The organism is Acinetobacter sp. V89_4 (assembly GCF_029967875.1).
In the GTDB taxonomy this organism is placed as follows: domain Bacteria; phylum Pseudomonadota; class Gammaproteobacteria; order Pseudomonadales; family Moraxellaceae; genus Acinetobacter; species Acinetobacter oleivorans.
The window spans coordinates 115,344-227,297 of the sequence record NZ_JASCAI010000020.1; the positions used below are offsets into that span (position 1 = coordinate 115,344).

Sequence of the window (111,954 nt, forward strand, 5' to 3'; positions counted from 1 at the left end):
TAATGATTGCGATAGATGGGCAAGGTTCTTCTGAATATTTAGTACGGGCAGGTTGCCGTTTAGCAGAACGTTATGGGGCTGCGTGGACGGTAGTGAATGTTGCTAAAAGTTTGGACTTTGGGCAGAGTTCAGGAAATTCATATAAAAAAGAATATATTGAGATTGATCGTGCATTTGAACTGGCTCGGCAACTCGGTGGTCGCACAGAAGTAATATATGGCCATCAGGTTGCATCTGTTTTAATGGATGCGGCTGTGGATAGGGGAATCTCAAATCTGGTCATTGGCAAAAGTATTTCGCCGTGGTGGTTAAAGTTATTTAAGAAAAATTTAGCTCAACAATTATTGAATCAAGAAAACTCAATTGCTTTAACCATTTTGCATCCAGAACAGGGTACAAAAAAGACAACTCAGCTTGAAAAGCCATCATTTTTATCACTAAAAGAAAGTATTTTTGTTTTAGCGGTTACCTGTGCGAGTATTTTTATAGCGCACTTTGCTGAAGTTTTATTAGGGATTGAAGACTTTTCTGTCATTTTCATTATTTCAGTTTTAATTGTCGCCACTAAAACCAGAATGCTCGCTGCGGTAGTGGCAGCTCTTATTTGTTTCTTGGCTTATAATTTTTTCTTTATTGCACCGCGTTTTACTTTTCAGATTTCAGCACATCAAGGTGTGGTTACCGTTGTTGCTTTTTTTGCGGCCGCTTTAATCGCTGGGCGCTTGGCTTCTCAATTACGTCAACAGGTTTTGTCTTTAAAAGCTGCGAATGCCTACACCACGGTGATGCAAGACTTGGCACGTAAGCTCTCTAGTGCAGTAAACCTTGAAGAAGTCATGCAAACAGGACGTATGACCTTAGAAACACAGCTTCAAACTAAAGTATGGATTTCTATTCAAGATAGAGTGATTTCATCTGACATAGAGCTAAACGACAAAGAAAAAGTGGCAGCAGATTGGTGTTTGAAGCATCAACAACCATGTGGGCGTTTTACCGATACACTCAGTCAGTCAAACTGGTGGTTTTTACCTCTTCTAGAACAGAAAAATAGCCTAGGTATAGTGGGAATTTACTTTAAGGATGATGTGGTTTCTCTAAATTTTGAGCAAAAGAAACTGACGGAAAGTGTAATTGAGTATATTGCACAAGCAGCACTGCGAACTCAATTGGTCAATGAACTTGAACAAGCAAAAGTCACCAGTGAAACAGAGCGATTACGTTCTGCTTTATTATCTTCGGTATCGCATGATTTACGTTCACCGCTTGCTTCTATTATTGGTGCAGCAGACACACTTGCCCATTTTAAAGCTGATATGTCAGAACAAGACCAACAGGATTTACTCGAAACCATTCATTTAGAAGGCGAACGCTTAGATCGTTATATTCAAAACCTACTTGATATGACACGTTTGGGGCATGAAGGTCTATCTTTAAAAAGAGACTGGATTGGTGTGGATGAATTAATTGGTTCTGCAACCCGCCGTTTAAAGCGCTATAAACCAGATACTCAAGTGTCGGTTGAATTACCTGAACAAGCGATTAGTTTATATGTACACCCAGCACTGGTAGAGCAAGCCATTTTTAATGTTTTAGAAAATGCGGCAAACTTTTCACCTCCAGATGAATCTGTCATGATTCGTGCTCAACTTTCATCAGAAGATGAAGTAAAAATAGAAATTGAAGATAGAGGAGCGGGAATTCCTGAAGACGAAAGAAACCGCATTTTTGATATGTTTTACACCATGGAGCGTGGAGACCGTGGAAAATTTGGTACAGGTTTAGGGCTAACGATTGTTAAGGCAATTATTGGTGCTCATATGGGTACAATAGAAGCATTTTCAGGACGCCAAAATAAAGGTACTTTAATTCAAATCAGATTACCCATTCATCCAGTAAAAGAATAAGTTGTAAAGTCATGATAACTTCAGAAACATCGCCTGTAGAAACACGTATTGTGATTATTGATGATGAGCCTCAAATCCGTAAATTTTTAGACATCGCTTTAAGAACACAAAAATACAAAACCATGCTCTGTGAGACTGGTTACAAAGGCCTAGAAATTTTGGCGACCCAAGGTGCTGATTTGGTTATTCTTGACCTAGGTTTACCTGATTTAGATGGTAAAGAAGTACTCCAAGAATTACGTAGCTGGTCGAATGTACCTGTCATTGTGTTATCTGTACGTGCCGATGAATATGAAAAAGTTGCTCTGCTCGATGCTGGCGCAAATGATTACATGACCAAACCTTTTAGTGTGCAAGAGCTTTTGGCGCGCATACGTGTCATTTTAAGAAACCAACCAATCCAGCAAGAAGCACATGTGTATGATGATGGTTATCTCAAAGTTGATGTTACGCAACGTTTGGTGTGGATTGAGCAACATCCAATTACGTTAACTCGAAAAGAATTTCAACTTTTGACGTTATTAATGCGCTATCAAGGTCAGCTTTTAACACAGCCACAGCTCTTAAAAGAACTATGGGGGCCAACCCATCAGGAAGATACTCACTATTTGCGTATTTTGGTAGGTAAGTTGCGAAGCAAACTAGGGGATAACGCGATTCAACCACGCTATATTGCTACTGAACCTGGTGTTGGATTACGTTTTTTAGCTCAACAGAAAAATCATTAATGAGATATAAAAAAACCTTAGGGTATTTCTCCCTAAGGGCTTGCAAAGTGGTTTGTATCTTTTAGCTTTTTTTATTTATATATCCCAATGTTGTTCTGCTTCAGTCATTTGGCTGTAAATATTTTGATATTCAGCCTGCTTAACTGTGTACCAATGTTCGACAAAGTCAGCGCCTAAATATCCTTTTAAAATAAGACTTCCTTTAAATATTTTTAAGGCTTCTGGTTGGTTATTAGATAATAAAATGTGCTCGTCTTGAAATTTTAAAAGATGTGCAGGTTTTGGGAGCGGTAACTTATGAGATAAGCCATAAGACACGCCAGCTAAAATAGTCGCTGCAACCAGATAGGGGTTACAGTCGGCTCCAGCAACCCGATATTCTAAACGTTGATTTTGTACATCTGAACATGGAATTCGTATTGCGACATTACGGTTATTGGTATCCCAATTGGCTTCTAATGGCACATGATGACCAATTTTAAAACGTCTATAAGAATTAATATTAGGCGCTAAAATCGCCATGGATGCAGGCATTAACTCAATGAGTCCACTAATCGCGTTTAGTAATTTGACGGAAAGCTCATCTTTTTCTTCTTCTGAGCTAAATATATTTTCATGGTATTGATTAAGCAGACTCATATGAAAATGCATGCCACTTCCGGCTTTTGCCAAGTTCGGTTTCGCCATGAAACAAGCAGTTAAGTCATGCTTTCTTGCGACTTGCTTTACAATTCTTTTTAAAGCATTAATTTGATCGCAGAGCTTTAAAATATCATGGCTATGTTGAAGGTTTAATTCATATTGTCCAGGTGATGACTCTGCAACAATAGCGGTAATTTCAATAGATTGAAGTAGGGCTGCTTTCTCAACTTCATCTAGGACTTGCTGATAGTTATTTGGCGCATCTATATCAAAACATTGGTTTTCTATGCAGGTTTCAGACTGATGCTGAGGTGAGAAAAGATAAAACTCTAGTTCGGCAGCCATGACAGGAAAATAATTGGTAGCATGTAACTGATTTAATAATTTTTTTAATATATTGCGTGGTTCATAATGACAATCTGAACCATTTTCTTCTTGCATTGATAGGTAAAGCTGAGCATTTAATTCTGGGGATAATGCACTGGGTTGCAAGCTGCCTAAAATGGGCAAGCAAAGTCTGTCTGGTTCACCAATATATTTTCCTAAACCTGTCTCTTCAATCACTTTTCCATCAAGGCTCATAGCGTAAACAGAAAGTGGAAAATAACATCCGTTGGAGAGATTCTTTAAACTTTTAACATCAATCCGTTTCCCTCGAATATGTCCGTTTAAGTCGTGCAGACAAATATCAATGTGCTGAGTCTGAGGATATAAATTTAAATATTCATCAACCTCTTTTAAAAAAAGCTCGGAATTGAAAATTTGAGTTTGTGTTGGAGGAATAAAATCATCTGATATTTTAAATACCTTAAAGTAAGGATTTTGTAAGTTTAAACTTGGGTAAATATGCGTACTCATTATAAAAAACCTTGGTGGTTATTTAGCTAAAATCCTACCTTAGCCTTGAAAGTTAATCGCGTAAAAAAAGAGTAAAATGATTAAAGAGTAATTCATGAGTGGTTTTGGTTTTTTGTTTTAATAATCAAAATCTTGTAATTAATTTTTAAGGTAATTATTTTAAGTAAAATTAGTGTATAAAGGTCGTTTAAGAGCGAGCAAATTTCTGCGAATTTGATTTTTTTAATTAAACAATATTAAGAATTATGACCTTTCAATTTGGTGAGATAGTCAAACTGATTTAAACTTAAGGCTTATCCAGTGAGGCACTTATTTTTGAAGTCTTGAATAGAGCAGGACCTTTTCGGGTGTTTACTGGAATTTTATTTTTGCGTTTTTTTAATTTATTTTTTGAGTTCTCTTAATATGAAAAATATCGGTTTAGCCATTCTAGCAATCAGCCTTTCAGGTTGTGCGGCAATGAGCGTAGAAGAATGTAAGACTGCGAATTGGTCATTAGTGGGTGAGAAAGATGGTTCAAAAGGTTCGTCGCCACGTTTAGATCAATATTACAAAGCATGTGGAAAAGCCAATATTGTTCCAGATCAAAAGTCATATGAACGTGGGTATAAAGAAGGTCTAGGGTATTATTGTCAGCCAACAAATATTTTTTATAGTGCTTTAGAAGGTAGTGGCAATATCAATGTCTGCCCAGTCGAGCAGCGTAATCGTTTAAGACCGTATTATCAGGCAGCTTCCGACTACTATAATGCAAAGAATGAATATGATCGTTATGATGAAAAGTTTAAACAATATTCTGACAGCGCTTATAACGAAAAATTAAAGCCAGAAGAGCGTGAACGTTATCGTAAGCTTTTAAGAGAATTACAAAATGATCGTGACCGTATTAATCGAAACTATTGGAACTCAATTCGAGATATTGAGCGTTTTAAATACGATCACGGTTTAAAATAATATTTAAAAAAGGATTGATCCGAATTAGATCAATCCTTTGTTTTTTTAAAGGTAATAACTCGTTTTTGTCATTAGCTTTGAAATAGCAGTCATTGTAATTTTTACTGCATATGGTAATTCAACACCACCTGCCTCAAGCGCTGTATGGCGATGATGTAATTCATCTTCATTCATTTGCTCTAAAATTTTACGAGAACGATCATCTTGAGCAGGTAACTGGTTTAAATGATCTTGTAAATGAAGGCTGACTTGACGTTCAGTTTCGGCCACAAAACCTAAGCTATATTTGTCACCTGCAATACCAGCAAGTGCACCCATGCCATATGAAAGCCCATACCAAATTGGGTTTAATAAACTGGTATGACTATTTAGCTCTTTTAAACGAACTTCACACCACGCTAAATGATCTTGTTCTTCAATTGCTGCTTGTTGCATTTCTTTGCGTACATTTGGCAATTTCGCCGTTAATGCTTGTCCATGATAAAGGGCTTGGGCGCACACTTCACCACTATGGTTAACACGCATTAAGCCTGCGACATGACGAGCATCCTCTACTCCTAGTTTTGCTTCAACCGATTCGGCCGGATTTTGGCGCTGTGCTGCTGTTGCACCCGGAACAAGACTACGTAATGCTTGATCAAAAGAGTTAATGAGCTGATCAATTCCAGTATAGTGGCGCATAAATTAGTCCTCCAAAGAAAGATGTGCTGTGGCAAGCATTGGTTTTAGACGCGCTAGAAGCCAAATACTAAAGATTGCACTAAGTACAGCTGTAATAATAAATAGTATTTTAATATCAATTTTTAAAACACTTAAGATTAAGATTGAAAAAATTGCAGATGAAACCATAAAAACGGCATTTAAAATGTTGTTTGCTGCTACAACACGGGCACGATGTGAACCTGGTGAATAAGCCTGCATCATGGCATATAAAGGAACAATATAAAAACCACCGCTAATCCCAAGTAAAGTCACCGCTAACATGACGTGATAATAAACCCAACCTTGGGTAAAAATATCTTTTAACGTGAGTAATGCGCCAGTTCTTTCAGGTACAAAAGCTAAACTCGCGGCAAGGTAAAGCGCAAAAACAGTAAGGCCAATCGCACCAATTGGTACCATTTTAATATTAATTTCTGAACCACCAATTTTACGGCAAAGAAGAGACCCGACGCCAATACCGACTGAAAAGAAAGTCAGCAGAAGGCTAACGACATTTTCTGATGCATGCAGATTTTGTTGAGTAAGCTGTGGAATTTGCGTTAAATAAGTAGCGCCATAAAACCAATACCATGAGTTACCTAACAAAATGGTGAACACTAAAGGTAAGCTTTTAGCATATTTAATCGTTTGAAAACTTGTGCGAAGAAAATTCCAATCAATCTTTAAATCAGGAGCAGCAACTTTCTGTGGCAAGATGAAGCGACTACATAAATAGCCAATGCAAGCAATAATTACAACAGTAAGACTAATCCACAATAAGTTCCCATGTGATGATGCAATTACAGCACCACCTAAAATCATCCCGAATAAAATTGCCATTGAAGTGCCCGACTGAAACAGAGCATTACCAGACATTAATTCTTGCGGTTTTAATATTTCAGGCAAAATTGCGTACTTGATAGGACCAAAGAACGTTGAATGTGTCCCCATCAAAAATAAGGCAAAAAGAAGTAACCATAAATGCCCCAGCAGGAAACCCGCAGTACCGATGAGCATAATAATAATTTCTAAAACTTTTATGCCTCGGACGAGCTGTGAGCGCTCATATTTATCTGCAATTTGTCCCGCAGTGGCCGAAAAAAAGAAATAGGGCAAAATAAACAAGAGAGCTGCTAAATTATTAAGGGTACTTACAGGGGCAGGTTGCTGTTGAATCAAGCCATAAGTAATCACTAATAATAAAGCTTGCTTAAAAACGTTATCATTTAATGCGCCAAAAAACTGGGTAAAAAACATCGGTACGAACCGACGTGATGTCATCAGGTGCTCATCTTGTTTCATCATGTGCAAACTTCATTGTGTTTTATAAAAAAATGTGACCGATTGTTAATTTGCATCGAAAACCATGTATGATATTTTTAACGCTTGATTAAATGAAAAATCAATGGTTTTGAGTGAGTTTTACACTTACCTTGGTGCGTTTTATTAAAAAATAAGTCTAGAGTTTTCTATGCCTTCTAAAATTAAGTTTAAACAGTCAACTCTCTCTCATTCTATGCATTTAATTTTAAAAATGCAGGGGATTCCTAAACTTATTTGTAGCAGCTTGTTGTTCACGGTTTGTGTAACACAAAGTTTTGCTCAAACTTCAGTTGATAGTGACACTTCAACTTTAAATCAAACGGTGCCTGATGCGTCAACTGAACAATCAGTTCCAGTGAGTCAGCAAACAACCGCTCCAATAACAGATATTGCTACACTTGTGACTCAAGCGCAGCAACAACAAGATAGCTTGGCTATATTGCAACAACAAGAACAATTTCCAAATCAAATTGACGAATTTAAGCCAATTACGCTTGATAATCTTGATGATTTACCTGACATGCCTGTTGATCAAAACATGGCAAACGAAATTTATAAAGTCGCTGAAGAAGCTAAAAGTGAGGCGCAAAACTTCCAAAATGGTACTCAGAAGTTACCCGAAGTTACAGTCAGTGATGCAACTGAGTCTGAATTAAATCAGATTAATCAAGCGCCTGTAAATATTGATCAGCTTATGCAAGAGATTAAATCTGATAGTCAGATTGTAGTCGAAGCCAATGAAACTGGAAAAACTTTACCTGAGTTAACTCCGGAGGCTGAGCAGCCACCTGAGCAAGCTGGTTTCTTTAAACGTATTTTAAATAAAGTGCGCCCACCACGTGCAATTCCGATGGAACAAGTGCCGCGTATTAGTGCAGATGTAGACGGTGCTCCAGATGCGCTGGCCAAAAATATTAAAGGGAAATTATCAACATTTACCCAAGAATCATTTGAAGATTTTAATGCGGCTTTACCTCAGCTCAGAACATTAAGTAATCAGGCAGCTCAAGCAGTTGGTTATTATAATGCTGAGTTTAAATTTGAAAAATTAAGTCCGAGCCGAGTTCGCGTTAAGGTTACACCAAATGAACCAGTACGAATTAATGAGCAAAATATCGAATTTACTGGTGCTGGTGAAAAACGCCCTCAGTTTCAGGTTATTCGCTTAATTCCTGATCAGGATGTTGGGGATATCTTTAATCATGGTTTATATGAAACCACGAAAACCCGAATTGTTAACGCAGCCACTGATAACGGTTATTTTGATGCTTATTGGAGACTGCACGATGTGAAAGTGAGTCAGCCAGAAAACAAGGCTGATATCAATTTGCGCTACGAAACAGGTGAGCGCTATAAATTAGATAAGGTTGAGTTTCGCATGAGCGATCCATCGAAACCCTTGCCTTTGAACCAAAATATTTTAGAAAGTATGGCTCCTTGGAAAGAAGGTGATGACTATGCATTTTGGCGTGTAAATACTTTAGCAAATAACTTAACCAACTCTCGTTATTTTAACTACACCTTAGTTGATAGCATCAAGCCCGATCCAATTGAAAAACCACTTGAACTACCACCAGATTTGCAAGCTTTAGTCGATGAGCAAAATATCGATGTGGATGAGTCTAATTTACTTTCACCTGAAGAAAGACAACTTGCTAAAGCACGTCAATTAGCCACATCTAATAAAGAAGTTACACAAAACGTAGTAGATGAAAAACAGTTTGCTGGAACACAAAAAGTAAAAGAGGGAGAACCTCAAACAGCAATGTTGCAAAGTGCTCCAAGTCAGCAGGATGATAAAGAAACTGAACAAGATCGTTTACAAGCTCAAGCACGTGAAACGAAAAGAATTCCAGTCATTGTGACTTTAAATGCAGATAAGCTAAATAGTTTAGAAACGGGTATTGGTTATGGGACCGATACAGGTGCACGTTTACGTAGTCAGTATCGCCGCTCTATTGTGAATAAATATGGTCATTCTTTTGATGCCAACTTAGAAGTCTCACAAATTCGTCAATCTATTGATGGCCGATATAGTATTCCCTATAAGCATCCGTTAAATGACTATTTTAACATCGTGGGCGGTTATGAGCGTGAAACTCGTGATGACATTGGTCCAGATGTAAGTTTGCTTACTGAATCCGCTGTTGTTGGTGGTGAGCGAATCATTAAGCGTCCACTAGGGAACTGGCAACATACTTTTGGTGTCCGCTACCGTTTAGACCGTTTAACCCAACAGGGTAATGTTGATATTTCTGAGCTACCAGATGCCTTTAAAACTGCGGCATCAGAGCAAGAAGCGTTATTATTTAGTTATGAAACCTCAAAAACTTCAAGTAATACACGGTTAAACCCAACGAAAGCTTTTAAACAAACCTATAAATTAGAATTAGGTAGTGAGAGTTTACTGTCCGATGCCAATATGGCTATTGCAAGTGCAGGTTGGAGATTTATTTATTCTCTTGGTGAAAATGATGATCATCAATTCGTTGGAAGATCTGACCTTAGCTACATTTTTACCGACGATTTTGACAAAGTTCCGTACAATCTTCGATTCTTTACTGGTGGTGACCAGACAATTCGTGGTTTTGACTATAAGAGTCTTTCTCCAGAAGTAGATGGATATAAAATTGGGGGACAAGCTTTGGCTGTAGGTTCTTTAGAATATAACTATCAGTTTAAAGACGGTTGGCGAGCCGCTGTTTTCTCAGACTTTGGTAATGCCTATGATAAAGACTTTAATAATCCAGCAGCTTATAGCGTTGGAGTTGGAATTCGCTGGAAGTCTCCAATCGGACCAATCCGTTTAGATGTCGCATCGGGTATTTCAGATGAAAACCATCCGATTCGTTTACATTTCTTTATAGGCCCACAACTTTAAAAATAAAATTTTATTAGGTTTATTTTATGGCGGATGTAGAACAGCAGCCAACTTCGGCACCTCGCTCACCTAAGAAGCGGCGCATTTTGCGTAGCTTCCTGCTGACGATATTGATCATATTTTTATTATTAGCGTCTTCGTTAGTCATCATGATGTCAACAGATCGCGGAAGTCGTTTTTTATTAGATCGGGTTTTAGAAGCTCAGAAAATAATTAAATATGAATACGAAGGCGGAAACTTACTGCGCGGAATTATTCTTAAGAATGTTTTGGTGCAATTAACCGAAGTTGATGTTTCATTAGACAGAGCTGACGTAGGCTTAGGTTGGCGCTCTTTATTATTAGAAAAAGAAGTGCATTTAAGCCATGCAGATGTACGTAATTTACGTATTATTAATAAAACTCCGCCGTCTGGTAAGGCATTTGAATTTAAGCCAATTAAATTACCATTTGTTCTACGCGTCGATGAAGCTGATGTTGATCATTTAGAAATTAAGCTAGCAACCTCAGATGTAATTTTTCATGACGTTCATTTGCAAGATGCACTTTGGTCAGAGACTAAACTAGAATTTGAAAAATCAAGTATGGATATGGGCTATCTTTCAGTCCACAATGCCGCAGGAAAAATGGATTTTAGTGGTAAATATCCATTAGATGCTACAGCAGATTTAAGAATCCCATCTTTAAAAAGTTTAAATATTCAAAATATTAAAGTCGTAGCACGTGGAAGTTTAGATACTTTAAAAGCTGGGGTTGCAACAACAACTCCTGATTTGTTAACGGGTTGGGTGGTATTGCATCCTGTTCGTGATGAAGTTCCAATGCAAGGTGAGTTACTACTAAAAAATTATCACTTACCTTTATTGGTTGAACAAAAATTATTTGCAAAAAATGGTGTAATCAAGTTTCAAGGTGATATTAAACAACTTAATTTGGCCGTTGATACAGATTTAAAAGGTGAGAATTTACCTGAAGGCCAATATAACGCTTTAATGAATACTGATTTGGTTCATCAGTTGAATATCACTGATTTTAATGGCCAAGTCATGAAAGGCGCTGTTAACCTGAAAGGTTTAGTCAGCTGGAAAGATCATGTTACTTGGGATATCAAAGGCCGTTTAGACCATATTAGTCCGAAGGACAAAGCCATTCCTCAGGTTGTACAAGACTTTTTACCGCCAAGTTTAGACGCAGCTGTTGCTTCAACTGGTTCCTTGGAAAAAGGTACTGAAGTATTTGCTAACGTTGACTTTGACCGTTATGAGTCTTGGAAGCTTAAGTTTAATCAGGCTCCTGAAAAAAATAATAAACCTCAACCAATGCTCATGAATGTAGCTTGGACGAAAATAGATCGTGCAATGCCTTATATTGGGTGGTTAAGTAGTGACAGTGGTCAGGTCGATTTAATGTTACGTGATGGCCAGCAAGATATTAAAGTTGCGACAAAAGTATATCAGCATGAAAAAACTTTATTGCCAGCAGGACAATATCTAGCCAATCTGAATATTAAAGATAATATTTTAAATGTTCCCAATTTTAGTTTTGCTGCTGAAAAAGGTAGCTTAACTGGTCAGGCTAAAGTGTTTCTTCCGACTGAAAAACGTCAGTTGGTTTGGAATGCATTATTAAATGCAAAAGATTTTAATCCACAAAGTATTCATGCGGCAGCACCTGTCAATCTTTTAAATGGTTCGATTAAAGCGAATGGTTTTGCTAAACCAAATCAGCAAATCATTCAATTTGAGAAAATTGATTTAACTGGTCGACTGGCTCAAGCAGGTCAAGAGACTGTTAGTTTGGGTGGGAAAAGTACCGCAGCATTATTATTCCATGATGTAAAAGCTGGTGGTGGCTTTAAAGGCTTTGCAGTTAATTATGATGGATCTTTAAAAGCTCTAAAACAGGCAAATGGTTTATTGAAGTTTTCCATAGCAGGTACACCAGATTTTATTCGAATTAACCAGCTACAGCATGATGGTGTCGCTGGAAAAATCTATGCAACGGGTTCTGTAAATTTGAAAGATCGCATTGCATGGGATATTAATAGTTCATTGGTGCGCTTTAAACCTCAATATTTTACCTCAGCTGTAAAAGGTGAAATTTCAGGTAATCTGAAAACTCAAGGGGTTTGGTCAGATCATTTAAAACGAATTAATATTCAACAACTGAATCTTGCTGGCTTTATAAATAATAAGCCTGTTAGAGGTAAGGGTAATCTATCTTTATTGATGGACTCTAACCAAAATGGCTTTTTACCTCAGCAATTTGAAGCAAATAATTTATTTTTAGTCTATGGACAGAATCAGCTACAAGCGACAGGTAATGCTCAAAATCTAAAAATCAAGCTCAATGCACCAGCACTTTACGAGTTATACCCAGGATTACGCGGTCGAGCTTATGGTGATCTGAATGTACAATCACAGCCACGTTTAAAAGCAACAGCAAATATCGCAGTAGATGATTTTGCTTTTAATACTTTAGTGAGTGTGAAGAGATTGAGTATTCAGGGTGAACTTCCAACATCGGAAACAACGCCAACTCAATTAACCGCAAAATTAGATAATTTGCGTAGTGGAAATAGACAAATTCAGTCCGCTGAAGTGAATTTGACAGGAACGAGAAAAGCGCATTTATTGAAAGTACTTGGCAATAATAGTATTTCTAAGTTCTATGTTCAGTTAGCAGGTGGGTTTAACCAGAACAATGATTGGTTAGGGCAAATCCAAAAAGGAAGTTTTGATTCAAGACGTATTCGTCTTGCACAAAATCAAAATGCTCCAGTGATTTATTCTTCTGCAAGATCTGAGCTATATGTAGGTCAACATTGTTGGCAAAGTGCGAATAGCCAGCTCTGCTTTGATCAGCCAGTACGAGTAAGTAAGGCTCGCGGTAATATTTCGTTTGTAACCCAAAACATGGATTTAAGTGACTTCGCGGCATTTATGCCAGAAGGCTTGGCGATGACTGGGCAATTAAACGGTTATGCTAAGGCTGCGTGGGTAAATGGTGGACATCCAAAACTTGATGCACGTTTAATTACGCGTAAAGGTGAAATTGGTCTGGCTGCTGAAGATCCACAAGATCCTGCAACCACGCTGGCTTATGATGAGCTGGGTGTTATTGCAAAAAGTGTATCTGAAGGACTGTTATTCCGTGTTGATGTGAAAACACCTGATATTGGTACGGGTTATGCGAACGTCATTATCAATCCATTCCAGCCATCAATGCCAATGCATGGTGAAGTCGCTTTTAATGATGTTCAATTAAAAGTATTAAAACCATTTATTCAAGATGTCCGTAAACTGAGCGGGACCTTAGCCTTGGCTGGTAAAGTCAACGGTACATTAACTCAGCCACAATTTACTGGTGAAATGCGTTTGAAAAATGGCGCAATCAGTATGATTTCGCTTCCAGTTAATTTAACGAATGTTCAGGTTTACTCATCAATTCGTCAGGACATGGCAACAATTGATGGTGCGTTTAACAGCGGTCAAGGTGTAGGGCTTTTAAAAGGTAGTTTTGAATGGAAAGATTCGCCACGTCTTCAATTAAACCTCAAAGGTGATAATTTACTTGTACGTCAGGCTCCGTTAATTACTGCAATTGCTAATCCAAACCTTACACTTGATATGTATCCTTTCGATAAGCGTTTAAGCTTAAAAGGATCGGTAGATGTTCCTCGTGCACGTATTTCAATGCCAGAAACAACTGCTCCAGTCATTAACACCTCATCAGATGTTCGCATAGTTCGACAAGGCCAAGATCCGCTTGCAATTCTACGAGCTGCTAAACCTTGGGATATTCGAGCTGATATTGCTGTTAATATTGGAAACCAAGTGATATTCCAAGGCTTCAACAGTAATATTCCATTAGTTGGTCGTTTAAACTTAAGTCAACGTGGCTACGAAACTGCAATGCGAGCGAATGGAGCAATTGGTGTCAGCCAAAAAGTGAAAATCGAAGCCTACGGACAAAGTCTAGATTTGAATCGAGCAATTGCGCGTTTTAATGGTCCATTGGCTAATCCTACTTTAGATATCGATGCAAACAAAAATGTTCAGGGCAGTATGGTTGGGGTACGTGTTACAGGTACTGCAACATCGCCAAACATTCAGGTTTACAATGATGCCGGACTATCTGAGCAAGAAGCATTGAATGCGCTCGTTACGGGTCGTATTAATGAAGGTTCAAGTGGTTTAAGTAATGCGGAAGGATTTAAGTCCGATGTAAATAACACCATTGCTGCCGCAGGGATTAGTATGGGCTTGGGTGGTACACGTGCTTTAACGAATCAGATTGGACGTACTTTCGGTTTGAGTGGCTTAGCTCTAGATGCACAAGGTACGGGTGAAGATACGCAGGTGAGCTTAACGGGCTATATCACACCTGATCTATTTATTCGTTATGGTGTTGGCGTATTCACTCCAGTGAACAAACTGACTTTACGTTATCAAATGAATCGACGTTTATACTTAGAAGCAAGTCAGTCTTTAGAAAGAGCGATCGATTTATTCTATAACTGGCGTTTCTAGTAGGCGGAAATTAAACATTAGGAAAGTACTTTAGTACCTATAATGATTTGATTAGTCTCAAGTAATAACGAAATAAAAGCTCACTTCTTAGTGGGCTTTTATTTTAAGTATTTCTATATGAATTAAAAAATTGAATATTTATCGATATAGAGTCTTAATTCTCTTAAAAAGAACTAAAGCTTGAACAGGCTTTTAATTAAAGAAAAGTCACTTGAAAATTACTATTTTATAAATTAGTTTTCAGAATCATTAAATGAAACTAAATTGATAATACTTTGTTGATAAGTGCAAATAAGGTGGTTTTTTCCAAGGATATAGCAGTGAAAATAGATACTTCTGTTGAAATTAAATATGATAAGGAAAACGATACAAATACTAAATATCGTGGGCTAATTCAAAAGTTAACTGCAACATTGTCGATGACGCTTTTGTCATTTGGATGGGGCTCTAGCGTAAATGCCGCACAACAACAAATTGCTTTAGTAGGAACATGGACATCGATCCCTAACGCACCACTTGCGCAAAAACCAAAACAAGCCAGTGAAGGTTTGTACCAGTTTAAAGTGAATAGCGATGGAACCTTAACTCCTGTTAATGTCTTGAAAATGAAAAGTCCTTCTTGGATTGTAAAATCGAAAGATGGCCGCTTTGCCTATACCACTAATGAAGAAAATGAAGGAGCGGTGACTGCGTTATCAATTCAAAATGGAAAGGTGAATGTGCTGAACACAGTGGATAGCCATGGTGGACATCCAACACACGCGTCAATTAGTTTAGATGGCAAATTCCTATTTGTGTCGAACTATTCGGCATTTGATAAAGGTCGTGGTGGGGTAGCTGTTTTCCCAATTTTGCCAAACGGCCATTTAGGTGAAAAAGTACAAAATATTGTTTTTAGCGAGGGTTCTGGTCACGTCAAAGGTCGGCAGGACAGTGGTCATGCGCATTCGACCACATTTAGTCCAGATGGTAAGTATCTATATGCAAGCGATCTTGGAAATGACAAAGTCTATACTTTTCACTATAACCCGAATAAACTTCAACCACTCCAAGCAGACAATAGCCGAGATGTGACTTTTAGGCATGGTTCTGGCCCGCGTCATATGGTCTTCTCACCAAATGGCAAACATGCATACGTTACCGCAGAAATGCGAAGCGAAATTGTGACATTTAATGTGCAAGATGGTCATTTGAAAAAAGTGGCTGAGTTAAAACTAATCCACGAAGACAAAACACCTGAATTTAAGAGCGCGAGTGGAATTATCCTTAGTCCAAATGGCAAATATGTGATTGCTGCCAATCGTGGTGCAGACAATAAACTTTTGGTATTTAAAATTCAGCAGAATGGATTGCTAGCTAAACCAGTAGTTTATAAAGCTAATGGTATTGAACCACGTGCTTTCTCATTCGATGCATCGGGTAAATATCTATATGTAACCAATGTTTATAGTAATAACATTAGCTTGTTCCATTTTGATGCCAACAAAGGCACCTTAAAACCCGTTGGCGATGCAGCAAAAATATCAACGCCGACTGATATCAAATTTTTTAATTAACTCAAACTAGCATTTCTAATGCTTGATATAAAAAAAACCGAGGGCAAATCATCTCGGTTTTTTTGACTGTTTTTGCAAAAATGATGATTTTCCGTATGATATGGGCAGCAATAATTAGTGTAGTGAAATGATGAAAAAGATTTTATTGATTGCAGTGAGTTTATTTTTTGTTGGTTGTTCAGAAAAGAAGCCATTAACACCTGAAGAGCAATGGCATGGCTTTTGTACTAGCGTAGGAAATGCGGCTAGAAGCATTGTTTTTGATCGCCAGCAAGCAATTGAAAAAACTCAGGCCGTTGAGCATGCAAATAAAATTGAAGATGACATTACCAAAAAGTTCATTCTTAATATTATTGATAAAGTCTATGCGATTCCAAAAGAAGAACTAACTCAAGATTCTCAAGCACTCCAAGAAAAAGTTAGAAAGCAAGCGATGGATGAATGTTTGATAACGCCTCATGACAAAATGCCAAAATATAAATCGTTCTAATTGTGTAAGGTTATTGAATTTCCTCTCTTGAGGGGTGTTTTTGCTCAAAAATAATCCGAATTTGGCTAATTTGTTCGTTATTTATACACAGGTATTTAGATACAAAATAATGGGCATCACGGAGAAACACCCCGTTTTCATTAACTTTTACCTTGAACTCTAGTAAACTTTTGTAGTCCATATTACTTGTGAAGCTTTTTTACAAAGCTGGAATTTGCAAGTAATTTTTCAAAAAAAGAGGAATGAACACCGTGCTAGAAGCTTACCGCCAACACGTTGAAGAACGTGCCGCACTCGGAGTCCCACCGAAGCCACTTGATGATGCTCAAACAGCTCAGCTTGTTGAACTATTAAAAAATCCACCAGCAGGCGAAGAAGCGTTCTTGGTTGATTTGCTTGAAAACCGTGTTCCTGCAGGTGTTGACCAAGCAGCTTACGTAAAGGCAGCGTTCTTGGCAGCGATTGCAAAAGGCGAAGCAACTTCACCACTCGTTTCTAAAGAACGTGCAGTTTACTTACTTGGCACAATGCTTGGTGGTTATAACGTAGCACCACTTGTTGAGCTTCTTGACGATGCTGAACTTGCAAACCTAGCTGCTGAAGCATTAAAGAAAACACTTCTTGTATTTGATGCATTCCATGACGTAGCAGATAAAGCAAAAGCTGGTAACGCTGCGGCTAAAGCTGTTTTACAATCTTGGGCAGAAGCAGAATGGTTCACTAGCCGTCCTGATGTTCCAGAAGAAATCAAAATCACTGTGTTCAAAGTAACTGGTGAAACAAATACTGATGACTTGTCTCCAGCTCAAGATGCTTGGAGCCGTCCAGATATCCCATTACATGCAAATGCAATGTTGAAAAACGAGCGTGATGGTATCAACCCTGAAAAACCAGGTGAAGTTGGTCCATTAAGCCAAATCAAAGAACTCATCGCGAAAGGCAACCAAGTTGCTTATGTTGGTGACGTTGTTGGTACAGGTTCTTCTCGTAAATCTGCAACTAACTCTGTACTTTGGTTCTTCGGTGACGAACTTCCACACATTCCAAACAAAAAAGACGGTGGTGTGTGCTTAGGTTCTAAAATCGCTCCAATTTTCTTTAATACAATGGAAGACGCAGGTGCATTACCTGTAGAAATCGACGTTGCTAACATGAACATGGGCGACGAAGTTGTATTGAAAATTGACCACGCTGCTGCAAAAGTTACTGCTTTTAAAGATGGCGTACAAATTTCAGAAGCAGAACTTAAAACTCCAGTACTTTTAGACGAAGTACGTGCTGGTGGTCGTATTAACTTGATCATTGGTCGTGGTTTAACTGCTAAAGCACGTGAAGAATTAGGTCTTGCACCTTCTACATTGTTCCGTACACCTGTACAACCTGCTGACACTGGCAAAGGCTTCACGCAAGCTCAGAAAATGGTTGGTCGTGCATGTGGTTTAGCTGAAGGTCAAGGTATCCGTCCGGGTACTTACTGTGAACCTAAGATGACTACAGTTGGTTCTCAAGATACAACTGGTCCTATGACTCGTGACGAGTTAAAAGACTTAGCTTGCTTGGGCTTCTCTGCTGACTTGGTAATGCAGTCTTTCTGTCACACTGCTGCGTATCCAAAACCAGTTGACGTAACAACTCACCATACATTACCTGACTTCATCATGAACCGTGGTGGTGTATCGTTACGTCCAGGTGACGGTATTATCCACTCTTGGTTAAACCGTATGTTACTTCCAGATACAGTAGGTACTGGTGGTGACTCACATACTCGTTTCCCAATCGGTATTTCTTTCCCAGCGGGTTCTGGTCTTGTTGCGTTCGCAGCTGCAACTGGTGTTATGCCACTTGATATGCCAGAGTCTGTACTTGTTAAGTTCAAAGGTAAAATGCAACCTGGTATCACTTTACGTGACCTTGTACATGCAATTCCTTACTACGCAATTCAAGCGGGTGACTTAACTGTAGAGAAGAAAGGTAAGAAAAACATCTTCTCTGGTCGTATCCTTGAGATCGATTTGTCAGAAATGGAAAATGACTTGACTGTTGAGCAAGCATTCGAACTTTCTGATGCTTCTGCTGAACGTTCTGCAGCTGGCTGTTCAATCACACTTTCTGAAGAGAAAGTTGCTGAATACTTGCGTTCTAACATCACCATGTTGAAGTGGATGATCGCAGAAGGTTATGGCGATGCTCGTACTATGGCGCGCCGTGCTGAAAACATGCAGAAGTGGTTAGACAACCCAAGCTTGTTAAAAGCTGATGCTGATGCAGAATACTTAAAAGTTTACGAAATCGATCTTGCTGACATCAAAGAACCAATTCTTTGCTGCCCGAACGATCCAGACGACGCGAAGCTTCTTTCTGACGTTCAAGGCGACAAAATTGATGAAGTATTCATCGGTTCTTGTATGACGAACATCGGTCACTTCCGTGCAGCTGGTCAGTTACTTGATAAAGTACCTGGTGGTTCATTGTCTACTCGTTTATGGTTGGCTCCACCAACTCGTATGGACGAGCACCAATTAATGGAAGAAGGCTTGTATAACATCTATGGTCGTGCTGGTGCGCGTACAGAGATGCCAGGCTGTTCATTATGTATGGGTAACCAAGCACGTGTAGCACCGAACACAACATGTGTATCGACTTCTACTCGTAACTTCCCGAACCGTTTAGGTCAAGGTGCAAACGTTTACTTAGCTTCTGCTGAGCTTGCATCTGTAGCTGCGGTTCTTGGTAAGTTACCAAGCCCAGAAGAATATCAACAGTACGCGTCGCAAATCGACAGCGCTTCTGCTGACATCTACAAATACTTAAACTTCGACAAGATGAGTGAATATACTAAAGAAGCTGATCAAGTTGATACTAAGAAAATCCAAGCTGCTCAATTGACTTAATTTGTTGATTTAGCTAAAAATAAGGGCTGATTAATCAGCCCTTATTTTTTATAATGAAAAGCATTTTAAATATAGAAAAAAATATTTTTGAATTAGAAAATATTTTGAATAAAAAACAAAAAATTGAAGAGTTGGAAAGCTCAATTCAGCAATTATTCTCCATAATATTAAAAGATTACCCTTATCTAAAATTACCGACGTTTTCAATAATTCCAACAAGGGCTCTAGAGTTTATTGTTTGGTATCAAGACCCAAATGCCATTACTGAAACCTTATTAATTAAGCAAAATAGTTTTACTGCCTATTTATGGAGATGTGATGATGGAAAATGGTATTTAGATGATTTATATTCTGAACCGCGCGAAATCGCCTCTAAATTAATCAAAAATATACCTGTCTTTTATTCAATTCCTGAGAATCCTAAAGAGGTGAAGCATTTACTTGAAATTGGAATAATGCATTTTAACGAGATTTTATTTCCCATTTTTTCAAACAGAACATTAGAGGACAGTAGAGAAGTATTGACATGGGATGATCACTTTTTATTAGTGGGTACCCAATTGACCAATCTTAAACTTTATAGTCATGAAGAGTGGAATGCCTTGATCGATAGAGAGAATTCTTATTTAAATTAAAATTAGGCAAAAGATTTTTAAGATTAAGAGATATCTATACTGATGGTAATATTATTTATACATTGGCATTTAAATTTAGAGAAACATTCCTATTAACATAACAATGTTCCTCCATATTTATAAAATCACCAATAACCCAACACTTTCCACCAAAGTCCGCCAATCACCACAAAGATGATGATATTAACCACGCTCATGACAAAGCCAGCTTTCCACCATTCACCAAGTGTGGTGTAACCCGAACCGAACACCACAGGCGATGTACCCGTTGCATAATGGGTTAAGGTCATCATGATGCTAGAAGCTGCTGCCATCATTAAAGCAAACAACATTGGCGGTGCACCAAGTGCAAGTCCTGCCGTATAAAAGGCTGCAAACATAGCGGTAATATGCGCCGTGGTGCTAGCAAACATATAATGTGCATACAGATAAGCAAGCATTAATAATAGACAAGCAGGCATCCAGCTTAGACCTAAATGACCAATACTAGTTTCTAAAACACTCGAGAACCACGTGATTAAACCAAGCTTATTTAAATAAGTTGCCATCATGACTAATGCTGCGAACCAAGTAATTGTATCCCATGCGTTCTTTTGCGTAAGAATATCATCCCAAGTTAAAACACCTGTAAGTAGCAATAATCCTAAACCAATAAAAGCAGTCGTCGTTGGGTCAACAGCCCAAGCAGAGCCCAAAATCATGGCGGGAATCCCTGCCCATAGCATCAATAAAATACCGAATACACCAAGCATGATGATTTCATTTTTACTGACTGGGCCCATTTCTTTTAATTTAGTTTTAGCAAATTGAGCTGCATTAGGCGTTTCTTTGACTTCGGGTGGATACATCAAATACATAATCAAAGGCATAATAATTAAAGCAATCAAACCAGGTAATAACATCGCCAATGCCCAAGTGCTCCAACTTAATGAAATTTCACTATTGGTCGCCTTTGCCACTAAATCAACTACTAATGGGTTAGGGGCAGTTGCCGTAATAAACATTGCAGAGGTAATCGGGTTGGCTTGGTAGTTAACCAATGACAGATATTTTCCCATCCGACCTTCGGTACCTTTAGCAGGATCAGAATCATAACTAGTAGAAATTGCCAGTACAATCGGATGAATTATTCCACCACCACGAGCCGTATTGCTTGGAGTTACAGGGGCGAGAATGAGTTCTGAAAGTACCATGCTATAGCCAATCCCAATGGTTTTCTTGCCCCAAACTGCGATAAATAAATAGCCTAACCTTGCACCCAATCCAGTTTTTTGCAAACCTTTAGAGATCATAATGGAGATACCAATCAACCAGATGAGTGGGTTAGCAAAGCTACTAAGAGCATCTTGAATTGCACCGCTTGGGCTCGTGTTAGTCACACCAGTAATAGCGACTAAAGTGATTGCAATAATGGCAATGGCACCAATTGGCATCGCTTTACCGATGATTGCGGCAATTACACCGACAAACATCGCTAACAAATGCCAAGCATCAGGATCAACACCATTTGGTACAGGAATAACGAACCAGATTAACAATGTAATAAATAAAGAAATAAGTGTAGGGAGGGCTTTAAATCCCATGTAATTTCCCCTTGTTTTCGTATGATTAAAAATTAAAGTTCTTTATGAGTAAATCGCTAAAGACATAAGTATTAAAGTTCTATTATCGATTAAATGATTCAAGAATTCAAAAAATCACAAGCAATAAGTACTAGCTTTCATTTCTATGAAAAACGTCATTCTTTTAAGTTAAATATTTCTTAATTTAAACCTAAATTATTAAGTTTTACTGAACTTTTAATTCTGAAATGGATGTCAGAATGATAAATTCTCTGTATAGATATCAGTCTAATAAATAGTACTTAGTATGGTTAATTTTAAAAAAAGCTATAAAGATATCTAATTAAATTAATATATTCTAATACTAATTTTTAGAAAATATTAAAGATCAAAAAATAAATTATATATCTAGATTAAGATATAACTGATGTAAAAAATTATTAAATAAAATAACTTAGATATAATATTGGATAAAAATTGGTCTTTCTGAGTTGTTGATTTTATTGAAAGCGTGAAATGAGTCATGAGTTTGTTTAAAAACGTTAAATATATCATTTTAAAATTTGATATATATAAAATTGAATATAGTAGTAGTAATTAACTGGTTTTTTGTTTTAAAATAATTAAACGAACTTAAAAATAATTAAAAAAAATATGGGTGTTTTATATAGGGAATTTGAGAATGCTAAAGACAATAGTTGAATTTAAATTTGATGATTATCAACTATATGAACAAAAAATACACTCTAATGAAGGAGGAGTTTTAGTTCAAAAAACTGAAGAAATTGCGCAATATATTTTTAGTATATTGAGAAATAGATATCATTTAAATGTTGAACTGTATAGTGAAAATTGGGGATGGAAAATTGAAATTCCATTGCCTGAAATAACGATGTATCTTGGAATAAGTGTCTATGAAGAATATAGAAACGGATTCGCAATTTTTATTTCACCGAATACACCTATTTTAAGAAAATTTTTATTTCGAAAAATTGATATTACCCATCATATTATGGTGCTGCAAAATTATATAAATATTATCTTAAAATCACATCCAGGAATCTATGATGTGATGTGGTGGAAAGAAAATGAATTCCGATGTGTAGCGGCGAGCTGAAGTAGAAAAATATAAAATTTTAATTACCGAAGCGTGTTAAGGAAAATTTATTAAAGACCGTATTGGTGAATAGGCAGTGAGAGCTTACTATATCTTCAATATCAAGTGGTCAGATCAATATGCAAAATTCAGCGTTGAAGGGATTGCGTAAGTTTTTCTATAATAATCTTCATAATCATGACTATGAAACTACGGTAAGTAGATGTATTAATTATTTTTTAGTTGTTTTAATTGTTGGTAATGTTGCTGCCGTTTTATTAGAAACAGTAAATGATTTGTACACAAGCTATCGTGTTTGGTTTGACTATTTTGAAGTTATTTCAATTGCAATTTTTAGTATTGAATATTTATTAAGATTGTGGAGTGTTGCAGATCGAGATACGACACAATCGGCATGGAAAATTCGCTTGAACTGGATGAAAAGCGGAGAAGCAATTATTGATTTGATGGCAATTTTACCTGCCTATCTCAATTTCTTTGTACGAATTGATCTTCGTATGCTCAGAATCTTACGTTTACTACGCTTATTAAAATTAACGCGGTATTTTATCTCACTACAGATATTGTTATGCGTGATCAAACGTGAGAAAGGTTCTTTTCAGGCTGTTATCTTTATTTTAATCATTATGATTATTATGACCGCTTCTGGAATTTATGTGGTTGAAAACAAGGCTCAGCCAGAAGCTTTTAGTTCAATACCTAAATCTATGTGGTGGGCTGTAGTGACTTTAACCACAGTGGGTTATGGCGATGTAACACCAGTGACAAGTTTAGGAAAGTTATTGGGGGCACTCATTACAATTTTGGGTGTTGGTATTGCAGCTTTACCAGCTGGTATTTTGGCATCGGGGCTTGCAAATGAACTTAACCAGCGTAATCAAAGGCTAGAGCAAGAATTTCGTGAATTACTTCAAGTACGAGGTATTGATATTTTACATGATGAAGTTGAAATAGAACGAATCCGTCAAAAAGTAGGTCTACCAAAAGAGCAGGCGCATAACCTGATTGTTCAAATTATGCGAGAAAAAGTATTAGAGCAAGAAGAGTCGGTTAGAGAGAAAAAATGTTATTGCCCACACTGTGGTGGAAAGCTAACTGATTAGAAATAATAAGTTAGCATCTTCTTTGATTAAATTTGCTTACTGGCTTTTTCAACAGCAAATGCAATAAGTAAAATGATAAGACCACCGAGACTCAAAACAAAACCTACCCAGATTGGTGCGATCCAACCCATTTGGTGACTGAGTACCCATCCCCCTAAAAATGCACCTAATGCATTGGCCATATTAAAGGCAGAGTGGTTGAGTGATGCTGCTAATGTTTGGGCATCGCCTGCTACATCCATTAGACGGGTTTGCAAAGCTCCGCCTAATCCCATTACAGTGAGACCAATCAAAAATAATGAAGCAATAGCACTATAGATATTACTCATTAAGAAACTGGCAACAACAAAAGCGATAGCTGAACTAATTAATACACTTACAATCGTTTTGTTTAGGTTTTTATCAGCAAGCCATCCCGCTGCTAAGCCACCAATAACCATACCGATACCCCAGATAGCTAAAGCGATAGGGACAATTTGGATATTAACTTTTGTATATTCAGTCAAAATTGGTGAGACATAACTATAAACAGAAAACATGCCTCCAAAACCGATAGCGCCTACTGCTAGTGTTAGCCACATGTTGATATTTTTAAGACCAGCTAATTCTGTTTTTATACTCGCAGTAGCTTGGACTGGAATATTGGGTACAAAGAAGCCAACAGCAATTAAAGTGACGAATGCAATTGTTGCTGAAAATTCAAAACCTGCTCTCCAGCCAAAATTTTGACCTAACCACGTTGCGAGAGGAACACCAATTACAGTTGCCACTGTAAGACCCATCATCATTTGGGCAACCGCAGAAGCTCTTCTTGATGGACCCGCTAGTTCTGCTGCAACTAAGGCACTGACTCCAAAATATGCTCCGTGTGGTAAACCTGCAATGAAACGTGAGATTAAAACAGTTTCAGGTGTATGAGCTAAAGCAGTACAGGCATTAGCTACACCATAAAAAAGCATTAAGCCAAGTAATAAAGTTTTTCTCGGAACTTTGGCTCCGAGAATAGCAATGATAGGAGCACCAATAACTACACCCAATGCATAGGCACTAATAAAATGGCCAGCTTCAGGTACTGTAATATGTAAATTATTTGCAATTTCCTGAATCAGTCCCATTGCGACGAATTCGGTAGTTCCAATACAAAAACCACCTACAGCGAGAGAGAAAATTGCTAAAAAGAGAGAATAGTGTTGATGTGTAGAAAGGGGAGATTGTGGGGACGCCATAATAAGTTGAGGAAAGACACAAAAAAGAGAAGTATAAGGGACAAGAGAACAGAATAATAAAAAACTAAAATATTGAGATAAGGATTACATATTCAAATGAAGTAAATTTAAATTTTTATATGGAATAATTCATCGAAAAACTTTTAAAAATTATATATGATTAGCGCGTAATACTTTAAGCATTACAACAAGTTGTATAAATATCTAAAAAAAGAGATGCTAAAACGTGAGAAAATTATTTATTACCTGCCTTATGGGTATGGCTATGTTATCTATGTCTGGTTGCGCAGTATTTATGGCGGGTAATCAGCCAAGTAAAAAAAATTTAAATGTTCTAAATCCAGGCAGTTCTCGTAATTATGTGATTGCTGAGTTTGGTGCGCCTGTACTTTCAGAATACCGTGATGGAACACGCGTTGAGATCTATACTTTTCAGCAAGGTTATTCAAAGTGGGTGAAAGTCGGCAGAGCTTTTGGTCATGGTGTGGCAGATGTGGCTTCGATCGGCCTTTGGGAAGTATTTGGGACTCCGACAGAAGCATATTTTAATGGTAAAGAAACTTCATACGAAGTATCTTACGGACCAGATGATTTAGTGAAAAGCTATAAGCTAATTGATTTCGAGCAGACATTTCCAAAGATGAAACAGCAATAAAATCAAATTAAATAAGAAAAGGCCTTCGGGTCTTTTTTTTGTAAAATTAAATCTATTAACGATAATAAGAATTATTTTTATTTGTGTATACTGTATTCGCTTATATTTTGTCTGATTTTTTAACTTTGTATACAACAGGATTTTCTAATAATGAATAGATTTCTAATGACGTCACTTGCATTGATATGTACAACAGGCTTTGCTCACGAACCTTATGTAGCACCTGTAGCTTATAAAACTGAACAGACTCAAGTACCTGTAATTGCTGGTTATGCTGAAGAAGCATTAAATAGTGAATATCCTTTAAAGGATGCCAAGCTTACTGTAATTACACCTAAAAATGAGCTTAAAACCGTCAACGCAGAAGCTGTACATAAGTCTGTAACTGTTTTTGATGTAGATCTACCTGAACAGGGTACATACATTGTTCAAACTCAGGCGAGTTATCCTTTGAAATATGTATTTGACCAAAAAGCATGGCATTTATTTTTTGATATGCCAGCTGATAAAGCTCCACCGAAAGCAGAACGTGAATATTTGATTCCGACTGACCTTAAAACAAGAACAATTAAAACAGAGCAAGTAACACGAGAATGGACGTTACAAAGTTATCTTTCTAAAGGGAAAGTTTCAGATATTCAACTTCCCAATACACCGATTAAAGTTAGTTTCTCTGTGCATCCAAACCAGATTCAAGCTGCTCAACCAGTTAAATTAGCTATAACTGAAAAGGGCCAGCCTTTAGCTTATGCTGAAGTTAATGTAAGAGAAAAGGGTGCAACTGACAAACAAGTGCGGCAGTTTAAGGCAGAAAAGAATGGTCAGGTTGAGCTTAGCTTTCCAAAAGCTGGAGAATACCTAGTAGAAGTAACAGCCCCTTTAAATTTGAAATTAAAACCTAAAAATCAGAGCTATACGATTATTAGCTTAAATGTATTAGCACAGTAGTTTTTAGTTTTTTATAAAAATAGACCTTTACTAGGTCTATTTTCTTATGGTTTTTAACCACTTTAAAAACTTTATGAAATCATTTTAATTTTCCTTCATTTTTGAAGATACCTAAATTCATCCCATGTAAAAATAGTGAAATAAAATTCATGTTGAGACAAACTAACTAATTTTATGTTAAAGTGAATAAAATTCATTAATGAAGATTTGTTGAAAGTTTTATGGAAAAGCAAACATGAGCTTTACCCATTTATAGATAAATCTCTTTTTGTAGGCTTGTGCCCATGTTAGAAATACGCCACCTTAAAACTCTAGTTGCTTTACGCGAGCATGGTTCATTAGTTTCGGCAGCAAATGACCTTTGTTTAACGCCATCTGCCATTTCCCATCAATTAAAAGAATTAGATCATTGGTATGGGGTAGAGGTTGTTAATCGTCGAAGCAGACCTGTTAGTTTTTCTAATGTTGGACAGCGCTTATTAAAGTTAGCCGATGATGTTTTGCCACAAATTCAGATTACCCACAGTGATATCACGCGTATTGTGCATGGGCAGACTGGCAGAATTATTTTTTCATCGGAATGCCATAGTTGTTTTGATTGGTTAATGCCTTTATTAAATCAGTATCGCCAGCAATACCCAGATGTCGATTTAGACTTCGCTTCAGGTTTTGAAGCCAATCCGCATGAACTCTTACAAAATGCAGAATTTGATTTACTGATTACAGCTGACCCAATTGCTTTAAAAGGAATTGAGTATTTTCCGATTTTTGAATACGAATCACGTTTAGTCTTATCAAATACGCATCCTTTGGTACGGGCTGAAAATATTACAGTTCAAGAGTTGGCCGAAGAGGTTTTAATTACTTATCCGGTTGATAAGCACCGTTTAGATATTATGTCTAAACTTTTCATTCCTGCGAATATTCAACCTAAGCAAATACGAACAACAGATTTAACCCAAATGCTTATTCAGCTTGTAGCAAGTGGGCGAGGTATTGCTGCTTTACCTGATTGGGTGGTAAATGAATATGAACAAAAGGGCTGGGTCACAAGCCGCCGTTTAGATTGTGTTTCTCCTACAGGTTTAAGACGTACTTTATATGCGGGTTATCGAACTGAAGAAAAAGAGAAAAGTTATTTTGAAGGATTTTTAAAGCAGTTAGAAAAGTTCTCTTTGAAACGGAATGCTTATTATTCTGGCTAAAAATAAAAATTTAGCCTAAGTGTTAAAAAGGTACTTAATTGCACCTTTTTTATATCGACTTCTTATTTACCAATAAATAAAGAGAGTAAGCCTGCCGCAATCAGAGGGCCGACCGGTACACCACGTAGTAAAGCAACACCAGCAACTGTACCAATCAGTAAGCCTGCAACCACGTCAGGTTGGCTTGACATTAGTTTTACTCCACGACCACCCAACCAAGCGACTAATAAGCCAATTGCAATAGCCAAAAGTGATTTAAAACTAACAAATGACTTTAAAATACTCTCCCCACTGAGCTTCCCACTGGCAATGGGAGTAAGTACACCAATCGTTAAAATAAGAATTCCTAAATTAAGACCGTGAGCTTGAATATAGGGGAAAAACTCATTTAATGGCGTAATTTTAACGACAATGAGCACACCGGCTGCAATCGTTACAGCTGCATTTTGACTTAATAAGCCGCAGATCAACAGAACGAGTAGAACAACTAAATTAACATCAAATTGGGCAAGCATGGGGAGTGCGGAGGAAGTAAATAAATGGAATTGTATAATATTTAAGACACGCAATGTGAACGCTTTAAAAGATATAGCCGATTTTAAATCTTATTTTTAAGAATAAATGATTGTATATCTCTCAATCCTAAAGAGTTTTAATTTCTGGTTACGCTTGGAAACAATGTTATATAAATTAACAAGTTAAAAATTTTAGTTTTTAAAAATTGTGATATAAAAATAGTCATTACTCATGAGTACAGGACAGATTTATGGACATTATAGATATCAAAATCAAAGATCAGTTTGATCAGATTCATGATGCAAAAGCGCAACTAAAGAAAAATTTAGTTGAACATGAGAATGAATCGTTAAAGCTGAGCCAACGTATTGAACATATTATTGTTGATAATGAAATTATTTTGCCTACTACCGAATTATTATTTGAAAGTGAACAGAACGAAAATATTTATCGAGTAGTCGAAGAATAGTGTGCGAGTTACATGAAGTAAATGTAAAGAGCTGCTCGTAGCGTTTAGTAAAAAGTAGAAACTACGTTAAAATAACAGCTTAGTTCTAATGAGAAAACTTCATGCTGCTGGAAAAAATTTTACAATCACAAGGGTTTGGTTCACGTAAATATTGTCAGCAGTTAATAAAAAACGGATCTGTAAGTATTGATGGGGAGGTTGCAGATGATCTCAAAAAGCAATTCTCTCCAGAAAATTTAGAGTTTTCTCTCTTTGGTGAAACTTATCAATATCGAGAAAAAGTTTACCTTGCTCTAAAAAAACCAAAAGGTTTTGAGTGTTCACACCAGCCCCATCATCATCAAAGCGTATTTAGCCTTTTACCAGAAATCCTGATTCAACGTGGTGTGCAGGCTATTGGTCGCTTAGATCAAGACACAACCGGCTTACTTTTACTTACTGATGACGGTAAATATCTTCAAGCTTTAACTCATCCTCGTAAACATGTACCAAAGGTGTATCATGTTACGACTATAGATCCGGTTACACCTGAGCAAATTGAAATGTTGAGCCAAGGCGTAAACTTGCATCAAGAAAAAGGTGTTTTTGCTGCAACAGATGTGGAGATATTAGAAACGCATCAATTAACCATGACGATTCATCAAGGTGTTTATCATCAAGTAAAAAGAATGATTGCAGCTGTAGGAAATAAGGTAGAAGCATTACATCGCCATCAAGTAGGGCAATTGGTTTTACCTGAACTTGAAGATGGTGAGTGGGTTTATTTATCTGAACAACAAAAACAGCTCGCTCAAAATATTATTTGAGAAAACAATGGAAGGTTTGGAACTCACTATCTCGAATAAATCCCATTTGTTCATATAAACGATGAGATTCATGGTTGTTACTTTGAGTTTCCAAACTAATCCGCAAAGCATTTTCTTGTTTTGCAAATAAGATTGCTGTATCGATTAGCTGTTTAGCAGAACCTTGACGGCGGAAAACGGGCGTAACATATACATCATCTAAGATATAGTAAGTTGAACAAGCAACTGAAGAAAAACCTAAATAGAGTAAAATAAAACCCGTAATTTTATCGTCTTTAATATGAATGAAAAACACACTTTCTCTATTCTCAAAACGTTGTTTAAGGAAGTGAAGTGATTCATTAAAATTAGAAGAGGCCCCATAAAATTGGCGGTATTCATCAAATAAAACGGCGAGTTGCTCTAAATCTTCAAAAGTCGCTCGTCTAACGATCATTTGGCACTCCTTGTAACTTATCATTATGTTTTTACAAAGAGAGCATAACGAAAAAAACAGCTTTTTGACGTTAAAACTTGTTTATAAATGCAACAGTGTTAAGTTTTGTCGCTTTCACCAAGAAGTGCATTAAGTTCTTCAAATAAATCTTCATGGTCATCATCTTCAGCTAAAGTTGATGGATTTTGGCTTAATGAAGATGCTTTTGCTTTTCTCAGCTTTAATAATTGTTCCATATTAATATTCTGATTTTCGATAGCAAAAGGAATAGATTTAGTTAATACGACCTGTTTAAAAAAAAGTCGTACTGCTTGGGCAGGGGTAATTCCCAGTTGTTTAAAAACAGCAAAAGCCTGCTTTTTTTCTTGGGAGTCAAGTCGAACCTGATAAACTTCTGTTTTTCGCATGAATAACAAAACCAAATGATTTTTAATTTTTAGGAATTTATTTTAAACCATCGCAATGTAATTTCAATGCTTTTTGGCATAAAAAATAATCTTTTTGTCATTACGGCTACATTACAATGTCAATTCAAACTCAGAATTAAAAGACATTCCCTCTTTTGTGAGGGGGTCTATAAATGAAATGTGCTTAGCTAGTAGCTGTAATGGTTCCGAGAAATCATCTTCTGCCTTGTGTTGAACTACTGGATAAAATGGGTCATTTTTAATCGGAATTTCTAAGTAATTAAGATGCACGCGAAGTTGGTGCTGTTTGCCCGTTGTCGGTGTTAAGCGATATTTGGCCCAAATCTGGTTATGCTCGATGAGTTCAATATAGGTCTCGGTATTTGTTTTTGCATTTTCTATAACCCGCATGGTGTAAAAAGGATGACCTTTATCTAAATGCAAATGTAGTGTCTGAGGAAAATTTAAATCTTTTTTATAAGGTGCAATAGCGTGATAAATTTTATTGACTTGGCGCTCTGCAAATAATTGTTGGTATATACCACGCGACTCAACCCGTTTGCAAAATAGAACAACACCAGCAGTTTCACGATCTAGACGATGAATAGGGGTTAAAAATTCATTGCCTGTTTGTTTTTTTAGTCGGACTAAAAGCGTTTCTTGAACATATTGTCCAGTCGGGCTAATCGTTAAAAAATGGGGTTTATCGACTACCAGTAAATCATCATTCTCAAATAAAATCCGATGTTCAAATGGAACATGTGGTTCATAAGCCAGAAATCGATAATAAAAAATATGGGTATTACTTTGGTATGGACTGTCTAATGTTAGTTTTTGTCCATTTGCCCCATAAATAAGTCCATCCTGAAATCGTTGTTGCCACTCTTGCACTTTAATATGTTGGAAATGTTGGCATAGATACTCATAAATAGTTTGAGTATTCGTGTGTGCAGGAAGATAGACTTGGCTTGCGCTCACACCATCAATCATAGGTGGCAAAAAATCGTTCGGACTAGACATAAAAAAATGTAAATATGTAAGGAAATTGATATAAAAAAAGCCAACTTCTAGGGCTTAAGTAGGCTTTTAAGGCAGGGCAATGTTATCATATCGATTATTTCGAATCATGTTATGTGTGCTATGTCGTATTCATTGAAATTGGTCTTAAATCATGAAGAAGATACTGAGCGTTTAGCTCAAGCTTTGGCGCAGCATGTTCAGTCGGGTGTAATTTATTTAATTGGGGATCTAGGTGCGGGTAAAACCACACTTACGCGCTATTTCTTACAGGCTTTGGGCCACAAGGGCTCTGTTAAAAGTCCAACTTATACACTCGTTGAACCCTATAAAATTAATGATAAAGAAATTTTTCATTTTGACTTATATCGTCTGAATGATCCGTATGAACTTGAATTAATGGGAATCCGTGATTATTTAGATATCACAGACGCATTATTTTTATTTGAATGGCCATCAAAAGGTGGCGATGAAATTCCAGAGGCCGATATCATTATTGATATTCAAAAGTCAGATGATGAGTTGAGCCGTTTAGTAACTCTAACTTTACCTACAGAACATTTGTATCAGACTTTGCAGGAACAGCTTCATGACTGATGAAAAGCTAACACAACGTCGTATCCATACATTAGACGCAGCGTTAGCCAACCAGATTGCTGCTGGTGAGGTAATTGAGCGTCCCTCATCTGTTGTTAAAGAATTATTAGAAAACTCTATCGATGCCGGTGCAACTGAACTCATTGTACGTATTGCTCAAGGTGGTTCGACCCTAATAGAAATTATTGATAATGGGCATGGCATTCATTCTGAAGATTTAGCATTAGCGGTTATGCGTCATGCCACAAGTAAAATTAAAACGGCAGAAGATTTACACGCTATTGTAAGTTTAGGATTTCGTGGGGAGGCACTTGCTTCGATTGCTGCTGTTTCAAGATTGACATTAACGAGTAGCCAAGATGAAAGTGGTATTGGCCATCAGGTTGAAGTAAACGGCACAGCATTTGATCATCAAGAAGTACAAGCTGTTGCTGCTCAAAAGGGAACCCATATACGTGTTCAGGACTTATTCTTTAATGTTCCTGCACGCCGTAAATTCCTAAAAAGACCAACCACTGAATTTGGCCATATCGAAGAGATTGTTCGCCGTCTAGCTCTAACACATTTCGATATACGTTTTGTGCTTGAGCATAATGATAATATTAGAATTAATTTACCTATAGCGGATAGCGGCGAGCTGCGTTTTCAGCGAGTACAGCAATTATTAGGTTCTCAATTCGTACAAAATGCATATTGGATGGATGCTGAAAGTATTAGTATGCGTTTATCGGGTTGGCTTGGCCATCCTTCTGATGCACGTGCGCAGGCTGATATGCAATATGTCTATGTAAATGGGCGTATCGTCAAAGATAAAACAATTTCGCATGCGTTACGCATGGCATATGACGGTATTTTACATGGCCATCAACATTCATCTTATCTACTTTTCTTAGAAGTCGATCCTGAAAATATTGATGTCAATGTTCATCCTACAAAACATGAAATTCGCTTTTTAAATCAAAGAGAAGTGCATGAGTTTGTAAGGCATTATGCAAAAGAAACTCTATCGCAATTTCAGACAGCGAGTGCTGATTTAGCTCAAGCGATGAAAGTAGATGAACAATCAGATTATTCAGTACAGCCGCAGCCTAAATATCAAGAACAATTTTCATTGCACAGAGCAAATGAAACTTTAAATGCAGATAGTGAGCCACAGACTCAGCACGCACCAACAGAGTTATTAACCGATTTTAACGCTAGTCGTCCGCAAGCTGTTCACTATGCAGATCAAACACCAAAATATAATGGTTCTGCTCAATTAAATAATGCGTTAAAGACATACTTAGCGCCCCTACGTGACCAACCTGCTACTTTTTCAGTAAATGAAAATATTGAACCAGTAACTAAAGTTGATGAGTTTCCTTTAGGTATCGCAATTGCTCAACTTCATGGAATTTATATTCTAGCGCAGAATACCGAAGGGCTTATTATTGTTGATATGCACGCGGCACATGAGCGTATTTTATTACAACAAATGAAAAATGCTTGGGATAAACCTGAATTTTGGACATCTCAGCAGTTACTTATACCTAAAGTCATTTCTATTAGCCGTATGCAAGCCGTTAGGGTTGAGGAGTTAAAACCTCAACTTGAGCGCTTAGGTTTGGAAATTGATTTATATGGCGATGAGCAAGTTATTGTTCGCGGTGTGCCTGCCATATTACAAAAAGCAGATTTTGAAAATCTCATTCCAGAACTTTTAAATGATTTAGATCCAAATGATGAAGCCCAAGGGTTACTTCAAAAAAGAGACGAGTTATTAGCTGGAATGGCATGCCATGGGGCAGTGCGTGCGCATCGACAACTCAGCCTTTCAGAAATGAATGCTTTACTTCGTCAAATGGAACAAACCGAATTTGCGAGCCAATGTAACCATGGGCGGCCAACTTGGCGTGCATTCCCATTATCTCAATTAGATAAATTATTTGCTCGAGGAGAGTAGTTTTACATGTCAAATCAATTGCCCGTCATCAATTTAATGGGACCAACTGCAAGCGGAAAAACCGCTTTGGCATGTGAATTATACGAGCGTGGAAATTTTGAGCTAATTTCTGTTGATTCTGCACTCGTTTATAAAGATATGGATATCGGCACGGCTAAACCAACGCGTGAAGAGCAAGCGCTCTATCCTCATCATCTAATTGATATTATTATCCCTCTTGAAGTTTATTCAGCTGCTCAGTTTGTTGAAGATGCGTGTAAGTTAATTGATGATATGCATTCACGTGGTAAGACTCCTATCTTGGTCGGAGGTACCATGTTGTACTTTAAGGCATTATTAGAAGGGTTGTCTGGTAATTTGCCGAGTGCTGATGCTCAAGTTCGCGCAGCAATTGAAGAAAAAGGTTTAAATGAAGGCTGGCAAGCCGTTTATGATGAGTTGGTTTCTGTAGATCCTGCTGCTGCTATAAAATTTAATGTGACTGATAAGCAAAGGATTATTCGAGCATTAGAAGTTTATAAGATTACGGGCGAACCAATTACTAAATTGCAGGCAGAACAACCAAAAAACGTACCATATCGATACATATTTCATAATTATGCTTTACTTCCAGATCGGGTAGAATTACATCAACGCATTGAGCAAAGATTAAGCAAAATGTGGGATATCGGTTTTTTGAGTGAAGTTGAAGCTCTAATTGAAAAATACGATTTAGATGAAAATTTACCCTCAATGCGTTCAGTGGGTTATCGACAAGCACTAGAATTTCTATTAAAAAGTGACTTAAGTCTCAAAAGTAAACGTGAAATGGAGGATAAAGCTTTATTTGCAACACGACAACTTGCCAAACGTCAATATACGTGGTTACGTTCTTTGCAAGAAATACACGATTTTAAAACTTACTTGACGATAAAGCAGGCGAAAGAAGACTTGCGAAACTCTTATGGATAAAGCAAAATTTGCACACTGTCTTTTTATAATTTTTAGTTGAAAAATAAAGATAGTTTTTTTGCGCTGATTTAAAAATTTTTTTTTGGAGTTAAAAATGTCTAAAGGTCAAACTTTACAAGATCCGTTCTTAAATTCTCTCCGTAAAGAACGTATCCCTGTTTCTATTTTCCTTGTGAACGGTATTAAATTACAGGGTCATATTGAATCTTTTGACCAATATGTTGTTTTATTAAAAAATACAGTAAGTCAAATGGTTTACAAACACGCTATTTCAACTGTTGTTCCAGCACGTAACCCACGCCCAGCAGGCGCGCAAGGTACAGGCTTCCCAGCACAAGGTGGCGCACAAGGCGGCTTCGGTGGTCAACCTACTGGTGGCTTTGGTGGCGGTCAAGGCGGTGGCTTTGGTGGCGGTCAAGGCGGTGGCTTTGGTGGTAGTCAAGGCGGCTTCGGCGGTCAAGGCGGCTTCGGTGGTCAAGGTGGCGGCTTCGGCGGTCAAGGTGGCTTCGGCGGTCAAGGCGGTTTCGGTGGTCAAGGCGGTTTCGGTGGTCATCAAGGTGGTTTTGACAACGATACTAAATTTGAAGATGGTCAAGAAGACGAAAATAATCGTTAATTGAAATCTAAAAAGAAGCCAGTCAGATAATGACTGGCTTTTTTTATGTTTATTTATAAATTAATTTAAAATATTTAATTCAACAGCAGTCGTAATGTGATCATTATGGCTGATATATCTAAATAAATAGAGTTTTAATCGATGCTATTAATATTAGCTGCTGCTTTAAGCAGTGTTTTGGTGTCCATCCTATTAAAAAACTTAAAGAAAAAAGGTTACCAGCCGCTACAAATGATTGCATGGAATTATGCGAGTGCAAGTCTTCTTTGCTTTTGGTGGTTTCAGCCGGATATTCAACATATTTCAATAGAAAAGACGCCTTGGTGGTTAATTGTTGCACTAGGAATGATTTTGCCCAGTATTTTTCTATGTTTAGCTAAATCATTAGAATATGCAGGAATTGTTAAAACTGAGGTTGCACAACGACTTTCCGTGGTACTTTCTTTACTCGCAGCTTATTTCATTTTTAATGAGCAATTTAATGCATTAAAGCTGTGGGGAATTGGTTTAGGCGTTTTTGCAGTCTTACTCGTCTTATTTGGACAAATAAATACTTCTTCGAATCATCAATCTCGAAAAGCAATTGTTGCTCTATTAAGTGTGTGGTGTGGATATGCCGCGGTAGACATTCTCTTAAAATATACGAGTAGTTTAGGTCTTCAATTTACACTCACGTTGAATCTTATTTTTATTATATCTTTTATATTATCAATTTCATATTTATTGGTGCAGAAAACCCAAAAATGGCAGCTTAAAAGTGTTATAGCTGGATTAGTATTAGGTGTGCTTAATTTTTCAAATATTGCTTTATATGTGAAGGCTCATATTCTTTTAAAGGATTCACCTGCAATTGTTTTTGCAAGTATGAATATTCTCGTTGTGTTATTAGGAATTGCAAGTGGCGTTATTTTATATAAAGAAAAACTAAAATGGCCTACCACTTTGGGTATTTTATTAGGGATCAGTGGTGTACTTTGTTTAGCTAGGGCAATGAGTTTATAGTTCAAGAGAGTTGAATCTCTTGAACTATTTTAATTTTATAAATAAGTAAAAATAACTTCATCTGGTAGACGCGATTTAGGAAGTTTGGCATTGAAATCATTTTCACTGCGATAACCTAGAGAAACAATGACTGAACTACGCAGGCCTTTTTCAGTTAACCCAAGCTCAGTATTTAAAATATCTTCATCAAAGCCACCCATTGGTGTTGCATCAATTCCTTCTAAACCTGCAGCAAAAAGTAGTTGCCCTAAAGCGATGAATGTTTGATTTTCCATCCACCCAAATAAATTTTTCTGCTCATTTCGATAGAATTCAACATAGCCATGGCGAGTATCTTTTTGGCCGAGCTTTGCTTTTTCATCTTTAAAACGACCGCTTAAATCATCTTGTTCAAGTAATTGATTTAAGTATTCAGCTGAAATATCTGTTCTTGTGCAAAAGATAAGTGTGTGTGATGACTCGAGTACTTTTGGAGCGTTGTAGGCATATTTACCTGTTAAGGCTTTTGCAATTCGTTCTTTAGCTGCCTCATTATCTGCAACTACGAAATGCCAAGGCTGAATATTTACTGAAGAAGGGGTAAAACGTAAAATTTCTAATAATTTATTAAATTTTTCTTGAGGAATTTTCTTTTCAGAATCATACGCTTTTGTTGTGTAGCGACTTTTAACAGAATTCAATAGGTCCATAGGTGTGCTCCATATCAATCTTATGGCAATTGAGAGAATTTAATCTTTGCCATCATACGCTATTTTATTCAAAAACATTTCCTATGTAATTCGATAAAGAAATATAATGTTTATATAAAATTTTAGTAATTTATTGAAAATGATTGATTTACTGCCAACAGATGCAAAGAGTAAGCTGCGAGAAATTAGAATTGTTAAAGCCTTTATCATTCTTATATTTGTATTGAGTCTTCTTATTTTATACATTGATTATCACGATCATGCACATATAAACTGGAAATTTATATTTATTGCCAGCATGTGTGTGATTTACGATTCTGATTTAAATAAAAAAATTAAAGAATTGAAAGTTGAAATAAAAAGTGACTAATTTCTAGTTAATAATTCCAGACAATCAATTCGAGCTGTTGCGTATTTGAGGATGGATCAATTTCCAAAATATAAGCCTGATCTTCACGCCAATCGCCAAGAACAATTCGTTGTTTAGCTTGTACCTGATGAATAGAAGGGCGATGAGTATGCCCATGAATCAGTATATCTACATCTTCTAAAGCAGAAATAACAGCTTGTTCATTTACATCCATAATTTCATAGCTTTTTTGCTGTTTATCAGCGGAGCTTCTTTTGCGAAAGCCATTCACTAGTTTAGTGCGAAAACTGAGAGGAGTCCGGCGTAAAAGAGCAACTAAGAGCGGATTTCGAATAATCTTTTTAAATCTTTGATAAGAAATATCATCTGTACATAATGCATCGCCGTGTTCTAGACGATATTGATGTCCTGCGATATTGAGGGAATAAACGTCAGGGAGTAAGACGCCATTAAATTTATTGAGGAAAACCTGATTAAGCGCAAAATCACGATTACCGACTTGAAAGTAAACCTGATTCCCTTTTTGATTAAAGTCTTTTAAGGCCTCAACAATCTCATCAAGCCATGGTGCTGAATAGTCATCTCCAATCCAGGCATTAAACCAGTCGCCTAAGATGTAGAGTTGAGTATTTTTATGCTGGTAATGCACCAATAAGTCTAAAAACCCTCGAACGAGTCGAGGGTGTTCAGGTGACAAATGTAAATCTGAGATAAACAGATAAGTCACAGCTTTATCCTAAAATTATTCAGAAATAATTTTAGCAGATTCGATTACTACATTTTCTAAAGGAACGTCAGCGTGATAACCGCGGTTGCCAGTGCGAACACCTTTGATCGCTTCAACAACATCTAAACCTTCAACAACTTTACCAAATACAGCATAACCCCAACCTTGAGCAGTTTTAGATGTATGGTTCAAGAAAGAGTTATTTTTTACATTGATGAAGAATTGAGCAGACGCTGAGTGAGGAGCTTGAGTACGCGCCATTGCAATCGTACCTTCGTCATTGCTTAAACCGTTATCAGCTTCGTTTTCAATTGAATCGCGTGTCGCTTTTTCTTTGAAGTTTTCATCCATACCGCCACCTTGGATCATGAAACCATCAATGACGCGGTGGAAAATAACGCCGTCATAAAAACCGTCACGTACATATTCTAAAAAGTTTGCTACTGTTTTAGGTGCTTTTTCAGCATTCAGTTCAAGAACAATACGACCTTTATTGGTGTTTAATTCGACTTGAGGAAAACTCATTACATTAATCTCCTAAACATGGGCTTATGACCATGGGTTTTTGGTTGAGAGAAGCATAAGCAAACTGTAAACTACAAGGCAAGTAAAAAACGTTAAAATCTTTGTGAAAAATGAAGATAGCGTTTAAATTTTTCGAAATTTTATCTACAAAGAAGTGATTGATACACTATGAAGCCTAATGATGTTGTCTCGAGCCTGCCAAATAACCCGACACCGAATACTCATGCCTCTGTCGATTCTGCGCAGCAAGAACAACAGGCTGGCTTAGATTTCGTTCGCCAAGTCATTACAGAAGACTTGGCTGCTGGGCGTGCAAAGCAGATCGTAACGCGTTTTCCACCAGAACCAAATGGCTATTTACATATTGGTCATGTAAAAGCAATTTGCCTAAACTTTGGTGTGGCTGAAGAATTTGATGGGTTATGTAATTTACGTTTTGACGATACAAACCCTGATGCTGAAGAACAAGAGTATGTTGACGGTATTGCTAATGATGTGAAATGGCTTGGTTTTAACTGGAATGGTGAGCCACGCTATGCATCGGGTTATTTTGATCAATTATATGCATGGGCTGTTCAACTCATTGAGCAAGGCGATGCTTATGTTGATTTACAATCACCAGAAGAAATTAAGTTAAACCGTGGTAGTTTTGTTGAGCCGGGTAAAAACTCACCATACCGTGATGCATCTGTTGAAGAGAACCTTGCGCGTTTTGAAAAAATGCGTAGTGGCGAATTTAAAGAGGGTGAAGCTGTTTTACGTGCCAAAATTGATATGGCAAGTCCAAACGTACACATGCGTGATCCAATTTTATACCGTGTATTGCATTCAGAACATCACCAAACAGGTGATAAATGGAAAATCTATCCAATGTATGACTATGCTCATCCATTGTCTGATGCGATCGAGGGGATTACTCATTCACTTTGTACATTAGAGTTCCAAGATCACCGTCCGTTTTATGATTGGATTGTAGAAAAGGTAAAATCTCAAGCGGTTCCGCATCAATATGAATCTTCACGCTTAAATGTGGACTACACCATTACATCAAAACGTAAATTACGTAAATTGGTGGAAGGTGGTCATGTGAATGGTTGGGATGACCCGCGTATGCCGACTGTAGTGGGTATGCGTCGTCGCGGTTTCACACCAGAAGGCTTACGTGAGTTTTGTAAGCGTGTAGGTGTATCTAAAACTGACGGTATTGTAGATGTTGCAATGCTTGAGTTCTGTATTCGTCAATCTTTGGAAAATACAGCTGCGCGTGGAATGGCTGTTTTAAGTCCACTTAAAGTGACTTTAACTAATTTACCAGAAGATATGGATCTTACACATGCTCGCCATCCAAACGTAGATATGGGTGACCGTGTGATTCCTTTAACTAAGGAAATCTATATTGACCGTAAAGACTTTGAAGAAGTACCACCAAAAGGCTTCAAGCGTTTAGTTCCTGATGGTGAAGTGCGTTTACGCCATGCTTATGTCATTAAATGTGATGAAGTTATTAAGGATGCTAATGGTGAAGTGATTGAGCTGAAATGTTCAATCGATCCTGAAACTTTAGGTAAAAACCCTGAAGGCCGTAAAGTGAAAGGCGTAATTCACTGGGTATCTGCAACAAAAGGTATTCCTGCTGAAGTACGTATTTATGATCGTTTGTTCACAGAAGCAGATCCTGAAACAGGTGATGATTTCTTGGCGAACTTAAATCCGGATTCATTGCAAGTGTTAGAAGCTGTAATTGAACCTGCTTTGGCACAAGCGAGTCCAGAAGATCGTTTCCAGTTTGAACGCGAAGGTTATTTTGTGGCTGATCAACATGATCATTCACCTGAAAAACCAGTGTTTAACCGTATTCTCGATTTAAAAGATAGCTTTAAGCCTGAGAAAAAGTAAGACGCGTAAAATATTTTTGAGCAAATAGCAGATATAAAAAAAGCCCAACTGAGTTGGGCTTTTTTTATATCTATTTTCTTACATATATTATGCTTTATAGTGCTTTTGCAAATAAGCTAAGCTGGATTAACCACGTAGAAATAAAGAACAATGATGATAAGAAGAATAGATGCTAGCGTTAAATAAGTATTCACTGTATTAAAGCTTTTAAGAAATTTCAGGATTTCCATAGTAAATCAGCGTTTATTTTATGTTACAAAGTTAATAAATTAATAATACACGGAAATTAATTATAAAGGTTCCCAAACACAGATTAATAATCCATCTTTGGGTGAAAAATAAGCATTTAGTTTTATGGATATACTTTAACTAATATATTGAATTAAAGATTAACCACTATATCCAATTCGTTTAAGGAATTTTTGAATAACATCAAAAGCAGCATGTTCGAGGTTTTGAGCATATTGCTGATTTTCTTTGCGAAGTTTTGGAATTGAAATATTTGCATGGCGAAGTTCACATGTATGACCAATGAGCCATTTTTCAAAATGTTCTTCAGTCGTTTCAATGTGGAACTGCAAGGCAAGAATATTATTACCGACTTCAAATGCCTGATTGGTATAAACATCGGAACTGGCTAATAGCACCGCATTTTCAGGAAGATCGAAAGTGTCGCCGTGCCAATGTAGAACATGAACATTGTTAAGCAAACCAGATAAAACCTGATTAGCACGTAAGCTTAAGCTGAGTGGACCCCAGCCAATTTCTTTTTGATGTCCTGCATATACTTTTGCACCAAGTGCATGAGCAATAAGCTGTGCACCTAGGCAAATACCAAGTGTAGGTTTGTCAGCTGCTAAACGTTGTTTGAGTAAAGCGATTTCATCTTTTAAGAATGGATAATCGTCAGTTTCATAAACTCCGATTGGACCGCCTAAAATAATGGTTAAACCTTCATGTGAAAAAGCAGGGGTTAAATCATCAACACCTGCCTCAAAATAACGGACGCGAAATCCGAGTTGATAAAAGACATCTTCTAATGAACCTAAGTCTTCGAAAGCAAGATGCTGAATGGCATAAATAGTTTTTGGGAAGGCGTTTGTTGTGCTCATACAAATGATTCATAGAAGATCAATAGGTGGAGTATAGCGATAAATATAAAGAAGAAAATATCTGTATAAATCGTCAATACCTGAAAATTGATATTTTTCGTTAAAATGATGTTGTTATGCAAAGGATTATCTATTTATGAATAAATCCCTAAACATATTTTACTGTTTAAAATAATAGCTTTTGAGTTCCCTCAAGACCTATATCTGAAAGTTGATGCTCATCTTTTAAATTAACTCCTGAAAAGCCGAGCTGTTTTGATTTTTTCATTAATGTCATTAAACGTTGTACCGCAACAGGAATACTTAAGCCTGCAGACCGGACATTAGAAATACAATTACGTTTAGCATCAAGACAGCCTGAATATGCATTCCACGTGTAGTAAATTCCCATACTGTCAGGAGAGCTTAGACCAGGGCGCTCACCGATGAGCATCACTAGCATGGGTGCCTTAAAGATCTCAGCAACCTCATCACCTAAAGCAACCCGACTGCCTGTCGCCAGTGCAATAGGCGCAAGAGTCCAGTTTTCTTGCTGAACTTGCTCACTTAGCGCGGTAATGAATGGGATAGCATTCGCTTCAATTGCTCTTGCAGAGAGCCCATCACCGACCACAATACAAACATCGTATTGTTGAATGTCTTCTGCATACTTCTTAATTAAGACATCTTTTGATTGATCTGAAAGCTGACGTCCTAAATCAGGACGTTTAAGATAGACTTCCTTATTAGAGGCGTTGCTTTGAACATGAAGACTTTGCAGCTGTCTTTGCGCTAATTGCTCAGATAAATAGGTAACATCCATGTCTTGATAAACCGCATCTTTTGCTTGTGCATGCGACAACTGAAATTCAAGTAAGGCTTGTGTTGGGATGCTACAACCTGCACGGCCCAGAGCAATGCGGGCATCGGTAAACTGTTTAAGTTTTTCCCACTGATCTTGATGGGTAGAAGATGGATATTGAATATCACGGTTCAGTTTCATGGTGTTCTCCCTAGTTCATGAGCAGACGAGAGAATTGGTCAGGCATGTGGTCTGCCCAACAAATTTGAGAGTTTTGCTGTTTAAAAATACCTTGCTGTTCAAGCCAAGCTGAAAACTCAGGAGCGGGTTTTAAACCTAAGAGTTGTCTTAAATAGAGGGCATCATGGAACGAGGTCGTTTGATAGTTCAGCATGACATCATCTGAACCCGGAATTCCCATAATAAAGTTAATGCCCGCGGCACCAAATAGAGTAAGGAGAACATCCATATCATTTTGGTCGGCATCCGCATGGTTGGTATAGCAAATGTCGCAGCCCATTGGTACTCCGAGTAACTTGCCGCAGAAGTGGTCTTCTAGTCCTGCACGTATAATTTGTTTACCGTTAAAAAGATATTCGGGACCAATAAAGCCAACGACTGTATTCACTAAAAGCGGATTGTATTTACGAGCTACTGCATAAGCACGCGTTTCTAATGTTTGCTGATCAACGCCGTGATGTGCATTGCTGGATAAGGCACTGCCTTGGCCCGTTTCAAAGTACATTACGTTTTGACCAATGGTTCCGCGTTTGAGTGCGAGTGTGGCTTCATATCCTTCTTGTAGTAAATCGAGTGAAATTCCAAAACCTTCATTAGCCAGTTGGGTGCCAGCGATTGATTGAAACATTAAATCAATTGGCACATTTTTTTCAGCAAGTTGAATGCCTGAGCTGATATGGGTAAGTACACAAGATTGTGTTGGAATCTGATATTCCTGAATGACATAATCAAGTAATTTTAGTAGCTCTGACAAATTATGAAGGTTATCTGTTGCAGGGTTAATGCCAATCACGGCATCGCCATTGCCATACATCAAGCCATCTAAAATACTGGCAGAAATACCGAGCACATCATCGGTCGGGTGATTCGGTTGTAAACGAGTAGAAAGATGGCCTTTTAGACCAATCGTGTTACGAAATTGGGTAACCACTTCACATTTGCTGGCGACATAAATCAGATCTTGATTGCGCATAATTTTGCTGACAGCAGCTACCATTTCTGGAGTTAAACCCGAAGCTAATGCTTTTAAGCTTTGGGCAGTGGCTTCTTCTCCAAGTAACCAATTTCGAAAATCACCTACTGTAAAGTGTGAAATAGGGGCAAAAGCTGCCAGATCATGTTCATCAATAATTAGTCGTGTAATTTCATCAGTTTCATAATCGACCACAACTTCGTTCAAAAAGGTTTTAAGTGGCACATCGGCCAAAGTCATTTGTGCCGCAACATGTTCGGTTGCGTCTCTGGCCGCTACACCTGCTAATTCATCGCCAGAACGTAGCGGTGTAGCTTTTGCCATCAAGGTCTTCAAGTCAGCAAAGTGATACTGTTGATTGGCGACAATATTGCGATAACTCATAGTTGCATCCTTTTTTATAGTTCTTGTTCTGCGGCTTTAATATTTGCAAACTCTTCTTCTGGTGTACCTTTCACTAAATGATAACGGCTATAGAATAAAAAGTAAGCAATAAAAACGATATAAATACCGGCAGCAATAAACCAAACTTTCGGATTAACAACAAAGCCCGCAACGACAGCAGCGACTGCTAGAACTAAGGCAATACTTGAAGTAACGATTCCTCCAGGAGTTTTATAAGGACGAGGCATGTCGGGTTTAGATAGGCGTAGTTTGATGTGGGATAAAAGAATCAACACATAAGAAATGGTTGCACCAAAAACCGCAATTAAAATAAGTGAATCGCCTTCTTTGGTCAGTGAAAGCAAGAACCCAATAATGCCCGGAATAATAATCGCAAGATAAGGGGCTTTATTTTTATTGGTTAAAGAGAGTGAAGTAGGTAAGTAACCAGCACGAGAGAGTGCAAAAATTTGACGTGAATAAGCATAGATAATTGAAAAGAAACTCGCGATTAAACCTGCTAAACCAACAAAGTTAACAAAAGTCGCAAGCCAAGTATTGGTACCATAAACTTTAACCAAAGCATCGACGAGGGGAGCGCCTGAGTTTTGCAAAGTACTTGCACCTGCTGCGCCTGCACCCAAGAATAAAATGAGCATAGCGAACGCCGTTAAGATGAGCATGGCACCTATTAAACCGCGTGGGAGAGATTTGGCTGGATCTTTTGCTTCTTCGGCTGCTAAAGGAACACCTTCAACTGCAAGGAAAAACCAGATTGCAAAAGGAACCGCTGCCCAGATACCTAAATAGCCATGAGGTAGAAAACTGCTTGCACCTACACCTGTACCAACAGGAATATCTAACAGGTTTTGTGCATTAAAATGCGGAACCATTGCCACAATAAACACAACCAGAGCAACAGCTGCGACAAGTGTAATTGCGAACATAATTTTTAAGGCTTCGCCGGCACCTTTCAGATGTATGCCCATAAAAATGGCGTAGCAGGCGAGGTAAATCATCCAGCCATTAATACCAAATAGAGATTCGCAATAACCACCAATAAACACGGCAATCGCCGCAGGAGCAATTGCGTATTCAATTAAAATGGCTGTTCCTGTTAAATAGCCCCCGAAAGGACCAAAGGCAGCACGTGCAAAACTATAACCGCCACCTGCTGTCGGCATCATGGTGGACATTTCTGACATAGATAGACATAGGCACAGATACATGATTGCAGCGAGGGCAGTGGCAATAAACATACCGCCCCAGCCACCTTGAGCAATACCAAAGTTCCAGCCAGCAAAATCACCTGATATTACATAAGCTACGCCTAAACCAATCAGGAGTAACCAACCAACCGTACCTTGTTTGAGTTGACGCTGAGCAAAATATTCTGCTGATGAGACTTCTGTGCTTGAAGAAATGACGGAAGCTGTTTCTGGTTGATTCATACAATACTCCTGCGAGTGGGTTTGTATGAATCAATGCAAAAGCAATGCCTAAATGAAGCACTTCAGAGAGTAAATGGAGCTTTTTTATTCTAAAAGATAAAAATTCAAGCTTAACAATCGTAAATAAAGAAGCCAGCAATCTAAATTACTGGCTTCTTATATAATTAGTCATCTTACTTCTTTCTAGTGTTGATAGTTTGGTATCAACTTGGTGCGAAACTTAGAAGAAGCCCATTGGTTTAGTTGAATAACTCACCAATAAGTTTTTAGTTTGTTGATAGTGATCTAGCATCATCTTATGGTTTTCACGGCCAATACCAGACTTCTTGTAACCACCAAATGCAGCATGTGCAGGGTAGATGTTATAGCAGTTTGTCCAAACACGACCCGCTTCAATAGCACGACCCGCACGATAAGAAATGTGAGCTGAACGTGACCATACACCTGCACCTAAACCATACATGGTGTCATTGGCAATTTTAATTGCATCGTCAAAGTCTTTGAACGTTGTTACAGCAAGTACAGGTCCAAAAATTTCTTCTTGGAAAACTTGCATGCCATTGTGACCTTTAAAAATAGTCGGATCGACATAGTAACCATCGCCTACTTCTTTACGGCCGCTACCACCAAGTAAGAGTTCTGCACCTTCTTCACGACCAGTGTTAATACAACGTAAGATTTTCTCTTGTTGTTGTAGAGATGCTTGAGCACCAATCATCGTTTCAGTATCAAGTGGATGACCAGTTTTAATACGTTTTACACGCTCGACAGCCATTTCTAAGAACTGATCAGCAATACTTTCTTGTACTAAAGCACGAGAAGGGCAAGTACATACTTCACCTTGGTTTAAGGCAAACATCGCAAAACCTTCAAGCGTTTTTTCTAAGAAGTCATCTTCTTTGTCCAAGATATCTTCAAAGAAAAGGTTTGGTGACTTACCGCCAAGTTCTAATGTCACTGGAATAATATTTTCAGTCGCATATTGCATCACCATTTGTCCAGTTTGGGTTGAACCTGTGAACGCGATTTTTGCAATACGTGGGTTTGTCGCTAAAGGACGGCCGACTTCTGAACCGAAACCATTGACAATATTAAGGACACCCGGTGGTAAAATGTCTTGGATGAGTTCAGCCACCAACAAAATACCCACTGGAGTTTGTTCAGCTGGCTTAATCACAACACAGTTACCAGCTGCTAAAGCAGGTGCAAGTTTCCATGCTGCCATCAAAATCGGGAAGTTCCATGGAATGATTTGACCAACTACACCGAGTGGTTCGTGGAAATGATACGCAATGGTATCTTCATCAATTTCAGAGATGCCGCCTTCTTGAGCACGAATACATCCAGCGAAATAACGGAAATGGTCAATCGCAAGTGGAAGGTCAGCTGCTAAAGTTTCACGGACTGCTTTACCGTTATCCCAAGTTTCTGCAACAGCAAGCATTTCAAGATTTGCTTCTAAACGATCAGCAATTTTTAAAAGGATATTCGAGCGTACTGTTGGTGATGCTTTATTCCATGTTGTTTTCGCTTTGTGTGCTGCATCTAGAGCGAGCTCAATATCTTCGGCACTAGAGCGTGGAATACGTGTGAAAGCTTTTCCGTCAACAGGAGATACGTTGTCAAAATACGCACCCTTTACAGGTGCTACCCATTCACCGCCAATAAAATTTTCGTATTGTGATTTAAATTGAACTTTTGAGCCTGGTTGATTTGGATCGATATAGCGCATATAAATATTCCTTTGCTTTTTAGGACTAAAGACTAACAAGAACCCTGTCAGTAGGTACTTTCGTACTTTGTATAATTAGGATATAAAGAAGAAGGTTGGAGAAAGGTTGGAATAGAAATGTGGATATATAAGGAATTTACAAATGTTCACAAAAAAGGATTTATTGCAGCAACGGACGTTGATTGATCAACTGCGCACGCAAAATAGTCTCTCTCCTCAGAATGCTGCCAAACTCGGCCAAAGTATTGCAAGCTCATGGGAACGATCAGCTTCTGCTGCGATTCCTAAAGAGCGTTTTGCGGCTCCTTTAGTCGAAAAAAAATCTGCTTCACAAAATGCTTTAGATATGGCTTTAAGTCAGTGTGCCGATGATTTACGTCATATTGCAGAGCAGTCTTCAATGGTGATTGCTGTCGGTGATATCGGCAGTACCATTATCTGGACTGCACCCAGTGCTCAAATGCAAAGTGCTGCTGAACGTGTACATTTTGTACAAGGTGGGCAGTGGCGTGAAGAATTTGTAGGCACAAATGCCTTGGCTTTATCTTTAAAAACTCAACAATCAAGCTGTGTTTTTTCAAATGAACATTACATGGAATCGATCCACGAGTGGGTGTGCTATGCCGCACCGATTATCGATCCATACTCAAAACAAACCCTCGGTGTCGTTGATTTATCAACAACGTGGAAGAATCATAATAGTTTAGGAATATTGGCTGCTGAACGTTGTGCATCCATTATTCAATCTGCTTTGCTAGAGCAGCAGCGCCAGCAATTACATATCCGTGCTTTTTCGACGCCACAAGTTAAATTTAATGGCAAAAGTTTATTATTAACACCGCGTCAAATTGAAATTTTAACCATATTGGCGTTATGTCCACATGGTTTAACTTTAGAGCATCTTTATCAGGCGCTCTATGGTGAACGTAAAGTCAGTATGGGTACGCTTAAAGCTGAAATGTCTCAACTACGAGATATTTTGGGTGGTTTACTGGGTTCACGCCCATATCGTTTGCTGGTACATGTTGAAGCCGATTTTTTACAAGCGGAACAAGCACTGGATGCAGGATATGCGGCCTCAGCTTTGCAGCTTTACACAGGTGTGTTTCTGGCAAAAACGGAAAGTCCGTTTTTGTGCGCATGGCGTGACTGCCTTGAATCGCGTTTGAGCGATGCAATTTTTAAAACGCAAGAAACGGATTTATTACTTAAGCATTTAGCTCATTTTCCTGAAGCAATCGATGCGGTAGAACGTCTTATGGAGTTAGTACCGAGCGAACATCCCGCGCATCAATTGCTGATGAAATACCTTGACTCACCTAAGCTCAGTTAAGTGATTTTTTGATCCAGCCAATGGAATAATTGTTGATAGACTTGTTCTCGTACTGGCTGGGCCGAAAGGACTAAATCATGCAAGCCATTGTGAATAGAGACAACAGAGACATCACCTTTGATTTTTTTGCCAAATTTTTCAATGTCTTTAACGTCTAAAATTACATCGCTTTGAGTCGCATCGGCTCCCCATTTTTTAGGGTTTTTAGTCTGATGAGAATGCATAATCAGGGCGGGAATATTCAGTTTAACCCCGCGATGTATTTCTTTTTGTGCCGTATGAATCGCATGTAGAAAGCTGAGTTGAACCGTAGGGGCAGAGGTAGGTTTCCAGTCCAGATTAAAGTCCCATTCGCCCTTGAGCTGTTTGTGAAGGCTCGCGGTGTACCATTTGTTTAATTGACTTGGGAATTTAACTTTTGGCAGATATTTTCCTACTCGACTGAGTACTGGAATACCAAATTTTTTCTCGACCAAGCTTAAATTAAAATCGTAAAACGGGCTGTTTGCCCAAAGTCCTTTAATCAGAGGGTGGTTTGGGTTATGGGCAGCATAAAGCGTCGCTGTCAAACCCCCAGTCGAATGCCCTGCAAGCAAGACTTGTGTGTGCTGTTCTTTGCCAATAATCTCTAATGCTTGTGTAATTTCAGCATCGTATTCATTTAAATCAAGCACATTATAGAAAATTTGATGAGGTAGCTTTGAACGGCCATATTTTCTTAAATCTAGCGCATAGAAGTCATAACCATGAGCATTGAATTGCTCAGCCATTTCGGTTTGAAAGAAATAATCTAAAAAACCATGAATATACAGCACGGCTTTTTGAGTCGATCGAGCGGCCTTTTTACGGACTAAGGTGGCTACAACTTTTCCTTCGTAATCATTAGGAAAGTTGAGTGTGAGCTGTTCGTAGCCAGTACCTAAAATATCTGGAACATAAGTTTGATTAGCTGAAGATGTATTCATTTTTATCGAGCTATTGTAATTAAGACATGCTGAGTATCCTTCAATGAAATGGGCGAATTGTCAATCAGGTTTAGAGAGGGTTGGAATATAGTTTCTAAAAAAAGGGAATACCGCTGGAGCTAAGTATTCCCGAAAAAAGTAAGTCAACGGTCGTAGGGATTTGACTTACTAGAGGGATATGCCATTACATCAGTATTAAAGTGCTGCTTTAAAAATCTCCACAACTTGTGCATGGTTTGCTTTACGAGGGTTGGTCAACATACACGCATCTTTTTGAGCATTATCTGCCATCACCGCAAGGTCTTCAGTTTTCACACCTAGCTCTGTTAAACCAGATGGAATACCAATAGACGAAGACAGTTTACGAATGGCATCAATAGCAGCATATGCAGCTTCCATCACTGTTAATCCATGAGTTCTTACACCCATTAACTCCGCGATTTTTGCGTAACGATCTGGGCAAGCAATTAAGTTAAACTCACACACGTGTGGTAACAAGATTGCATTACATACGCCGTGAGGTAGGTTGTAAAAACCGCCCAACTGATGAGCCATTGCATGAACATAACCTAAAGATGCGTTGTTAAATGCCATACCAGCCAAGTACTGTGCATAGCTCATTGCATCACGCGCTTCGATATTTTCACCATTTGCGACAGCAGGTTGTAACCATTGACTAATCATCGTAATCGCTTTTTCTGCACACGCATCGGTAATTGGATTTGCCGCCGTAGACACATATGCTTCAACTGCATGGGTTAACGCGTCCATACCTGTTGCCGCTGTTAAACCAGCCGGTTTTGCAATCATGAGTTTTGGATCGTCAATGGCAATAAGAGGGGTACAACGCCAGTCGACAATTGCCATTTTTACGTGAGTGTCTGTATTGGTAATAATACAGAAACGAGTCATTTCAGAGGCCGTACCAGCCGTTGTATTCACTGCAATCAGTGGTGTCATTGGCACTTTGCTTTTATCGATGCCTTCGTAGTCACGAATATGACCACCACCAGCAGTGACTAAACCAATCCCTTTTGCACAGTCATGAGATGAACCGCCACCTAGAGAGACAATAAAGTCACAGCCATTTTCGTTATAGGCATTTACACCGTTATGAACATTAATATCGGTTGGGTTAGGTTCTGCACCCGGAAAAATATGGCTCGCAACGCCTGCTTCAGTTAAATAGTTTGCGATAAGATCTGCGACACCAAATTTAAATAAGCCTTCATCGGTCACAATTAATGCTTTTTTTGCGCCGAGGTTTTGTGCCTTTGTACCAATTTCTTTGGCACATCCTGGTCCAAAGAGCGATACACAAGGAATATAAAAACCGTTTGTTTGATCTGCAATATTTTTAAAAGCCATGGAGTGATTCCTTCTTCCATAAATCCATTGTTTGTTATTACAGGTGAGCCTCACCATGGCCTTAGTATTGTGATGTGAGGATTATTTTCCTACCTACCAAAAACCTACCAAATATCATTTTATTATTAATTATTGATTTATATGGTTTTTGCAGAAATTCTGGCACATTCATTTAATTTTTTCGGGAAAGTCGTTAAGCTATGGGCTGTTGAAGATGTACTTATGAGATTATGAAACAGGAAACTGCGCTTAAACTGCTTAAAGCAGGTGAAAATGTCTTTTTAACCGGTTCGGCTGGTGCAGGGAAAACCTATACACTTAATCAGTACATCCAATACCTAAAAGCACGTAAAGTGCCAGTAGCAATTACGGCATCTACAGGTATTGCAGCAACACATATGAACGGCATGACCATTCATACATGGGCGGGCATCGGTATTAAAGATCAGTTAACTGACGATGACCTAAAACGTATGAAAGAGCGTAAATATCTCAAGGAACACCTTGAAAATGCGCAAGTTCTCGTCATCGATGAAATCTCGATGCTCCATGCTAAGCAGCTTAATCTGGTCAATCAGGTTTTAAAGTATTTTAAAGAAAGTGATGAAGCTTTTGGCGGTATTCAAGTCATTGTGGCTGGAGATTTCTTTCAGTTGCCACCCGTTGGACGTAATAGTGAAGCCAACCGTGACAAGTTCTGTTTTATGTCTGATGCATGGGTCGAAGCCAAATTTCGCGTATGTTATTTAACAGAACAGCACCGTCAAGATGATGAAATTCTGAATCAGATTTTAAACGCCATTCGTGCGCAGAATATTCAATCAGATCATTTACACGCATTACGTCAATCACGCTCGCATGATATTGGTGAGACCTTTACTCGTCTTTATACGCATAATATGGATGTCGACAATATCAATTATCAGCACTTAAATGAAATTGATAATGAAGGGCATCAATTCAATGCCGTTTTAGACGGTAATGAAAAGTTATTAGAAACTTTAAAATCTTCGGTACGCGCCCCAGAAGAACTCACCCTAAAGAAACATGCAAAAGTCATGTTCGTAAAAAACAACTTTGATATGGGGTATATCAACGGGAGTTTAGGTGAAGTTATTGGCTTTGAAGAAGATGATGAAAACGGGTTACTGCCAAAGGTAAAACTAACCGATGGCACGACATTGTTAGTTGCCCCTGAAACATGGTCAGTCGAAAACGAAGCGGGCAAAGTGATTGCAAGTTTTCAACAAATTCCGCTTCGTTTAGCTTGGGCAATTACCATTCATAAAAGCCAAGGCATGACTTTGGAAGCTGCTGAAATTAACCTCACGAATACCTTTGAAAAAGGTCAGGGTTATGTAGCATTGTCGCGTTTAAAATCTTTAACTGGTCTTAAGTTATTAGGGATTAACGAGCAAGCTTTAGAGTTAGATAGTTTAGCTGTAAAAGCTGATCGCCGTTTTCAAGAGCTTTCTAAAGAAGCTGAAGACAACTTTGCAGATGTAGATTTAACCGCTCAGCATAAAGCCTTTATTCGTCACTGTGGCGGCACCTTAAATGAAACTGAGATTTCTCGTAATGAGAAGAAACTCGCAAAAGGTGGAAAGCAAAATTACGCTACGGCAACGCTAGACGAGACACGTGCGTTGTTTGAAGAAGGCTATGAAATTGAAGACATCGCGCATGAGCGTGGTCTGACACCAGCAACCATCATTAATCATTTGGCTCGACTTCATAAAGAACAAAAGCTAGATATTTCAGTTGCCCATCCGGGTGAAGAAGTAGTCGAAGAAATTCGCAAAATTTATAAGAAGCTGAAAAAACGTCAAAATCCAGATCATTTTTCTGATGATGGTTCGATCAAACTAAGACCAATTGTTGAAGCAACCAGTCCTCGAATGGGATATGATCAGGTTCGATTAGCTTTATTATTTATTGAGTAAAGTTTAATTAGCTTAATTACTTATTACATAAATTGAGGTGGCTATGCCGCACGTTGTAGTTGATTATTCAGAAAACTTAACTGGATTAAACGCAAAACAATTACTTGAAGAAATTAATACCACACTGATTGAGACAGAGCTATTTAGTCCAGAAGACATTAAAAGCCGTGCGCGTAAAGACGAGATTTTCCTCATTGGCTTAGGGGCTGATCAAGCTTATATTCATGTAAAAGTTTATATTTTGTCGGGAAGAACTGACGAACAAAAACAGCTAATGGGTGACCAGCTATTAACGGCGCTCAGCAATAAAAATTATCTACAGCAAGAGTTTAATAAAGAAATTCAATTGTGCGTTGAGCTTGTCGATATGCCAAGAGAAGATTATTTCAAGCAAGTTGTATAACACTAAAAAGCGCAATTTCGATCAAGAATAGAGATCAGCACTATGTAAAAGTAGTGCTATCGAATGAACAGACATAAATGTATGGCTGTATATATACAAAAGCTGCAACTGGTTTGCGATTATATTCAAAGACATTTAGATGAAGATTTAGATGTTGACCGATTGAGCCAGATTGCCGCTTTATCTAAGTTTCATTTTCATCGTATTTTTGCCATTCATATTGGTTTAAATGTGATGAAGTTTATTCAACTTTCTCGTTTAAAGCGGGCCTCTTTTCAATTGGCTTTTGAACCAGATCTCAAAATTATTGAGATAGCATTGCAAGCAGGGTTTGATAGTCCAGAGGCATTTACTCGTGCATTTAAGCGTTCATTTGATCAAACTCCTCGGGCTTTTAGAGATAAACCGGACTGGGAATCTTGGCACCAGAAGTTTGTTTTTACACTTCCAAAAAGTGAGCTAAAAATGAATGTAAATATTGTTGAGCGTCCTGCTGAAAAGATTGCCTATCTGTCTCATTTAGGCAGTCCAGATAAAGTCTTTGAAACCGCTGCACGTTTTATTGCTTGGCGCAAAGAAACAGGTCTATCGCCTGTGACCAAGTCTAGAACTTATGGTATTCCATTTGCTGACCCTGAGCAGACTCCGTCTGACGAGTTTCGATTTGATATTGCTGGTTCAATTGAAAAGGCTATACCGGAAAATAGTTACGGCGTACTAACAGGGGAAATTCCTGCCGGTCGTTATGCGACCGTAAGACATTTGGGTAGCCACGACCAGATTAAAGATAGTGTTTATTACATCTTTAGAAACTGGTTACCTGAGCAAGCCGAAGAAGCAGGGGAATATCCAGTTTTCTTTCACTATCATAACTTTGTGCATGATGTGAAAGAGTGTGACCTTATTACAGATATCTACTTACTTTTAAAATAAGAGTAGTGGGGTAAAGGCATAACTTGCGATTATGCCTTTAAACCTAATAGCTTTATATTTGCATATTGCTCAATCAGATTGGCATCTAACATATGGATATAGTCCATAAAAATGGTACTAAAACTTCCCATGGTTTGTGCCTGATTGGCAGCAAGTTTACCCGCAATTGCAAAATGCACATGGGCTGAAAGCGCTGCAATGGTTGGAGTCGTTACCGCACTATATGCAGCGATTAATGCACCTAAAGCACAACCAGTTGCTGTAATTTTGGGTTGTAAGGGGCTGCCACCGTTAACTTGAATAACGACATCTAGCTCTTTAGATAAAATGTAATCTGACTCACCTGAAATTGCGATACAGTCGGTATGTACTAATAGCGCGTAAGCTTGTCGATAGGCATCATCACTACTTAGGGTACTATCAACACCTTTAGATTGAACTTGATTACCTGCAAGTGTACTGATTTCTGATGCATTACCACGAATAACGCTAGGCTTAAACTGTAAAAGCTCATCTGTCATTTGACTGCGCCAAGCTAAAACTGGCCCATAACCCACCGGATCAAGTACCCACGGAATGTTATTAAGCTGTGCTGTTTTTGCAGAAATTTGCATGGCTTGCATTTGTTCTGAAGTCGGAGTGCCTAAATTAATGCTTAAAGCCGATGAAATTTTGGTAAAACTTTCTGCTTCATAAGGATTATCAATCATCGCAGGGGAAGCACCAGAAGCGAGTAACACATTGGCTGTATAGTTAGCTGCAACGCTATTGGTAATACATTGCACAAGAGGCGTTTTTGCCTGCATGCTTTGCCAAGCTTCAATGACCTGTTCAATCAAACTAGATGTCGATGTCATATTATTATCCCTAGTAAGCTAAAGTGATATAGATTTAGTGGGTAAAATAGTGGTCCTGATGCTTACATTTTTGGCAAATCAAAGAAACATAATCTGCCGCATCATAATCAACGGTTAAATCATTTGAACCACAATGCATACAACGTTTGACAGAATAAAAATTTAAACGTGGTTCAATTTTGCGCCATGCTTTCCATACAGGTTGTACAAATATCTGTTCGTCATAACCTAAGAAACGGTTAAGCAAAATATAACTCATTTTACTATAGGGAATATTATGAGGACGAGGCAGCATGGAGGTTTCCCACTTTTCAGTTAAGGCTCTCTCACGATATTGCTCTAATGTTTTCTTTAATAAATTGGTGTTAATAAATTTATCATTGCGAGGCTGCAATGCTTTTTGTTTATAAAGGTATTCGAGTGCCGTCTGAATTAGATAATAGATCTGTCCAATCGCCAATGATTCCATTAAGCGGTAGCAAAAGCTTTGGAAATTTGAATTCCCAGCAATCTGGATGCCCCAAGTTCGACAATAAAATTGCATGAACTGAATAATTTCTTGATAGAGCACCTGAAAAAGTACATCTTTAACTTCATCTGCACTACGAAAGGGAACGCCGTAACTTAAATTTTCATAAAACCAGTTCCGCAGTTGTTGAGCCACACTAAATAAACTTGGATCGCTGTAGCCATCTAAACGAATATTTAAATAAAAACACTGTGGATCTTCAGTTTGATCATTTGCATTCAAAATGCCATCTTTATGTAGCTGTTTAATTAAATAGCTCTGAAACATCCAGTTAGGGGTGATCTGATGATATTTAATTTTGTCCCAATGAATATATTCATCATGAGTGATTTCTTCACGCGCATATTCATCTAAAAGACTCAGCAAGAAAAGTTTATGCAAAAAACTGAGCTGTTCCAGACTGCGTTGTGGTTGTTCTTTTGATTTAAATTGGCGTTGTTCTTGTAAGCGTGTTTGCTGTAAAAGCTTTTTCCGTTGTTTTGTGCATGTCTCACAGTGGCACGTCATTTTTTCATCTTTAAATATGCGGTGCTGACAATGACTACATTCATGAAATTGAATGTCTTGTTCAAATTGCTCGGCATCTACCCAGTACATTGAAGCTTGGCAGAGAGGACAATGGCTACTTTCATCCAGTTGTTTCTGTAGAATTTGTAAGGCCATTTTGCTCCGAACATAAAATAAAAAATGATGGGGCTATTATACACAGCCGTACTGTATATGGCTGAGATTGCGAGTTGCGTTTGTTGTTAAAATAAAAAGACCTAAAATCTATGTGAGAATTTTAGGTCTTTATCGCGAGTTAAATTGTTGATTAAACAGGGCACGGCAAGTTCTCATCATTCTGTCCAAGTTTTTTGGCATTAATAAGTGCCTGTACTTTTTTACTTGGTAATTTTACTTTGCCTAGTGCATCGTAAGTATTCACAATGGAGCTAACCTCCTGAGTGGTCATAGAAATACCTTCCGCAGTTAAGAACACTGCAATCACATGGTGATCGAGTCCTGCCGCATGTAAATCATGAATCGCTTTAATATTTTCTAAACGATGAAAATGTGCTTTTAATTCCATATTGACACCTCTTGCTCTTATTGAAATACCCATATTGGTCTATTTAAATAGGCAAGAACCATGCCCAAAATGTAAGCTGACTCTAAAAAATGTTAAAAGCTAAAGGTGTTTTATTTTTATTGTATAGATTGCTTATATAAACAACGATTATCGTAAATTTGGTCTAATCTGTGCTAATAAAACCAGATTCTAATTTGAAATGTATCAATGAAGTCCCATTAATTTTATAAAGGTAAGCAAATACAGTATGTATGACTTGGCGTATGATATTTCATGGCGACTCATACTGCCGTTTTAGACGAGTATATAAGGAATAAAGATGAATATTGCGGCGCAGCCTCCAGTTCAGGCAGATCAAACAGTTTATTTAAAAGATTATCAAAAACCTGCGTTTTTAGTTGAATCAATTAATCTTGATATTCAAGTATATGACGATAAAACAATTGTTGATTCAACGTTGGTGATGAAGCGCCAAACTGAGGGCGATCTGGTTTTACTTGGTCGTGATCTTGAGTTGCAATCTGTTCAGTTAAATGGACAAATTCTTACTTCTGCACAATATTCACTCGATAGTGAGCAATTGGTGATCACTAACGCACCAGCTGAAGTCATTTTACAAACACAGGTCATTATTCATCCTGAAACCAATACTCAATTAGAAGGTTTATATAAAGCCGATGAGTTGTTTGTAACCCAAAACGAACCTGAAGGTTTCCGCAAAATTGCGTTCTATCCAGACCGTCCAGACGTACTCTCAGTCTTTACTACCCGTGTAGAAGCAGACAAAAAATATCCAGTGTTACTTGCCAATGGTAATTTGCTAGAAACAGGTGAAGTTGGCGAAAACCGCCACTTTGCCATCTGGCAAGACCCGACTAAAAAACCAAGCTACTTGTTTGCTTGTGTCATTGGTGATTTAGCTGTACTTAAAGATCGTTATACGACGTCTGAAGGGCGTGATGTTGCTTTAGAAATTTATGCAATTGAGAAAGATATTCCAAAATGTCATATCGCGATGGAAGCATTAAAGCACTCAATGCGTTGGGATGAAGAACACTATGGCCGTGCCTATGACCTCGACAACTATATGATTGTTGCGGTAAGCCAATTCAACATGGGTGCAATGGAAAATAAAGGTTTAAATATCTTTAACACGTCATGTGTACTTGCCGACGAAGAATATACAACTGACGCAGCGATTATGCGTGTACAGTCTGTAATTGCCCATGAATATTTCCATAACTGGACAGGTAACCGTATTACTTGCCGTGACTGGTTCCAACTTTGCTTAAAAGAAGGTTTAACGGTATTCCGTGATCAATCTTTCTCAGAAGATTTACAATCTGCTGCGGTTCAACGTATTGATGATGTCGCTGTGCTTAAATCTCATCAGTTCCCTGAAGATGCAGGCCCATTGTCGCATCCGCCGCGTCCAGACCACTTCGTCGAAATTAATAACTTCTATACGGCGACTGTCTATGAAAAAGGTGCGGAAATTAACCGCATGATGTCGACCTTACTTGGTAAAGAAAAATACCGTCAAGGAACCGACGAATATTTCCGCCGTCATGATGGGCAGGCTGTAACTGTAGAAGATTGGGTTGCTGCTTTAACAGCTGGTTCTGGTGTAGATTTATCTGCATTCTTAACGTGGTATAACCAACCAGGTACACCAAAGCTTGAAGCAAACGGTGAATATGATGCAACAGCACAAACTTACCGTTTAAGCTTTAAACAAAGCCTGAAAGCACATCCTAAATACCCAAATTTAAAAGCTGTTCCGATTCCTGTGGCTTTAGCACTCTTTAATGCTAAAACAGGTGAGCAATATACTTTGCACAGTGACAGCCTATTTGTAAACGATGTTAAAGATGGCGTGTACTTGTTTGATCAAGACGAGGCAAGCATTGAATTTACTGGCGTGACTGAGCAACCAGTGGTGTCGCTACTTCGTAATTTCTCAGCTCCTGTAAATCTTGTATTTGATTATACCGATGAAGAATTAGCATTCTTAATTCAGCACGAAACGAATGGTTTTAACCAATGGCAAGCCACCCAAACCTTGCTTGAACGTATCTTGCTAGAAGACCATTCTGCCGATGCGTACATTCAAGCTATTCAAAGCACTTTACCTGAGCTAGTTGGTCGTGACCCGCTTTTAGCATCGCGTTTGTTTGATGTACCAAGTGAAGGTTACTTAGGTAGCCGTATCGATCAGAACTATGCACCATCCGATATTCATGTAAAACGTGAGGCCTTACTCAATCGTTTGGCACAAGAGTTGGGTTCATTCTGGAAAGATACTTACCTTACACTTGACCCTGACCTACAAAAAGAGTTTTCTTTGGCGATGGGTGTACGTGCGTTAAAGAATATTATGTTGATGATGATGGCTCGTCAGGGCGATCAAACTGCATTTGAACTTGCACACGTGCAATATCAAAACACAGGTAATATGTCTGAACGCTTAGGGGCGTTACGTGTATTGGTTTGGCAAAATGCGCCTCAAGCTCAAGATGCACTTGCTGATTTCTATGACCGCTTTAAAGATGAAGCGTTGTCTTTAGATCAATGGTTCATGATTCAGGCAGCAAACCCAAATGCGATAGCAGAAACAATCGAGTACCTGACTCAACATCCTGACTATGATTTAACAACCCCAAACCGTATTCGTGCGGTGAGCGGAGGGTTGTCAAATAACCCTGAAAACACTTGGGGCTTTGGTGTAGCTCATTTTATTAACCTTGCACAATATCTAGATGAAAAGAACCCAATTTTAGGTTCACGTCTGTTACAGGTATTGTCGCGTTGGTACACACTTGCTGAACCGCAACGTACTCAAGTGCAACAGGCTTTACAAGCATTGCAGCCTAAAGTGAAATCGAAAAACGTTTCTGAAACTTTAAATAGTATGTTAAGCGTTTAATTATTTAAAAATACTTAATAAAGGTCTCGTAAGAGGCCTTTACTTTTTTATATTTGTAATAGTTATTCAACGTTTTAAATAAACAAAAATATCCTTGTTGTAGTTCATCTGTAGCTCTAAGTTTTATCATTTTATTGTTTTATAAATTATAAAACTTAATATTTTTTGAAGATGGATCTTTAAGAAATAATATAAAATGAAAATTAAAGAGATAAATAATATAAAAATAAATAAATTAAGAAATAATATCTAATTTTTTAAGGTGAGCTCGATTCTGTAATATTTATTTAAATTTAATTTAATATTTTCTCTAATAATTTTATTAAATTTAGTTAAATCATATATTTATGTTTTGTGATTATTGTTTTTTGTATCCATAGAATAAGTTTAGGTAAATTTGTTTTATAGATTGGAAATAAAAATAATAACGTGAACATGCATTTTAATTGTTTTTGTGTATTATATTTAAAATAGGATAAAAAAATAAGCTTTATAAGGAGCCCTTAAATAGAAATGATTGTAAGAATAAGTGGCAAATTTTTTATATCTATTACTTTTAACAATTTCATTTAAAAGGTTTTAACTATGAAGAAGACTTTTTTTCATTTATCACTCATTGCTGTAGGGTTATTTTCCCTCAATGCAGCAAATGCAGCTACAGCAACAGGTACATTAACTGTTAAGGCAACCGTAACGAATAGTTGTGTCTTAAATACTTCTGCAACCGGAACGACAACAAATGCAGTTTTAGACTTTGGTACACTAAGTTCACTTACTAGCAATGTCGATGCAGATACCACAACAACAGGTGGTACCTCAATTAAAGTTCTTTGTAATAATACTGTGCCATGGACTTTGTCATTTGATGGTGGTCAGAATGTTTTATCAACTCAACGTCGTATGATTGGTGGTGCAACTAGCAACGAATATATCCCTTACAACCTTTTCTCTGACACAGGACGTGCCACAGCAATCGGTATTGCAACAACTGCCTATAGTGGAACTGCAACTGGTAATGTTCAAACAGTGAATGTTTATGGCCGTATTCCTGCCGGCACAACTTTACCAAGTGCTGGTAGCTATGTTGATAGTGTAACTGTAACGGTAACTTATTAATTTGTATGAATTAAAAATACATTAGCCCTTTTAAAAGGGCTAATACATTAAAAAAGTTATATTTGAGCAAATTATGAAAAAAAATATTTTTATTATTACGGGATTATTCTTATCTTTATCTAGCTCTATTAACGCCGCGACAATCCGTCTTTCGCCTGTGAATGTAGAAATATTAAGTAATCAAAATGCTTCATCAATTAGTTTATTTAATCAGTCAAATGAAAGTACTGATTTGCAGATTCGCGTATTTGAATGGACTCAAAAAAATGGACAAGATCAGTTAACACCTACAGATGAGATTGCCATTAGTCCACCATTTTTAAAATTACAACCTAATGATTCTTATAACTTACGTGTAGTCAGAATTAATCCAACACCTATTTCTGGTGAAAAAACCTATCGTATTATTATTGATGAATTACCAAAACCAATAGATAGCCGTAAAGCTGCTCAGGGCGTAAATGTATTACTTCGCTCATCATTACCCGTATTTGTAGTCAATAGAGATGCAATCACTAAACTAAATTGGAAAATTGATACAAATCAGGAAGCGCCTTCTTTAAATATTAGTAATATTGGAAACCGACATGCGCTCTTAAATAATTTAATGCTTGTTGATACAACAGCGAATAAAAGTTACCCGATTAAAGTAAATACCGTAAATGGTTATATTCTTGCGGAGCAGGCACGAAGCTACTCGATTAGTAACTTTACCTATCAGCCAAATCATAAATACAGTGTATCTCTGACAGTTAACGGCAAGAAAACCACACTTTAAGAGGCTTATATGAAATACATTATAGGTGTCTTATGTGTTACGTATTTTCCTGTGTATTCTTTTGCCGAACAGTTACAAGATTATACGAATACTGCGGTTCCTAGTGTTCCTAAATCAGTTGGTAGCAATAATAAATATACACAATTAGAGACGAATGAACAGGATCAAGAAGTTAATTTCATTAAATTATTTTTAAATGTTTCTATTAATTCTAATGCATCTGAAGACTTAGTTGCTGCGAAGCAATCTAAGGATGGAAAGTTATTTATCCGTTCAGGTGTGTTAAAAACGTTAAGACTAAAAATAGATGAGCAGCTTCCTGATAGCCAATGGGTGTGTATTAACGAGCTAAAAGGAATCCAGTTCAAATATTTAGAGAATGAACAGGCTCTAAATTTACAAGTTCCGTCGAGCATGTTAACTGGTTACTCAGTTGATTTAAGCGGCCAGAAGGTCACCAGTCCTCATTTGCTGAAAATGAAGCCCTTAAATGCGGCTATTCTGAACTACAGCCTGTATAACACTATAACCAATGACGAGAATGTTTTCTCAGGTTCGGCAGAAGGGATTTTTAACAGCGCAATTGGTAACTTTTCTTCGGGCGTTTTATACAACGGTAGTAATGAAACGAGTTATAGCCATGAAAAATGGGTGCGCTTAGAAAGTAAGTGGCAATATGTAGATCCTGAAAAAGTCAGGATATATACCTTAGGGGATTTTATTTCCAATAGTTCTGATTGGGGGAATAGTGTACGTTTGGCGGGTTTCCAGTGGTCGAGTGCTTATACTCAACGAGGTGATCTTGTCACCTCGGCACTGCCGCAATTTTCAGGCTCGGCTGCACTTCCTTCGACTTTAGATTTATACGTTAACCAGCAAAAGATTTATTCAGGACTTGTGCCATCAGGCCCATTTGACATTAAGCAGCTCCCGTTTATTTCAGGCAATGAAGTTACCCTTGTGACTACTGATGCAACGGGTCAGCAGAGCATTACTAAACAGGCTTACTATTTTTCATCCAAAATTCTGGCAAAAGGCATTAATGAATTCTCAGTAGATGTTGGTGTTCCACGCTATAACTACGGACTGTATTCAAACGATTATGATGATGCCACTTTTGCTTCGGGTGCGATTCGATATGGCTACAGCAACTCACTGACTTTAAGTGGTGGTGCAGAGGCTTCGACAGATGGCCTATCAAATCTAGGCACAGGTTTTGCCAAGAACCTGTTTGGTTTTGGAGTGGTTAATGCTGATATTGCAGCGAGCCAGTATAAAGATGAAAACGGTTATTCTGCTTTGCTTGGCTTAGAAGGACGCATTAGTAAGAACATTTCGTTTAATACCAGTTACCGTAAGGTATTTGATAATTACTTTGACCTTGCCCGCGTGTCTCAAATTCGATATTTAAAAGATAACCAGATGACTTCTGAGCCGCAGAACTACCTGAGCTACAGTGCATTGGCAGATGAGATTTTTAGGGCAGGGATGAGCTATAACTTTTACGAAGGGTATAGCGCCTATCTGGGTTATAACCAGATCAAATATAGCGACAATGCTAATAAATTAGTATCTGCCAATTTAAGCGGAACTCTGAACAAAAACTGGGGCTTTTATGCATCAGCTTATAAAGATTATGAAAATCAAAAAGACTATGGCATTTACTTTGCGCTGCGCTATACACCATCTACCCGAGTTAATGCGATTACAAGTGTTTCTAGTGACAACGGCAGTCTAAGGTATCGCCAAGAATTATTCGGTTTATCAGAACCTCAAATCGGTTCATTTGGATGGGGAGGCTATGTTGAACGTGATCAGGATGCGCAAGAGAATAATGCTTCAATTTATGGCTCTTACCGAGCTCGGGCAGCTTATCTGACAGGTCGATATAACCGAATTGGAGATAATGACCAAGTTGCAGTTTCAGCGACAGGATCATTGGTTGCGGCAGCAGGTCGGATTTTTGCGGCCAATGAAATTGGAGACGGCTACGCAGTTGTGACCAATGCTGGGCCACAAAGCCAAATTTTAAATGGTGGAGTAAATCTAGGAACAACAGATAAATCTGGAAGGTTTCTTATTCCAAGCCTCATGCCATATAGAGAGAACCATATTTATTTAGATCCATCGTATCTCCCTTTGAATTGGAGTGTGAAGTCTACAGACCAGAAAACAGTTGTGGGTTATCGCCAAGGGGGTCTTATTGACTTTGGTGCTCATCAGGTCATTTCTGGATTAGTAAAACTTGTTGACCAGAATAATTCACCTTTATTACCGGGTTATACGGTTCGAATTAATGGTCAGCAAGAGGGTGTAGTTGGCTACGACGGTGAAGTATTTATTCCAAACCTATTAAAGCAAAACCAGCTTGAAGTCGATCTTCTGGATCATGGTTCATGCCAAGTTGACTTCACATATAACAGTAATCAGTACTCAACTAAAAAATTGGGACCTTATGTATGTCATTAAATATTATGAATAAGGCTCAAATAGAGAGCTATAAGAAATTTTCATTGTCTTTAAAATACTTTATAGGTATTTGCTTATTTTATCTTGTTTATGCATTTTTTAGTCCAGCACATGCTGCTTGTACGGTAGCTGGAACCACAAATAATACCTTTACCTACACAGCAGCAAATATTAATAGTGATGCAACTGTAAACCTTTCAGGAACAATTACTTGTACGAATGGAGGAATAATACCTCAGATATCTCCATTTATGTGTATGAAGACAGTATTTACAGGAGCAACTACTGCGAATAATAGTGTGACTTTACCATATACGGTCACTGCAACTGTAGGTGGAGCAGGTTCTTCTACCACCAACCAAACCTCCAATGTTTGGTATGGTCCAGTGGTAACACTTGCTTCAAATAATATTCTTAGCTACTCAGTAAATGTGAAAGTACCAGCTCGAACGGGGTCACTCATTGCCTACCCTAAAGGAACCTATACAGCTACGGTTCAACTATTTTGGGATATGGATCTTTTAGCGGTGTTATGTTTAGGTGATTTACTCAGCTGGGACTCTGGAAATGTAACTTTAACAGCGAATTTTGTGGTACCAAGTATGTGCCAATTAAACTCAACCTCAACAGTAGATTTCAGCAATATTAATGATATTAGTACGACTAAGCGGGATTACACAGCGCAAGGAGCAGTAAATTCGACCTGTAATTATGGAACGCCATATAGCATTTATTTAGGAGATGGAAACAACCGTATTGCTGGGGGATTCAGGCGTATGACTAATGGTAATAATGAATATATTCCCTATCAGTTATATAAGGACTCTAATTATAGTACGGTGTGGGATACCACAGGTGGCGTGACCAATATCGGGGGAGCCGGTGGGGTATCGGGTACAGGAACAGGTAGCGCTCAAAGCACACCTGTCTATGGAAAAATTCCACAAGGTACTTCCATTGCAAGTACACCAGGAAGCTATTCTGATAGTGTTGTTGTGACAGTGACTTATTAATTTATCAAATATACGCGGTTCTATTTTAGTCGCATGGTTCCGCGTAATTTCAATTATATTCATTAAAAATGGCTAAACATAAAATTATATAAATCAATTAATTTTGGCTTTTTAAAACTTATTCGTCATCAAAAACAGTTTGACTTAAAAATACATTCTGTATATTTATTGATTGGTTCTAAAAAAGAACTAGTTGGCTAAACACGCAATTAAAATAAAGGTGAATAAATGTCGGATATTGTTTTGCATCAATGGGAAATTTCCCCATTTTGTCAGAAAGTTTCAAGAATTTTAAAATTTAAAGGAATTTCATTTGAAACAGTTAACTATAACGGCATTTTGGGGGCTAAAGTTCCTTTGCTTAGTAAAGTGGGTAAAGTACCTGTAATTGACCATAATGGACAGCGAATACAAGACAGTACCCGAATCGCTCGCTACCTAGAAGAAACATATCCAGATACACCACGGCTTTATCCAGAAGATCCAAATCAAAAAGCACTTGCAGAGCTGTGGGAAGACTGGGCAGATGAAGCTCTCTATTTTTATGAAGTCTATTTACGTGTAAACGACCCAGATGCGCTAAAAGAAGCAATTCGCATTAGTAGTATTGGCCGCCCAGCGTATGAAAGACCAATGGTAAAAGGATTTATTTTAGCCGAGTTAAAAACACAGCTTTTCTTTCAAGGTCTAGGTCGAATGAAAGCTGAAAATGTTGAAGCAGAGTTTAGAAGACACCTTGACCGTATCGAACAAGTTTTATCGCAAAGTGAATGGCTAGTTGGAGACTCTCAGACAATTGCCGACATTGCGGTGGTCGCTCAACTTGGTGAAGTGGTTCGCACAAGCAAAAAATTTAGTAAAGAAATTTTGGATCGTCCGTTTATTGCTTTATGGTATAAAAAACAAACAGGGTGAAATGACCATGACATTAGCAACACCAGATAAAAAAATAGATTGTGCAGTTGTCATTGGCGTTGGTGCATTACAAGGTATTGGTGCAGCCGTGAGCCATCGTTTTGCAAAAGAAGGTTTAAAAGTTTATGTCGCTGGGCGTACTTTCCAGAAAATTGAAGCAGTGGCTGCCGAAATTCATTCGAAAGGTGGGGACGCTGTCGCATTTCGTTTAGATGCAGAAGATATAAAGCAAGTACAAGCTTTATTTGACACAATCACCAGTCAAAATGAGCGCATTACTGCTGTCATTCATAATGTGGGGGGAAATATTCCCTCAATCTTTTTACGCAGTCCGCTGTCGTTTTTTACGCAAATGTGGCAATCCACTTTTTTATCAGCTTATTTAGTTTCTCAAAGCTGTCTGAAAATCTTTAAAGATCAAAACCACGGTACGCTTATTTTTACAGGTGCGAGCGCTTCTTTACGAGGGAAACCTTTTTTCGCAGCTTTTACCATGGGTAAATCTGCTTTGCGGGCTTATGCACTCAATCTAGCTCAAATCTATAAATCACAAGACATACATATTGCTCATGTGATTATTGATGGAATGGTCGATGGCGATAGGGTAAATAAAGCATTATTTGGTCTGGGGCGGTTAGCCCGACTTACACGTGGCACGGGTGGCCTCAATATTGATGCAATTGCAGAAAACTATTGGATGCTTTATCAACAAACACCGAAGCTTTGGACACATGAACTCGATTTACGCCCTTACCAAGAAAAATTTTGAGAGAGACTAAAATGCTAAAAAAAATATGTCAGAGATTTCAAAAAAAGCAGGGCTGTGTTGTCGTTGCTGGTCATGATTTACACTTAATCGAGCGTGATTTTGTAATTTTAGATAAAAATGCACAATTTCCATTACACCTTTATCAAGTTGTGCATGATTCGGCTGCACAAAAAATCCAAGTTCATTCCATCAACGATGGCTTGACAGCAGTTCATTTGAACTTAGTAAATGCAGATCATTTAAAAAGCTTGGTGCGTTATATTTCCACTCAAAGACATACAATTGAACTCTGTGTGTTTCAACCGAATTTTTCATCTTCGCCAAATATTGAGGCTTTATCTTTAAAAGAGATTGAACACAATTGGCAGACCACAGGTTTAAGTGCGGTGAGTGTGGCGCAAGCTGTGATTAAGCCGATGTTAAAGCAGCAGCGGGGCACTGTTATTTTTCTTGGCGCACCATTTAACAACTCGATCCATTATGATGTGTTAAGCCAAAGCATGTTTGCGGGTATTCGTGCTTTAGCGCAGTCATTAGCAAGAGAGTTTCATCCTAAAGGCATTCATATTAGCTATTGCATGGTTGAAAAATGGGATGGACAGAACCAGCATTTTATTTCATCTGTTAAGCAAGTGTGCCAACATATCTATCAGCAGCCTGATTCGGCATGGAGTCAAGAACTCAGCCTATCTTGAAATTTTACTTTCGCATGTTGTTAAAATACAGTACTGATCTGGAATGACAACAGAACAATAATTTCGATAGGTATTTACATGGCAAAAATTAAGAGTGCTCAGCCAGCTGTTAAAGTGGTTTGTACGTTGGCAGCTTTCATGTGTGTTTCTTCATTAGCGCAAGCATATCAATATGATCAAACTGCTCGTTTAATTAACGAGCGTTTATCTTATATGAAAGATGTCGCGGGTTATAAAGCAGAACAGCATTTGCCGATTGAAGATTTAACTCAAGAAAAGAAAGTTCTTGATCAATCACTTTCTGAAGCCGATTCTTTTGGCCTAAGTAGTGAAACAGTAAAGCCATTTATTGTGACTCAAATGAATGTTGCGAAGGCAATTCAGTACCGATATCGCGCAGACTGGTTGTCGAGTCCAGAAAGCAATTGGAAACCGCAAGATTTAGCCGATGTACGTTTAAAAATTAGTACGCTAAATACTGAGCTTTTAAAAAATATAGCCTATGAACTCAAGAAAAATAATAACAAAGCTCCTTATAGCTGTAGCTACATGTGGACTGTACAGCACCCTCAACTTAAAGAGGCCGATAAAAAAGCTTTATGTATGTCATTAAATAAAATTAAATTAAAACAATAGGTTTTTAAAAGTGGGGCATATAAATTGCTGATTCAATCCAGATTAAATCAGCAATCTCTTCAAGCTTAAATTTGTAGAAGTAGTTGGATGAGTGCGGAAATACTTTAAGGGATAAACGCTTCTAGCTTAAAAGCGTTTATAACTGTTTTTTCATTTATTGAGTAATCAGCAAAACAGCGAGAATAAAAAAGATACAGCCACTGATTTTATTTAATCGAGCAAAGTTATTTCCCGACAGCATTTTTTCTTTAAAAATTGAAGAAAAATTAGCGTATACCAAATGGATTAAGAAACCAATTAGGCAAAAAGTTAAAGAAAGTATTAAAAATTGGTTTATTATTTTTTCTTTTATATCAATAAATTGTGGAAATAGGGCAATAAAGAAGACAATCGTTTTTGGGTTGAGAAGTGATGCGAATAATCCTTGATAGAATAATTTAGATTTACTTACCGCTTTTTCACTTGTTTCAGTGTCTAATAAATCTTGAGAAGGTGATGTTTTTAAAAAGTTTTTATAACCTAGATACATTAAATAAAATGCACCAATAAATTTCAATACAGTAAAAATAGTGGGATTACTGGTAATGATTAAACCCACTCCACTTGCCGAAATGACTGCAATGACAAACATACCAATAATTAACCCAATAATTCCAAATAGGGCTGTACGGACGCCGTAATTGATTGAGTTTGTAACTGTAAATAAAACGCCAGGGCCTGGACTAGATAGCGTAAGAAAGGCAATTGTTATGAAAACTAGTAAACCACTCACTTCATATATCCTTTTAAAAATGAATTACTTAAATTAAAAAAGCCTTCTGATGTTCCTCAGAAGGCTTTTAGTTTTATGCGCTTGCCAATTCTTTAACTGAATCTAAAGTAGTTTTGTCTCTCACCTCAAAGGCAACAAGACCTTTCCAATTGTGGCGGTTAATTGTTTCGATAAAGTCAGAATAATTTACAGTGCCGCGACTAATACTAAAATGTTGATCTTGTTCACCATTATTATTGCTAAAAGAAATACCTTTAATTTTGTCATGGTATTTATCTACCACAGCAACTGGGTCACCTTCACCCACATTTGCATGTCCTGCATCTAAGAAGAAATAGACATTTTTATGGTCAATTTTATTAAAAACATAATCGTATTCTTCCATGTGGGTAAACACATAATGGAAGGGACGATAGTTTTTATAATTTGATAAATTCTCTAAATAAATATCAACTGATTTTTCAGCAGCATATTCAGCTAATTCTTTAATAGATAAAATATAGTTATCAAGAGCTTTTTGTTTAGCCAATACAATTTTCTTTGGTTCTACAATACCACCACCGTGAATAACTAAAGGTGCTCCAATTTTTGCGGCAATATCAATTTCTTTTTTAACATATACAACCGCTGCTTCTCGTAAATAATCAACATCGCTACCTAATGGTGCTTTGAAGTTACCGTGAAAAATAGGTTGTACATTATATTTTTTGATTAAGCTGTTTAGATCTTCGATTCGTTCATCAGACCAGTCTGGAACCATTTCCCCATGTAAACTTCCATCCACATACCAGTGGGTACATCCATCGTTATATGCCCTAAGGATACCTTCTTCGGCTGGTAAATATTGCTGATGGGCAATTCCAGAAGCAAAGTTTAGGTAATTATTCATTAAAGGCGAAGTCATTGTTATGTTCCTGATTTATTAATGATATTTTGGGTGTAATTATTTATTCACTCGTTACCCAGCCGACATCTTATTTTTATTTTGTCACAAATACATTAGACTAAAGTCTAATGTATTTAAGTGGGCTATATGTTTATACAGACAGATCTGTATATTGCATAATTTATCAAAATATTGAGGCTGTATTTTTAAAAAACTGTTCTTGTATTCGTTAGATATACTCAAAAATAAGTAATTTTTAATATATATAGTTACTAATTATTATTTTTTAAATTTTAGAAATTTTTTATTATTAGCATTATATTACAGATTTTTGCGTGTATATTTAATGGTCTAATAAGAAAATTAATAGTTTGTTGGTTCGAATTATATACATTATACAAATAATCATACTGTTTGCTGAAGCTGAATTATTGAATGGTAGTTTGAATTTTAATCATTGTTGACTCTACTTTATAATCATAAAACTGAAAAATATCCTAGATAAAGATACATCTGTTATATATTTCTTTTTATTCAATACCAACAACAGTCGTAATGTAGCTCGTTGTTAAAAGGATGGCTAGGCCTAATGACATTTCAAATAAAATGGCGTAACCCAACTGATTTGTAAATTTTGGATGCTGTAAACGAGGAGTGAAATACCATTTATTAAAGGCTGCTAGTAATAAAATAGATAGCACAAAGAGCAGTTTGATAATAAGCCCATGCCCGTAAGGAGTATTGAGTAGCGCATTGAAATTTTTAAGTAACAGCAGGGCAATAGTAACACCACAGAGAAGTAAAACTCCGACAATAAAGGCTGCAATTTTTCCAAAAAGATGCATACGTTCTTTTAACGGTAGGCCTTGAATTATTCTGCTCGTTTTCCATAAGGGATAGAGTGAACCCATCCATAAAGACATTGCGAATACATGTGTTGATAGTAAGATTTGCGCAAATAAGGATAAATTCGTGACATGACCTAATTGAGAAAAACTGAAAACAATGGGTATTAATAGTAGAGTGAAAATCGATCCTTCAAATTTAGAAATCTGACTAATTCCACTGTTTAACTTTACGAGCATAAAGAGCAATAAAAGCAGAAAGCTCATTGATCGAATGATGTAGACGTGACCAATCGGCGTATTAATGATTAGATTTATATAGTTGCTATTCCACATACCTGATAGGCCAGTATTGGCAAAACTTCCGATCAGAATAAAGAAACCAAAACCACTTGAGATTAGTCCTAAACCTGCACCAACAGTGATGTATTTGATAATAATTTTTTTAATTTCTACATAGTGTCCAAGCAAGAAATAACAGAAGGCACCTCCAATAAAAAATGCGGTCCCCAAGTATAAAAAAGCTTTAACAAGCCAAGTCGCATATATCCAAGTTTCAGGCGCCATATTCTTCTCTCTATACAATATGCCAGCTCATTGCTGGCATGGATTAGCGATATTTTTTTATTTTTCTGGTTTATTTAATAGTGAAAGTATATTCGCCACTCATGTTGTGACCATCAGAGCCCATTGTGGTCCACACTACGGTATATCTTCCTTTTTTTAGCTTTGGTACAGCGACTTCAAATGATTTTTTTAAATCATGACTCACTTGGTAATTTAAAGGAATGTCTCTACGTTGAGCATCAAGCAACTTAACGTTCATTAACATGACTTCGCCGCCAAAATTAAGCGTTATATTTTTAGGTTGACTCACTACCGAAGCATTAATAGCGGGAGTTGCGCTTACTAGGCTGACATGTGCAAATACGTTGGAAGTAGCAACAATCATAGTTGCTCCTACTAGAATATTCTGTAGAGCGGTCATTTTGTTGTGAACAAGCTTCATGTTTTTATCCTCGTAAAATGAATATTTGACTAAGTAATGACTGAATTAAAATAAAGGACGTACTTTATTGGTCACACTCTTTGTATGCCTATTATTCAAGATAGAGAGAAACGCGTTGATGACTCCAAAATTACATTTTTGTTATTTTGAAAAAATCGAGAACTTATTGGTACTAAAGGACTTTTCTGTTTTGGTAGTCTTGTCTGGTTAGCTTGCTTAGATTTAAATATTTAATTTTTAAAGATAATTTTAAAGATAATACGTCCATCATCATAGTTGGCTTGAATTGTAGCGCCATGTACATCAAGAATAGATTTGGTAATTGCTAACCCCAACCCTGTACCTTCTTCAACTCGCTGTCTTGACGAATCTGTACGATAAAAACGATCAAATAATCGAGTAAGTTGTTCTTGTGATAGGGGGGAGCTTTCATTTTCAATGGTTAGTTCAGTTGTATCACTATTCTGTTGGCATTTAATTTTGATGATCGAATCTGATTTACCATATTTGATTGCATTTGATAAAAGATTGCTAAGCGCTCGGCGTAACATTGAAGGATCACCCTCGACATAACCTTGGCCAGTTTGTTTTAGTGACATGCCTTTTTCAGCAGCAATCGCATCATAAAAATCAAATAATGCCGAGACTTCTTTGACTAGATTTACTTGTTGTAAGTTTGCTCTATGTAAGCCATGTTCTGCTTTCGCAAGAAAGAGCATATCGGACACCATTCGGGCTAAACGTTCAAATTCTTCCAAGTTGGAAAATAGAATTTCCTGATAGGTAGTGATATCTCGACTACGCGATAGACAAACTTGGGTTTGAGTCATCAGGTTGTTAATCGGTGTTCTAATTTCATGGGCAAGATCAGATGAAAAATCCGAGAGTTTGCCTACGACTGTTTCTAATCGATCTAACATATCGTTAAATGCAATAGCTAACGATTTCAGTTCAGTTGGTGTGTTGTCGACATCTAAACGCTCGGAAAGATGCTGAGCTGAAATGCCTTCTGCAACCTTTGCCATGTTTTGAACTGGACGGAGCCCACGCCAAGCAGCAAACCACCCCAAGAGCATCAAACAAATTGTACCGATAACACCGATATATAAGAGCTGACGTCTAAAATCGTTTAAGAAATGTAGGTGCTCAGATGTGTCAATACCCACAATAATTTGAGCTGATGGAATAGCGCTATTTTGATCGAAAGACTTTTTATAAATTAAGCCATGATAAATTTTATTTTGGACTTTCCATTCAAGCCACGGACCATGTTTAGATTTTACTAATGTTTTATTCTTAAGCACTGTTGGCGATGAGCTAAAAATAATTTGACCGCTCGGGCGCTCTATTTGCACGATCAGGTCATGATGTCCCACTAAGGCATCTTTTAAATATAAGTTTAATTCAGAATGATTGTGATGATTTTGCTCAAGTAGGTTTTCTACAAGTTGTATTTTACCTTCTAATTGAGTTCTATCTTGAGTTTCAAAATGATGCATGACAAGTTGGTGAATGACCAATCCCATAATCATTAAGATAATAACCGTAGAAAAAGAAAAAAGAATTGCAATACGAAAGCTGATCGCATTAAACAGTTTATTAGGCATCTTCAACCTCTAACACATAGCCCATTCCACGTATGTTCTGGATCAGCTTAGGGCTGAAGTTACTATCTATTTTATTTCTTAAACGTTTAATAGCGACTTCTACAACATTGGTATCACTATCAAAATTCATATCCCATATTTGAGAGGCAATGAGGGTGCGAGGTAAGATTTCTCCACGTCTACGCATGAATAATTCCATCAATGCAAACTCTTTTGCTGTTAAGTCAATACGTTGACCCGCTCGAGTGACACGACGCTTACGAAGATCAAGCTCAAGATCGGCAATGCTAATAATATTACTATCTTCTTTTTGTTGCCCACGACGGAGTAAGCTTTTTATTCTGGCAAGCAGCTCAGCAAAAGCAAAAGGTTTTACCAGATAATCATCGGCCCCAAGTTCTAGACCTTTAACTCTGTCTTCAATTTGATCACGTGCTGAAAGAAAAAGAATGGGCATGGTTTTCCCGCTTTTTCGGATATCGTTAATAATGTTCCAACCATCTAACTTCGGTAACATCACATCCAGAATAATCAAGTCATATTCTTCTACAAGCGCTTGATGTTTACCTGATAATCCATCAGTCACCCAATCGGTAATATATCCAGCTTCAGATAAACCTTGTTTAAGGTAATCACCTGTTTTTATTTCATCTTCAACCAATAAGATTCTCATTTATAAAAAATCTCATATTATTCACTGGGAATATAATAACGTTATAAACACATGATTCGGCGTAGATTACAAAAATGTCATTTTCAGGTCACCTAGATGTCCGTTGGAAGCCTATAGGGTATTTAGATAAAGTTAATTTTTGGATCTAAAAATGAAAACTCTATTTCGCCGTAGTTTAACAACGCTTATGTGTGTTGGTGCTTTAATTACTGGAACCCAGTCTTGGGCAGAAGATGCAAAACAAACAACGGCTGCGAATGCGGAAATCAAGCCAAATTCTAAAGCACAAGAAAAATGCACAAAACCTTGTAGCATGAAGAATGATGGAAAAATGCAGCAAGACCATACGCAGCATGAGCATGGCAATATGGCAGATATGTCTCAAATGGATCATTCTAAAATGAGTGAAATGGACCATTCACAGATGATGAATATGGAACACTCTAAAATGGGTGACATGGATCATTCTAAAATGATGAACATGTCGAATAAATAAAAGAGTAAAGAGCACTGTTTTAGTAAGTATGGTTAAACAGTGCTCTTTGTATATACTATTGTAATCCAATGAAAAACTATAATTATTTAACCATTTTCTAGTCAATATCACATTGACACCCAAAACCTCTCCGATTATCCTTTGCCTGCTGGCCACATTGCCAGTCGGTTTTAGCAGACCGTTTTCATCTAGGACATCAAAAAAGTAATTTTTTGGTGTCGAACTCGTTCGTCTCCCTTCGTAGCGGTAGGACGGAGGAGGGACGCCCTCGGGCGTGCCGGTTCCTAGATGACTGGTCTGCTAACCCTTCTTCGTTCTGCCACCATAATCATTTAGCAGTGATTTGGCAGAACTTCTATTTCATCTAGGAGTTCGCATATGCGTACTATTTCATCTCTCTCATTGGCAGTCCTTGCCAAAGTCTTTACATCTATACCTCACTGGCATTTAAAGCGGTTTAATCGACTATAGGTTTTAACCTTTAGATCATTACGACTAAAAAATCATATCAACAATAAAGCCTGAGATATGTAAGGCAGGATTTGTGCTGCCTTGATGTGCCTGTTTTTAGCACTCGATTTAAGAGTGGCGGCATTTTTATCTCATTTATATACAACAAAAAATTATTTTAAACGCTATGTCTATGCCAACTTTAGAAGCATCATTCAAAGCACTGCGAGTGCTGCACGCGGCAAGAAATTTATTGAATCAATATGGCTTTAATAATGTCGGTGTAGACCGAATTGTTAAGGATGCCAAAATACCCAAAGCCACTTTTTATAACTGCTTTTCATCTAAAGAAAAACTTATTGAGATGTGTCTGACTTTTCAAAAAGATGCGTTAAAAGACGAGGTGTTTTCCATTATCCATTCATACCGTGAACTTATGGTGTTCGATAAATTAAAGAAAATCTTCTTTTTACATGCTGACTTAGATGGGTTTTATCATTTGCAGTTTAAAGCCATTTTTGAAATTGAAAAGCTTTATCCCGCCGCCTATAAGGTCGTTAGTGACTATCGAAATTGGCTTATTAAAGAAATTTATAAGCTGATTTTAACCGTAAAAGTTACCGCTAAACTTGAAGATGCCTATATGTTTTTATTTGTGATTGATGGGGCAATGGTTCAGCTTTTAAGTGCAAATAAGATCGATGAAAGAGATAAGTTATTAGAATATTTTATGTCGATGCTTACTTAAATTGTCGAAGACTTTAATGCTTAAAGAAAAGCCCTCAAGTGAGGGCTTTTAACTTATCTAATAGAAGGCTGACTTAAGATTTTGTAGACCTTTTCTTTATATACATCATTTGAAATCACGCCTTTATCGCGCTGTTGTTTTAGCGATTTAAACTGCTGACCATTAATTTCTCTTTGAATGCCAACATTATCATGATTTCTAATGTAGTAAAGACTACGCTCATGATCACTCATATTGACTGTTTCTTCAGCAGAGTAAGACGGCTTAGCTTCCTTTTCTTGATATTGTTTTGCAATTTCAAAAAAATCTACATTTTGGTGATTAGTGCCAGAATTAGAAAACTCTTTTGGTTGCCCATTAAATTTATGTTCTTGAGAATTTGCGTTTACTGCAAGCATGCTCTTATGCTGATTAAAGTTAGGTGGGGTATATTCTTGTTTCATTTGAAATGTGTTTGTTTCAGAAAAAGCTACAGGAGAAAAAAGACTAATATTTAAAGATAAAAAAATTAATAACAATCTATTCATTTCTTTTGAAGTCCAATTGAAATTGAGTAAGTCACTGTATTGTAACATTAAAATTGATTTTTTTGGAGATTGAATTTTGAGTGGATTTGATCATCTAGTAAATAATAAAATCTATAGGCGAGTGTAAAAGCCAACTTAAGAAGGCTTTTTACAGTCATTTTTTTAATGTTGTTTTGAGTAGTCTTCTTTCAGTTTATCCAGAAAAATAAAAAGGTTTTGATTCATCTCTTGGTAATCGTGATTTCTTAATTCTTCACGACTATTCACGAATTTATAATGGTGAGCCTGATTTAACTCGGCTTCTGAATGTTGAATCAGCAATTCAACAACTTCTGTAGTTAATTCCATGTGACATTGCAATCCATACACTAATTTTGAATATTCAATAATTTGTCTTGGACAACCTGCGCTAAAAGCGATGATTTTTGCGTTGGGAGTTAAACCCGGCATATCATTATGCCAATGCCCAACTTCGGTCATTTTTCCTAAGTGTGAAAACTTAGAGTTTGTTATGCCATATTCAGTAAGCATAATTGGAAATTTGCCAATTTCTCTTTCAGGGCTATGCTCAAATTTGGCCCCTAAAGCTTGACCTATCAATTGAGATCCTAAACATACCCCGATAACTACTTTATTTGCTTCAATCGCTTTTTTAATGATTGATTGTTCAGCTAATGAATTAAAGTGAGGGCACATCTCTAGTGTCGTATCGGGATCTTGTGGACCACCCATCACAATAAGGAAATCTATATCTTCAGCAGAAGATGGCAAAGCTTCATTTAAATATACTCTTGAATATGTAATTTTGAAGTCATTATTTTGAGCCCATATTTCATACGCACCGGGTGCTTCAAAATCTTCATGAACAATAAAATGTAGGCGCATGTTAGTCCTCAAAATCTAAGCGTTAATTAATAGATCATTTGTTATGAATCGAGGGTAGATTAAGGGCTGTAGGCTTTATCGAATACATCCAGTTTTTAAAAGTTATATGGTCCAGATGTATGAGTTTTTAATCTTACTAGAGAATACTTATGCATCTGATTAACAATAAGATGAAGGTGAGAATTTGTGTGAGGTTCTATTTAGAGCTCCACACAAAGAGTTCTCTATAAGATGAGATCTAAAATTTTTAATTTCAGAGTGTTTGTCCATTATCTAATTTTAAGATTTGTCCTGTCACTGATTCTGCTTTTAATAACATGAGAGCAGTTTGAGCAATATCTTCTGGAGTAGAAATCCGTTTTAAGGGAAGTTCCCCAAATAGCGAGTTCATTTTATCTTCATAGCCAGCCCACCATCGAGTAGCAACAGGCCCCGGTGCAATACAATTAACCCGTATAGAAGGGGCTAATGCGTGTGCTAAAGATTTTGTTAAACCATGGACAGCAGACTTAGAGACAGCATAAGGTAATGAAGAGCCGTAACCTGTTTCACCAGCAATACTTCCAATATTAAGAATGGCACTGTTTGTATTTTGCCGAAGAAATGGAGCTGCTGCTCGGCTGCATTGAAAAGTACCTTTCAAATTAACAGCGATAAGTTGGTCCCAAATATCATTTGTTACATCATCTAAGTCATCAAATTTAAGCTGTTTTGTAATGCCCGCGTTGTTAATCAGATAGTTAATTTTGCTAAATTTTTTTACTACAGTTTCAATCATTGTTTTGACTTCGTCATCTGCTGAAATATTGGCTTTTATCGCAAAGGCTATTCCATTCTTTTTTGTGATTTCATCTATAGTATTTAAAACTTCTTTCTCACTTTTAGAGTAAACAATCGCTACGAAAGCACCTTTTTCTGCAAGCAGTTTACTAATAGCTTGACCAATACCAGTGCCACCACCAGTGACAATAGCAACCTCATTTTGAAAGTCGAGATTCATAAGATTTTCCTTTTTGAATAGGCTTAAGAGTTTTCTATTTCTTGAATATTAGTATTTAAGTTTATTTGTTAAAATCGAAATTATATGAAGGCATACTACGGATTTTCCGAAGATGAGATATTTCGATACCACCTTACTTTCAACTTTTGTTGTCGTAGCTCAGTCTGGGACAATTTCATTAGCTTCTTCAAAATTAAATCTGTCTAATTCAACCATTAGCGAGCAGATCTCAAAATTAGAAGAGTTTGTTGGCAAGAAATTAATGATTAGAGACCGAAAAGGTTCATCACTAACAACTGAGGGTGAGATCTTATTGGCAGAAGCTGAGAAGATCTTACTGTCTTGTTCTATGACTTTAGACAAAATAAGAGGAGTTGATATTTCTGGAGAATTTAGGATAGCGATTACAGATTATTTTAGACCCAATGACTTAACAATTATTTTAAAAAGAATCCAGAAGAAATTCCCAAACTTAAAGCTGCATATTTCAATCATGAAAAGTTCTGATATTAAAGATAATTTCTTTTCAAATATTTTTGATTTAGCTATCTACATGAATATTGGTGAAACAATAGAAAAAGATATTCAGGCCATTAAATTATCCGAAGAACCTCTGTTTTGGATTAAGTCTCATGAATGTGAACTTGAAGATAATCCTATTCCTATTGTGACAATGTCTTCGGGCTGTATTTTGAAAAATTTTATCGAAGAAATTTTGCAAAAAGAGAAAATCCCTTTTTATGTTGCACATACTGCTACAGGGGTAAAAGGTATCGCGGCTGCAATCGAGGCTGGTCTAGGAATATCATGTTTAAATAGATCTTCGTTAAACAGTAATATTCAAATTATTAACTCCAAAGATAATTTACCTTTACTTCCAAATGTTGAGTTTATGCTCTATAAAACTTCTGAAGAAAATATAACAACAAGTGCGATTAGCCAAATTTTAATAGAAGAGTTTATTTAAAAGAGTAAAGCATATGCCATGATCATTAAATCATGTTATAGAGTTGCTCCAATTATCTACAATAACGTCTCACCTTAAAATATTTCTTTAAATTTATTATTAAGTATTACTAAATAGTTGCGGTGTGACAATAGCTGTTTAATTTGTTAAGTTGTGTGGTTTTTATAACGGTAGTCAAAATTTATGAAGACATTTCTACTTATATCTTTATTGGGTTTTGGGCTGATTGGCTGTGCTTCATCTCCATATAATTCTCAAGAAAACTATTTAAATAACGCTCCAACTGTTCCAGTTAATAAGGCATTTAATAGTTTTAAAACACCTGAACACGGAATTTTTACTGATCAAGATGTCTATAATGTGCCGGAAAATTCAAATATGAATTTTCGTTATGAAGTCCCTTTTTAAAGAAAAATAAAACATTAATCTAAACAAAGGTAGATCAGGATGACCTACTACCTTTGCTGGCTAGGGATAATCAGTGATTAATATCGCCTTCGGGTGGTTTTTTAAAATTTAAACTGTTAAATTTTAATTATTGAAAAAAGGTATTTTAAATGAAAAACTTCACTATTATTGCTTCTTTATTTTTATTAGTTGGGTGTGCGACTGGCCATAAACAGGTTATACCTGTTCAAGTGACCGATAATAAAATTACTTCAGAAGCTGAAAAATATAAAAAGCAATATCAAAAGAAAATTTATAAAATATGGGATATTCCAGCATCTTCAGCTGGTATGAGTGCAAGCGTTAAAGTATTTTTAACTGATAGTGGAGAAATTGAGCAAATCATCTTTTTAGATAAAGAAGAACAAAAATTTAAAACAAGTATTGAAAAGGCGATTTGGCGTGCAAGCCCATTTGCTTTGCCTTCAAATCCTGAAGTAAGAAAGCAAGCCAGAAAATTCAATATGAAATTTCAGGCTAAATAAGTAAGTTCTTCTTCAGTGTGTGGGCAAATTTAAAACTTTTAATGTATATAAATTTGCTCTCTTATTTCATGAAACAGCGGAGTAGTTAGTTTAATGGATATATAGATTTCATTAAAAAAAGTAAAAACAACATATCATTTTAAATTGAAAATAAGACAGTTGATGGAAAGGTAAACAAAAGATAAAAATTAATTACATTGCTATCAAAACATAACATAAACAAAACTTTAAATAGGCATTAAATTAATATAAAAAAATGATATGAACCCTTAAATGTGACAAGAAAAAGTATGAGTCAAGTAAGCAAATCCCATAGTGAAAGTAAGGCAACCTCAGTTGTCGCGTGGGGCGTAATTTTATTTGGAATTGTTTTGGGAATAGCCTTTATTTTGTCATATGGGCAAGTTGAAACAAGAAATGATAATTTAGACATTATTCAAGTTTGGTCTAAAGAAATGGTTACAGTCGGTCTTTTCATTATATTTAATGGACTACTGTTTGGTTACTTACTTTTAAAAATTAGTAGTATTTTGAATCATCTTGAAAATAACAAAAACTAAAACGTATCCGAAAGTGTCAGTTACACAAATGATGATGGTTTGGTGTTGAATGTAGCCGTTAATTATTTAAGCATGGAATGACACAAGTTAAGTAGAGGATGAATCTCATGATAGATGAAGAAAAACCCTTAAATTTTGACGATGATGAAGAGCCTCTCGATTTTGCCGATGAAGAATTTATCGATGATAAAAAAGAGGATGAGTTGTATAACAGCATTACCAAAGATGGTTCGAGTGTAGATCCGGCCGATGATGGTGAACGACACATTCGCCCTGAAGATGGCGATCCCATCGAAATTGAAGAATAATTTAAAGCCCAATTCAATATTGGGCATTTTTAATATATTAGGCTTCATATTTGAGCAGTATGGTACGTCCGAGGTTATTTAATCATTATCATTAATGACTCAAAAAATTTAAAACTAAGCAATGAGTGTAGAAGTGGGTACATATATATTTATTGAATGATTAATTCTCGAATTGAAGTAAAACTATGAGTAATTATATTTCTACATTTACCAAAAAAATCAAAAATAAAGCTGTTCCACCGGTCAATGATGTTCTGCTCGCGTTTAAGACTTTGAAAAATGTACCAGGCGGATTAACGCTATTATCAAAAGTTGTTAGTCGAGTTGCTCCATATTTTCAAACTGTAAATCCAATGATTCAAAAATTAGATTTGAACCTGTGCGAAGCTTCAATCAAAAAAAATAAATCAATCGAAAATCATATCGGGACGGTACACGTTATTGCCATATGTAATGGGCTGGAATTTGTCATGGGTGTATTAGCTGAAGCATCAGTACCTCAACATTTAAGATGGTTACCTAAAGGTATGAGCGTAAATTATGTAGCTAAGGCAGATTCTGATATTAAGTTAGTAGCAACTATTGATGACGAGTGGAAAGTTGGAGATATGCAAGTAAAAGTTAATGCTTATAGAGCGGATGGGCAGCCTGTAGTTCAAGGGTATATTACGCTTTGGGTTACAGAGAAAAAGTAAATAACAGGGCATTAAATGCAAAAAATATTGGATTATCTCCGCAAATTTTTTACTGCTAAGCCTCAGCAAGATGCAGCAGTGGATCAGATTGCTACAGCAACTGATTATGGTGATGAATTGATAGGTGTCGCTGTTGATGAGATGTCTCTTAGTTTAGAAGGTGTAAACCTAATTTGTAATTTTGAAGGATTAAAACTTAGTGCTTATGACGATGGTACTGGGGTATGGACTATTGGATATGGCACGACGCGATATCCTAATGGCCAGCGTGTAAGTGAAAGAGACCGATGCACACTTGAACAGGCTAAAGCTTATATGCAGCATGATTTAAAGATATTTGAGCGCGCAGTAAATAGTGTTGTAAAAGTGCCTTTAAAACAGAATCAATTCGATGCATTAGTCTCTTTAGCTTATAACATTGGAGTTGGGGCTTTTAAAAATTCGACCTTACTCAAAAATTTAAATTTAGGTGATTATAAAGAGGCTGGAAACCAGTTTGATGTCTGGGTCAATGCTGGTGGTAAGCGGTTGCAGGGGCTAGTGAATCGCCGAGCAATCGAAAAGAAATTATTTTTATCGCCAAAATAGTGCTTTCAATTTTTATTAAACTTTGTCAAAAATTCATTAAAAGCCCCAAATAATTAGGGCTTTTTCATGTTAGGAAGAAAATAGATTAACTTTTATCACCTAAAGTGATTCTAAGCCGGTTTAAAGCCCCCATGAGCGAAATGCTGGTCGTTAACTCTACAATCTCTCTTTCACTAAAATATTCAGCTAAATGAGCTTTTACAGTTTCAATTTTGTCAGATAGAAAAGTGACTGCCTCCGCAAGTTCAAGAGCAAGGTGCTGCTTCTTTGAAAAGGCATTCGAATGTTTATAGCCCGGAATTTTATCAATCACTTCTTGGCTTACTCCCATATCTCTTAATTCCTGAGCATGAAAAGCGCAGCAGTAAGCACAGCCGTTGATTTGGGACACATACAACTCAGCTAAAGCAATGATTTGAGGGTCGATGCCTGAGGTGCGGATAGATGCATGTGCTGAGTACAAATGATTAATCGTTTTTTTAGCAACTTCTTTATATTCCATAATATAGGCCAGTCTTTTGGTGATAGAAAACTATTATTTACCACTAGGTATAGATTGTAAATTAGGCACTATTTTGTTATATAGGTATATTTTTTATACCTAATTAAATAATGAAAGATAATATTTCTGGCTGTTCTGTAGAAGAGGCAATGACAGTATTGGGTGGCCGCTGGAGAATGTTAATTATTTCATTTCTCATCGAAAGACCTATGCGCTTTAATGAACTCAGACGTGCAATACCTAATATTTCACAAAGAATGCTAACTTTAGAATTGCGTTTTCTTGAAGAAGAAGGGTTTATTAATAGAGAGGTTTTTGCGGAAGTTCCTGTTAAAGTTGAGTACTCACTAACAGAAGATGGCAAGAAATTAAATGGTTTAGTTGATGTGCTAAAAGAAGTGGGCACTTGGCTAAAAGTAAGATAAGGCTAGTTAATTTTATAGTTTGATTTACGTTGTTTCAGATCGCACCGAGATCGCATGTCATCATTTTGGTAGTATCATTTATACAAATTTTAGGCATAAAAAAAGCCTGATGCTACGAATCAGGCTTCAGTATTCATCGACAATAGGAGTTGATGAACAAGACCAATCTAACAGACCTGATCTATAAAGGCAAACCAATGGCCGACCAGACAGTTCATATAAGTATAAGTTTTCTCAAATTTTAGGCATTAAAAAAGCCCTTGCTCGAAAGCGAAGGGCTTAGTCGTTCATTGATCTAGCAATGAACTATATAAGGCTCATCTCATACTAAGTTTAGTATATCTGAAATTGAAGTAACAAAGAAGAAAACATTCTAAATATCTTCATCACTCTATTTAAACTCAATTTATTCATTCCTATAGCAACTTACATGTTTGATAAATCAATACACAAAATTTGCACTTTGCATTTTTGAAGGCATGTTATTTGTGTGTAGCCCTCATTGGATCGGTTTAGGGAATAAACAATAGCCGTCTATAGATTATTCGAAATAAAGTTTTGTATGAATCAATTGAAGAGTGAGGACGCTAGAGGGAAGTAAGGAAGTAGAGATGAATTTGATTAGATTAGAAGAGCTTTCATTGATCAGTAATGCTGTTTTGACTCCCCAATTAAATAATTGGCCGTGTGTACGATCTGAAAATATGCGTGATGCTTCCTATAACAAGCCTAGAGATAACTTTTCGGAACAATCTGATAAGAAATTTTGTAAAAAATGGCTTAAACAACAAAAGAAAATACTTAAAAGTATTCCGAGTAATGCTGTTTTACTCAGCAGGAAAGATCCTATTTAGATTAGGTTTAAGGTACGTTTATAAAAAATGCATTACAAGGATGAGCATCTGTTTTACAAAAAATCTAGTTTTAACCAAATATACACACTTAAACAATTAGTTAAAAAAGTTTCAATAATCTAGCCCGATAGCATGTTAAGTTTTTCTCAATCATAAAAATTTAGAAAGGATTAAAACATGAAATTTTCCTACCTAGATCTTGCCGGAAATAATGTTGAAGTAGAATGTGAAAGTTATACTCATATACCCTCAGGAACAGCAGCAAAATCTACAGAAGGGGGTAATTATCATCTTAATGAAAACTTCAGTTTCTTTAAGAAAACTGAAGCTGATTCTATGCCTATCTATCGATTTGCTATTGACCGTAATTCTAATGTTTTTAATAGTGATGAGCTTCCAGCATTAGCTCAAATTGGTACAGACTGGAAAAATTTACATTAAATTTTTATTCAAAATAAAACCCTCAGTTGAGGGTTCTATATTATTTCTATGAGTTATTTCTTTTTAAATACAAGCAATAAGCCTAGTAAAATTGCAATCATTCCAATTAAACCTGCCAGAGGTAACGTATTTTTTAAAATTAGAAAATCTAAGAGCGCAGTAACAATGGGAACCAAATAGAACAGGCTTGTCACGTTGACAATATTGCCCTGATTTAAAAGTCTGTAAAGTAAAAGCTGTGCAACTACAGAAATTAAAATTCCAAGAAATAAGACAGAAATAATCAGTTGCGAATTCCACGTTATTTCAAAATGTTCAAAGGGAACTATAAATAAGCAAACTACAAGGCTAACTATATATTGTAGCGGTAAGACATCTGTCGGAGCCTGTTGAATGTTCTTTTGCATGATAGCCCCAAAGGTTATACAGATGAGGGCAGCTAAGGCAAAGAATATGCCGATTGGCGCAATAAACGACATTGTTAGGCTTTTCCAGACTAAAAGAATGAGTCCAGCTAAAGCAATGAGTAAACCGAAAAGCCTTTCTTTTTGTAAATTCTTTTCTAGAAGGCAAAGCGTTAAAATGGGTTGTATTCCCATAATTGTGGCCATCAAACCAGGCGTGACCCCATGAGCCATGGCTTTAAAATAGCAGATTGAATAACCTGCAATCATGAGTAGGCCCGTTAGTAAAACTTGCTTACGGGTTCCATGCTTGGGTAAGAGCCGTTTTCTAAAAATAGCCAGTAGCGACAGAGCAATTAAAGCAGTTGAAAAGCGCAGAATTAATAAGGCTATGGGTGAGGCATTATCGAGTCCCCAACGAGTAAAAATTGCGGCACTTCCCCAAAGTAAAACGAAAATAGATGTCGCACTTTGTGATGCAAGCATCTGTTTATTTAGGCGCATAAAACCTCCTCCTAGTGCGTAATATCTAAGAAATACGAAGTGATGAAATTGTTAGTCAGCGTCGCTATTAACGTGTCATTCAGACATTAATCAATTCACGGATAGCTTCTTTTAGAAAAATGAATTGTTTTAACTTCTTCTAATTTCAGTATGGGAGAGAGAATAGATAAAGAAAAGCGCATAATTCTTTTATATACTATTTGAAAATCGAATAGATAAATCGCAATGAATATAAAAAACTTACAGATTGATTGGTTAAAGTGTTTTGTCACAGTCGTTGATACAGGCTCATTGTCGAATGCAGCACCTGAGTTATATCGCTCTCAGTCTGCGGTTAGCATGCAACTGAAAAAACTAGAAGAAGCGTTACATTGCCAACTTTTAATACGAACACATCGACAAATTGAATTAACGTCGCAAGGACAGCTACTCTTAGGTTATGCACGTCGTATTTTAGATTTGCATGCTGAAGCTCAAATGGCATTTCATGGAGATGAATTAAAGGGTCGTATACGTCTTGGTGTACCTGATGACTATGCCGCTAAATATTTAACGCCTGTACTTAAACGCTTTGCACCACGTTACGGAGGGGTAGAAATTGAATTGATTTGTGAACAATCGACTTCTTTAATTCCACGAGTAGAAAGTGGTGATATAGACTTGGCATTAATTTCAAGAGATAACGCTCGTCAAGGAACATTGTTATTTCATGAACCAATGGTATGGGTTGGCTCTCCACAATTTGAACTCTGGCGAGAAGACCCGCTTCCAATTGCAGTTTACGAAAGTACCAGCCAAGCTAAGAAGAGTGCTATTCATTCTTTGGCATTACAAGGGCGCCGTTACCGTGTGGTGTACAACAGTTCAAGTTTGGCTGGTCAAATTGCAGCAGTTGAAAGCGGTTTAGCAATCGCTGTGTTCACACAATGCAGTGCACCTGAGCATTTAACCATATTAGGTGCAGATCATGGACTTGGGCCATTAGAGCCGATGGAGGCTGCTGTTTATCGGAGTAGGTCTTCTTTAGAGTCAAAAGCTGTAGACCACCTATATGAATTACTCATTAAAACGCTACGACACTCAGTTAATGTTTAATGACCAAATTTTAAGTTGATATTTAAAGATGAACTAAAGAGCTTTACATTTTTGCGTTAAATCTACAAAAAAGCCTAGAAACCTATGCTGATCGTAAAACTAATAAAAAGTATTTATTAACTCACTATCTAAATAATTCATGAGGTGAAATATGACAAAAATTATGGCTACCTTGGGTTTAGCTGCCATTATTTCTTTAAGTGTGAGTGCCTGCCAAGGTGAAAATGACACAAAGCAGCAAGATAAAACGACTACTCCTCATTCAATGGACAAAGATTCATAATCCAGATGAATTTCGAAACCCATCGTAAGATGGGTTTTTTTATATCTTTTTATTTTAATCTTAAAGTGTGAATTGTAACTCGAAATATTTATTTTTAATGGCACTGTTCAAAATATGTTGACTAATATACTTGGTTTTAAATATATTTAATTCAACAGGAATCACTTTAAATATAACTCTATATTTAAAGTGAATTGGTTACACCATCAGATCAGAAATTTAACCTTTAAATTTGATTATAAAAATATTAATTAATCAAGGAGGTCGGTATGGACGCTAAATTTCATTCTGAAAATGAATATGGTTTTATTCTAGATATTCTGAACACTTATATGGTGATAAAGAAGACATTAAAAGATGATCATTATCCTTATGATTCATTTGGTTATCTTCTTGCTCTTTATCAACCGCTCAAAGTTTATATCCCTCAGCTTCCTCATCCAAAAATTTATATTGAGATTGGTGGAATTTCATATGACAGAATGATTGTTGGGCAAACAGAGGATGAGACAGAAGCCATAAATATTTTATTGAATTTAGGCCAACTTGTTGCTTAACAATTAAGTGATATTTTAATGCTGGGTTTAATTTACTTAAGAAACACGCTTTCTTAAGTAAATTCATGACAAAACTAAAGGCTATAAATGGTTGTTGCAAAAGTGAACTTAATGAAATTCTTTGCAGATACATTTGCAATGGTTCTATTTTCGTTAGCCATAGGTACTTTTGTTGAACTAGTAATTACGGGTCTGACACTTGAACAAACATTTAAAATACGTGCTACCGCAATACCTGTTTCTCTACTGATTGGTCGACCATATGGGTTTTATCGCGATTGGATTTTTAAAAAAATATGGGCAAGACATAAAACAGCTGTACAAAGCTTTTTGCTAGACACATTCACTAATTTAACATTCCAGATTCCACTTTATATTTTGATACTTGCTTTTAATGGAGCAACTTTAGTGCAGATAGTTACGGCTGTCAGTTCTATTCTTTTAATTGTTAGCGTTTCTGGAAGACCTTATGGAGTCTTTCTAAATTTTTGCCGTAAATTATTTGGTGCTTCTACATGACATGATTAAAGAAACTCTCTTATAAGATACAAAAAGCCACAAAAGCTAAATCTATAACTTTAAAAGAATTTGTTTATATAACTAAGAACATTAAAAATTAGGTCATGGTAATGAAAAAAATATTCTTAGCAACTTTCACTGGGTTGGCTTTATTGGGCAGTAATGCGGTATTAGCTAAACCCGATGCTACATTAATAAAAGAAGCGACAAAAAATGTAGTCACAGTATCTAAAGCAAAAACTTTGGCTGATGAATCTGGAGTAACTTTGACGGGTACGATCGTAAAGCATATTGCTGGTGATCATTTCGAGTTTAAAGATGCTACGGGTTCGATTGTAATTGATATTGATGATGACTTGTGGAAGCCTCTACAACTAAAAGCCGGCGATAAAGTGCGTGTTGTAGGAGAGGTAGATACACATCGAGTTAAGCCTACTGATATTGAAGTTTTTAAGATTGAACGTATTAAATAAACTAGATTATTTATATTAATATTGTTCAAAGTAAAAAAAGAAAACTCCTATTTTAGGAGTTTTCTTTTGAAAGATAATAATTTTTATTATTGCGTTGAATTAAATGCCTCATGATAGTTTACATAGCCTTTAGGAAAATGACCTGAGAAGCTTAAGGCTTGGAAATACTCACTCGGTACATCAGGTAAAATTAGCTCAGGATTGTTTTTAAAACCAAAGCGGCTGTAATAGTTGGGATCACCTAATAAAACACATCCTTTTGCACCTAAGTTTTTTAATTTTTCTAGTGATTTATTCATCAGAAGGGAACCAATACCCAGCCCTTGTTTATTTGGATGAACTGAAATAGGGCCTAAACCATACCAACCTGTTTCCCCTGAACTGATTTGAACTGGAGAAATAGTAACATGTCCAATAATAGAACCATCTTCAACTGCCACTAGAGAAATAGTCAGTTGACCGTGGTTTCTTAAACTATTAACAATAAAATGTTCGGTATGACTCGTGTGCTCAGCATTTTGAAAAGCTGCTTTAGTTAAGTATTCGATGGCTTCTATATCTTCAACTTGCTCATCACGAATAATAATATTCATTAAAAATTCTTCCAGATTTATTGATTAGCTATACGATGTAACTTGTTTAGATAAGCTCCCTTCATTGGTTTTTTTGAAATATCTATGAACGAAAATTAAATATCTAGTTAGATTCTAATTTAAATAGCTCAAGCATCATAGCTAGTCAAATAAGATTAATTTTATGTATTTATTTTACCGTTCGTTAAATTGTTTTTAATTTTAATTATGTCATTCGTCAGAAAAATTGGATAACTATTTCATGTAATTAAATAGATAAATTGATAGATTTATCTAAATTAATTTTGTTTAAAAATTATACCGATTGATAAAAAAGGCAGCTTGGCTATATTCCATATCTATATTGCAAAATCAGCAATATATTTCTAGGATGGAATAAAAATGAAAAAAAGAGTAATAAAAATAGCAATATTGAGTTCATTATCTGTAATCACAAGCATGAGTTATGCGCAGGAATTTAAAAGATTCTCTGTCTCTGCTGGTTGGCTACATGTAATGCCACAGGGTAAAGCTAATCCATTTAATATTAATACCGCTGTTAAAAATGGAACCGCAGCTAAAGTCGGTACTATTTCAACAACCAGTTTTTTAAATTCGGTTGATCCTAATGCCACAGAAGTAGACTTAGGAGGAGAAGTTTTTAATCAAAAGGAGTTTCTAGAGCTAGCATTAAAAGATGAGTACATGAGGGAGATTATTCTTGATGAGAACGGTAATATCAAACCTGAAGTTTCCGGTGTTGCGACGATTCAAGGAATCGAAAACTGGCAACAAAATGATGCCGGGCTTGAGGTTGATGATGTAGATACGTTGGGGTTAACCTTTAACTATTATCTGAATGATAATGTGTCTTTACAATTTATTGGCGGAATTCCACCTAAAGTTGATGTTAAAGGAAAAGGTGAAATCTTAGCACCATTAAGTGGAGTCGCAATGTCTCCTAATGACCTAGTGAAATATCTTTTCCCAAATGGAATTACTTTAGGTCAGGCCATTCCGATTACCAACTTAGGCAATAAATCTAAAGCTGCAACTATTCGAGCATGGACGCCAACCATAGAAGCACAATATCAGTTTGGTAAAAGTGGGGTAAATAAGTTTAGACCCTATGTTGGAGTGGGTTTAATGTATGCTCATTTTAATGATATTAAACTCAACGATGGAATTCGTTCTGATTTAGTGTCCGCAGGCCATATGATCCAAAACGTGTTAGATGGCAAAGCTGGAGCGGCTTTAGACCGAAAAGAGTCGAGCGGAAAAATGGTCGTTAATGTCGATGCAGATGATGCGATAGCGCCTATTTTTACCGCTGGTTTTACCTATGATTTTAACGATTCATGGTATACGGTAGCTTCTGTGTCCTATGCAAAGTTAAGTAATAATGCCCAAATTGATGTCGTCAATCAAAATACGGGAACTCGCTTAATACATGCCACAACAAAAGTTGATATTGATCCACTGATTACCTATTTAGGGGTAGGTTATCGATTCTAATATTTTTTAAAAAGGGTATCTCGGAGTTAATCATATTTAAACTTTGAGATACCTTATTTGTTACTAATTATAAAAAACAACTATTACTTGTTAAACTCATACATAAAGTAAAATTTTATAAAAAATATTTTTAATATAATAAATTAAAAATATTTTTTGAGGATGGAAAATTGAAAAAAATCATTAAAACTTTATTATTATCTACTCTAATTTCAACTGCATCATTCACAGCTTTAGCTAAAAATGTTGAGCAAAAAGTTAATTTTTTACAAGGTTCTACTCATACCACATTAACTGGGAAATTTCAGGGTTATGATGATGTGAGATATAGACTTTATGCAAAGAATGGACAAATATTGAAATTCAATATTAATAGTCTTGGTAATTTAGCCTATGTTAATATTTTTGCCCCAGGTAAAAAGCCAGGTAAGGATAAGGCATTATTAATTGGTTCAACTATAGGATCTAAAGGAGAACTTACTTTACCAGTTGATGGTGATTATATTGTTCAGGTTTACCAAATGCGAAATAGTGCTCGTAAAAATAAAACTGTGAAATATAGTTTAGATATTGAAATATTAAATAAAGTAAAAAAGTAATGATTGCTAAAATTTACTAGCTCTCAAAAGAGAACTAGTAAATTTGAAAAAGATATCAATAAAGATTAATCGGTTAAAGAAAAAGACTCATGAATAGCACAACTTTCAACAAAAGTTTGATCATGTGAAATGAGCAATACAGCGCCTTCATAGCTTTGAATAGCGGTAGCTAATAGTTCTCTAGATTCAATATCTAAATGATTTTCTGGTTCATCTAATAACAAGAGTTCAGGGGGAGGATGTATTTGGCTAAGCGCTAATAAGGCTACTTTGAGTTTTTCACCACCACTGAGCTGAGATAAAAGTTGTGTACCTTTATCACCTCGAATTCGAAGTTGACCTAATAGATTTCGCCATTCTAGTTCTGAAAGCTCACTATTCATGTGGGTTAGATTTTCAATCACCGTCATTTCATCACATAAAAAGCTAAAGTTCTGGTCCAGATAAAAGCACTCTACAAATAAGTGAATGCTGTCACATGGCTGTTTGTTTTGAGCATGAATTGCTTTAAGTAGTGTCGATTTGCCAATACCATTTTGACCCGTTATGTGAATTTTTTCGGTTGCCTGAACCGCTAAATCTATGGGTTTTTGCGTTCCATATTTCAGTTTAAGTTTTTTTATGCGAAGGATTTCTCCAGATTTCTTATGAAAAGTAGGGAAGACAAACTGTTGTGGCTTGACTGTTTCAAGACGCATTTTTTTGTCTATTAAATCATTTTGACTGTTCGAAATTTGTCGTTGGTGCTGAGACTGTATGGCAGCAATACTTTGGCCTGCTTGTTCTTTCTTAAAATCGAGCAAAATTTTGGCTTGAGAATTTGATTCGCGTAATTTATTTCCAGCACGTTCACGTTTTTGAGCTTTCATTAATACTTCATGCTGCTTTTGCCTCATGTTTTTAACGTCGCGTTGGCCTTGCTGAACAGATTGCTCCAAAGCTGCAACATGAGTTTGATATTGGTCATAAAACTTTTCATAGTTTCCCGTTGTGTGATGTAAACCATGTTCATTCAAGTGATAAATATGATCTACTTCATTCAGTAAACTACGATCATGACTAATGATAAGAGCACCTGCTGGGTGTTTCCTCAAATGATCAATTAACCATTTTCTAGATTCCTGATCTAGATGATTACTAGGTTCATCAAGTAGCAAGTAATGATCTGATTTTAGAAATAAACAGCTTAATGCCAATTTAGTTTTTTGACCTTCGCTTAGATTTTTCACTCGAAAGTCTAAATCTGTTGGTAAACCCGCAGACTCCAATAAATTATTCCATAAGGTGGGTAAGTCCCATTTACCTTCTAACAAATCATAATCATCAAAGTTGGCAAGACCTTGTTCAACTCTTTTAAAAGCTTGATAAATATCTAGGATATCTAATGCTTCGGCAATGGTCTGGGCTGATAAACGATGCAACTGAGGTAAATATGCATGCTTTACATGCCAAGATATTTGCCCAGACGCCAGAATTGAATCTGATTTAAGTGTCTGATTTAACATTTGCATAAGCAAAGATTTGCCTTGACCATTACGGCCAATTAAAGCAGATACTTGATGCGATTCAAGGTTAAAATTTAGTTGTTGAAACATGACTTTAGATGAAAATTCTAAAGAGAGTTGTGATATTACACATGCCTGCTGAGTCATAAAAAACCTCATAAATACAGGATGTACAAAATAGGAAAAGTAGTTTTAAGCAGAGACGTTAAATCACAAAAAAATAGTCTATTTTGCACATCAAAAAAAGAAAAATTGATGAGAAAAAAGACTTACTTCATTGGCGTGACTCACGAAATTGGAAGAATAAGAAACTATTCTAGCTGGATTTTTGATTAGTGTAAAATTTATGCAATTTATTTTATTAAAAAACCCAATCGTTGGATTGGGTTTTTTGCATCTAAAAAAGTTTATTCTTTTACAACCAATACCTGAATTTTGGTACTGTTTAAAACATCTTGAGCAAAACTACCCAAAATAAGTTTTTGGAAGCCTTTGCGACCATGGGAACCAATCACAATCAAATCAGAACCTAAGTCTTCTACAGCTTTCAAAATACCGTCTGAAGAAATTTCACCTTGGATGATTTGAGTTTCGGCATCAATACCTTCTTCGGCACATAAAGCTTTTACAGTTGCGAGTGTTTTTTCTGCATTTGCTCTTGCTTCAACAAAATAATCTTTTACAACAGGTGAGATGTAATAAAAATCTACACCGCTAAAAGGATCTACCGCAACTAAGCTAATAGCGGTCAATTTGCTCCCAAAAGCTTTTGCAATATGAGCTGCTTGTCTTGCTGCCGCTAACGAAATTTCCGAACCATCGACTGGTACAATAATATGTTGGTAATTCATAATGTTATTCCTCTTATTTACAGTTGTTATATGTATGAAGCATTTATTAATTAAAGATTAACATATTTCATTCACGGTAAACATCTATTCGGCCATAGGAAAGAAAAATTAAATAAATTTATTTTAAATCATGGGTTTGTGTTTATTTTTCTATTGGTTGAGATGGTGTTTAGGTGGTATTGCTAAATAATTGATAATATTTACATGAAAATTACAAAAAATTACTGTTCATATTTCTGTCATATAGAAAACGTATAACAAAATAATGAATTAAGGGGAGAGTGAGGAAGATGGCTGATTTAACAGCAAAGAAAGTTAATAAACTTATTGAAGAGTTCCGTCAAACAGGTAAAGAACCCGAAAAGTTAGTTATTGGCTATAAAACTTATGCCAGACTGATGACCGAAGATAAATTTGCAGAAAAAGTTGTCCCTTCACTTGAAGACTCAAAAGAACGCTTATATAAAAATCTAAAAATTAAACTCGTCACTGAAAAACATTATTTTGAAATTAAATAAAAAATTATGTGAACTACATCACTTGTTATTAAACCAAAGTAACACTAAATAAGTTTAATAACATGATTATTGTATGATGATACAAATTAATAGTGTAGCCAACATTTGAAAACAGCAATCGTTTATAAACTCGATAGAATAAATTGCTTTTATTTTAAGTAGTGGAATAAATTGAAATGCCGACATTCAGTGTAATTATATTTTATGTTTTAGCTATATTAGGCAGTGTAGCTATTGTTTATGGAGTAATCAGTTTAAGTGTTTTTTTAATTGTTATTGGATTAGCTCTATTATTTGCAGCATTATTATTAAAGAAAGAGTTTAAATTAGATATTTTATTTTGGAAATAAATATAATATGAGTTTGTATTTTAATTTCCTGTAAAAATTTTCCCAATAGAACTGAAATGAAAAAGTTCAGTTCTAAAAATATGAGTTTTTATGATGAATAGTGATGCAATAACGTTTTTTAGATTAGAATTATTACAATAAAATATAAAAGTAGAATATTTTAAATTTATTTAAGTATTTAAAAATAAAAAAGTTTCATTTAGGATAAAAGTAAAATTGTAAAAGCGTTTTTAGCTATTAAACAATAACAAAGCGAGGTAAGCATGACTTATAAGTATGAGTATGCAGGGTTCTGGTTAAGATTTGGTGCAATGATCATTGATACTCTTATTCTTTTTTTGGCTGTTATTCCTGCAGCATGGATTTTTTATCAGGGGGATTACGACTTAGTCTTTGCTACAGGTTTAAGTGCTAAGCCACAAAATTATTGGTTCGATTTGATCGTGAACTATGTATTTCCTTTATTGTATTCAATTTTATGTTGGTTGTATTTTGCAGGAACGCCAGGTAAACGATTGATGCGATTAAAAGTTTTAGATGAAAAAACAGGTAATAAGCTAACAGTCACGCAGAGTATCATTCGATATGTTGGCTATATTCCGTCAATTTTAGTGTTTGGTATTGGTCTTTTTTGGGTTGCATTTGATGCTAAAAAACAAGGTTGGCATGACAAAATGGCAAAATCAGTGGTAGTAAGAGAACTATAAAAATAAGACTAAAAAGCGTTCATAGCATTGAAAAAGGCGCTATGAACGCTTTTTTATTAACTTTTTTTGACCTTAAATTTAAGTACTAAAAACACAATAAGACCGACAATAAGTCCCCAAAAGGCTGAGCCAATACCAAAAAATTGAATGCCCGAAGCACTGCATAAGAAGGTAAATAATGCAGCTTCACGGTCTTCAACAGGACCAAAGGCAAGCGCAATGTTATGGCTAATGGTTCCAAGTAATGCGATACCAGCTAAAGCTACAATAAAGATATGGGGAAAAGACATGAGCAAGCTTGTCAGTGTTGCTGCAAATAGTCCCATCAATGCATAGAAAAAACCAGAGCTTATGCCAGCAATATAGCGTTTACTTGGGTCAGGATGAACTTGATCGTCAAGGCATACAGCTGCACTAATCGCAGCAATATTAACGCTATAGCAACCAAAAGGTGCAAGCAAAACTTGGGTTAAACCTGTCCAGCCAATGAGTTGGTTAACATGCGGTTTGTAACCATAACTTTTGATCATGGCAATACCGGGTAAATACTGCGAAGCCATACTAATCACAAAAAGAGGTAAGGCTAAGCCTAAAAGAGCCGACCAGCTAAAGACAGGACTAATCCAAACAGGTTTAGCCAAAGACCAGTGAAGCGTAGGCATATGAAAGTCTAAAAACACAGGGCAGAGCACAACACCAGCAAGTGCTGTGAACACGATGCTATAACGCGGCCATAATCTTTTTGTAATGATATAAATGACGAGTAAAGATAAAACGAATGCCCAATCATTTTGCAAACTTGCGAAAAGTGAAATACCAAATTTAAGTAAAACGCCTGCAAGCATGGCACTGGTTAAGCTTTGTGGAATATATGAAAGTGCTTTTTGAAAAATTCCAGAAAAACCTAAAATCGCTGTCAGTACACCAACCACTAAAAAAGCACCAATTGCTTCATTTATGCTATATCCACCGCCAGTTGCAATAATTAAAGCGAGACCAGCGGTTGACCATGCAGTTGCTACAGGGTATTTAAATTTCCACGAAAGAATAAGTCCTGATAAACCAAGACCCAAACCTAAAGCCCAAAACCATGAGGTGATTTGTTCAGGTGAAGCACCTAAAGCTTGGGCAGCCTGAATGACTAAAATAGCCGAAACACTAATACCAATAAGAAAGGTAATGAAACCCGCGAATACGGCTGGAATAGAAAAATCTTGAAGAATCTTTTGCATAGCTAAATGTTCTAAATCCCTGAAAAATTAATATGTTTCTGCCTTTGTTTTCAGCTCGCTAAATCTAACAATTTTTTTAAAGAAGGTGCTTTCTATTTTTAGCCTAAAATGGAAATAATATTTTTAAAATATTGAATAATGATATTATTCCTTTCATAAATAACACTAAATTTGGAATATTGTTTTATGGAAGAGCAGGCTGAGAATTTATCACCACTCGAATTGAAAATTATGCGTGCATTACAAGAAAATGGACGCTTAAGTAATGCTGAATTGGCTAAGCTTGTAGGCATAAGTACGTCATCTTGTTGGAATCATACTCAGCGTCTTTTTAAGATTGGGGCAATTTTAGATGTACGCGCTAGGATCAATCCAAGCATGGTGCAGCGTGATACGGTGGTACTCGTTGGTGTGGTTTTAGACCGCTCAACCCCAGACAGCTTTCAGGCATTTGAACAAGCATCAGGTGATTTGGAAAATGTTTTAGAGTGTTATTTGGTGGCGGGAGAAGTCGATTATTTTCTAAAAATTCGTGTTAAAGATTTAGCTGCGTTTAACCGATTCCATAGTGAAAAGATTATTGCCTTAACTGGAGTAAGACAAGTTAGAACATTTTTTGTGCTCAATGAAGTTAAAACAGATGGAATGCTGGCATTTTAACAGCTCATCATGTTTTAACTTTATAGTGCAAAAACCGATAGGTAAAGATGATTAGATTGTTGAGGTTGCTAGTTTTAGACCAAATCCGAAGAATAGAATTCCGACTAAAAAAATACTACTAGCTGCAATTTTATGGCTTTGTTTAAAAAATGCTGAAAGTTTGATTCCAGAGAAGATTAATGCCGTTAAATAGCTAAAACTAATCACCTGCAAAATAACCGCTAAAATTAAAAAGCTTAGAGCGGGGTAGGCATAGTCGGGTTCAACAAATTGAACAAAGAAAGATAGGAAAAATAAAATCGCTTTAGGGTTAAGTAAACTAATACTGAGTGCTGTTTTATAAGGATGAACTTTATCTAAAGCGGGTAAATCAGCCATTTCAGGTTGTGGTTGATTACGTTGTTTCCAGCGTTGAATACTACCTTGTAAGAGTTTAAAGCCTAAATAAGATAGGTAAAGGGCACCTGTTAATTTAAGAATAACAAATACCCATGGAAATGCTTTAAGTAGAGATGCAGCCCCTAGTACGGTACACAGCATTAAAATGAGATCGCCAGTAAAAATACCTAATGCGCCCATATATCCAGTTTTAATGCCGTAACGTGAAGCAATTGACATCACATATAGAGAGTTGGGCCCTGGCAATAACACAATTAGGAATGTACCAATAATATATGTTGTTAGATCTGTTATGCCGAACACGAGAAACCCAATAAAAAACCGATTTTTGCCATGATAACAAAAATCGGTAATTTTGTATGAAAAGTGCAGTTTTTTAAGGTTTAATTTCCGCATCAATTCCGAAAGATTGACGTAATAAAAAACTTAATTGGTCACGGGCTTTAATAAAGCCATCAACACCACCTTGTAAAAGTTGGAATGCCATTAAGTCATGATTAAGTTCATCTTTAAAACTTTGTTCATTTTGAGCTGGTCTAACAATAGCCTCTGCTTGCTTTGATTTAGTCGCATCAAGAGCTGCATCAACTGTACGTGTATCTTGCTCAAGCTGAGTAAGTAGACCAGGAGAGATCGTTAGCAAATCACATCCTGCAAGTCCAAGCACTTGATCAATGCTACGGAAGCTCGCACCCATCACTTGAGTTGGAATATTTTGCTGTTTGTAGTAAGTGTAGATTTTTTTAACTGAAACCACACCCGGGTCTTTTTCGATTGGGTAAGCATCTACACCTTCGGCTTTTTTGTACCAGTCTAAAATACGGCCTACAAACGGAGAAATTAAAGTAACTTTTGCATCTGCACATGCCTGAGCTTGATGTAAACCGAAAAGGAGAGTGAGGTTACAAGCAATTCCTTCAGCTTCGAGTACTTTAGCAGCTTGAATACCTTCCCAAGTTGACGCAATTTTAATTAGAATACGTGACTGATCAATACCATAACCTTTGTAAAGTTCACATAATTCATGTGCTTTTTGAATGGTGGCTTCAGTGTCATATGAAAGTGCAGCATCAACTTCTGTAGAAACACGGCCTTCAATGAGTTTTAAAATTTCTACGCCAAATTTTACAGTCAAAATATCAATGGTTCTTTCGATTAACTCATCGTTACTATAGCCTTCTTCTTTGGCTTGATAATAAGCATCTTCAATCAGCTCTTTACTTTCAGGTTGTTCTGCTGCTGCCGTAATCAATGAAGGATTTGTCGTCGCGTCTAATGGACGAAATTTACGAATTGCATCAAGGTCACTACTATCGGCAACAACGGTCGTTAATGTTTTTAATTGGTCAAGTGCTGTATGAGTCATTGATATTCAACATCTTCAGTAATAAATCTTATGCTTTCTTTTATAGCACAAAGTCTATTCATGCTGTCGATATATCAATTGTTATATTTCAAAGAAAAACGTTTAGGTTCTGCATCTCAATTGAAATAATTTTAAGGTGCCTGTTGCATTCGTTGCTTACGGATATATTCAATTAGAAATCTAGCAGCCGCACCGAGTTCACTTTCACGGCTCCACACTAAGTCGACGTAATATTCAAATCTTGGAGTGAAATCTAATAAATCCAATACTTTAAGCTTGTTTTTTAGTTCGGGGTTTTCTTTAAACATTTCTTGAGGAAGAACACCCCAACCTAGATTGCGTAAAATCATTAAACAAGCAGAGTGGTGGTTGTCTGTACGCCAATAATGTTTCGAAAATAGCAATTCAGGTTTTAAAGTCTCATCTCGGCTTGCAACTACAATTTGTCGTGTAGTAAGGATTTGTTCATAAGAAACCTGATTTTGACTTGCGAGGGGATGGCTATTTGAAATAACCGGAATTAGAGCCTCACGTTTAAGTTCTACAAATTGTTCTCTGTTATCTAGGTGTTCGCGTTCAAACATGAGTGCAAGTTGGGCAGATCCATCTAATAACATTTGAAGTGCATCTTCTTGAGGGGCAGACACAATATTAATTTGTAAGTCTGGAAAACGACTTTCTAAAAGACAAATATAGTCGGTCCAATTGGTGTGTAAAAGTTCAGAGACAATCACAAGAGTTAAATTGGCCTCTAACCCTGTACTTAGCGCGTGAGCATGCTGTTTCCATTGATTCATCTCAATTAAAAGCTGAGATGTCTTTTCGTATAACACCCGTGCTTCGTCAGTAGGGACGGGTTCACGGCCTTTACGGTCAAATAAAGTCAAGTTCAGATCAATTTCTAAGTTGGCAATAGACATGCTTACAGCCGAAGGAACTTTTCCAAGTTTACGTGCTGCTGCTGAAAAAGAGCCGGTTTCAATCACGGCCTGAAACATGAGTAGTTGTTCTTGATTAATATTCATCTGTCAAAAAAACTGAAAGAATCTGATTGGATTAATCAATATTATAAAAATAAAATGCACATTATCCAAGTTATTATTGAGTATTTAAAAATGTTGATTTCCAAGAGAAGGCTCATTCATGCAATCAGTTATGAAGGAATTTTATTGGTCATCATTGCGATTGCATTAAGTTTTATTTTTGATATGCCAATGGACGTAACCGGAACACTCGGTGTGTTTATGGCAGTTGTTTCAGTTTTCTGGAATATGATTTTTAACCACTATTTCGAAAAAGTAGAGCATAAATATAATTGGGAGAGAACGATCCCTGTACGGATTTTACATGCGATTGGTTTTGAAGGTGGTTTGTTGATTGCAACAGTACCGATGATTGCATATATGCTTCAGATGAGTGTCATTGATGCACTTATTTTAGATATTGGTTTAACCTTATGTATTTTGGTTTATACCTTTATTTTCCAGTGGTGTTATGACCATATCGAAGATAAGTTTTTCCCAGATGCTAAAGCAGCATCACTTCATTAAAAATTAAGTTGTTAAACTAAAAAAGCACCCATCAGGGTGCTTTTTTTAAAGGTGAACCGTAGAATTATTTCTCTACGATTGCTACAACACCTTCACCACCTGCTGTACAGATCGAGATTAATGCGCGGCCTGAACCTTTTTGATTAATCAATTTAGCAGCAGTTGCCAAGATACGACCACCAGTTGCAGCAAATGGATGACCTGCACCTAAAGATGAACCATTTACGTTCAGTTTAGAACGGTCAATTGAACCTAAAGGTGCATCTAAACCAAGACGTTCTTTACAGAATTTTTCATCTTCCCAAGCTTTCAACGTAGACAACACTTGAGATGCAAATGCTTCATGGATTTCGTAGAAATCGAAATCTTGAAGCTTAAGGTTTGCACGCTTAAGCATACGAGGTACTGCATAAGCAGGAGCCATCAATAGGCCTTCTTTAGGACCATTTTTACCAATAAAGTCAACAGCAGCTGTTTCAGAGAAAGAAAGGTAAGCTAAAACTTCATGACCGTTTTCTTTTGCCCATTCTTCAGAAGCAAGCAATACAACAGAAGCACCGTCAGTTAACGGAGTTGAGTTACCCGCTGTCATTGTTGCAGTTTCGCCTTTACCGAAAACTGGCTTCAATTTAGCAAGTTTTTCAACTGTGCTGTCTGCACGTAAGTTGTTGTCACGGTTAAGACCTAAGAATGGAGTGATTAAGTCATCAAAGAAACCACGTTCATAAGCAGCAGCAAGTTTTTGATGGCTGCTTGCAGCTAATTCGTCTTGCGCTTCGCGAGTAATACCCCATTCTAAAGCAGTAATTGCTTGGTGCTCGCCCATTGAAAGGCCAGTACGTGGTTCACCATTGCTTGGAGCATCAAGTAGCTTTTTAAAATCAATTTTTGTTAAAGCTTTGAGACGGTCTTTACCAGTCTTAGCAACATTGAGCTCAAGTAAAACTTTACGTAAACCATCACCTACAGCAATCGGTGCGTCAGAAGTTGTGTCTACACCACCTGCAATACCTACATCGATTTGACCAAGTGCAATTTTGTTTGCAACAACAAAAGCTGCTTGTAAACCTGTACCACAAGCAATTTGAATGTCATAAGCAGGAGTTTCAGGAGCAAGATCTGTGCTCAATACAACTTCACGAGTCATGTTGAAGTCACGGCTATGTTTTAAAACAGCACCCGCAACGACTTCACCAATACGCTTACCTTGTAAGTTAAAGCGCTCAACCAAACCATTCAATGCTGCTGTCAGCATGTCAGAATTAGACGCTTTAAAATAAGCAGTATTTGAACGTGCAAATGGAATACGGTTGCCACCAATAATTGCAACGCGGCGAACAGTGTTTTGGCTCATGGTTTTATCCTGTTGAACAGAAGTTTTGGTTTTTGTTGCTTTTGGTGCTGCAACTACATTATTAGAAGATGTAGATGGGGTTGCTGTAGCAGCGCTCTTATTACGAGGGCTACGTGCAGGTGCAGTCGTTGAACGAGTACGTGTCGTTTTTGGAGTATTAGTTGCTGCTTTAGGAGTTGTGCTGTTACGCTTAGCCGTGTTAGAAGCCGGCTTTGATGTATTTGACACTTTTTCCTCAGCAGAATTCTCGACTGCTGGATTTTCTTGAGTTGTCTTGCTCATAAGGCTTTTCCAAGCATATTAACGATATTCTTATAAGCTACATTAACACAATTCAAATAGACCTGTATTGACTAGAATGACATTGTAGATAGCATTCAGGTCAAGACATCCAAAGATGAACTCAAGTATGATTTGAAGTAACTCTAATGAACGACTGATTTCATATTGTTGCTATTCATCTCATAACATAATGAAGCCTGTCGTAGAAAATTCATTTCTTTGAGAGATAATAATCATGACTGATCAATACCAAGCATTTACACAATCTCCTATTGGTAAATTCGTTGTTAAAAATCTGGGTTTACCATCGCCAGTTGCATTAGAGCGTTTTGAAAGTGCTCAGCCAGTAGTGAATGGTGCAGTATTGGTTGGCGCAGCGCCGTCAAGTGTATTATCTGGTGCGATTGCACAAGTACTTAGCAATATTCATGCTGACAGCTATGTAGGCAATAATGTTGCATTACAGCAAGAAGCTGCAAAAGTTGGTTTAAATTTACGCCCATTTAATGCAGGCGACAAAGAATCAAAATTCAAAGCAGTAGTATTTGATGCTTCTGGTATTCAAAACTCAGAACAGTTAAATGAACTTTATAAATTCTTTAACCCGATTGCACGTCAAGTTGCGACTTCTGGTCGTGTTATTGTCATTGGTACAACTCCTGAAACTGCAAAAACTGTAAAACAAGCGATCGCTCAGCGTGCACTTGAAGGCTTTATCAAATCTGTAGGTAAAGAATTTAAAAAGGGTATTACTGCTCAAGTTGTCTATGTAGACGAAGGCGCTGCTGCAAACCTTGAATCAACTTTACGTTTCTTGCTTTCTCCACGTTCAGCTTATGTGTCTGGTCAAGTGATTCGTGTATCTAAAGCAGATGTGGTTGATGTTGATTGGGCAAAACCGCTTGCTGGTAAAACTGCATTAGTAACTGGTGCGAGCCGTGGTATTGGTGAGGCAATTGCACATGTGTTAGCACGTGATGGTGCTCATGTTATTTGTTTAGATGTACCACAACAACAAGCTGACCTTGACCGTGTAGCTGCTGACATTGGCGGTTCTACATTGGCAATTGACATTACTGCTGCTGATGCGGGCGAAAAAATTAAAACTGCTGCGGCAAAACAAGGCGGTTTAGATATTATCGTTCATAACGCAGGTATTACTCGTGACAAAACTTTGGCAAACATGAAGCCAGAGCTTTGGGACTTGGTTATTAACATTAACTTGTCTGCTGCTGAACGTGTAAATGACTACTTGTTAGAAAACGATGGTCTAAATGCAAATGGCCGCATTGTTTGTGTATCATCAATTAGTGGTATTGCTGGTAACCTTGGTCAAACAAACTATGCTGCATCTAAAGCTGGTGTAATTGGTTTAGTTAAATTTACTGCACCTATCTTAAAAAATGGTATTACCATTAACGCAGTAGCACCGGGCTTCATCGAAACTCAAATGACTGCTGCGATTCCATTTGCAATTCGTGAAGCTGGTCGCCGTATGAACTCAATGCAACAAGGTGGTTTACCTGTTGATGTAGCAGAAACGATTGCATGGTTTGCATCAACTGCTTCTACAGGAGTAAACGGCAACGTTGTACGTGTGTGTGGTCAAAGCTTGTTGGGCGCTTAAGCACTTTTAGCTAAAAAGGGGTGCTTGTGCATCCCTTTTTTGTTCAAGAATCTATAAATTATAAAAGGTTAGGTATGAATACTCGTCATTTTAGCCAGCTACCAAAAGCGGCATTAGCTTACCCAAAAGTGGTACAAGGTTTAATTTTTAAAAAGCCGAAAGGTCCAAAAATCTTACCGCAAGTTGAATATGTGGTAGATACTCTAGAAATTGATCAGAGTCATCTTAAAGCTTATAACGAAGTATGTGGCTTTCAAAATAATGGCTTTGTACCGGCAATTTATTTGGCTGTGCTTTCTCAAAGTTTGCAAATGCACATGATGACAGCAGAAGCCTTTCCATTTCCGATTTTAGGTTTAGTTCATATCCGTAACCAGATTAAACAAACCAGACCAATTGGTGTGACTGAAAAACTAACCTTGTCATGCAAATTTGGGGAATTAAAACCGCATGATAAAGGTGTTCAGTTTGACTTTATTACCACGGCAAAAGTTGGCAATGAAGTGGTGATGGAAGGCTTAACGACTTATTTATCTCGCCAAAAAGTCGAGAAAAGAGTCGGTGAGAAAGCCAAAGAAGAACAAGCGCCAGCTTATGTTCCAAAGGCAGAGTGGGATATTTTAGAAAACACAGGCCGCCGTTATGCGAAAGTGTCTGGAGATTTTAACTTAATTCATATTCATGCTATTACAGCAAAAGCATTTGGCTTTAAACAAGCCATTGCGCATGGTATGTGGAGCAAGGCTAAAGCATTAGCGAATCTTGAATTACCAAATGCTTATGAAGCAGATGTGTGGTTTAAACTACCAATGTTTTTACCATCAAAAGTTGAGTTTTTAACTGCCAATGCAGATAAAAAAACTGATTTCTTGATTCGTAATGCCAAATCTCAAAAACCGCATGTTGCAGGAACTGTAAAAGCATTATAAAAATATCAGCAGCCTGAACAGATGTTTGGGCTGCTTTTGAGCAAAATAACAAAAAATGCAAGGAACTTCATGTGATTAAAGAAATTTTACTGGCCGATACCCATAACTATCACGGTATTTTAGATGAACGTTTTATTGATTTAGCCCACCAATTTAGCCGTCTTCAAGATGCTAGAACAGGACAAGGTGGAGCTGCATTAGCGGTTTATTTTAGAGGCCAGAAAGTTGTAGATATTTACACCGGTCTAAAGTCACAAAGTGAAGCTTGGCAACCCGATACTTTGGCAGTTTGCTACTCTACAGGTAAAGGTGTACTTGCAACCTTGGCGCATATTTTAGTCAGTGAAGGTTTTTTAGAATACGATAAACCGATTGCGACCTATTGGCCTGAGTTTGCTCAAAATGGTAAAGAGCAAATGACTTTACGCCATGTGCTGAGCCATCAAAGTGGTATGTTTGATATTCGAAATATCATCGAAAGTGCGAGGGAAATGCTCGACTGGTCACATATGTTAGATGTGATGGCAGCCACCAAGCCAAGATTTCTTGCAGGACAGGGTAATGCTTATCAAGCCTTAACATTTGGTTGGCTTGTCGGTGGCGTGCTTGAAAAAGCAACTGGTCAATCTTTAGATCAACTCATGCAAAAATATCTTGTTGAACCTTTGCAGTTAGACGGTGCTTATTTTGGTACGCCTGCAAGTGAGCTGGAACGTGTAGCACGTTTAATTATTCAACCAAAACCAGAAAAACCAGCATCTACTACTCAGGCTGAAAAACCTAAAAAGCCTCAAGTACGCAAGAGTTCACTTTCTGAAAAAATGATTACGTGGACGGGGCAAGACCCGCAAGATTTTCAGGATGCCATGATTCCAAAAGGAATGAAGCATTTTAGTTTCTTTAGTGATGAAGGATTGCAAGCAGTCATTCCGGCGGCGAACGGCACATTTACTGCAAATAGTCTTGCTAAAATTTATGCGATGCTGGCAAATCAGGGTGAATGGGATGGACAGCAACTTATTCGCCCAGAAGTATTTAAAGAGCTCAGTACCATTCAAAGTTATGCACGTGATCGTGTCATGCCAATTCCGATGAATTGGCGTTTAGGCTATCACCGCATTATTACCATGGGTAAACGCGCTAAAAATGGCTTTGGACATATTGGTTACAATGGTTCAGGGGCGTGGTGCGATCCTGAGCGCGACCTGAGTTTTGCCTATACTCATAACTTTCAAATTGGTTCGATCACGGGTGATTACCGTTTGTGGGGGCTGACTCAAGAAGCCTTACGTTGCACTGACCAAATTTTAAAAGGCCGTAAAGGCTGGTTCTAATTTTAGTGTTTTAAAGCTGGTATTCTAATTAATGCCAGCTTCTATATTTATAATAATTCTAGGCGAATAATTGCTTCGGTATGGCGCTTGAAGTCTTCTTCAACTAAACCGTGTAAACCAAGTTGATAAATCCCTTCTAATCCGCACACAAAAGCAATGAGTCGCCAAGCTATGTCTGTTGAATTAGATATATTTTTAAATTCACCTTCTTTTTTACCAGATTCAATGGCCTGCACAATTGTTTGATGCCAATTCTGCATAGCAAGGTTATAAGCCTTTCGTATTTCAACATCTTGTTCAATTAAGAGTTCTGCTTCATTCCATAATCGTAAGTAGGGCTGAAGTTTATCTATGTTTTCTGCGCCTAATAAGATGAATAGTCTTTGAAATTGGCTAGTGGTTTTTAGGGTTTGTTCAATTTCATCAAGTTGTTCCATAAGCTTTAAAAAAGCTTCAGCTTTTAAATGAGATGCCGAAGAAAAGTGGTGGTGAACTTGTCCGGTTGATGTTTGTGCTTCTGTTGCGATTCGGCGTACCGTCATGGCTGTAAAACCTTCAGCCAAAGCAACTTGCATGGCTGCTTGCAGAATCATTTCTCTGCGTTGATCGCGATTAAGATAGGCCATGTTTCTTTCACCTGACTGAATTCGACACAAATTACATTAAAACTAAAAGTTGGACAAGTGTCCAATTGTGTATATAATAACCATGATTTGAACACATGTCCAAGTTTTGGATATTGAAGAGCGTTATGCAAAAAAAATGGTTAATCCTGACAATTATCGTCCTTATATATTTACCAGTTACGATTGATGCAACGGTGATGCATGTTGCTACACCATCTTTAAGTGCAGCATTGAATTTAACTGCCAATCAGCTTTTATGGGTCATTGATATTTATTCACTGATTATGGCAGGTTTGATTTTGCCGATGGGTGCACTTGGTGATCGTATTGGCTTTAAAAAATTATTATTTATTGGAACTGCAATTTTTGGAGTCGGTTCCTTAGCTGCGGCTTTTTCTCCAACAGCTTACGCGTTAATTGCTTCCCGTGCTGTTTTAGGTCTAGGGGCAGCGATGCTTATTCCTGCCACTTTATCAGGCATTCGTAATGCTTTTACCGAAGAAAAGCAGAGAAATTTTGCACTTGGTCTTTGGTCTACAGTGGGTGGCGGCGGAGCAGCTTTTGGTCCATTGGTTGGTGGATTTGTACTGGAACATTTCCATTGGGGAGCAGTATTCCTCATCAATATCCCAATTATTTTAGTGGTTCTGGTCATGATTGCGATGATCATTCCTAAACAACAAGAGAAAACGGATCAGCCAATTAATTTAGGGCAAGCTTTAATTTTAGTCGTGGCAATTTTAAGCCTGATCTATTCAATCAAATCGGCGATGTACAACTTCTCGGTACTTACAGTCGTGATGTTTGTGGTTGGTATAAGTACTTTAATCCACTTCATTCGAAGCCAAAAAAGAACGACCACGCCAATGATTGATTTGGAGTTATTTAAACATCCAGTCATTTCTACCAGCATTGTTATGGCGGTGGTTTCCATGATTGCTTTGGTTGGGTTCGAATTACTTTTGTCTCAAGAGTTGCAGTTTGTGCATGGGTTTTCTCCCTTACAGGCAGCCATGTTTATTATTCCATTCATGATCGCGATTAGTTTAGGTGGTCCATTAGCTGGAATCTGTTTAAATAAATGGGGACTAAGACTTGTATCTACTGTTGGTATTTTAATAAGTGGATTTAGTCTATGGGGGCTTGCCCAGCTTAACTTTTCGACCGATCACTTTTTAGCGTGGACGTGTATGGTCTTTTTAGGCTTTAGCATTGAAATTGCCTTATTGGCTTCAACTGCTGCCATTATGTCATCCGTCCCACCTCAAAAGGCAAGTGCAGCAGGTGCGATTGAAGGTATGGCCTATGAGCTTGGTGCTGGTTTAGGTGTCGCTATTTTCGGGTTAATGTTGTCTTGGTTTTATAGTCGCTCAATTATTTTACCAGCAGAGCTTCCGTCGAACTTAATTGAAAAAGCGAGTATATCGATTGGCGAAACCATGCAATTAGCTTCTAACCTTGAAAGCCCTTTGGGAGGGCAATTAATTGCAGTTGCTCAGCAAGCTTTTAGCTATGCGCATAGTTGGGTGCTTACAATCTCCGCCATTTGTTTCTTCCTTTTAACTGTATTTGTCTGGTTTAGCTTTCCAAAGAAAGTAAACTAAAATAAAGGGTAAAAAGAGAGATTTATCTTTCTTTTTACCCTCAAATGTCTTTTTTAATATTTTCTTTATAATAAATTTAGTTATTTAATTCTCATAAACAACCCATTCTTTAATAAATTTCATGTTTTTATTTCAAAATGATTAAATATTCATGTAATTGAAATTTAATGAAAAATTGATTGATCGAAAATTGACTGTGAAAAAATGGTTTGTTAACCTGCTATTCGAAAATCTAAAAACAAATAAAAGAGGCCGCTGTGAATTTTAAATTAAAAACATCACTTATTATTGGAGCAATTGTTGCGTCTTCACTTGTGTATGCCGCAACTGTACTTTCACCAAATCAGAATAATAATAGTGGATCAATACCATCTGGTTATTCAGATTTAGAATTTTCTTTAGCAAATGGGAATTGGGTCAAAAATCTCTCTTTACCGGCAAGTGCTAATAATTCGGACAAAATTACAATTCGTTCTAGTGCCGCCTATAGTAGTTATTTAGATACTTCTAATACGAATATTCCGTTAGAAGTGTTGAAGATAAATAGCGGAGATGTTTATCAATTCATCTTTAATAGCAGTCAAAATAAATGGATTGCTCAGTTAGCGACGGTTAGTCCTACCAATGGTACTAACTATGAGGTTGTACCTTTAACAACCGCATCAATGCAAAAAGTACTCATTCAAAATGACAAATGGGCACAAACCATTGCTTTACCAAGTGACGTACGTGACGGAACAACCGTACAAGTTGCTTCTACAGCAAGTGCAAATTCGGATATTGATAAAACAAATTTACTTTTCCCGAGCAGTTTTACATTAAAAAATGGATCTGAATATTGGTTTAAATATTATTCTGCTTTAGGAAAATGGGTGCCAGAATATATAAAACCTCAGAAGCTAAATGTTCAGCAAATCGGAACATCTTTAGCCGCGGTAAGTAGTCCACTTACCGAAATTGCATTTGGAGATGGAAATTGGGTTTCCAATTTCACTTTGCCTACCACTGCAAGTGATCGAGATAGAATTATTATCAAGTCTACAGCGACTTGGTCTGCAAAAATTAATAACACCAATATTAATAGCCAAGCGACTTTAACGCTTAAAACAGGCGATCAATATGAGTTTATGTATGTAAGCGACAAAGGATATTGGCAGCTGATCTCTTCACCAACAAAGGTGATTGATTCATCGGCAACAATCCCTACAACTTTACCGAATATGACTCAGCCCACTTTAAAGGTGAAACTGTCTACATCAAATTGGCAGCCAACCTTGCAGCTACCCGCTAAAGCTCAAGTCGGGGATAAGGTGGTTATTGTGTCGAATGCGTCGGCAGACACCTATATTAATGCCGCTAATGGCTTATCTACTGCAATTAAAAATGGTGAAAATCGCCGTTTTATTTACACCGCTCAAGGTTGGACAGTAGATAGTTATACAATTGATATGTTGTTAGTTTCTAGTCCAGAAGTAAATACAATTTTAGGTGAGAGCGCTGCAAAACTTAGAATGATTGAAGGCGTAAATTTAACAAATTTAACTGCTGAAAATTCGAATGCACGTTTTTACTTAAGAGATGTGGGCTATTTAACTTATAAAATCCCTGCTACTACTTTAAAAGACGCAATTTCGACTGGACGAGATGACACGACGGTACAAAATGAGCGAAAACGTGTATTGGCAGACGGTGTTTATTATCAAGGTAATGAACCTGGTGACGGTGGCTGTGGTTGGGCTTGGATCAATGCTTCTGCATATAATATGATTGGTGCAAATGATATTGCAGGTTGTTCTTTTGCCGCTATGCGCCATGAAGTCGGGCACAATCTTGGTCTGTACCATAATGGTTCAACCAATATTGGCTCAGGCTTTGCTCATCCGTTAGGAAGCACCGCAATGGGTGGCAATAATATTAATTTTTATTCGAGTCCATACCTATACAACCCTAAATATGGTGTACGTTTAGGGGAAGAAGGAAAAATTGATGCTGTCAGCGTCATTAACCTGAACGCACAGAAAATTTCTCTATATAACTAATCTCTATTTTTAGCTGTAAATAATGAAGAAAAATAAATTGTTAATAGGAACTGCTATCGCTTGTGTGGCGTTAGCAGTTTTAATCTGGTTTGCTTTTTCACAGCAAAGCTCTTCTGCTTTAACGTCGCCTTTAGAAAGTCGACAAGAGTCTGGGCCAAAAGTGGCAGATCGTCAGAATGAATTTGCTCGTCAAAATATGCTGAATTTGAGTCCATCAGAAAAGGAAAAGTTGTCTCAGCAACAGATTGTTTTTAATGAAATAGAAAAAGATCAGCTTCCTTCTAATGTTAATTTTCCGCTACTTAAAAATGCTAAAGGTATGATCATTAAATATGATCCAAATGTGATTGAACTTAAAAAAGTGGGTGACACTGTTAAGTTTCAAATGTTGGAATATGGCATTAATCGCACAGGGAAAATTGTAGAGATCGAACCTGTTGACCAAGATATTGTTCGGTGGACTGGAAAATTTGATCAGGGCGATCCAAATCAGAATTTCTTTACCATTACTCAAAGTCAAAAAGACCATTATACGATCATGCAGATTTTTACTGAGAAAGGAAATTATTCGGCTGAAATTAAGGATGGTGTTGGGCTGGTCCAAACCATGGATGAAGGTGTAACTGATCAAGAGCTACATCATGATCATCCTTAGACAAATAAATGGTTCTGGTAGAGAAAAGAAGTCAGTTCGCAGTTTATCTGTACGGATATGAGCTTTATGCGTTCACACTCTTTTAAAAACAAAGTATGCTTATGCCTGTAAAAAGGAGCATACATGTATCAAGTACTTGCTAGAAAATACCGTCCACGTAATTTCAATGAGTTAGTGGGGCAAAACCATGTTTCTCGTGCATTAAGTAGTGCATTGGAACGCGGTCGTCTGCACCATGCTTATTTATTTACAGGAACGCGTGGTGTAGGTAAAACTACAATTGCACGTATTTTAGCCAAGTGTTTGAACTGCGAAACGGGTGTGACTTCTACACCATGTGAAGTCTGTGCAACGTGTAAAGCGGTAAATGAAGGCCGTTTCATTGACCTGATTGAAATCGATGCTGCTTCAAGAACAAAAGTAGAAGATACACGTGAACTTTTAGACAACGTTCCTTATGCGCCAACGCAAGGTCGTTTTAAAGTTTACCTGATTGACGAAGTACATATGCTATCGACGCATTCTTTTAATGCGTTATTAAAAACACTAGAAGAACCACCAGAACACGTTAAATTTCTGTTTGCTACGACTGACCCACAAAAGTTACCGATTACGGTTATTTCACGTTGTTTGCAATTTACTCTACGACCTTTGGCTGTCGATGAAATTACCAAGCACCTTGGTGCTATTCTTGAAAAAGAGCAAATTAATGCTGATCAAGATGCAATTTGGCAAATTGCTGAATCTGCTCAAGGTTCATTACGTGATGCTTTATCTTTAACTGACCAAGCGATTGCTTATGGTCAAGGTTCTGTACATCATCAAGATGTTAAAGAAATGCTTGGCTTGATTGACCGTACGATTATTTATGATTTGATTTTAGCGATTCATCAGAACCAACGTGAGAAAGTAAGCCAGCTTTTATTGCAATTTAGACATCAAGCGCTAGATGTTTCACTTGTGCTTGATCAGTTGATTTCGACATTGCATGAATTGGCAATTTTGCAATATCTACCTGATTTGAGTTTGAAATATAGCGATGAAATCAATCGCAAAATCATGCAGTTGTCTAAGCTGATTTCTGCTCAAGATTTGCAGCTTTATTACCAAATCGCATGTAAAGGTCGTTCAGACTTGCAACTTGCCGTGACGCAAGAGCAAGGTTTTGAAATGTGCGTTTTACGCTTATTGGCATTCCGTCCTTTAGCGCCAAATGAAATTTTAGTAGCAGAGCCTGTTCAACAAAATGGACAAGCAGTGGTGAATCACCAAGTACAGCAACAAGTTCAAGATATTGCTCCTGTAAGTGCTGTTCAGCCTGTTGAAGTTATTAGTCAACCCGCTATGGTTGAACCTGAACCTGAACCTGAACCTGAACCTGAACCTGAACCTGAACCTGAACCT

Annotated in this window: 110 protein-coding genes (1 of these 110 cut by a window edge); 67 read left to right on the forward strand and 43 right to left on the reverse strand. The window is 37.0% G+C overall.

All coding sequences use genetic code 11. The features are described from left to right. A protein-coding gene (locus QLG01_RS08055) for a sensor histidine kinase KdpD (RefSeq protein ID WP_282496202.1) crosses the window boundary here: on the forward strand, positions 1 to 1,904 show its 3' portion. The gene continues 751 nt to the left of window position 1, outside the view; only the last 1,904 of its 2,655 coding nucleotides appear in the window; the start codon falls outside the window, past its left edge; it ends in the stop codon at positions 1,902 to 1,904. Between the two features lie 11 nt (positions 1,905 to 1,915). Continuing rightward, positions 1,916 to 2,632 carry a response regulator transcription factor gene (locus tag QLG01_RS08060; RefSeq protein WP_282496203.1) on the forward strand — a complete coding sequence of 239 codons (717 nt, stop codon included), beginning with the start codon at positions 1,916 to 1,918 and terminating at the stop codon, positions 2,630 to 2,632. 75 nt (positions 2,633 to 2,707) lie between these two features. Here the strand turns inward: QLG01_RS08060 and QLG01_RS08065 are convergent, their stop codons facing one another. Beyond that, the gene (locus tag QLG01_RS08065) at positions 2,708 to 4,132 is read right to left on the reverse strand and encodes a glutamine synthetase family protein (RefSeq protein WP_282496204.1); all 1,425 of its coding nucleotides are present in this window, start codon (positions 4,130 to 4,132) and stop codon (positions 2,708 to 2,710) included. A gap of 405 nt (positions 4,133 to 4,537) precedes the next feature. On the opposite strand from QLG01_RS08065, the gene QLG01_RS08070 reads away from it, so the two are divergent. Beyond that, positions 4,538 to 5,086, forward strand: a complete 549-nt coding sequence (locus tag QLG01_RS08070; RefSeq protein ID WP_004791516.1) for a DUF2799 domain-containing protein — start codon at positions 4,538 to 4,540, stop codon at positions 5,084 to 5,086. 45 nt (positions 5,087 to 5,131) lie between these two features. On the opposite strand, the gene coq7 is transcribed toward QLG01_RS08070, so the two are convergent. Further along, a complete protein-coding gene (gene coq7 / locus QLG01_RS08075) occupies positions 5,132 to 5,767 on the reverse strand; it encodes a 2-polyprenyl-3-methyl-6-methoxy-1,4-benzoquinone monooxygenase (RefSeq protein ID WP_004791519.1) in 636 nt (211 codons plus the stop codon). 3 nt (positions 5,768 to 5,770) lie between these two features. Further along, on the reverse strand, positions 5,771 to 7,093 hold the full coding sequence (locus tag QLG01_RS08080; protein ID WP_282496205.1) for an MFS transporter: 1,323 nt from the start codon (positions 7,091 to 7,093) through the stop codon (positions 5,771 to 5,773). Between the two features lie 166 nt (positions 7,094 to 7,259). Between QLG01_RS08080 and QLG01_RS08085 the strand changes: the two genes are divergently transcribed. The 6 genes from QLG01_RS08085 (at position 7,260) to QLG01_RS08110 (ending at position 20,096) form a co-directional block, all read left to right on the forward strand. Continuing rightward, complete coding sequence (locus QLG01_RS08085; RefSeq protein WP_282496206.1) at positions 7,260 to 9,992, forward strand: autotransporter assembly complex family protein; 2,733 nt, start codon at positions 7,260 to 7,262, stop codon at positions 9,990 to 9,992. 26 nt (positions 9,993 to 10,018) lie between these two features. Further along, on the forward strand, positions 10,019 to 14,524 hold the full coding sequence (locus QLG01_RS08090) for a translocation/assembly module TamB domain-containing protein (RefSeq protein ID WP_282496207.1): 4,506 nt from the start codon (positions 10,019 to 10,021) through the stop codon (positions 14,522 to 14,524). A gap of 320 nt (positions 14,525 to 14,844) precedes the next feature. Beyond that, positions 14,845 to 16,080: a lactonase family protein gene (locus QLG01_RS08095; protein WP_282496208.1), complete on the forward strand. Its 1,236-nt coding sequence runs from the start codon at positions 14,845 to 14,847 to the stop codon at positions 16,078 to 16,080. Positions 16,081 to 16,207: 127 nt separating this feature from the next. After that, positions 16,208 to 16,570: a hypothetical protein gene (locus tag QLG01_RS08100; RefSeq protein WP_004791531.1), complete on the forward strand. Its 363-nt coding sequence runs from the start codon at positions 16,208 to 16,210 to the stop codon at positions 16,568 to 16,570. Positions 16,571 to 16,821: 251 nt separating this feature from the next. After that, the gene (locus tag QLG01_RS08105) at positions 16,822 to 19,461 is read left to right on the forward strand and encodes a bifunctional aconitate hydratase 2/2-methylisocitrate dehydratase (RefSeq protein WP_005306651.1); all 2,640 of its coding nucleotides are present in this window, start codon (positions 16,822 to 16,824) and stop codon (positions 19,459 to 19,461) included. Positions 19,462 to 19,514: 53 nt separating this feature from the next. Then, positions 19,515 to 20,096 (forward strand): hypothetical protein, encoded by a 582-nt coding sequence (locus tag QLG01_RS08110; RefSeq protein ID WP_151988553.1) that lies wholly within the window; start codon positions 19,515 to 19,517, stop codon positions 20,094 to 20,096. 125 nt (positions 20,097 to 20,221) lie between these two features. Here QLG01_RS08110 and QLG01_RS08115 read toward each other — a convergent pair whose 3' ends face one another. Continuing rightward, positions 20,222 to 21,679: a DASS family sodium-coupled anion symporter gene (locus QLG01_RS08115; RefSeq protein WP_151768799.1), complete on the reverse strand. Its 1,458-nt coding sequence runs from the start codon at positions 21,677 to 21,679 to the stop codon at positions 20,222 to 20,224. Positions 21,680 to 22,340: 661 nt separating this feature from the next. Between QLG01_RS08115 and QLG01_RS08120 the strand changes: the two genes are divergently transcribed. Further along, positions 22,341 to 22,775, forward strand: coding sequence for a hypothetical protein (locus tag QLG01_RS08120; RefSeq protein WP_151988554.1), 435 nt, complete (start codon positions 22,341 to 22,343; stop codon positions 22,773 to 22,775). Positions 22,776 to 22,894: 119 nt separating this feature from the next. Beyond that, on the forward strand, positions 22,895 to 23,878 hold the full coding sequence (locus QLG01_RS08125; RefSeq protein WP_049836989.1) for an ion transporter: 984 nt from the start codon (positions 22,895 to 22,897) through the stop codon (positions 23,876 to 23,878). A gap of 26 nt (positions 23,879 to 23,904) precedes the next feature. Here QLG01_RS08125 and QLG01_RS08130 read toward each other — a convergent pair whose 3' ends face one another. Then, complete coding sequence (locus tag QLG01_RS08130) at positions 23,905 to 25,104, reverse strand: MFS transporter (protein ID WP_151988556.1); 1,200 nt, start codon at positions 25,102 to 25,104, stop codon at positions 23,905 to 23,907. Positions 25,105 to 25,330: 226 nt separating this feature from the next. On the opposite strand from QLG01_RS08130, the gene QLG01_RS08135 reads away from it, so the two are divergent. The 3 genes from QLG01_RS08135 to QLG01_RS08145 all read left to right on the forward strand — a co-directional run bounded on the left by QLG01_RS08135 (position 25,331) and on the right by QLG01_RS08145 (position 27,912). Beyond that, positions 25,331 to 25,759: a hypothetical protein gene (locus tag QLG01_RS08135; protein ID WP_017398490.1), complete on the forward strand. Its 429-nt coding sequence runs from the start codon at positions 25,331 to 25,333 to the stop codon at positions 25,757 to 25,759. Positions 25,760 to 25,909: 150 nt separating this feature from the next. After that, on the forward strand, positions 25,910 to 26,707 hold the full coding sequence (locus QLG01_RS08140; RefSeq protein ID WP_216070600.1) for a DUF4198 domain-containing protein: 798 nt from the start codon (positions 25,910 to 25,912) through the stop codon (positions 26,705 to 26,707). A gap of 284 nt (positions 26,708 to 26,991) precedes the next feature. Beyond that, entirely contained in the window at positions 26,992 to 27,912 is a 921-nt protein-coding gene (locus QLG01_RS08145; RefSeq protein WP_002122195.1) for a LysR family transcriptional regulator, read from the forward strand. A 62-nt stretch (positions 27,913 to 27,974) separates the two neighbouring features. Here the strand turns inward: QLG01_RS08145 and QLG01_RS08150 are convergent, their stop codons facing one another. Beyond that, complete coding sequence (locus QLG01_RS08150) at positions 27,975 to 28,427, reverse strand: DUF441 domain-containing protein (protein WP_004791554.1); 453 nt, start codon at positions 28,425 to 28,427, stop codon at positions 27,975 to 27,977. 251 nt (positions 28,428 to 28,678) lie between these two features. Between QLG01_RS08150 and QLG01_RS08155 the strand changes: the two genes are divergently transcribed. Together QLG01_RS08155 and QLG01_RS08160 are read left to right on the forward strand one after the other, a co-directional pair. Continuing rightward, positions 28,679 to 28,897, forward strand: a complete 219-nt coding sequence (locus QLG01_RS08155; RefSeq protein ID WP_004791556.1) for a hypothetical protein — start codon at positions 28,679 to 28,681, stop codon at positions 28,895 to 28,897. 101 nt (positions 28,898 to 28,998) lie between these two features. After that, entirely contained in the window at positions 28,999 to 29,703 is a 705-nt protein-coding gene (locus tag QLG01_RS08160) for a 16S rRNA pseudouridine(516) synthase (protein ID WP_151988557.1), read from the forward strand. Here the strand turns inward: QLG01_RS08160 and QLG01_RS08165 are convergent. The 3 genes from QLG01_RS08165 to QLG01_RS08175 form a co-directional block, all read right to left on the reverse strand. Continuing rightward, positions 29,696 to 30,139, reverse strand: a complete 444-nt coding sequence (locus QLG01_RS08165; RefSeq protein WP_002122286.1) for a GNAT family N-acetyltransferase — start codon at positions 30,137 to 30,139, stop codon at positions 29,696 to 29,698. The two genes, QLG01_RS08160 and QLG01_RS08165, sit on opposite strands and share 8 nt — an antisense overlap. Positions 30,140 to 30,237: 98 nt before the next feature. Next, a complete protein-coding gene (locus QLG01_RS08170; RefSeq protein WP_013197373.1) occupies positions 30,238 to 30,546 on the reverse strand; it encodes a type II toxin-antitoxin system RelB/DinJ family antitoxin in 309 nt (102 codons plus the stop codon). Positions 30,547 to 30,657: 111 nt separating this feature from the next. Beyond that, the gene (locus QLG01_RS08175) at positions 30,658 to 31,566 is read right to left on the reverse strand and encodes a pseudouridine synthase (protein WP_216070601.1); all 909 of its coding nucleotides are present in this window, start codon (positions 31,564 to 31,566) and stop codon (positions 30,658 to 30,660) included. A gap of 120 nt (positions 31,567 to 31,686) precedes the next feature. Here QLG01_RS08175 and tsaE point away from each other — a divergent pair, with 120 nt between their 5' ends. The 5 genes from tsaE to QLG01_RS08200 all read left to right on the forward strand — a co-directional run bounded on the left by tsaE (position 31,687) and on the right by QLG01_RS08200 (position 36,671). Next, the gene (gene tsaE / locus QLG01_RS08180; protein WP_049836984.1) at positions 31,687 to 32,160 is read left to right on the forward strand and encodes a tRNA (adenosine(37)-N6)-threonylcarbamoyltransferase complex ATPase subunit type 1 TsaE; all 474 of its coding nucleotides are present in this window, start codon (positions 31,687 to 31,689) and stop codon (positions 32,158 to 32,160) included. Next, positions 32,153 to 34,102: a DNA mismatch repair endonuclease MutL gene (gene mutL, locus QLG01_RS08185; protein ID WP_282496209.1), complete on the forward strand. Its 1,950-nt coding sequence runs from the start codon at positions 32,153 to 32,155 to the stop codon at positions 34,100 to 34,102. The genes tsaE and mutL overlap by 8 nt, the downstream gene beginning before the upstream one ends. Before the next feature lie 6 nt (positions 34,103 to 34,108). Next, complete coding sequence (gene miaA / locus QLG01_RS08190) at positions 34,109 to 35,053, forward strand: tRNA (adenosine(37)-N6)-dimethylallyltransferase MiaA (protein WP_151768773.1); 945 nt, start codon at positions 34,109 to 34,111, stop codon at positions 35,051 to 35,053. Positions 35,054 to 35,147: 94 nt separating this feature from the next. Next, positions 35,148 to 35,669: an RNA chaperone Hfq gene (hfq, locus tag QLG01_RS08195; protein WP_005306601.1), complete on the forward strand. Its 522-nt coding sequence runs from the start codon at positions 35,148 to 35,150 to the stop codon at positions 35,667 to 35,669. A 141-nt stretch (positions 35,670 to 35,810) separates the two neighbouring features. After that, positions 35,811 to 36,671 (forward strand): DMT family transporter, encoded by an 861-nt coding sequence (locus QLG01_RS08200; protein WP_282496210.1) that lies wholly within the window; start codon positions 35,811 to 35,813, stop codon positions 36,669 to 36,671. Between the two features lie 35 nt (positions 36,672 to 36,706). Here QLG01_RS08200 and nfsB read toward each other — a convergent pair whose 3' ends face one another. Beyond that, positions 36,707 to 37,360 carry an oxygen-insensitive NAD(P)H nitroreductase gene (nfsB, locus tag QLG01_RS08205; RefSeq protein ID WP_238611603.1) on the reverse strand — a complete coding sequence of 218 codons (654 nt, stop codon included), beginning with the start codon at positions 37,358 to 37,360 and terminating at the stop codon, positions 36,707 to 36,709. A gap of 139 nt (positions 37,361 to 37,499) precedes the next feature. Between nfsB and QLG01_RS08210 the strand changes: the two genes are divergently transcribed. Continuing rightward, the gene (locus QLG01_RS08210; protein ID WP_202724243.1) at positions 37,500 to 37,730 is read left to right on the forward strand and encodes a hypothetical protein; all 231 of its coding nucleotides are present in this window, start codon (positions 37,500 to 37,502) and stop codon (positions 37,728 to 37,730) included. A 7-nt stretch (positions 37,731 to 37,737) separates the two neighbouring features. Here QLG01_RS08210 and QLG01_RS08215 read toward each other — a convergent pair whose 3' ends face one another. Further along, on the reverse strand, positions 37,738 to 38,457 hold the full coding sequence (locus QLG01_RS08215) for a UDP-2,3-diacylglucosamine diphosphatase (RefSeq protein ID WP_049836978.1): 720 nt from the start codon (positions 38,455 to 38,457) through the stop codon (positions 37,738 to 37,740). A gap of 15 nt (positions 38,458 to 38,472) precedes the next feature. Next, positions 38,473 to 38,982 (reverse strand): peptidylprolyl isomerase, encoded by a 510-nt coding sequence (locus tag QLG01_RS08220; RefSeq protein WP_004791583.1) that lies wholly within the window; start codon positions 38,980 to 38,982, stop codon positions 38,473 to 38,475. Positions 38,983 to 39,150: 168 nt separating this feature from the next. Here QLG01_RS08220 and QLG01_RS08225 point away from each other — a divergent pair, with 168 nt between their 5' ends. Further along, positions 39,151 to 40,878, forward strand: a complete 1,728-nt coding sequence (locus tag QLG01_RS08225) for a glutamine--tRNA ligase/YqeY domain fusion protein (RefSeq protein ID WP_151827174.1) — start codon at positions 39,151 to 39,153, stop codon at positions 40,876 to 40,878. 116 nt (positions 40,879 to 40,994) lie between these two features. Here QLG01_RS08225 and QLG01_RS08230 read toward each other — a convergent pair whose 3' ends face one another. From QLG01_RS08230 to QLG01_RS08255, 6 genes are all read right to left on the reverse strand, one after another. Further along, entirely contained in the window at positions 40,995 to 41,108 is a 114-nt protein-coding gene (locus QLG01_RS08230; RefSeq protein ID WP_081399129.1) for a hypothetical protein, read from the reverse strand. Between the two features lie 159 nt (positions 41,109 to 41,267). Then, the gene (locus QLG01_RS08235) at positions 41,268 to 41,990 is read right to left on the reverse strand and encodes a glutamine amidotransferase (RefSeq protein ID WP_151822627.1); all 723 of its coding nucleotides are present in this window, start codon (positions 41,988 to 41,990) and stop codon (positions 41,268 to 41,270) included. Between the two features lie 166 nt (positions 41,991 to 42,156). Next, positions 42,157 to 42,972, reverse strand: coding sequence for an ethanolamine ammonia-lyase subunit EutC (gene eutC / locus QLG01_RS08240; protein ID WP_250375468.1), 816 nt, complete (start codon positions 42,970 to 42,972; stop codon positions 42,157 to 42,159). Between the two features lie 10 nt (positions 42,973 to 42,982). Continuing rightward, a complete protein-coding gene (locus QLG01_RS08245; RefSeq protein WP_282496211.1) occupies positions 42,983 to 44,368 on the reverse strand; it encodes an ethanolamine ammonia-lyase subunit EutB in 1,386 nt (461 codons plus the stop codon). A 14-nt stretch (positions 44,369 to 44,382) separates the two neighbouring features. Beyond that, positions 44,383 to 45,819 (reverse strand): ethanolamine permease, encoded by a 1,437-nt coding sequence (eat, locus tag QLG01_RS08250; RefSeq protein WP_282496212.1) that lies wholly within the window; start codon positions 45,817 to 45,819, stop codon positions 44,383 to 44,385. A gap of 220 nt (positions 45,820 to 46,039) precedes the next feature. Continuing rightward, positions 46,040 to 47,551, reverse strand: a complete 1,512-nt coding sequence (locus QLG01_RS08255) for an aldehyde dehydrogenase family protein (RefSeq protein ID WP_282496213.1) — start codon at positions 47,549 to 47,551, stop codon at positions 46,040 to 46,042. Positions 47,552 to 47,693: 142 nt separating this feature from the next. On the opposite strand from QLG01_RS08255, the gene QLG01_RS08260 reads away from it, so the two are divergent. Beyond that, positions 47,694 to 48,884 carry a helix-turn-helix domain-containing protein gene (locus tag QLG01_RS08260; RefSeq protein ID WP_049836973.1) on the forward strand — a complete coding sequence of 397 codons (1,191 nt, stop codon included), beginning with the start codon at positions 47,694 to 47,696 and terminating at the stop codon, positions 48,882 to 48,884. Here the strand turns inward: QLG01_RS08260 and QLG01_RS08265 are convergent. Both QLG01_RS08265 and QLG01_RS08270 read right to left on the reverse strand, forming a co-directional pair. Continuing rightward, on the reverse strand, positions 48,881 to 49,849 hold the full coding sequence (locus tag QLG01_RS08265; RefSeq protein WP_282496214.1) for an alpha/beta hydrolase: 969 nt from the start codon (positions 49,847 to 49,849) through the stop codon (positions 48,881 to 48,883). The two genes, QLG01_RS08260 and QLG01_RS08265, sit on opposite strands and share 4 nt — an antisense overlap. Before the next feature lie 195 nt (positions 49,850 to 50,044). Then, positions 50,045 to 51,217, reverse strand: a complete 1,173-nt coding sequence (locus QLG01_RS08270; protein WP_004791599.1) for an iron-containing alcohol dehydrogenase — start codon at positions 51,215 to 51,217, stop codon at positions 50,045 to 50,047. A gap of 230 nt (positions 51,218 to 51,447) precedes the next feature. On the opposite strand from QLG01_RS08270, the gene QLG01_RS08275 reads away from it, so the two are divergent. The 3 genes from QLG01_RS08275 (at position 51,448) to QLG01_RS08285 (ending at position 54,496) form a co-directional block, all read left to right on the forward strand. Next, positions 51,448 to 53,160: a helix-turn-helix domain-containing protein gene (locus QLG01_RS08275; protein ID WP_005306567.1), complete on the forward strand. Its 1,713-nt coding sequence runs from the start codon at positions 51,448 to 51,450 to the stop codon at positions 53,158 to 53,160. 43 nt (positions 53,161 to 53,203) lie between these two features. Next, entirely contained in the window at positions 53,204 to 53,563 is a 360-nt protein-coding gene (locus tag QLG01_RS08280; protein WP_198308591.1) for a 5-carboxymethyl-2-hydroxymuconate Delta-isomerase, read from the forward strand. Between the two features lie 81 nt (positions 53,564 to 53,644). Continuing rightward, on the forward strand, positions 53,645 to 54,496 hold the full coding sequence (locus QLG01_RS08285) for an AraC family transcriptional regulator (protein WP_034591205.1): 852 nt from the start codon (positions 53,645 to 53,647) through the stop codon (positions 54,494 to 54,496). A gap of 29 nt (positions 54,497 to 54,525) precedes the next feature. Here QLG01_RS08285 and thiM read toward each other — a convergent pair whose 3' ends face one another. The 3 genes from thiM to QLG01_RS08300 all read right to left on the reverse strand — a co-directional run bounded on the left by thiM (position 54,526) and on the right by QLG01_RS08300 (position 56,954). Next, complete coding sequence (gene thiM / locus QLG01_RS08290; protein ID WP_282496215.1) at positions 54,526 to 55,353, reverse strand: hydroxyethylthiazole kinase; 828 nt, start codon at positions 55,351 to 55,353, stop codon at positions 54,526 to 54,528. A 34-nt stretch (positions 55,354 to 55,387) separates the two neighbouring features. After that, positions 55,388 to 56,545 (reverse strand): hypothetical protein, encoded by a 1,158-nt coding sequence (locus QLG01_RS08295; protein WP_282496216.1) that lies wholly within the window; start codon positions 56,543 to 56,545, stop codon positions 55,388 to 55,390. A gap of 151 nt (positions 56,546 to 56,696) precedes the next feature. Then, positions 56,697 to 56,954: a hypothetical protein gene (locus QLG01_RS08300; protein ID WP_013197392.1), complete on the reverse strand. Its 258-nt coding sequence runs from the start codon at positions 56,952 to 56,954 to the stop codon at positions 56,697 to 56,699. A 319-nt stretch (positions 56,955 to 57,273) separates the two neighbouring features. Between QLG01_RS08300 and pepN the strand changes: the two genes are divergently transcribed. The 9 genes from pepN to QLG01_RS08345 all read left to right on the forward strand — a co-directional run bounded on the left by pepN (position 57,274) and on the right by QLG01_RS08345 (position 68,271). Then, on the forward strand, positions 57,274 to 59,880 hold the full coding sequence (pepN, locus tag QLG01_RS08305) for an aminopeptidase N (RefSeq protein ID WP_282496217.1): 2,607 nt from the start codon (positions 57,274 to 57,276) through the stop codon (positions 59,878 to 59,880). A gap of 585 nt (positions 59,881 to 60,465) precedes the next feature. Next, on the forward strand, positions 60,466 to 60,996 hold the full coding sequence (locus QLG01_RS08310) for a spore coat U domain-containing protein (protein WP_151768634.1): 531 nt from the start codon (positions 60,466 to 60,468) through the stop codon (positions 60,994 to 60,996). Positions 60,997 to 61,069: 73 nt separating this feature from the next. Then, the gene (locus QLG01_RS08315) at positions 61,070 to 61,774 is read left to right on the forward strand and encodes a fimbria/pilus periplasmic chaperone (protein ID WP_282496218.1); all 705 of its coding nucleotides are present in this window, start codon (positions 61,070 to 61,072) and stop codon (positions 61,772 to 61,774) included. Positions 61,775 to 61,783: 9 nt separating this feature from the next. Then, on the forward strand, positions 61,784 to 64,243 hold the full coding sequence (locus QLG01_RS08320; protein ID WP_282496219.1) for a fimbria/pilus outer membrane usher protein: 2,460 nt from the start codon (positions 61,784 to 61,786) through the stop codon (positions 64,241 to 64,243). Next, on the forward strand, positions 64,234 to 65,256 hold the full coding sequence (locus tag QLG01_RS08325) for a spore coat U domain-containing protein (protein ID WP_282496220.1): 1,023 nt from the start codon (positions 64,234 to 64,236) through the stop codon (positions 65,254 to 65,256). Before QLG01_RS08320 ends, QLG01_RS08325 begins: the two co-directional genes overlap by 10 nt. 228 nt (positions 65,257 to 65,484) lie before the next feature. After that, positions 65,485 to 66,171 (forward strand): glutathione S-transferase family protein, encoded by a 687-nt coding sequence (locus tag QLG01_RS08330; RefSeq protein ID WP_282496221.1) that lies wholly within the window; start codon positions 65,485 to 65,487, stop codon positions 66,169 to 66,171. Positions 66,172 to 66,178: 7 nt separating this feature from the next. Next, entirely contained in the window at positions 66,179 to 66,940 is a 762-nt protein-coding gene (locus tag QLG01_RS08335; protein WP_282496222.1) for an SDR family NAD(P)-dependent oxidoreductase, read from the forward strand. 11 nt (positions 66,941 to 66,951) lie between these two features. Further along, a complete protein-coding gene (locus QLG01_RS08340) occupies positions 66,952 to 67,635 on the forward strand; it encodes an SDR family NAD(P)-dependent oxidoreductase (RefSeq protein WP_282496223.1) in 684 nt (227 codons plus the stop codon). A 78-nt stretch (positions 67,636 to 67,713) separates the two neighbouring features. Continuing rightward, the gene (locus tag QLG01_RS08345) at positions 67,714 to 68,271 is read left to right on the forward strand and encodes a chorismate mutase (RefSeq protein ID WP_282496224.1); all 558 of its coding nucleotides are present in this window, start codon (positions 67,714 to 67,716) and stop codon (positions 68,269 to 68,271) included. 154 nt (positions 68,272 to 68,425) lie between these two features. Here the strand turns inward: QLG01_RS08345 and QLG01_RS08350 are convergent, their stop codons facing one another. From QLG01_RS08350 to QLG01_RS08375, 6 genes are all read right to left on the reverse strand, one after another. Next, complete coding sequence (locus QLG01_RS08350) at positions 68,426 to 69,043, reverse strand: LysE family translocator (protein ID WP_282496225.1); 618 nt, start codon at positions 69,041 to 69,043, stop codon at positions 68,426 to 68,428. Between the two features lie 73 nt (positions 69,044 to 69,116). After that, positions 69,117 to 69,947 (reverse strand): sugar phosphate isomerase/epimerase, encoded by an 831-nt coding sequence (locus QLG01_RS08355; RefSeq protein ID WP_282496226.1) that lies wholly within the window; start codon positions 69,945 to 69,947, stop codon positions 69,117 to 69,119. A gap of 512 nt (positions 69,948 to 70,459) precedes the next feature. Next, positions 70,460 to 71,341, reverse strand: a complete 882-nt coding sequence (locus QLG01_RS08360; protein ID WP_282496227.1) for a CopD family protein — start codon at positions 71,339 to 71,341, stop codon at positions 70,460 to 70,462. 70 nt (positions 71,342 to 71,411) lie between these two features. Next, positions 71,412 to 71,783 (reverse strand): copper resistance protein CopC, encoded by a 372-nt coding sequence (locus QLG01_RS08365; RefSeq protein WP_282496228.1) that lies wholly within the window; start codon positions 71,781 to 71,783, stop codon positions 71,412 to 71,414. 230 nt (positions 71,784 to 72,013) lie between these two features. Beyond that, a complete protein-coding gene (locus QLG01_RS08370) occupies positions 72,014 to 73,390 on the reverse strand; it encodes a heavy metal sensor histidine kinase (protein WP_282496229.1) in 1,377 nt (458 codons plus the stop codon). Next, positions 73,383 to 74,063 carry a heavy metal response regulator transcription factor gene (locus QLG01_RS08375; RefSeq protein WP_199942670.1) on the reverse strand — a complete coding sequence of 227 codons (681 nt, stop codon included), beginning with the start codon at positions 74,061 to 74,063 and terminating at the stop codon, positions 73,383 to 73,385. Before QLG01_RS08375 ends, QLG01_RS08370 begins: the two co-directional genes overlap by 8 nt. 151 nt (positions 74,064 to 74,214) lie before the next feature. Here QLG01_RS08375 and QLG01_RS08380 point away from each other — a divergent pair, with 151 nt between their 5' ends. Further along, positions 74,215 to 74,559, forward strand: a complete 345-nt coding sequence (locus QLG01_RS08380) for a hypothetical protein (protein ID WP_282496230.1) — start codon at positions 74,215 to 74,217, stop codon at positions 74,557 to 74,559. A 643-nt stretch (positions 74,560 to 75,202) separates the two neighbouring features. Further along, positions 75,203 to 75,757 (forward strand): TetR/AcrR family transcriptional regulator, encoded by a 555-nt coding sequence (locus tag QLG01_RS08385; RefSeq protein WP_282496231.1) that lies wholly within the window; start codon positions 75,203 to 75,205, stop codon positions 75,755 to 75,757. Between the two features lie 53 nt (positions 75,758 to 75,810). Here the strand turns inward: QLG01_RS08385 and QLG01_RS08390 are convergent, their stop codons facing one another. From QLG01_RS08390 to QLG01_RS08400, 3 genes are all read right to left on the reverse strand, one after another. After that, positions 75,811 to 76,332, reverse strand: coding sequence for a hypothetical protein (locus QLG01_RS08390; protein WP_224970830.1), 522 nt, complete (start codon positions 76,330 to 76,332; stop codon positions 75,811 to 75,813). Positions 76,333 to 76,446: 114 nt separating this feature from the next. After that, positions 76,447 to 77,169: a type 1 glutamine amidotransferase gene (locus tag QLG01_RS08395; protein ID WP_282496232.1), complete on the reverse strand. Its 723-nt coding sequence runs from the start codon at positions 77,167 to 77,169 to the stop codon at positions 76,447 to 76,449. A 253-nt stretch (positions 77,170 to 77,422) separates the two neighbouring features. Next, positions 77,423 to 78,169, reverse strand: a complete 747-nt coding sequence (locus QLG01_RS08400; protein WP_282496233.1) for an SDR family oxidoreductase — start codon at positions 78,167 to 78,169, stop codon at positions 77,423 to 77,425. A 112-nt stretch (positions 78,170 to 78,281) separates the two neighbouring features. Here QLG01_RS08400 and QLG01_RS08405 point away from each other — a divergent pair, with 112 nt between their 5' ends. From QLG01_RS08405 to QLG01_RS08435, 7 genes are all read left to right on the forward strand, one after another. Further along, entirely contained in the window at positions 78,282 to 79,136 is an 855-nt protein-coding gene (locus tag QLG01_RS08405; protein WP_282496234.1) for a LysR family transcriptional regulator, read from the forward strand. Between the two features lie 183 nt (positions 79,137 to 79,319). Next, positions 79,320 to 79,544, forward strand: a complete 225-nt coding sequence (locus QLG01_RS08410) for a hypothetical protein (protein ID WP_004791641.1) — start codon at positions 79,320 to 79,322, stop codon at positions 79,542 to 79,544. A 149-nt stretch (positions 79,545 to 79,693) separates the two neighbouring features. Next, a complete protein-coding gene (locus QLG01_RS08415) occupies positions 79,694 to 80,068 on the forward strand; it encodes a TonB C-terminal domain-containing protein (RefSeq protein ID WP_144735652.1) in 375 nt (124 codons plus the stop codon). Between the two features lie 290 nt (positions 80,069 to 80,358). Further along, positions 80,359 to 80,628, forward strand: coding sequence for a hypothetical protein (locus QLG01_RS08420; protein WP_199944443.1), 270 nt, complete (start codon positions 80,359 to 80,361; stop codon positions 80,626 to 80,628). Between the two features lie 107 nt (positions 80,629 to 80,735). Beyond that, the gene (locus QLG01_RS08425; protein ID WP_004791647.1) at positions 80,736 to 80,936 is read left to right on the forward strand and encodes a hypothetical protein; all 201 of its coding nucleotides are present in this window, start codon (positions 80,736 to 80,738) and stop codon (positions 80,934 to 80,936) included. 185 nt (positions 80,937 to 81,121) lie between these two features. Continuing rightward, complete coding sequence (locus QLG01_RS08430) at positions 81,122 to 81,631, forward strand: hotdog fold domain-containing protein (RefSeq protein ID WP_282496235.1); 510 nt, start codon at positions 81,122 to 81,124, stop codon at positions 81,629 to 81,631. A 15-nt stretch (positions 81,632 to 81,646) separates the two neighbouring features. Further along, the gene (locus QLG01_RS08435) at positions 81,647 to 82,219 is read left to right on the forward strand and encodes a lysozyme (protein WP_013197408.1); all 573 of its coding nucleotides are present in this window, start codon (positions 81,647 to 81,649) and stop codon (positions 82,217 to 82,219) included. A gap of 85 nt (positions 82,220 to 82,304) precedes the next feature. Here QLG01_RS08435 and QLG01_RS08440 read toward each other — a convergent pair whose 3' ends face one another. Beyond that, positions 82,305 to 82,721, reverse strand: coding sequence for a carboxymuconolactone decarboxylase family protein (locus QLG01_RS08440; RefSeq protein ID WP_005306496.1), 417 nt, complete (start codon positions 82,719 to 82,721; stop codon positions 82,305 to 82,307). Between the two features lie 110 nt (positions 82,722 to 82,831). Here QLG01_RS08440 and QLG01_RS08445 point away from each other — a divergent pair, with 110 nt between their 5' ends. From QLG01_RS08445 to QLG01_RS08455, 3 genes are all read left to right on the forward strand, one after another. Next, a complete protein-coding gene (locus QLG01_RS08445; RefSeq protein WP_004791654.1) occupies positions 82,832 to 83,146 on the forward strand; it encodes a helix-turn-helix domain-containing protein in 315 nt (104 codons plus the stop codon). A 611-nt stretch (positions 83,147 to 83,757) separates the two neighbouring features. Beyond that, the gene (locus QLG01_RS08450; protein WP_034591202.1) at positions 83,758 to 84,000 is read left to right on the forward strand and encodes a hypothetical protein; all 243 of its coding nucleotides are present in this window, start codon (positions 83,758 to 83,760) and stop codon (positions 83,998 to 84,000) included. A gap of 177 nt (positions 84,001 to 84,177) precedes the next feature. Then, positions 84,178 to 84,441 carry a hypothetical protein gene (locus QLG01_RS08455; protein ID WP_282496236.1) on the forward strand — a complete coding sequence of 88 codons (264 nt, stop codon included), beginning with the start codon at positions 84,178 to 84,180 and terminating at the stop codon, positions 84,439 to 84,441. A gap of 53 nt (positions 84,442 to 84,494) precedes the next feature. Here the strand turns inward: QLG01_RS08455 and QLG01_RS08460 are convergent, their stop codons facing one another. Next, the gene (locus tag QLG01_RS08460; protein WP_282496237.1) at positions 84,495 to 85,349 is read right to left on the reverse strand and encodes a DMT family transporter; all 855 of its coding nucleotides are present in this window, start codon (positions 85,347 to 85,349) and stop codon (positions 84,495 to 84,497) included. 225 nt (positions 85,350 to 85,574) lie between these two features. Here QLG01_RS08460 and QLG01_RS08465 point away from each other — a divergent pair, with 225 nt between their 5' ends. The 5 genes from QLG01_RS08465 to QLG01_RS08485 all read left to right on the forward strand — a co-directional run bounded on the left by QLG01_RS08465 (position 85,575) and on the right by QLG01_RS08485 (position 88,276). Next, positions 85,575 to 86,444, forward strand: coding sequence for a LysR family transcriptional regulator (locus tag QLG01_RS08465; protein WP_004791662.1), 870 nt, complete (start codon positions 85,575 to 85,577; stop codon positions 86,442 to 86,444). A 151-nt stretch (positions 86,445 to 86,595) separates the two neighbouring features. Continuing rightward, entirely contained in the window at positions 86,596 to 86,727 is a 132-nt protein-coding gene (locus tag QLG01_RS08470) for a hypothetical protein (protein WP_004643213.1), read from the forward strand. A 269-nt stretch (positions 86,728 to 86,996) separates the two neighbouring features. Beyond that, positions 86,997 to 87,284, forward strand: a complete 288-nt coding sequence (locus QLG01_RS08475; protein ID WP_049836941.1) for a hypothetical protein — start codon at positions 86,997 to 86,999, stop codon at positions 87,282 to 87,284. A gap of 87 nt (positions 87,285 to 87,371) precedes the next feature. Then, entirely contained in the window at positions 87,372 to 87,803 is a 432-nt protein-coding gene (gene alaE, locus QLG01_RS08480; RefSeq protein ID WP_191900116.1) for an L-alanine exporter AlaE, read from the forward strand. A gap of 110 nt (positions 87,804 to 87,913) precedes the next feature. After that, positions 87,914 to 88,276, forward strand: a complete 363-nt coding sequence (locus QLG01_RS08485; protein ID WP_005306481.1) for a NirD/YgiW/YdeI family stress tolerance protein — start codon at positions 87,914 to 87,916, stop codon at positions 88,274 to 88,276. Positions 88,277 to 88,362: 86 nt separating this feature from the next. Here the strand turns inward: QLG01_RS08485 and QLG01_RS08490 are convergent, their stop codons facing one another. After that, positions 88,363 to 88,869, reverse strand: coding sequence for an N-acetyltransferase (locus QLG01_RS08490; protein ID WP_282496238.1), 507 nt, complete (start codon positions 88,867 to 88,869; stop codon positions 88,363 to 88,365). 381 nt (positions 88,870 to 89,250) lie between these two features. Between QLG01_RS08490 and QLG01_RS08495 the strand changes: the two genes are divergently transcribed. Beyond that, positions 89,251 to 90,363 carry an OmpW family outer membrane protein gene (locus QLG01_RS08495; RefSeq protein ID WP_282496239.1) on the forward strand — a complete coding sequence of 371 codons (1,113 nt, stop codon included), beginning with the start codon at positions 89,251 to 89,253 and terminating at the stop codon, positions 90,361 to 90,363. A 170-nt stretch (positions 90,364 to 90,533) separates the two neighbouring features. Beyond that, positions 90,534 to 90,962, forward strand: a complete 429-nt coding sequence (locus QLG01_RS08500; protein ID WP_151768752.1) for a DNA breaking-rejoining protein — start codon at positions 90,534 to 90,536, stop codon at positions 90,960 to 90,962. A 65-nt stretch (positions 90,963 to 91,027) separates the two neighbouring features. On the opposite strand, the gene QLG01_RS08505 is transcribed toward QLG01_RS08500, so the two are convergent. Further along, positions 91,028 to 92,614 carry an ATP-binding cassette domain-containing protein gene (locus QLG01_RS08505; RefSeq protein ID WP_282496240.1) on the reverse strand — a complete coding sequence of 529 codons (1,587 nt, stop codon included), beginning with the start codon at positions 92,612 to 92,614 and terminating at the stop codon, positions 91,028 to 91,030. Positions 92,615 to 92,874: 260 nt separating this feature from the next. Continuing rightward, positions 92,875 to 93,318 (reverse strand): universal stress protein, encoded by a 444-nt coding sequence (locus tag QLG01_RS08510; protein WP_005306472.1) that lies wholly within the window; start codon positions 93,316 to 93,318, stop codon positions 92,875 to 92,877. 290 nt (positions 93,319 to 93,608) lie between these two features. Between QLG01_RS08510 and QLG01_RS08515 the strand changes: the two genes are divergently transcribed. The 3 genes from QLG01_RS08515 (at position 93,609) to QLG01_RS08525 (ending at position 94,893) form a co-directional block, all read left to right on the forward strand. Beyond that, complete coding sequence (locus QLG01_RS08515; RefSeq protein ID WP_004791683.1) at positions 93,609 to 93,836, forward strand: hypothetical protein; 228 nt, start codon at positions 93,609 to 93,611, stop codon at positions 93,834 to 93,836. A gap of 176 nt (positions 93,837 to 94,012) precedes the next feature. After that, on the forward strand, positions 94,013 to 94,186 hold the full coding sequence (locus tag QLG01_RS08520; protein ID WP_005306470.1) for a hypothetical protein: 174 nt from the start codon (positions 94,013 to 94,015) through the stop codon (positions 94,184 to 94,186). A gap of 263 nt (positions 94,187 to 94,449) precedes the next feature. Continuing rightward, positions 94,450 to 94,893 carry an RDD family protein gene (locus QLG01_RS08525; RefSeq protein WP_013197421.1) on the forward strand — a complete coding sequence of 148 codons (444 nt, stop codon included), beginning with the start codon at positions 94,450 to 94,452 and terminating at the stop codon, positions 94,891 to 94,893. A 56-nt stretch (positions 94,894 to 94,949) separates the two neighbouring features. Here QLG01_RS08525 and QLG01_RS08530 read toward each other — a convergent pair whose 3' ends face one another. After that, entirely contained in the window at positions 94,950 to 96,125 is a 1,176-nt protein-coding gene (locus QLG01_RS08530) for a benzoate/H(+) symporter BenE family transporter (RefSeq protein ID WP_282496241.1), read from the reverse strand. A 186-nt stretch (positions 96,126 to 96,311) separates the two neighbouring features. Here QLG01_RS08530 and QLG01_RS08535 point away from each other — a divergent pair, with 186 nt between their 5' ends. Continuing rightward, on the forward strand, positions 96,312 to 96,785 hold the full coding sequence (locus QLG01_RS08535) for an Lrp/AsnC family transcriptional regulator (RefSeq protein ID WP_282496242.1): 474 nt from the start codon (positions 96,312 to 96,314) through the stop codon (positions 96,783 to 96,785). A 51-nt stretch (positions 96,786 to 96,836) separates the two neighbouring features. On the opposite strand, the gene leuE is transcribed toward QLG01_RS08535, so the two are convergent. The 3 genes from leuE to QLG01_RS08550 form a co-directional block, all read right to left on the reverse strand. Then, positions 96,837 to 97,487: a leucine efflux protein LeuE gene (gene leuE, locus QLG01_RS08540; protein WP_282496243.1), complete on the reverse strand. Its 651-nt coding sequence runs from the start codon at positions 97,485 to 97,487 to the stop codon at positions 96,837 to 96,839. Positions 97,488 to 97,560: 73 nt separating this feature from the next. Further along, positions 97,561 to 98,550 carry a transaldolase gene (gene tal / locus QLG01_RS08545; RefSeq protein WP_060466578.1) on the reverse strand — a complete coding sequence of 330 codons (990 nt, stop codon included), beginning with the start codon at positions 98,548 to 98,550 and terminating at the stop codon, positions 97,561 to 97,563. A 131-nt stretch (positions 98,551 to 98,681) separates the two neighbouring features. Further along, positions 98,682 to 99,575 (reverse strand): LysR family transcriptional regulator, encoded by an 894-nt coding sequence (locus tag QLG01_RS08550; protein WP_151768350.1) that lies wholly within the window; start codon positions 99,573 to 99,575, stop codon positions 98,682 to 98,684. Between the two features lie 90 nt (positions 99,576 to 99,665). On the opposite strand from QLG01_RS08550, the gene aceI reads away from it, so the two are divergent. Continuing rightward, positions 99,666 to 100,100 (forward strand): chlorhexidine efflux PACE transporter AceI, encoded by a 435-nt coding sequence (aceI, locus tag QLG01_RS08555; protein ID WP_005073799.1) that lies wholly within the window; start codon positions 99,666 to 99,668, stop codon positions 100,098 to 100,100. Between the two features lie 64 nt (positions 100,101 to 100,164). Here the strand turns inward: aceI and QLG01_RS08560 are convergent, their stop codons facing one another. Beyond that, entirely contained in the window at positions 100,165 to 101,736 is a 1,572-nt protein-coding gene (locus tag QLG01_RS08560; protein WP_013197427.1) for an acetyl-CoA C-acetyltransferase, read from the reverse strand. Positions 101,737 to 101,971: 235 nt separating this feature from the next. Here QLG01_RS08560 and QLG01_RS08565 point away from each other — a divergent pair, with 235 nt between their 5' ends. From QLG01_RS08565 to QLG01_RS08575, 3 genes are all read left to right on the forward strand, one after another. Then, the gene (locus QLG01_RS08565) at positions 101,972 to 103,363 is read left to right on the forward strand and encodes a 3-oxoacyl-ACP reductase (protein ID WP_019458676.1); all 1,392 of its coding nucleotides are present in this window, start codon (positions 101,972 to 101,974) and stop codon (positions 103,361 to 103,363) included. A gap of 74 nt (positions 103,364 to 103,437) precedes the next feature. Further along, a complete protein-coding gene (locus tag QLG01_RS08570) occupies positions 103,438 to 104,292 on the forward strand; it encodes a MaoC/PaaZ C-terminal domain-containing protein (protein WP_005306450.1) in 855 nt (284 codons plus the stop codon). Positions 104,293 to 104,363: 71 nt separating this feature from the next. Continuing rightward, positions 104,364 to 105,626, forward strand: a complete 1,263-nt coding sequence (locus QLG01_RS08575) for a serine hydrolase domain-containing protein (protein ID WP_192836941.1) — start codon at positions 104,364 to 104,366, stop codon at positions 105,624 to 105,626. 47 nt (positions 105,627 to 105,673) lie between these two features. On the opposite strand, the gene QLG01_RS08580 is transcribed toward QLG01_RS08575, so the two are convergent. Further along, positions 105,674 to 106,252 carry a TetR family transcriptional regulator gene (locus QLG01_RS08580; RefSeq protein WP_060466583.1) on the reverse strand — a complete coding sequence of 193 codons (579 nt, stop codon included), beginning with the start codon at positions 106,250 to 106,252 and terminating at the stop codon, positions 105,674 to 105,676. 125 nt (positions 106,253 to 106,377) lie between these two features. On the opposite strand from QLG01_RS08580, the gene amvA reads away from it, so the two are divergent. The 4 genes from amvA to dnaX all read left to right on the forward strand — a co-directional run. Then, positions 106,378 to 107,856, forward strand: coding sequence for a multidrug efflux MFS transporter AmvA (gene amvA / locus QLG01_RS08585; RefSeq protein WP_151685115.1), 1,479 nt, complete (start codon positions 106,378 to 106,380; stop codon positions 107,854 to 107,856). A 257-nt stretch (positions 107,857 to 108,113) separates the two neighbouring features. Then, positions 108,114 to 109,895, forward strand: a complete 1,782-nt coding sequence (gene cpaA, locus QLG01_RS08590) for a metalloendopeptidase CpaA (RefSeq protein WP_282496244.1) — start codon at positions 108,114 to 108,116, stop codon at positions 109,893 to 109,895. 22 nt (positions 109,896 to 109,917) lie between these two features. Further along, positions 109,918 to 110,550, forward strand: coding sequence for a metalloprotease secretion chaperone CpaB (cpaB, locus tag QLG01_RS08595; protein WP_151768344.1), 633 nt, complete (start codon positions 109,918 to 109,920; stop codon positions 110,548 to 110,550). A gap of 123 nt (positions 110,551 to 110,673) precedes the next feature. Next, positions 110,674 to 111,954, forward strand: a 1,281-nt coding sequence (gene dnaX, locus QLG01_RS08600) for a DNA polymerase III subunit gamma/tau (protein WP_282496245.1), incomplete at its 3' end; no start/stop codon positions are given.

Coding starts and splice junctions, on each gene's coding strand:
- QLG01_RS08410 (WP_004791641.1), top strand. CDS start 79,320: ATGAAGACATTTCTACTTATATCTTTATTGGGTTTTGGGCTGATTGGC.
- QLG01_RS08245 (WP_282496211.1), bottom strand. CDS start 44,368: ATGAGTTATCGCAATATTGTCGCCAATCAACAGTATCACTTTGCTGAC.
- QLG01_RS08385 (WP_282496231.1), top strand. CDS start 75,203: ATGCCAACTTTAGAAGCATCATTCAAAGCACTGCGAGTGCTGCACGCG.
- QLG01_RS08455 (WP_282496236.1), top strand. CDS start 84,178: ATGAAATTTTCCTACCTAGATCTTGCCGGAAATAATGTTGAAGTAGAA.
- coq7 (WP_004791519.1), bottom strand. CDS start 5,767: ATGCGCCACTATACTGGAATTGATCAGCTCATTAACTCTTTTGATCAA.
- miaA (WP_151768773.1), top strand. CDS start 34,109: ATGTCAAATCAATTGCCCGTCATCAATTTAATGGGACCAACTGCAAGC.
- QLG01_RS08315 (WP_282496218.1), top strand. CDS start 61,070: ATGAAAAAAAATATTTTTATTATTACGGGATTATTCTTATCTTTATCT.
- QLG01_RS08300 (WP_013197392.1), bottom strand. CDS start 56,954: ATGGAATTAAAAGCACATTTTCATCGTTTAGAAAATATTAAAGCGATT.
- QLG01_RS08400 (WP_282496233.1), bottom strand. CDS start 78,169: ATGAATCTCGACTTTCAAAATGAGGTTGCTATTGTCACTGGTGGTGGC.
- QLG01_RS08370 (WP_282496229.1), bottom strand. CDS start 73,390: ATGCCTAATAAACTGTTTAATGCGATCAGCTTTCGTATTGCAATTCTT.
- mutL (WP_282496209.1), top strand. CDS start 32,153: ATGACTGATGAAAAGCTAACACAACGTCGTATCCATACATTAGACGCA.
- QLG01_RS08440 (WP_005306496.1), bottom strand. CDS start 82,721: ATGGAATATAAAGAAGTTGCTAAAAAAACGATTAATCATTTGTACTCA.
- QLG01_RS08430 (WP_282496235.1), top strand. CDS start 81,122: ATGAGTAATTATATTTCTACATTTACCAAAAAAATCAAAAATAAAGCT.
- QLG01_RS08060 (WP_282496203.1), top strand. CDS start 1,916: ATGATAACTTCAGAAACATCGCCTGTAGAAACACGTATTGTGATTATT.
- QLG01_RS08490 (WP_282496238.1), bottom strand. CDS start 88,869: ATGAATATTATTATTCGTGATGAGCAAGTTGAAGATATAGAAGCCATC.
- eat (WP_282496212.1), bottom strand. CDS start 45,819: ATGAATCAACCAGAAACAGCTTCCGTCATTTCTTCAAGCACAGAAGTC.
- QLG01_RS08435 (WP_013197408.1), top strand. CDS start 81,647: ATGCAAAAAATATTGGATTATCTCCGCAAATTTTTTACTGCTAAGCCT.
- alaE (WP_191900116.1), top strand. CDS start 87,372: ATGGTTGTTGCAAAAGTGAACTTAATGAAATTCTTTGCAGATACATTT.
- QLG01_RS08080 (WP_282496205.1), bottom strand. CDS start 7,093: ATGATGAAACAAGATGAGCACCTGATGACATCACGTCGGTTCGTACCG.
- QLG01_RS08340 (WP_282496223.1), top strand. CDS start 66,952: ATGCTAAAAAAAATATGTCAGAGATTTCAAAAAAAGCAGGGCTGTGTT.
- QLG01_RS08550 (WP_151768350.1), bottom strand. CDS start 99,575: ATGAATATTAATCAAGAACAACTACTCATGTTTCAGGCCGTGATTGAA.
- QLG01_RS08460 (WP_282496237.1), bottom strand. CDS start 85,349: ATGCGCCTAAATAAACAGATGCTTGCATCACAAAGTGCGACATCTATT.
- QLG01_RS08070 (WP_004791516.1), top strand. CDS start 4,538: ATGAAAAATATCGGTTTAGCCATTCTAGCAATCAGCCTTTCAGGTTGT.
- QLG01_RS08115 (WP_151768799.1), bottom strand. CDS start 21,679: ATGGGATTTAAAGCCCTCCCTACACTTATTTCTTTATTTATTACATTG.
- aceI (WP_005073799.1), top strand. CDS start 99,666: ATGTTGATTTCCAAGAGAAGGCTCATTCATGCAATCAGTTATGAAGGA.
- QLG01_RS08520 (WP_005306470.1), top strand. CDS start 94,013: ATGCCGACATTCAGTGTAATTATATTTTATGTTTTAGCTATATTAGGC.
- QLG01_RS08165 (WP_002122286.1), bottom strand. CDS start 30,139: ATGATCGTTAGACGAGCGACTTTTGAAGATTTAGAGCAACTCGCCGTT.
- QLG01_RS08530 (WP_282496241.1), bottom strand. CDS start 96,125: ATGCAAAAGATTCTTCAAGATTTTTCTATTCCAGCCGTATTCGCGGGT.
- pepN (WP_282496217.1), top strand. CDS start 57,274: ATGAATATTGCGGCGCAGCCTCCAGTTCAGGCAGATCAAACAGTTTAT.
- QLG01_RS08170 (WP_013197373.1), bottom strand. CDS start 30,546: ATGCGAAAAACAGAAGTTTATCAGGTTCGACTTGACTCCCAAGAAAAA.
- QLG01_RS08310 (WP_151768634.1), top strand. CDS start 60,466: ATGAAGAAGACTTTTTTTCATTTATCACTCATTGCTGTAGGGTTATTT.
- QLG01_RS08320 (WP_282496219.1), top strand. CDS start 61,784: ATGAAATACATTATAGGTGTCTTATGTGTTACGTATTTTCCTGTGTAT.
- QLG01_RS08375 (WP_199942670.1), bottom strand. CDS start 74,063: ATGAGAATCTTATTGGTTGAAGATGAAATAAAAACAGGTGATTACCTT.
- QLG01_RS08570 (WP_005306450.1), top strand. CDS start 103,438: ATGAATACTCGTCATTTTAGCCAGCTACCAAAAGCGGCATTAGCTTAC.
- QLG01_RS08100 (WP_004791531.1), top strand. CDS start 16,208: ATGATGAAAAAGATTTTATTGATTGCAGTGAGTTTATTTTTTGTTGGT.
- QLG01_RS08505 (WP_282496240.1), bottom strand. CDS start 92,614: ATGACTCAGCAGGCATGTGTAATATCACAACTCTCTTTAGAATTTTCA.
- QLG01_RS08200 (WP_282496210.1), top strand. CDS start 35,811: ATGCTATTAATATTAGCTGCTGCTTTAAGCAGTGTTTTGGTGTCCATC.
- QLG01_RS08220 (WP_004791583.1), bottom strand. CDS start 38,982: ATGAGTTTTCCTCAAGTCGAATTAAACACCAATAAAGGTCGTATTGTT.
- QLG01_RS08260 (WP_049836973.1), top strand. CDS start 47,694: ATGTTCACAAAAAAGGATTTATTGCAGCAACGGACGTTGATTGATCAA.
- cpaB (WP_151768344.1), top strand. CDS start 109,918: ATGAAGAAAAATAAATTGTTAATAGGAACTGCTATCGCTTGTGTGGCG.
- QLG01_RS08360 (WP_282496227.1), bottom strand. CDS start 71,341: ATGGCGCCTGAAACTTGGATATATGCGACTTGGCTTGTTAAAGCTTTT.
- QLG01_RS08495 (WP_282496239.1), top strand. CDS start 89,251: ATGAAAAAAAGAGTAATAAAAATAGCAATATTGAGTTCATTATCTGTA.
- tsaE (WP_049836984.1), top strand. CDS start 31,687: ATGTCGTATTCATTGAAATTGGTCTTAAATCATGAAGAAGATACTGAG.
- QLG01_RS08510 (WP_005306472.1), bottom strand. CDS start 93,318: ATGAATTACCAACATATTATTGTACCAGTCGATGGTTCGGAAATTTCG.
- QLG01_RS08405 (WP_282496234.1), top strand. CDS start 78,282: ATGAGATATTTCGATACCACCTTACTTTCAACTTTTGTTGTCGTAGCT.
- QLG01_RS08535 (WP_282496242.1), top strand. CDS start 96,312: ATGGAAGAGCAGGCTGAGAATTTATCACCACTCGAATTGAAAATTATG.
- QLG01_RS08160 (WP_151988557.1), top strand. CDS start 28,999: ATGCTGCTGGAAAAAATTTTACAATCACAAGGGTTTGGTTCACGTAAA.
- QLG01_RS08255 (WP_282496213.1), bottom strand. CDS start 47,551: ATGCGCTATATCGATCCAAATCAACCAGGCTCAAAAGTTCAATTTAAA.
- QLG01_RS08565 (WP_019458676.1), top strand. CDS start 101,972: ATGACTGATCAATACCAAGCATTTACACAATCTCCTATTGGTAAATTC.
- QLG01_RS08525 (WP_013197421.1), top strand. CDS start 94,450: ATGACTTATAAGTATGAGTATGCAGGGTTCTGGTTAAGATTTGGTGCA.
- QLG01_RS08365 (WP_282496228.1), bottom strand. CDS start 71,783: ATGAAGCTTGTTCACAACAAAATGACCGCTCTACAGAATATTCTAGTA.
- QLG01_RS08225 (WP_151827174.1), top strand. CDS start 39,151: ATGAAGCCTAATGATGTTGTCTCGAGCCTGCCAAATAACCCGACACCG.
- QLG01_RS08420 (WP_199944443.1), top strand. CDS start 80,359: ATGAGTCAAGTAAGCAAATCCCATAGTGAAAGTAAGGCAACCTCAGTT.
- QLG01_RS08295 (WP_282496216.1), bottom strand. CDS start 56,545: ATGGCCTTACAAATTCTACAGAAACAACTGGATGAAAGTAGCCATTGT.
- QLG01_RS08140 (WP_216070600.1), top strand. CDS start 25,910: ATGAATAGATTTCTAATGACGTCACTTGCATTGATATGTACAACAGGC.
- QLG01_RS08145 (WP_002122195.1), top strand. CDS start 26,992: ATGTTAGAAATACGCCACCTTAAAACTCTAGTTGCTTTACGCGAGCAT.
- QLG01_RS08355 (WP_282496226.1), bottom strand. CDS start 69,947: ATGACTTCGCCTTTAATGAATAATTACCTAAACTTTGCTTCTGGAATT.
- QLG01_RS08155 (WP_004791556.1), top strand. CDS start 28,679: ATGGACATTATAGATATCAAAATCAAAGATCAGTTTGATCAGATTCAT.
- QLG01_RS08150 (WP_004791554.1), bottom strand. CDS start 28,427: ATGCTTGCCCAATTTGATGTTAATTTAGTTGTTCTACTCGTTCTGTTG.
- tal (WP_060466578.1), bottom strand. CDS start 98,550: ATGACTCATACAGCACTTGACCAATTAAAAACATTAACGACCGTTGTT.
- hfq (WP_005306601.1), top strand. CDS start 35,148: ATGTCTAAAGGTCAAACTTTACAAGATCCGTTCTTAAATTCTCTCCGT.
- QLG01_RS08580 (WP_060466583.1), bottom strand. CDS start 106,252: ATGGCCTATCTTAATCGCGATCAACGCAGAGAAATGATTCTGCAAGCA.
- QLG01_RS08470 (WP_004643213.1), top strand. CDS start 86,596: ATGACAAAAATTATGGCTACCTTGGGTTTAGCTGCCATTATTTCTTTA.
- QLG01_RS08330 (WP_282496221.1), top strand. CDS start 65,485: ATGTCGGATATTGTTTTGCATCAATGGGAAATTTCCCCATTTTGTCAG.
- QLG01_RS08110 (WP_151988553.1), top strand. CDS start 19,515: ATGAAAAGCATTTTAAATATAGAAAAAAATATTTTTGAATTAGAAAAT.
- QLG01_RS08475 (WP_049836941.1), top strand. CDS start 86,997: ATGGACGCTAAATTTCATTCTGAAAATGAATATGGTTTTATTCTAGAT.
- eutC (WP_250375468.1), bottom strand. CDS start 42,972: ATGAAACTGAACCGTGATATTCAATATCCATCTTCTACCCATCAAGAT.
- QLG01_RS08450 (WP_034591202.1), top strand. CDS start 83,758: ATGAATTTGATTAGATTAGAAGAGCTTTCATTGATCAGTAATGCTGTT.
- QLG01_RS08515 (WP_004791683.1), top strand. CDS start 93,609: ATGGCTGATTTAACAGCAAAGAAAGTTAATAAACTTATTGAAGAGTTC.
- QLG01_RS08265 (WP_282496214.1), bottom strand. CDS start 49,849: ATGAATACATCTTCAGCTAATCAAACTTATGTTCCAGATATTTTAGGT.
- QLG01_RS08425 (WP_004791647.1), top strand. CDS start 80,736: ATGATAGATGAAGAAAAACCCTTAAATTTTGACGATGATGAAGAGCCT.
- QLG01_RS08230 (WP_081399129.1), bottom strand. CDS start 41,108: ATGGAAATCCTGAAATTTCTTAAAAGCTTTAATACAGTGAATACTTAT.
- QLG01_RS08130 (WP_151988556.1), bottom strand. CDS start 25,104: ATGGCGTCCCCACAATCTCCCCTTTCTACACATCAACACTATTCTCTC.
- QLG01_RS08415 (WP_144735652.1), top strand. CDS start 79,694: ATGAAAAACTTCACTATTATTGCTTCTTTATTTTTATTAGTTGGGTGT.
- QLG01_RS08395 (WP_282496232.1), bottom strand. CDS start 77,169: ATGCGCCTACATTTTATTGTTCATGAAGATTTTGAAGCACCCGGTGCG.
- nfsB (WP_238611603.1), bottom strand. CDS start 37,360: ATGGACCTATTGAATTCTGTTAAAAGTCGCTACACAACAAAAGCGTAT.
- QLG01_RS08120 (WP_151988554.1), top strand. CDS start 22,341: ATGCTAAAGACAATAGTTGAATTTAAATTTGATGATTATCAACTATAT.
- QLG01_RS08345 (WP_282496224.1), top strand. CDS start 67,714: ATGGCAAAAATTAAGAGTGCTCAGCCAGCTGTTAAAGTGGTTTGTACG.
- QLG01_RS08125 (WP_049836989.1), top strand. CDS start 22,895: ATGCAAAATTCAGCGTTGAAGGGATTGCGTAAGTTTTTCTATAATAAT.
- QLG01_RS08235 (WP_151822627.1), bottom strand. CDS start 41,990: ATGAGCACAACAAACGCCTTCCCAAAAACTATTTATGCCATTCAGCAT.
- QLG01_RS08285 (WP_034591205.1), top strand. CDS start 53,645: ATGGCTGTATATATACAAAAGCTGCAACTGGTTTGCGATTATATTCAA.
- QLG01_RS08210 (WP_202724243.1), top strand. CDS start 37,500: ATGATTGATTTACTGCCAACAGATGCAAAGAGTAAGCTGCGAGAAATT.
- QLG01_RS08485 (WP_005306481.1), top strand. CDS start 87,914: ATGAAAAAAATATTCTTAGCAACTTTCACTGGGTTGGCTTTATTGGGC.
- QLG01_RS08065 (WP_282496204.1), bottom strand. CDS start 4,132: ATGAGTACGCATATTTACCCAAGTTTAAACTTACAAAATCCTTACTTT.
- thiM (WP_282496215.1), bottom strand. CDS start 55,353: ATGACATCGACATCTAGTTTGATTGAACAGGTCATTGAAGCTTGGCAA.
- QLG01_RS08325 (WP_282496220.1), top strand. CDS start 64,234: ATGTCATTAAATATTATGAATAAGGCTCAAATAGAGAGCTATAAGAAA.
- QLG01_RS08275 (WP_005306567.1), top strand. CDS start 51,448: ATGAAACAGGAAACTGCGCTTAAACTGCTTAAAGCAGGTGAAAATGTC.
- QLG01_RS08560 (WP_013197427.1), bottom strand. CDS start 101,736: ATGAGCAAGACAACTCAAGAAAATCCAGCAGTCGAGAATTCTGCTGAG.
- QLG01_RS08175 (WP_216070601.1), bottom strand. CDS start 31,566: ATGTCTAGTCCGAACGATTTTTTGCCACCTATGATTGATGGTGTGAGC.
- QLG01_RS08280 (WP_198308591.1), top strand. CDS start 53,204: ATGCCGCACGTTGTAGTTGATTATTCAGAAAACTTAACTGGATTAAAC.
- QLG01_RS08465 (WP_004791662.1), top strand. CDS start 85,575: ATGAATATAAAAAACTTACAGATTGATTGGTTAAAGTGTTTTGTCACA.
- QLG01_RS08090 (WP_282496207.1), top strand. CDS start 10,019: ATGGCGGATGTAGAACAGCAGCCAACTTCGGCACCTCGCTCACCTAAG.
- QLG01_RS08335 (WP_282496222.1), top strand. CDS start 66,179: ATGACATTAGCAACACCAGATAAAAAAATAGATTGTGCAGTTGTCATT.
- QLG01_RS08085 (WP_282496206.1), top strand. CDS start 7,260: ATGCCTTCTAAAATTAAGTTTAAACAGTCAACTCTCTCTCATTCTATG.
- QLG01_RS08270 (WP_004791599.1), bottom strand. CDS start 51,217: ATGGCTTTTAAAAATATTGCAGATCAAACAAACGGTTTTTATATTCCT.
- QLG01_RS08390 (WP_224970830.1), bottom strand. CDS start 76,332: ATGTTACAATACAGTGACTTACTCAATTTCAATTGGACTTCAAAAGAA.
- QLG01_RS08380 (WP_282496230.1), top strand. CDS start 74,215: ATGAAAACTCTATTTCGCCGTAGTTTAACAACGCTTATGTGTGTTGGT.
- amvA (WP_151685115.1), top strand. CDS start 106,378: ATGCAAAAAAAATGGTTAATCCTGACAATTATCGTCCTTATATATTTA.
- QLG01_RS08445 (WP_004791654.1), top strand. CDS start 82,832: ATGAAAGATAATATTTCTGGCTGTTCTGTAGAAGAGGCAATGACAGTA.